This is a genomic window from Methylobacterium sp. E-045 (assembly GCF_022829685.1).
Classification (GTDB): domain Bacteria; phylum Pseudomonadota; class Alphaproteobacteria; order Rhizobiales; family Beijerinckiaceae; genus Methylobacterium.
Map to the genome: position 1 here is coordinate 168299 of NZ_JAKSYE010000125.1, position 112868 is coordinate 281166.

The following is a 112868-nucleotide window of genomic DNA, read 5'->3' on the forward strand; positions in this document are numbered from 1 at the left end:
CGCCAACGAGGTGCTGCGGGAAACGCTGGGACCCCACGGGTTCGAGAGTGCCGATGTCCGCCCGGCGCCCGACTTCGACGGCGAGCCCTCCCTCTACGTGACGGCGCATTTCAGGCCGCAGGCCGGAGTGACCAGCGGAGAAGCCTCCACAAGGGCGCTGTCGGTCCTGCGCAAGCGGCTCCTCGACAGGGGCGAGGAGCGATTTCCGTACATTCGCTACGACTATCCGGATGATGAAGTGCTCGGCGACGATCCATCGGACACGATATCGGACTGGCACTGATGCCGAGGCTCGGCAATCCGCTCGTCTACGATCTGCTCGAAACGTCCCGCGCGCTCGCGGACACGCGCGGCCGGGTGAACCTTCGCAAGGCGGCCATGCGCCGGGCGATCAGCGGGGCCTACTATTCTGTCTTCCACGCCCTCTGCTTCGTCTGCGCGAGCGAGCTGATCGGGTGGGCCCAGGAGAACGACATCGTCGAGCCGGTCTACCGCCTCGTCGATCATGGAACGGCAAAGAAGCGTCTCAACAGCCGGGATGCGACCCTGATCGGACCGACCGTTGCCGATATCGGCAACAACTTTCTGACGTTGCAGGAAGCCCGAAACGCCGCCGACTATTCTCCGCCTACCCTGAAGGTTCGCCATGACGAGACGTTGCGCCATATCGAACTCGCGGAACGGACCGTGACGTTGATCGAATCTCTCACGACGCTCGACCGCAAGAAGCTTGCGGTTCTCCTGATCGCCAGAACCCGGCCCCTCTGAGCCGAAGAGACGAACCCATGAAATTCACCCTCTCCTGGCTCAAGGAACACCTCGAGACCGAGTCGTCCCTGGAGACCATCTCCGACACGCTGACGCGGATCGGCCTCGAAGTCGAAGGCATCGAGGACAAGGCGGCGTCCCTCGCCCCCTATGTCGTCGCCCATGTGCTCACGGCCGAACAGCACCCCAATGCCGACCGCCTGCGCGTCTGCACCGTGGATGCCGGCGACGGGCAGCCCCTGCAGGTCGTCTGCGGCGCGCCGAATGCGCGGGCGGGGATGAAATCGGTCTTCGCGCCGCCGGGCACCTACGTGCCGGGCAAGAACATCACCCTGTCGGTGGGGAGCATCCGCGGGGTCGAGAGCCGGGGCATGCTCTGCTCGGGTGCCGAGCTCGGCCTCGGCGACGATCACGACGGCATCCTGGATCTGCCGGCGGACGCTCCGACGGGCCAGGCCTACGCCCTCTATGCCGGGCTCGACGATCCGGTCATCGAGATCAACCTCACCCCGAACCGCCCGGATTGCACCTCGATCCACGGGATCGCCCGCGACCTGGCGGCCGCCGGGATCGGCGTGTTGAAGCGCGAGCCGATGCCGCCGCTGCGTGGCGAGGGGGAGTGCCCCGTGCCGGTCTCCCTCGATTTCGAGCCCGCGGACAAGGGCTTGTGCCCGTATTTCGCCCTGCGCCTCGTGCGCGGCGTGAAGAACGGTCCCTCCCCCGATTGGATGCAGGCCCGCCTGCGCGCCATCGGCCTGCGCCCGATCAACGCGCTCGTCGACATCACCAACTACCTCACCTTCGATCGCGGCCGCCCGCTCCACGTCTTCGACGCGGCCAAGGTGAAGGGCGCTCTGACGGTCCGTCGCGCCCGCGACGGCGAGAGCCTGAAGGCCCTCGACGGCAAGACCTATGCGCTCGACGACGGCATCGTCGTCATCGCCGACGAGAACGGCCCCGAATCCATCGGCGGCATCATCGGGGGCGAGGCCTCCGGCTGCGACGACGGCACCGTGGACGTGATCATCGAATCCGCCCTCTGGGACTCGGTGAACATCGCCCAGAGCGGACGGCGCCTGGGGATCATCACCGATGCGCGCTACCGCTTCGAGCGTGGCGTCGATCCGGTCTTCGCGCTGCCGGGGCTCGACCTCGCCACCCGCCTCGTGGTCGACCTCTGCGGCGGCACGCCGAGCGAGGCGCTGATCGCCGGCGAGCTGCCCGAGACCGAGCGGGTGATCGACTTCCCCTGGACCGAGACGCGCCGGCTCGCCGGGATCGAACTGTCCCGCGCCGAGATGAAGGTGACGCTGGAGACCCTCGGGTTCCACGTGGCCGGCTCGGGCGACCGGGTGAAGGTCCTCACCCCGTCCTGGCGGCCGGATGTGGAAGGCAAGGCCGATCTCGTGGAGGAGATCATCCGCATCGCCGGCCTCGACCGGATCGAGCCGAAGCCCCTGGCCCGCGGCGATGCCGCCATCGCCAAGGCGACACTGACGCCGCTGCAGAAGCGCACGCGTCTCGCCAAGCGCGCCCTGGCGACGCGCGGCCTCGTGGAGGCGGTGACGTGGTCGTTCATCCCGCATGACGACGCCGTCCTGTTCGGCGGCGGCAAGGCGGATCTGGCCCTGGCCAACCCCATCGCCGCCGACCTCTCCGACATGCGTCCGAGCCTCGTACCGGGGCTGCTCCGCGCGGCCCAGCGCAACGCCGACCGGGGCTACGGCGACGTCGCCCTGTTCGAGGTGGGCCAGTGCTTCGAGACCGACCAGCCGGAGGGCCAGTCGATCCGTGCCACGGCCATCCGGCGGGGCACCGCACGCCACGAGGGCGCCGGCCGCCATTGGGCGGGGTCCGCCGCCACCGTCGATGCGTTCGAGGCCAAGGCCGACGCCCTGGCGCTCCTCGCTGCGCTCGGCGTGCCGACCGGCGGTCTTCAGGTGGTGGCGGGCGGTCCCGGCTGGCTGCATCCCGGACGCTCCGGCACGATGCAGTTCGGGCCGAAGAACCAGATCGGCTATTTCGGCGAGATCCACCCCCGCGTGATGAAGGCCCTGGACCTCAAGGGCACCCTCGTGGCCTTCGAGATCACCCTGGATGCGATCCCCCTGCCGAAATACCGACCCACCAAGGTGAAACCCGCCCTCGCCCTCTCGGATTTCCAGCCGATTTCGCGCGACTTCGCCTTCGTGGTGGGGCGCGACGTGGCGGCGGGCGACGTGGTGAAGGCGGCGCAAGCTGCCGAGCGCAAGCTCATCGCCGGGATCGATGTCTTCGACATCTACGAGGGCACGGGCATTCCGGAGGGCGCGAAATCCGTCGCCATCGCGGTGAGGCTCCAGCCGGTGGAACGCACCCTCACCGATGCCGAGATCGAGGCCGTGACGGCCAAGATCGTCGCCGAAGTGGCCCGCAAGACCGGTGCGACCCTGAGGGGTTGAGACCGGTTCGCACGATCCCAGACAAGGAAGCCGATCACATGGTGGACGAGATGACGAACCAGGACCTGATCGACGTCTTGTCGGCCGCCACGCATCTGCCGAAGGAGGCGATGCTCCGGGCCCTGGCGAACCCCGCCGCCGTCGCCGAGCCCGTCCTCGCCGTCCTCGCCCTGGCGGCGGAGGGCAAGGAGCTCGACGAGGCGCAGGGCAACCTGCTGTTCTGGGGGGTGCACGTCCTCGCGGCGGCCGGCGACACGCGGGCCTTCGCCCCGCTCCTCGGCATCCTGCGGCGCCAGGATGCCGACGGCCTCGACGCGCTCCTCGGTGACGCCCTCACCACCACCATGGCGAAGATGCTCACCAGCCTCTTCGATGGCGACGTCGCGCCGCTGCACGCGCTGCTGCTCGATTCGACGGCGGATGGCTTTGCCCGCAACGAGGTCTTCGCCGCCCTCGCCTATCTCACGCAGACCGGACGCATCGACCGGACCCAGACCCACGACCTCCTCGTCCGCTTCGACGACAAGCGCGCCGCCGTCGAGGGCGATGTCGCCTGGGTCGGCTGGGAGGAGACCATCGCCCTCCTCGGCTTCGCCGACCTCGCCCTGCGCAGCACGGCCGCCCGGGCCGATGGCCGTCTGAGCGACGAGTTCAGCGACGCCGGGTGGTTTCACACCACCCTGCGCCGGGCGACTGCGAAACCGAATGACATGCAGCGCTTCGACGGTCACAGCTACGGCACGTTCGACGATCCCATCGCGGAATTGAGCTGGACGGCGGAGGGGGCGGGCCTTCCGATCCGCAATCCGGTGAAGATCGGCCGCAACGACCCCTGCCCGTGCGGAAGCGGAAAGAAGTACAAGAAGTGCTGCCTCAACGCGGCGTGACGATGCGGGCCGTACGAGCGAAGCTTTGACCGGACCGCCCCCCGCGACAGCATCCGTCTCCGGCGATACGATGAATCGACAGCATTCATCCTTGCCGGAGCAGCGCCATGTCCCTCGTGATCCCCGTCATCCTCGGTTCCGTCCGCAGCGAACGGCAGGGTCTGCGCGGTGCCCGCTTCGTCGTCCGGCGCTTGGAGGAGTGCGGCATCGAGGCGCCGCTGGTGGATCCGGCCGAGTTGAAGCTGCCGCTCCTCGACAGGATGTACAAGGAATACCCCAAGGGCGAGGCGCCCCCCGTGCTGGAAGAGCTCGCCACGCTCTACCGCCGGTCCGACGCTTTCGTGGTGGTGTCGGCCGAGTACAACCATTCGATCCCGCCGGCCCTCTCCAACACCCTCGACCATTTCCTCGAAGAGTATTTCTGGCGGCCCTCGGCCATCGTCTGCTACTCGGCCGGGCAATATGGCGGCGTCCGCGCGGCGATGCAGCTGAGGGCGATGATGGCCGAGCTCGGCGCGCCGAGCATCGCCTCGCTCCTGCCGATTCCGCGCATCGGCAAGGCCCTCGACGCGGAGGGCGTGCCGCAGGAGGAGTGGCTGTCGAAGGTGGCCAAGCGTTTCCTCGACGAGCTCGTCTGGCACGCCGAGGCGCTGAAGGCGCAGCGGGCGAAGGGCACCCCTTATTGAGCGGGAGTGCTCACGGTTGGGAGCCCGCCGATGCGAAGCCCGGCGCGGGTCTTGCGCGTTGAACCCTCCCTGATGCCGGAGGCCGCAGCAAAGATGACGACACTTCAAACGCTTCTCGCCAGCCTCGTGAAGGCGGCCCTGATCTCGGACGATACGGAAAGCCTGCGCTGGCGCGAGGCGGCGCGGCGCGCCCATGCCGCCCTGGTCGCCGACGCCGAGGCGGCGAAATCCCTGAAAATCGACGGGATCTGGACCCTGGCCGTGGGCGAGGCCGAGTCGCCCGAGTTCCAGGCTTCGGAAGGACGGGTGTCGTTCGGCCTGCCGGCCGCCTGCCCTTTGACCCTCGGTGAGCTGATCGATCCCGGATTCGATGTCGATCTCGCCGTGGAGCGGATCGCCGGATCGGCCTCCACCGGTTGATGACACGGGATCGTCCGTCGAATGGCGTTGCCGGGAGGCACGGACGGTCCCATGTTTGCAGGCAATGGAGAGGGCTCCCCCGAGACCTGTCCCATCCCGCGCCGGCCTCGAGGTTTTGGCGCGCCACACGACCCCGAGCCCAGAGACCTTTGGCCAAACGCATCAATCCGAACCCCGGGCAAAGCGCCCTGCCCTCCCGCGAGGAGATCGTCGCCTTCATCGCGCAGGCGACGGAGAAGGTGGGCAAGCGCGAGATCGCGGCGGCCTTCGACATCAAAGGGGCCGACCGCATCGGCTTGAAGCGCATTCTCAAGGAGATCGAGCTGGACGGCGAGATCGAGCGCGGCCGTGGCGGCCTCGCACAGGCCGGCCGGCTCCCGCCGGTGACGCTCGCCGACATCAAGTCGCGGGATCGCGACGGCGACTTCTTCGCCGTTCCCGTGGAATGGGAGCACGCCAAGGGGCCGCCGCCGAAGATCCTGGTCTCCTCGCCGCGCAGCGGCAAGAAGCCGGGCCGTGCCGCGCCCGGCATCGGCGACCGCGCTTTACTGCGGGTCGAACCGATCCCCGGCGAGAGCGGGCGCTATTCCGGCCGGGTCATCAAGGTGATCGGCAAGAACAAGGCGGAGGTGATCGGCGTCTACCGCTCCGGTTCCGATGGCGGACGCATCGTCCCCGTGGAGAAGCGGGCGCAGGGACGCGAGATCGCGATCCCGGCCGGCGAGGAAGGCGAGGCGCGGGACGGCGACCTCGTCAGCGTCAGCCTCGTGAGCGAGAGCCGGTTCGGCTTGCCGCGGGGACGCGTGACCGAGCGGCTGGGGTCGCTGGGGTCCGAGCGCGCCGTCAGCCTCATTGCGCTTCACCTCCACCACATCCCCCATGTCTTCGCCGCCGACACCCTGGCCGAGGCCGACGCCGTGGAGCCGGTGGGGATGAAGGGCCGCGAGGATTGGCGCGCCGAGCCGCTCCTGACCATCGACCCGCCCGACGCCAAGGACCATGACGACGCCGTCATGGCGGTGCCGGACCCGGACGAGGCCAATGCGGGCGGCTTCGTCGTCACCGTCGCCATCGCCGACGTGGCCGCCTATGTCCGTTCCGGCTCGGCCCTCGACCGCGAGGCGCTGTTGCGCGGCAACTCGGTCTACTTCCCCGACCGGGTCGTACCGATGCTGCCGGAGCGCATCTCGAACGATCTCTGCTCCCTGAGGGAGAAAGAGGACCGCCCGGCCATCGCCGTGCGGATGGTGATCGGCGCCGATGGGGTGAAGAAGCGCCACAGCTTTCACCGGGTGATGATGCGCTCGCGGGCCAGGCTGTCCTACGCCCAGGCCCAGGCGGCCATCGACGGATTCGCCGACGAGACCACGGCGCCCCTGCTGGAGCCCGTCCTGCGCCCGCTCTGGGCCGCCTATGCGGCCCTGACGGCGGCACGCGAGGCACGGGGGCCGCTCGCCCTAGACCTGCCCGAGCGGAAGGTTCTGCTGACGCTGGACGGCGCCGTCGACCGGGTGGTGGTGCCCGCCCGCCTCGACGCGCACCGGCTCATCGAGGAGTTCATGATCCAGGCCAACGTGGCCGCCGCCGAGACCCTGGAACAGGGAAAACAGCCCCTGATCTACCGGGTCCACGACGAGCCGGCCCTGGAGAAGATGCGGGCGCTCGGCGAGGTGCTGGCCTCCATCGGCATCAAGATCCCCAAGGAAGGGGCTCTGCGCCCGGCCCTGTTCAACCGCATCCTCGGCTCCGTGGCCGAGACCGAGCACGCCATCTTCATCAACGAGGTCGTGCTGCGCTCGCAGGCACAGGCGGTCTATGCCGCGCAGAATCTCGGGCATTTCGGCCTGAACCTCCGGCGCTACGCCCATTTCACCTCGCCGATCCGTCGCTATGCCGATCTCATCGTCCATCGGGCGCTGATCGCCGCGTGCCGGCTCGGTCCGGACGGCCTGTCCTCCGACGTGACGGTGGGCGCCCTCGACCAGATCGGCGAGCAGATCTCGGCGGCCGAGCGTCGCGCCATGGCGGCCGAGCGCGAGACCATCGACCGCCTCATCGCGCACCACCTCGCCGACAGGGTCGGGGCGACCTTCACCGGCCAGATCTCGGGCGTCACCCGCGCCGGGCTCTTCATCAAGCTCGACGAGACCGGGGCCGACGGCTTCGTGCCGATCTCCACCATCGGCAACGATTTCTACCACCACGACGAGGCGCGCCATGCCCTGGTGGGTTCTCGCAGCGGCGAGACTCATCGCCTGGGCGACCGGGTCGAGGTGAGGCTGGTCGAAGCCGCCGCCGTGGCCGGCGCCCTGCGCTTCGAGCTTCTCTCCGAAGGGCAGACGAGGCCGCAGGCCGGGGGGGCGAGATCCCCGCGCTCTCCGAGCTTCCACAAGGCCGGTCCGCCCGGCCGCCCCGCCGGCATCCGCAACTCCGGGTCGCGTCATCGCGGGTCGCGCCGCTAGGGCGGCTGGTGTAGAGTTACGCTTGGTCGGATCGTTTGCTCCCGACCACCGACCTCATCCCAAGGTGCCGCGCCGGCGGCCTCGAAGGAGGGGTCCAGCCGGCTCAGCCATCGCTGATGGGCTCCTGCGGCGCCCGTTTCGCGGGCGCCTCGGGATGAGGCCGGGGATTCGGAGACTCGCAGTGCAGGATCGTCAGTCCATGACCACGAGCGTCGAGACCTCCGCCGGCGGCCGTGCCGGGCTGCTGAAATCCATGGCTCGCGGTTTCGTGTGCCGCTGCCCGCATTGCGGCGAGGGCAAGCTCTTCGGCAAGTTCCTGAAGGTCCGCCCGGCGTGCGACGCGTGCGGGCTCGAATTCCATCACCACCGGGCCGACGACCTGCCGCCCTACGTGGTGATCTTCATCATCGGCCACATCGTCGGGTATTTCATCCTCGAACTCGAGACGAACTACGACGTGCCGTTGTGGTTTCAGCTCTCGTTCTGGCCGATCGTCACCCTCGGATCGGCCCTCGCCCTGCTCCAGCCGGTGAAGGGCGCGGTGGTCGGATTGCAGTACGCCCTTGGCATGGGGGGCTTTGCCACGCTACCGACGGGCCCAAGCGTGGCAATGGCGCGCTCCGAGGAGGTTCAGCTTGGACCAAGCGACAATCCTACCCCCGGCCTCGGCCGCGCCTGAAACCCCGAAGCGCGCCGCCGCCCTGCGGCCCCGCAACGCGGCGACCCTCATCATCATCGACCGCACGGCGCGGCATCCCAAGTTCCTGATGGGCAAGCGGCACGAGGGCCTCGCCTTCATGCCCGGCAAGTTCGTCTTCCCCGGCGGGCGGATCGAGCCCGGCGACCGGCGCATGAGCGTGGCCGGAGCCCTCTCGTCGCGGGCCGAGGATGCCCTGGCGAAGCGCGTGTCCCGCGCCTCGCATTCCCTCGGGCGGGCGCTTGCCCTCGCGGCGATCCGCGAGACCCATGAGGAGACCGGCCTCTTTCTCGGCACCACCGAATACGGGCCGCCCGAGACCGTGCCGGAGGGAAGCTGGCAGGCGTTCAAGGAGTTCGGCGTGATGCCCGACCTCGAAGCGCTCCACCTCGTGGCGCGGGCGATCACGCCGCCGGGCCGGCCGCGCCGGTTCGACACGCGCTTCTTCACCATCGACCGCAAGGCGGTGGCCGCCGAACAGCCGGGGATCGTCACGCCCACATCCGAACTGGTGGAACTCGCCTGGGTGAGCTTCGCCGAGGCGCGGGAGCTCGACCTGCCGCGAATCACCCGCGTCGTCCTCGACGAACTGGAGCTGCAGATCGCCGGCGGGTTCGCGCCGTATCTGCCGATCCCGTTCTTCTACGAACGCAGCGGCAGGAACGTCCGCGAGGTTCTGTAAACGTCATCAGGAACCGGACCCGCTCACATTCCGTTGAACAAGCGAGGATAGAGTTGGAGTACGATCATGATGAAGGGCGGTTTGCTGTGGTTGATCGGTATCCCATTGCCGATCATTCTGCTGATTTACTTCTTCACGTCCTGGCTGCACTGAGCTGCACTGGACCGGGACCGTCCGCCGGCGCGATGGCGTTGCGGCGGATATGAAACAGCGAAGCCCTCTCTCCCTGGCCGGGAGAGAGGGCTTCTTTCGTATGTCTGCCCCGGTTCGACGTTACTCGGCGGCGTCGAGGCGTGGGCGGACGATCTCGGCGCGCTCACGCTTGACCAGTTCCGCCGTGAGGAACGCCACTTCCAGGGCCTGCTCGGCGTTGAGCCGGGGATCGCAATAGGTGTGGTAGCGGTCCTGCAGGTCGTCGGCCGTCAGCGCGCGGGCGCCGCCGGTGCATTCGGTCACGTTCTTGCCGGTCATCTCGAGGTGAATGCCGCCGGCGATGGTCCCTTCCGCCCGGTGCACGCCGAAGAAACCCTCGATCTCCGTCATCACCCGCTCGAACGGCCGGGTCTTGTAGCGGCCGGCCGCGATGGTGTTGCCGTGCATCGGATCGCAGACCCACACGACCTTGCGACCCTCGCGCTCCACCGTGCGGATCAGCCCGGGCAGATGCTCGCCGACCTTGTCCGCGCCGAAGCGGCAGATCAGGGTCAGCCGGCCCGCCTCGTTCTCCGGGTTGAGCTGGTCGATCAGCGTGATCAGCCCCTCGGAGGTCATCGACGGCCCGCATTTCAGCCCGATCGGGTTCTTGATGCCGCGCGCATACTCGATATGCGCGTGGTCGGCCTGACGGGTGCGGTCACCGACCCAGAGCATGTGGCCGGACGTGGCGTACCAGTCGCCGCTGGTGGAATCGACGCGGGTGAGCGCTTCCTCGTAGCCCAGCAGCAGGGCTTCGTGGCTGGTGAAGAAATCGGTGGTGCGGACTTCTTGGTGCGTCTCCGGATTGATGCCGATGGCGCGCATGAAGTCGAGGGCGTCGCTCATCCTCTCCGCCACGTCCTGGTAGCGCGAGGATTGCGGGCTGTCCTTGACGAAGCCGAGCATCCAGCGATGCGCGTTCTCGAGGTTGGCGTAGCCGCCGGTGGCGAAGGCGCGCAGCAGGTTGAGCGTCGCCGCCGACTGGCGGTACGCCTCCAGCTGTCGGCGCGGATCGGGGATGCGCGCCTCTTCGGAGAAGGTGATGCCGTTGACGATGTCGCCGCGATAACTCGGCAGGCTCACCCCCTCCATCGTCTCGGTGGGCGAGGAGCGGGGCTTGGCGAACTGCCCGGCGATGCGGCCGACCTTCACCACCGGGGACCCGCCCGCGAAGGTGAGCACCAGGGCCATCTGCAGGAAGACGCGGAAGAAGTCGCGGATGTTGTCGGCCGAATGCTCGTCGAAGCTCTCGGCGCAGTCGCCGCCCTGGAGCAGGAAGGCTTCCCCGGTGGAGACGCGGGCGAGCGCGGATTTCAGCTTGCGCGCCTCACCTGCAAAAACCAGGGGCGGAAAGCTCGCGAGCTGGGTCTCGACCGCCTGCAGGGCAGCCGCATCCGGATAGGCCGGCACCTGCTGGATCGGCAGGTTGCGCCACGATTTCGGCGTCCAACCAGTCTTCGGTGTCCAACGCTCGCCCATGATGATCTCCCGTCCACCTCTCGGCCGGCTTCACGAAAGGGGGAATCCCTTGCGAAGAGCGCGGCTTATAGAGCGGTTCTCGAAGAGAAGCGAGGGATACGCGCGGGCTGCGAGGCGGTCCCGCCCGATAAGGCCAAGGTCTGTCACCGAGATGGAGATGGGTGTGCGCCAGCTCAAGGCGTTGCCGGATAGGCGCGCCGCCCGCGATCGGGGACGGGATCCTATTCCCCCTCGCCGTCCTCCACGGCGATGCCATGCTCCGACAGGATCCAGAAGATCGCTTCGAGGTCCTCGGCCGTGACGTCGCGCGGAGGCAGGGCTTCCTCCAGATCCTCGTAGGTCAGACGACGCGCCCGCTGCGACTCGGCCTTGGCGAGGAGGCGATCCACCGTGTCGCGCATGTCCTCCGGCAGGGCGTCGTGGCTCGGCAGACGACGGTCGACCTCCGGGAACAGGGACTGCTCCAGCATTCGGTCGATGATCGCCTGGCGCCGGTCGTGCGCGTCGTCGTTCTTTGCCATACCCATGTTATGGAGCGCGAAAGCCGCCCGAAACAAGGGAGCCCGGCGCACCTCGCCCGTAATACCAGGCGGCACCGTTCCCGGCCGATGGCCGGCACCGTCGCGTTCGGCAGACGCCCACGGTCGCGGTCATACGACGACGAGTCTCCTCGTCGTCGTCTGGTGGAAGTGCCGGGCGCGATGGGCGGTCTCAGCCGTGAAGCGCCGGGGCGGAGCGCGCGATCCGCACCGGGATCGCCTTGGCGGCCGGTGTCTTCGCCTGCTCGTCATGGTGCCAGAGCGGGATCAGCGGATTGAGCTCCGGATAATAGCCCGCGCAGTTGCCCGGCGGAATGTTGTAGGCGACGATGCGGAGCCCCTTCACCGACCGGACCCTGTCTTCCGCCTCCGTCGTCACATCGACGATCTCGGCATCGGCGAAGCCCAGGCGCGCGATGTCGCCGGCATTCATGAACAGGATCGTCCGCGTGCCCTTCACGCCGCGAAAGCGGTCGTCGTAGCCGTAGACCGTGGTGTTGAACTGGTCGTTCGAGCGCAGAGTGATGAGGTCGAGGGCGTCCGCGCTCCGCAGCGGCATGTCGGGATCGGCCTCGATCCCCTCCGGCACGGTGAAATTGGCCCGGCCCGTTTCCGTCTCCCAGCGGCGGTCGCGGGCGGCCAGGGGCTTGTGGATGCCGCCGGGCTCGAACATCCGGCCGTCGAGATTCTGGAACACCGCGGGGTAGGTCGCCTCCATGGCCCCGCGAATCCGAGAATAGTCGCCGACCCACGCGTCCCAGGGCACGTTCGGGTTCGGCGCGACGGTGGCCTTGGCGATTTCCGCCACGATCCAGGGCTCCGAGCGCACCTGATCGCTCACCGGCTTCGTCTTGCCCCACGAACCGTGGAAGCACGAGGTCGAGCTTTCCATGGAGACCGCCTGCGGCCCGCTGGCCTGGGTGTCGATCTCGATCCGGCCGAGGCAGGGCAGGATATAGGCGACCTCGCCGTTGACGAGGTGGGAGCGGTTGAGTTTGGTCGAGATCTGTACGGTCAGGCGTAGGGTCCGCCACGCCTCCTCCATCCGTTCCGTCTCGGGAATCGCGCGGACGAAGTTGCCGCCGAGGCTGACGAAGGCCTTCACCGCGCCGGAGACGATGCCCTCGCACGCCTCCACCGTGTTGAGGCCCTTCTCGCGGGGCGGCTCGAAACCGTACTGCTCCTTCAGGATGTCGAGGGGGGCGAGTTCCGGCTTCTCGGTGATCCCCACCGTGCGCTGGCCCTGGACGTTGGAATGGCCGCGCACCGGACAGGGACCGGCGCCTTTCCGTCCGATATTCCCGCGCAGGAGCAGGAGGTTCACGAGCATCTGCACGGATTCCGTGCCCTTGCGGTGCTGGGTCAACCCCATGCCGTAGACGCCGATGACGGCGCGCGCGCGGGCATAGACGGTGGCCGCCGCCTCGATGGCGGCGCGGGTCAGGCCCGACCGACCTTCGAGGGCCGCCCAATCCTGGCTTTCGCAATAGGCGGCGAAGGCCTCGAACCCGTGAGTGTGTTCGTCGATGAAGCTCCGGTCGAGGATGCCCGGACGCCCGACGCCAAGCGCCTCCCGGTCGGCGGCGATGAGCGCCTTGCACATCCCGGTGATGGCCGCGAGATCGCCGCCCGCCTTCACCTGATGGTACTGGGTCGAGATCTCGGTGGCATGGCGGGTGGCCATCTCCACCACCGACTGCGGGTTGGTGAAGCGTTCGAGCCCGCGCTCGCGCAGGGGGTTGAAGGTGATGATCGGGACCCGGCGTTTGCGCGCCTCCTGCAACTGATGCAGCATACGGGGCGCGTTCGAGCCGACATTCTGGCCGAAGAACAGGATCAGGTCGGTGGTGTCGAAATCCTCCAGCACCACCGTTCCCACGGGGACGCCGATCGACGCCTTGAGGCCGACCGACGTCGGCTCGTGGCACATGTTGGAGGAATCCGGCAGGTTGTTGTGGCCGTACATCCGGGCGAAGAGCCCGTACATGTAGGACGTCTCCAGGGACGCGCGACCCGACGCGTAGAACACCGCCGATTTCGGATCGAGGGCCCGCAATTCCCGGCCGATCGCCGCCGTGGCTTCCTCCCACGAGACCGGCACGTAGTGATCGCTGCCCGCGTCGTAGCGCATGGGGTGCGTGAGCCGGCCCTGCTCCTCCAGGGCGTAGTCCGTCCAGTCGCGGAGTTCCGTCACGGTGTGCCTGGCGAAGAAGTCGGGGCCGCAGCGCTTGGCGGTCTGCTCCCAGGCCGTGGCCTTCGCGCCGTTCTCGCAATATTCGAAGGTGAGCGGCTTGGCGGGCTTGGCCCAGGCGCAGGATACGCACATGAAGCCGTCGGGCTTGTTCTGCTTCATCAGCAGCGCCGCACCGGTCACGGGGATCTCCTCCCGCAGCAGGATCTCGGTGAGGGATTGCGCCGAGCCCCAGCCGCCGGCCGGCCCGTCATAGGCTTCGATCTTGGGCTCCGCCATCTTGTCGGTCATTTACAGGGCCTCTGACGCTCTCTCGGTCGTCAAGCCAACGGCAGCGCCGAGTCCCTGTTCCGGGGTGCGGCTCTAACCCACTCCCTCCGGCCGCTTGGTTACGGCGGGCACCCTCATGGTGACGAGTTCCTCGCCGGCGGTGGGATGCACCGCGATGGTCCGGTCGAAATCGGCCTTCGTCGCGCCCATCGTCACGGCGATGGCCACCGCCTGGATGATCTCGCCGGCATCGTGGCCGACGATGTGGACGCCGAGCACCCTGTCGCTGGCGCCGTCCACGATGATCTTCATCAGGACACGCTCGGCACTGTTGGACAGCGTCGCCTTCATCGAGCGGAAGCTCGACTTGTAGATGTCGATCGCCTCGAACCGCTCGCGCGCCTGATCCTCGGTGAGGCCGACCGTGCCGATCTCGGGCGTCGAGAAGACGGCCGTGGCGATGAGGTCGTGGTTCACCGCCCAGGGTTTGCCGCCGAAGACCGTATCGGCGAAGGCGTGGCCCTCGCGGATCGCGATGGGCGTCAGGGCGGCGCGGTTGGTGACGTCGCCCACCGCGTAGATCGAGGGCACGCCGGTCTGCGAGAAGGCATCCACCGGGATCGCACCGCTCTCGTCGGGCGCAATGCCCACCTTCTCCAGGCCGAGGCCCTCCACCGCCGGCTTGCGCCCCGTGGCGACGAGGACCTGATCGACCTCGACGACGCTGCCGTCGCCCAGGGTCGCGGCGATGCCGCTCTCCCGCCGTTCGAGACGCTCCACCGTCTGGTTGAGCCGGAGATCCAGGCGCTTGTCGAAGGCGACGCCGAGGGCGTCGCGGACCTCGTCGTCGAAGCCGCGCAGCAGGCGGTCGCCCCGGTGCAGCAGGGTGGTGCGCGACCCGAGATGAGCGAAGACGCTGGCGAACTCCACCGCGATGTAGCCGCCCCCGATGACGAGGATGCGCTCGGGCAAGGCCTCCAGCTCGAAGACCTCGTTGGAGGTGATGCCGAGATCGCCGCCGGGAATGACCGGGACCTTCACCGGATGCGCGCCCACCGCCACGAGGATGTACTTTGCCCGCACGCGGCGTCCCGAGCCGGTGAGACGGACCGTATGGGCATCCTCGATGACGGCCCGCTCGGGGATCACGGTGACGCCCGCCCGTTCGAGATTGGTGTCGTAGATCGATTCGAGGCGCGAGACCTCGGCGTCGCGCCGGGCCTTCAGGACGCTCCAATCGAAACGCGGCTCGCCCACCGACCAGCCGAAGCCGGCCGCGTCCTCGAACTCGTCGGCGAAGCGGCCGGCATAGACCATCAGCTTCTTCGGGACGCAGCCGCGGATCACGCAGGTGCCGCCGATCCGGTACTCTTCGGCGAGGCTGACCGTCGCGCCGTAGCCCGCCGCGATGCGGGCCGCGCGTACGCCCCCCGAGCCGCCACCGATGACGAACAGATCGACGTCGAACTCGGCGGTCATGGCGGATTCCTCACAGCGACGGATGCGGGTGCGGCGTTCCCAGCGGAACGCGGCGATGGTTCCGTCCGCTCTATCGCAGGAACACGAGGCCCGTCATCGCCGAATGCCGAGACTCCATCGTCGCAGATGCGTCTGCCGGGCCGGGATGACGGCCCGGCCCCGGCTCGACGTTTAGATCGAAGTGCCGGCTACAGGACGAAGTCGCTGGCGTGCAGGGTATCCACCACGTTCTTGAGGGAGATCTGGAAGTCGGCCTTGCCGTCGCCGTTCACGTCGCCCTCCACGATCGTCGCATGGCCTGAAACGACGGCGTGCAGTTGGCCCGCCTGCTTGCTGAAGGCGGCGTAGCCGATGAAGCTGAAAGGCTGGTCGCCCGTCGCACCCGTCACGGCCTGGATCAGGTGCAGATCGATATGGTCCGCACCGATGGTGAAATCCGAGATCTGGTCCCGGTGCTCGGTGCCCACCGCGCTGTCCTTGATGGACGTGAACTGGAAGGTATCGTCGCCCGCCCCGCCGGCGAGGACGTCACGGCCGCGTCCGCCGATCAGGACATCGTCCCCCGCACCGCCCTTCAACGTGTTTGCGGCGCCATTACCGGTGAGAACGTTGTCCCCGGTGTTGCCGCTGCCGTTGATGGCCGACGTCCCGGTGAGCGTGAGGTTCTCGATGAACTGGCCGCCGATGGAGAAGGACACGGAGGACTTGACGAGGTCGACCCCATTCAGGCTCCGCTCGATGACGCGATCGCCGGAATTGTCGACGATGTAGACGTCGTCACCGTCGCCGCCCTTCATCGTATCGGCGCCGGTATATCCGTTGATGTAGTCGGAATACCGCGATCCGTTGATCGTGTCGTCGCCGGCGAAGATGTCCTTCAGGACGTATTGCGTGTCGTTGTGATCGAAGTATTTCTGCTCGTGGGCGACCGTCACGTCGATGTCGCGCAGTGTGCTGTAGAGGCCGGCGCCGTCGTCGTAATCGAGTGCCGTCGTCGTCCCCGATTTCGGGTCTCCGTTCTTCGCGTAAGTCAGATCGTGGCCTTGGACCTGGATGGCCGTCTTGTCGTTGAAATCGAGTTCGTATCCGTCCGGGTCGAGATCGTAATAGAGTCCGCCCGTCTTATCGAGGTGCCAGATATCCAGCGTTCGAAAATCGACTTTGTCGTAGACGCTATACGTCGCCATCGTTTCCACCCGTGTTCGAGCCGCGATGTCGGGGCCTGACCGTGTCTCTGGTCGGATCATCGCCTGGACGTTCGGTATCTGGCGGCACGATCGTTGTACATTCACACAGCCGTGACGTGCCGAAACGACACGAAGCATCCTTGGCGGGAGCGCTTCCCTCAGATCGCGGGCAGGAACCCGGCGATCTCGACAGGCATCGAGGCCATCGCCCGCAGCCCAAAGCCGGGCCGCAATGGTAAAGCTGAATATTTTTCGAGACGGGAACCAACCGAGCTACGGTCAAGGGCCGAGTGTCGAATAATATCTACGGAACGCTTTGGCTTCCCTCGGAATTGAATGGGTCCGATCGAGGGAGATTATTATGCGATATCAGCTGGCTACACTCGCCTTTGTGGCGATCCTTGGCTCGAGCGCGGCCTACGCGCAGACCACCGTGACCGGCAAGCCCGCCACCGATGCCGAGACGAGCGCCAAGTCCGGCGGTCAGGAATCCGTGACCCGGCCCAACACCGACAAGCCCGACGCGAACCGCCCCGCCACCACACAGGCGACAGCGGCCAACGCCAAGCTGGAGGAAGGCGCCAACAGCTTCACAGAGGGCCAGACCCGGAGCCGCCTGGAGCAGGCAGGCTACAAGGACGTCAAGGAACTCAAGAAGGACGACAAGGGCATCTGGCGCGGCGCGGCGACGCTCAACGGCAAGGCCGTCACGGTCGGCGTCGACTTCAAGGGCAACGTCGCGGCCAACTAGCGTCGCCTCGGACGTCGCCGGCCTGTTGATACAGTGAGAGGAACGACCCCATGGCAAACCAGACCATCACGGCACTCTACGATTCCTACGACGATGCCAGCAAGGCCGTCGCCAAGCTCGAGAACTCGGGCATCAGCCACAGCGACATCAGCATCGTCAGCAGCAACGAGAACGACCGGCATTCCGGGCGCGTGACGACGGGCGATCATACCCGCGCCGACACCGCCGAGACGGCATCGACGGGTGCGGGCACCGGCGCGGGCGTCGGTACGCTGCTCGGCGGCGCGGCCGGCCTCCTGACGGGGCTCGGACTCCTGGCGATCCCGGGCGTCGGCCCCGTCGTCGCCGCCGGCTGGCTCGTGACCACCCTGGCCGGTGCCGGCATCGGTGCCGCGGCCGGTGGCCTCGTCGGCGGCCTCACCGGCGCCGGCTTGAGCGAGGCGGATGCCCACACCTACAGCGAGGGCGTGCGTCGCGGCGGAACGCTGGTGACCGTCAAGACCGACGATCTCCGCGCGTCGCAGGTGATGGACGTACTCGAAGAGCACGGTTCGGTGAACGTCACCGAGCGCGCCGAGGGCTGGAAGGCCGATGGCTGGACCGCGCCGACCACGACGCCGTCCGATGCCACGACGCTTCCCGGTGCCCGTCCCGGCGTGCGCTCCTACCCGACCTCGTCGCTGTAAACCCAGCGCCCTGCATCAACGGAAAAAGCCGCCCCGAAAGGGCGGCTTTTTTTATGCCGTCTCGATGCGGAGACGCCGCTTACTTGATCTTGGTTTCCTTGAAGTCGACATGCTTGCGCACGACGGGGTCGTACTTCTTCATGGACAGCTTCTCGGTCTGCGTCCGGGAGTTCTTCTTCGTGACGTAGAAGTAGCCGGTGTCGGCGGTCGAGATCAGCTTGACTTTAACGGTGACGGCCTTGGCCATGGCGCGGTGCTCCTGAAGATGGCGGCATTCCGCTTGAGCGAAACGCAAAATGGCCGGCACGGACCGGCTGAATTCCGCGCGGTCATTGCCTCATCGGGCTCACTTCGTCAAGGCCGGGGCGGTCGTTCGAAGCCGCCAGAGGACGAGGCCGGCATAGGCGACGAGTATGCCGCACATGGCATGGGCGAAGCCCTGGGGGGGCATCAGGTCCATGCCGCCGCCGATGATCGGAGGCCCGACCATCAGGCCGATATTGTAGAAGATCAGGAAGGCGGCGTTCGCTCCGGCGAGTTCGGCCCCGCGCACGCTGGCTCCGAGATGGGCCAGCCCGACAGTGTACAGCGTGCCGGTCAAGCCGCCCCAGATCAGCAGGAGGACGGCGAGCCATGCCGGGGAGGTCGAGGCCGCCGGGATCAGCGCCGCGCCGATCGCACCGCCGACGGCGGAGGCGAGGAGGAGGTGGCGGCGGTCGAACCGGTCGGCCAAGAGGCCGAACGGGATCTGGAACAGGACGTGTCCGAGGGCGAGCATGCTGACGAGACCGGCGGCACTCTCGGCATCGAGCCCGATCCGGAGGCCGTAGAGCGGCAGGATGGCGAATCCCCCGGTCTCGACGGCGCCGTAGACCAGGGCCGCAAAGATGGCGGCCGGCGCCAACCGGACATAGCCGAGGAAGCCGCGGCTCCCCGTGCCCTCGATCGACGGCGCCAGGCCGCGCGCCAGGGCGATGGGCACGGTGCCGAGCAGGAACAGGGCGGCGCCGGCGCCATACGGCGCATAGCCCTGGGTGCCGATGAGGACGAGGAGGGTCGGTCCCACCGCGAAGCCCAGCGCCAGCACCGTCGCGTAGATGCCCATGACGAGGCCGCGCCGCGCCGGGGGCGCCACCTCGTTGATCCAGAACTCGGACAGCACGAAGAGCACGCCCAGCGTCGCCGAGAAGACGAAGCGGAGGGGGAACCACCAGCGGATGTCGTGGAGCAGCTTGAACCCGACGAGGGAGGCCGCGCCGGTGCAGATCGCCAGGATGAGGAAGCGCACGACGCCGATCCGGGCGGCCAGACGCGGCACGAACGGCACGGTGACGATGCTGGCCAGACCCGCCAGCGCCGTGTTGACGCCGATGACCGTGCTCGACACGCCCATGCGCTCCATCTCGAGGGAGAGGAGCGGGATCGACAGGCTGAGTCCGATGCCGACCACCGCCACGCAGGTGATCGCGGCGGTGATCGCCGCCACCTGGGCGCGATCGAGGGTGTCCGAGGCGGGGCGGTGGAGCATGCGCGGAGACGTTCCGGACGTCGCGCCCAAACTTGCGCGGGAACGGGTGTCTCTACCTCATCCACCCCAGGCGATGGAACCGGCCGAACGGCTTGGCCGGGTTGCCCCCTCTTCCAGGCGGCATCACCGCGCGGCGGATTTCAGCGCCTTGCCGTCCTGCTTCGACGGCTGGCGCTCCATCGTCTGCCCGTCATGCAGGTCCACGGGCGGGCTCAGCACGAGCTGCTCGCCCCCGTCCAGGCCCTGGTCGATCTCGATGGTGGTGCCGAGGTCGCGCTGGATGTGGACGCCGCGCCATTCCACCGTGCCGTCGTCGCGGGAGATGGCGACCTGCGTGCCGTGCTGATTGAAGACCAGGGCCTCGGCCGGGATGACCGTGTTCCGTCCCGTCCGCGGCACCTTGAGCGTCACGTAGACGTAGAGGCCGGGCCGCAGGCTGCCGTCGCGGTTGGGGACGTCCACCTGCGTGGTCAGGGTCCGGGAGGAGGTCAGCAGGGCCACCGAACTGCGCTCGACCTTGCCGGAGAAGGTGCGGTCCGGGATCTGCGGCACCTTGATCGTGGCGGCGACGCCCGGATCTACCCCGACGGCGAGATTCTGGGGCACGTTGACGACCACGCGCAGGAGGTCGTCCCGGTCCATGGACAGCAGGGCGGTGCCGGTGCCGTCGGCCTGGACGAGATCGCCGACATCGACGCTGCGGGCGGTGACGACGCCGTCGAAGGGGGCGATCACGTCCTTGAAGCCGGTCAGCGCCTTCAGGCGGTCCACGGTGGCGCGCTGCGCCTTGATGTTGGCCTCCGCCACCTTCACCCCCGCCTCCGCCGAGGCGAGGCTCGCACCCTGGCTCAGGACGCTCGCCTGGGAATTGTCCGCGTTCTGCTTCGAGGCCCAGCCCTGCACGGCGAGGGTCGAGGTGCGGCTGTTGGTGGCGGTGGCGAGATTCACGTTGGCCTTCGCCTGGTCGACCATGGCCCTGGCCTGGAGGAGCTGGGCTTCAAGCTGGCCCACCTGCGCCTGGGCCTGTGCCAGCTGCTGGTCGAGATCGGGGGCGGCGATGCGGATGAGGATGTCGCCCTGCTTCACCCGCGTGCCGATATCGACCCGGCGCTCGGCGATGTAGCCCGTGGCACGGGCGAACAGGGACGCCCTGGCGAAGGCATCGGTCTGTCCGGGCAGGGTGATGTCGATGGGCTGGTCGGCCCGCTCCACCGCGATGGTCCTGAGCTTCGGCACGAAATCCCGGGCCTTGCGCTGCGTCTCCTCGGCCGCGGCACCCTTCTGCCAATGGCCATAGCCACCCCAGCCGAACAGGCCGACGGCAATCAGCCCGGCGACGAGGAACGGCCCCTTCCCCGGTGGCGGCGGGATCTCCGCCGGGCCCCGTCCGGACCCATGAGCCGAACCATCATGACCCGAACCCTGAGCCGTCACCGTGCCGGTCTTCCCATCGTTCGCGTCACCAGGGCTGTTCCCGCTCATGCGTAATCCTGCAGCGGCTTGACCTCACCCCGCCTGAGGAGGGTGTAGAGGAAGGGCACGAAGAGCAAGGTCGACGGCGTACCGATGGCGATGCCGCCCATCACGGCGCGGGCGAGGGCGGCGTTCTGCTCCCCGCCCTCCCCGGTGCCGAGCGCCATGGGGATCAACCCTAAGAACATCGCGCCCGCCGTCATCAGCACCGGCCGCAGCCGGGTCTCGCCCGCGAGCAGGGCCGCCTCCGCCGCGCTGCAGCCCGTCGCCTCCCGGTGCTCCTTGGCGAAGGTGACGAGGAGGATCGAGTTGGCCGACGCGATGCCCACGGACATGATCGCCCCGAAGAGTGAGGGAATCGAGAAGGTGGTGCCGGTGATGAACAGGCTCGCCACGATCCCGCAGAAGGCGAGCGGGAGCGCCGCCAGCACCACCAGGGGATCGCCCCAGCTCTGGAAGTTCACCGCCATGAGCAGGTAGACCGCCACCAGGGCGATGGAGAGGCCGATTCCCATGCGGAAGAAGGCCGATTGCATGTTCTCGATCTGCCCGCGCACGGTGATCTTGTCCGGCGCCGGAAGGGCCTTCTGTTCCTCCTCGACGATCCGGCGGATGTCTTTCGCCACCGAACCGAGATCGGAATCCTGCACCGCGGCGTAGATGTTGAAGGTCGGCTGCGTGTTGACGTGGTTGATCACCGTCTGCGACCCCTCCCGGCGCATGGTCGAGACGCTGGAGAGCAGCGTCAGCACGCCCGGCGCGTCGGAATTGCCGCTGACGAGGAGCGGCGTGTTCTGGATCGCGGTGAGGCTGTCGTTGCGGTATTCCGGCGTCTGGACCCAGAGCTGGTAGGGAATGCCGGTTTTCGGGTCGGTCCAGAAGTTCGGCGTCACCTGGAAGGAGCCCGACAGGGAGACGTTGAGCCCTTGCGCGATCTGCTGCTCGGTGACGCCGAGCTCCGAGGCGAGGCGCCGGTCCACGTCCACGAAGAATTGCGGCGTGCCGACGATCTGGTGGAGATGCACGTCCACCGCCCCGCGCGTCTCCTTGAGGCGGCGGACGATGTTCTGCGCGGCGGCGAGGTCCTTGGCGGTGTTGCGGCCCGAGACCTGGATGTCGATCTGCGCCAGCGTGCCGAAATTGAGGATCTGCGTGATGATGTCGGACGGCTGAAAATAGACGATCAGGTCGGGAAAGCGCTCGCGCAGCACCTCGCGCAGGCGCTTGGTGTAGCCGGCGACCGAGCCGTGCCCTTCCTTCAGGTTGATGAGCATCTGCCCGTCGTTGTTGGCGACGAACGATCCGTCCGAGAAGGCGAAATTGTAGTTGTTCGCGGGCAGGCCGAGATTGTCGAGAACCTGATCGATCTCCCCCTCGGGGATGACCTCACGGACCACCGATTGGACCTGCGCGAAGGTCTGCAAGGCGGTCTCGATGCGCATGCCCGGCCGGGTGCGCAGGTGCAGCGTCATCTGGCTCGATTCGACCTGCGGGAAATAATCCTGCCCGACGAAGCCGAACAGGCCCGCCGTGCCCGCAAAGATCACCGCGACGGTGGCGAGCGTGACGACCCGGCGGCGCAGGACCACGTGCAGCAGGCCGAGATAGGCGCGATGGAAGCGGGCGAAGCGCGCCTCGAACCCCTGGCGGAATCGGCCGGCGAGGCGGAAGAGCGGCCCGAACAGCCACCCCAGCGCACGGGCGATGCGGCCCCGCCGCGGAGCCTCCCCGCCCTTGCCGTGATGCTCCTCGTATTCCCGCGCGACGAGCACGTCGATCAGCACCGGCACCAGGGTGCGCGACAGGACATAGGAGGTCAGCATCGCGAACACGACCGCCAGGGCCTGCGGGGTGAACAGGTATTTCGGCGTATCCGTCAGCGCGAAGACCGAGACGAAGGCGGCGCAGATCGAGAGGGTCGAGATCAGGGCCGGCTTGGCGATGCCCGCCGCCCCCTCCACCACGGATTTGCGGAACGGCTCGCCCTCCTCGAACAGGCGATAGGTGTTCTCGATCGCCACCGTGGCGTCGTCCACGAGGATGCCCACCGCCAGGGCGAGACCGCCCAGCGTCATGACGTTGATGGTCTCGCCGAGGGCCGTGAGGATCGCGAGCGAGGTCAGGATCGAGAGCGGGATCGAGACGAGCACCACGATGGTGGAGCGCCATGAGCCGAGGAACAGCAGGATCGTTAGGCCGGTGAGCGCGGCGGCGATGACCGCCTCGTGGATCACGCCCTCGATGGCGGCGGAGACGAAGACCGACTGGTCGAACAATTCCCGCAGGGCCATGCCCTCGGGGGCGGCGGCGCGGATGTCCGGCAGGGCCTTCTTTACGTTGTTGACCACGTCGAGGGTCGAGGCGGTGCCGTTCTTGAAGATGCGCATCAGCACCGAGTTCAGGCCGTCGGCCCGCACGATGTTCACCTGCGGCGGGCCGCCGTCGCGGACGTTGGCGACGTCGCGCACCAGAACCGGCTGTCCGCCCACCACCCGGATCGGCACCTGGTTGAGCGCCTCGATGGCGTCCGGCGTGGCGTTGAGCTGGATCGGATATTGCTGCTCGCCGATCTTGGCGAGGCCGGAGGGCACGGTGAGGTTCTGCGCCGTCATGGCGTTGGTGACGTCCAGCGCCGTCAGGCCCAGAGCCCGCAGGGCCTGGAGGTCGAGATCGACCATGATCTGGCGCGGCGTGCCGCCGAAGGGCGAGGGCAGCGTCGAGCCCGGCACCTGGGTCAGGCGCTGGCGGATGCGGTACTGGGCGTAATCGTAGACCTTGGTCAGGCTCTCGCTCGTGGAGGAGAGGGAGAGCTGGATCACCGGGACGGAGGAGGCCGAGAACCGCAGGACGATGGGCGGCTGCACGCCCGGCGGCATGGTCGAGCGGATCGAGTTCATCGCCGAGACGGTCTGGGCGATGGCGAGGTCGATGCTCACCGACTGGTCGAAATACACCTTCTGGATCGCCGTGCCCTGCAGCGTCGTCGATTCCATCCGGGCTATGTTGTTGACGTTGTTGGAGAGCGAGAACTCGGCATAGGTCGTGATGCGCCGCTCCATCTCGGAGGTCGAGAGGCCGGTATACGTCCACACCACCACGACCACCGGGATGTCCACGGTGGGCAGCACGTCCTTGGGCGCCACGATCACCGAGGCCGCGCCGCCGAGCATCATCAGCACGGCCAGCACGTAGATCGTGATGCGAAACTTCAGAGCATACTGGACGAGGCCCATTCGGTATCCGCGCAAACCTGTTCGGGCTGGTGTACCACGTTCGTCGCATGCCACGAGGTGATCTGTAGCCGTGACGCCGCGACGCAAGCGGCGGACCGGGACGGGATATTTGTTTCCGGATGTAACCGGCGCGCGAACACGCCCCGCCCGGGACCGCGCCTATTTCGCGGTTTTGGGCGGGACGTTGCGGCAGATGCCCTTGAGCGTCGCCCATTCCGTCTCGTCGAGGATGCGCCGGCCGACCGTCTCCGTGCCCGCCATCGCGCGGATGCGGGTCGCGCGCTCCGTCGTGAAGGGATGGCTGCGGAGCAGGCTCGCGAACTCGGCCTTGCCGTCGTCCTTGTCCTCGTCCTTGGCGATGCGTTCCAGGATGGTCGCCAGCGCCGTGGCATCCCCGCCCGACCGGCGCATGAACTCCACCGAATAGGAATCCGCCGCGTTTTCGGCCTCTCGGGAATAGCCGGCCGAGATGGCGGCCTGTCCCACCGCGACGATGATCGTGGATCCGGTGAGGTCGCCGAGTACGAGGCTCAGGAGGAACGAGCTTCCGCTCGCCGCCAGCAGCGCGCGCATGGGATCGTGCGCGGCCACATGGCCGAATTCGTGGGCCAGCACACCGGCGAACTCGTCCGGCGTCCGGGACTGGTCGATGAGGTCCGACAGGACGACGACCCGCCCGCCGGGAAGGGTCAGGGCGTTGGCGACGGCGTGCCGGCGCACTGTGATCGCCGGATCCACCGGCAGGCCGGCATCCGCCGTCATCCGCTCGATCAGGCGGTCGAGGACGGCCCGCGCCGGGGCGTCGTCGCAGACCGGCGGGTCGCCCAGGATCTTGCCGATCTGCCCGTCCACCGCCCCGCCGAGCCGCGCCTCGATCGCCGCCGGAACCACCGGCGCCAGTCGGACCGCGATGGCCGGGACACCGTAGATCGCCAGGCCGATCACCGAAATCCCGGCCGCGATCGACCACAGCACGAGGCGCAGGCGACCGCCCGACGCGGAGGGATCGGTCCGGTACAGGTCGGGACAGCGTTCCTCGAGGGCGGCGGCGAGAGCCCCGTCGGTGAACTCGACGCGGGCGCCATGCCCCGCCGGGCCGATCCGCATGAGCGGACGCGCCGTATCGCCGGCCGCGAGGTCGGCGAGGGGCCAGGCGAGGCGCAGGTCGCGCCCGTTGATCTCGAGACTGTCCTCGAGGACGAGGGTGACCGGATGGGCCCTGGCGCTCAACCCGTCGAAATACGTGCCCTGGACGGCGGGGGCTCGCACTAGAACCCGATCTCGAGGGCGCCGCCGACATCCAGCGCGTCGGCGAGACCTTCGTTGAGGCCGCTGTCCACGCGCCGGCTCGACGCGAGCACGGCATCGAGGCCGCCGGCATTCTCGACCACCGTCGTGGTCGCGACCGCCGCCCAGAGGCGCGCCGTGATGACCCGGACATGGAGCACCGCGAAGAACAGCGCACCGCCGAGGTAGCCGAACACCGTGACGAAGACGATCGCCCAGTGGAATCCGCTTTCCATGCCCCGGGCCCGGAGGAGCAGGCCGGCGCCCCCGAGGACGAGGCCGAGGATCAACACGAAGCCGATGACGGAGAGGAGGTAGACGAAATAGGGCCAGTAGAACTGGCGGGCCTTCAGGGTCGAGCGCAGCCGCACGGGGCCGAGGCTGGCCGCATTCATGAAGAGCCGCGTCTCCCGCGCCCGGTAGAACGGGATGAGCAGGAGCCCGAGGGGAATCGTGATGCCCAGCGTGCTGAGGAGGAGCGTCCCGAAGGTGGCGATGGGCGTGCCGTCGTAGTCGCTGTTGAACTCCGTCTCGCCGGGCTTGCCCCCCTCCTTGGGGATGAACAGGTCGTCGGGGATGGTGAAATCGGCGGCCACGAGGAAGGCGATCAGGGCGGCGGCGACGGGCAGGAGAACAACCACGTAGAACGTCAGCCAGGGCAGCAGGAGCGAGCGCCCGCGCGCCGTGGAGTCCATCCGGCTCGACCCGATGAAGGTATGGTTGATCCGGTACCGTTCCAGGCTCGCGCGCATGAAGGGGAAGGCGAGGCCGAGGGTGGCAAGCGTCAGCAGCGACCAGCCGATGGCCATCAGCGCATAGGTGATCGCCGATCCGTCCTGTCCGAGGCGGATGCCGCGCCACAGGGTGCGCGAGGCGCGGTAGCGCCGGCCGCGATAGACCGCGAATTGACCGAGGACGAAGAGGATGAGGAAGGACAGGACGCTGCCGAAGGCCGCGAGCCAGGGCGCGGAGATCGTCGCCACGAAGATCAGAACGTAGACGGGGATCAGGATGGCGATGGCGACGAGGAAGCCGAGGAACAGTTCCTTGCCGGTCCCGGTATATTCGGCCGGGCTGCCGTCGACGATCGTCCGGTTCCAGAAGTAGCGCCGCAGGTCGGTGACGTACCAGAACCGGTAGATGCCGAAGGTGACGAGGGACAGGAGAAAGCCGCGGACGGCGATGCCGGTGAGCCCCTTCAAGGACCTGTCGAAGGTGATCGCGCCGGAGCGGTCCATCCCGGATCGCGTCTCGGTCAGTGGTGGCTGCGACATGACACCTCCTCTCTCGGGAGGCGACATATAAGCCTATCGTCTCAGTCGAAGCCACCCGCCGCTGCAACTTTCGACCGCCCTGCTCTCGCTCGCATCAAGTATGGGGATGCCGGTCTTGCCGAAATGTCCCGCTCCGGTCTTCGAATCTCTATCGAAGTCCCAGTATGCGAAAGGTTTTCGTTGCATGATCGCAGACGAGAGCAAGGTCTATCTTGCCGGCTACCGGGTCATTCAAGGTGACCCGGCGGATCAGCAGCAGCGGAAGCCGTTCCGGTTGCCGACGCCGAATCGGGCATTCTCCCGGTTGCGGTAGAACTCCCGCTCGGTCATCGGCTCCTGGTCGACATGGGTCCGGCGGATATGGGCGGCATAGGCTTCGTAATCGCCCTGCCCCACCATGAGGCGAGCGCCGTCGCAGACGCATTTCGAGAAGGTCTTGAGCCGGTCCCGCAACTCCGTCGACGACAGCGCCATGGTGCTTACTCCGCCGGGACGGGGGACGGGCCGCCGCTTTCGAGGGCCGTCCAGCGGTCGGCCCTGTAGGCCTTCAGGCAGGCCTGGACGCCGAAGACGGCGATGGCCACCACGAGGCCGACGAACATCACCGCGAGCGCCGCGTCGATCCGGTCGTTGAAGACGATCTTGTGCATGTCGGCCATGTTCTTGGCCGGACCCAGCACCTTGCCCTCGGCGATCGCCGCCGAGAACCGGTCGGCATGGGACAGGAAGCCGATCTTGGGATCGGCCGAGAAGATCTTCTGCCAGCCCGCCGTGAGCGTGCAGATCAACAGCCAGACGGTGGGGATGATCGTGACGAAGGCGTAGCGCTCGCGCTTCATCTTGAAGATCACCACGGTGGCCAGCGTCAGCGCCACGGCCGCCAGCATCTGGTTCGAGATGCCGAACAGCGGCCACAGGGTGTAGATGCCGCCGAGCGGGTCAGTGACGCCCTGGTAGAGGAAGTAGCCCCAGGCCGAGACGCAGAGGGCCGTGGCCAGGATGCTGGGCGCCCAGGCCGAGGTGTCCTTGAAGGTCGGCGAGATCAGGCCGAGCAGATCCTGCAGCATGAAGCGTCCCGCCCGCGTGCCGGCATCGACGGCGGTGAGGATGAACAGGGCTTCGAACAGGATCGCGAAGTGGTACCAGAAGGCCATCATCGTCTTGCCGCCGACGGCCGACGAGATGATGTGGGCCATGCCGACGGCGAGGGTCGGGGCGCCGCCGGTGCGCGAGATGATCGAATGCTCGCCGACATCCCTGGCGGTCTGGGTGATCAGATCGGCGGAGATCGGGAAGCCGAGATTGGTCACCGCGGCGGCCGCGCTCTCGGCGGAGGTGCCGAGCAGGGCGCCAGGCGAGTTCATGGTGAAGTAGATGCCCGGATCGATCACGCTGGCGGCGACGAGCGCCATGATCGCGACGAAGCTCTCCATGAGCATGCCGCCGTAGCCGATGAAGCGGGTGTCGGCTTCGTTGTCGATGAGTTTCGGGGTCGTGCCCGACGAGATCAGCGCGTGGAAGCCCGAGACCGCGCCGCAGGCGATGGTGATGAACAGGAACGGGAACAGGGAGCCCGCCCAGACCGGGCCAGTGCCGTCGACGAATTTCGTCATGGCCGGCATCTGCAGATGCGGGGCGACCACGACGATGCCCAGGGCCAGGCCGATGATGGTGCCGATCTTGAGGAAAGTCGAGAGGTAGTCGCGCGGGGCCAGCAGCAGCCAGACCGGCAGGATCGAGGCGACGAAGCCGTAGCCGATCAGCATCCAGGTGAGCTGCGTACCGGTGAAGGTGAAGGCCGGTCCCCAGACCGGGTGCTCGTTGATTTGACCGCCGCCGATGATCGCGGCCATGAGCAGGACGAAGCCGAGGATCGAGACCTCGCCGATCCTGCCCGGCCGGATGAAGCGCGCGTAGAGGCCCATCAGGATCGCGATCGGGATCGTGGCCGCCACCGTGAAGGTGCCCCAGGGGCTTTCGGCCAGTGCCTTGACCACGATCATCGCCAGGACGGCGAGGAGGATCACCATGATCATGAAGGTGCCGAACAGCGCGATGACGCCGGGGATCACGCCGAGCTCCGCCCGGATCAGCTCACCGAGGGAGCGCCCGTCGCGGCGCATGGAGATGAACAGGATCATGAAGTCCTGCACCGCGCCCGCGAGCACGACGCCCGCCAGGATCCAGAGCATGCCGGGCAGGTAGCCCATCTGCGCGGCCAGGACCGGTCCCACGAGGGGACCCGCCCCCGCGATCGCCGCGAAATGGTGACCGAACAGGACGGTCTTGTTGGTGGGGACGTAGTCGAGACCGTCGTTGTGACGGTGGGCCGGGGTCTTGCGGCTCGGATCGAGCTGCATCACCTTGTCGGAGATGTAGAGCGAGTAATAGCGATAGGCGATGAGATAGACGCAGACCGCGGCCACGACGATCCACAGGGCGTTGATCGATTCGCCGCGGCTCGTGGCGACGATCGCCAGGGCCGCCGCGCCCAAAGCACCGACAAGGGCCCAGGGCCCGTGCTTCTGTATAGCACCCATCGACGTCTCGCTCCCGCAACCCGTCCTTGATGGCGGATCGTCACGGTTCTTCTCGCTCAAAAATTCTTTCGGGGCCAGAGTAAAAAATACAATGTCACGGACGCTGTCAGTCCGTGACGATCACCCGGTTCGGCAACTCGTCGATATCCCCCGCCCGGCGCGGCAGGTGCCGCGCAAGGATCGCGCCGATCCCCTCCACGGCCAAGACGAGACCGTCGGCCGCCGCGCCGCGACGCAGGGACGACAGCAGCGTCTCGATGGCCGACGACCACGCCGCCGGCGAAATCCGCGCAGCGATGCCCGAATCGGCGACGATCTCCGCATGGCCTTCGGCGACGGCGAGGTAGATCAGGATGCCGGTGCGCCCGCGTGTCCGCGCCAATCCGCGGGCGGAGAACTCCCGCGATGCCGCCTCGTGCGCCCTCGCCCGGCGGATCGAGCGTGGAACGAGGAGAAGGCGCGCGCGCGGATGGGCGGCGGCGGCGAGGGCCGCCAGGACGATGGCGGCCTGCGCCAGGGCGATCGACGCGGCACTCCACGGGGTGAGCAGGATCAGCGGCCAGGGCGCCGCGAGCCCGAGGGCCAGCGCCGGCACCAGCGCGGCCGACCGGTAGAGGCCGGCGCGGGCGGCCACGAGAACCACGATCTCCGCCGATGTCGCCGATTCCGCCGTGGCGATCGCCTCGGCGATGCGCGTCCTGTCGGTGCTGTTCAGCATCCTACCAATCCCCGGAGGCGCCGCCCCCTCCCGATGAGCCGCCGCCGCCCGAAAATCCGCCGCCATCCCCGAAGCCGCCGGAGACGCCGCCGCTCCATCCCCCGGAGGATGGGCCGGGCAGGATGATGAAGCCGCCGCCGCGGCGGCCACGGTTCATCCGGTGCACGACGAACAGAATCACCAGGAACAGGACGATGAAGCCGACGACGTGGGACGGCGCGGCTTCGTCGCTTCGCACCTTGCCCTGGCCCTTACCTTGGCCCTTGCCCTGGCGCTGCCACTCGTCGGCGTCGCCGCTGAGGATCGACAGCATGGCATCGACGCCGGCCTTGATGCCGCCGCCGTAATCGCCCGCCTTGAAGCGCGGCGTGATGGACGTGGTGATGATGACTTTCGACAGGGCGTCGGTGAGCGCCCCTTCGAGGCCGTAGCCGACCTCGATCCTGACCTTGCGGTCGTTGGGTGCCACGAGGAGGAGCGCGCCGTTGTTGGTCTTGGCCTGGCCGATGGCCCATGCGCGGAACAGCCGGTTGCCGTAATCCTCGATCGTCAGTCCCTGGAGATTCGGCACCGTCGCCACGACGACCTGATCGGAGGTCTTCTCCTCGTAGGCCTTCAGCTGCGCTTCGAGCGCGACTGTCTCGTCCGGCTTGAGGATGCCGGCGGCATCCACGACCCGGCCGCTGAGGGCCGGGAAGGTCGGCTCCGCCGCCAGGGCCTCGCCGCGAGCCAGAAGGGCGAAGGCGGCGAGGAAGACGACGACGAGCGCCGCGAACGGCGCGCCCGCACCCCGTCGAAGAACCGCGACCCTCGTCACGGCCCTAGAACTTCACGGTCGGCGGCTTGTCCGAATTGGGCGTCGCCGCGAACGTCTCCATGGGCTTCGCTTCGGGATAGAACCACGCGGCGATCCAGCGGCCCGGGATGGTGCGGACCTCGGTGTTGTAGGCCTGGACCGCGCCGATATAGTCGCGCCGCGCCACGGCGATCCGGTTCTCGGTGCCCTCCAGCTGGGATTGCAGCGCCAGGAAGTTCTGGTTCGACTTGAGGTCGGGATAACGCTCCACGGTGACGAGGAGACGGCCCAGCGCTCCGGAGAGCTGGTTCTGGGCGTCCTGGAATTCCTTGAACTTCTGGGGATCGGAGACGGTGGAGGCATCGACCTTCACGCTCGACGCCTTGGCACGCGCTTCCGTGACGCCGACGAGGACGTCCTTCTCCTGCTGGGCGTAGCCCTTCACCGTCTCGACGAGGTTCGGGATCAGGTCGGCGCGACGCTGGTACTGGTTCTGAACCTCGCTCCACGAGGATTTCGCGTTCTCTTCCAGCGTCGGCACCCGGTTGATCGCGCCGCATCCCGAAAGCGTCGTGGCCAGGGCGACGGCGACGAGCGCGGACCGCATGCGGCGGAACACCGAGGGGCGGGGCGAAGGCGCAAAGCTCGCGGGGGCATCGGGACGCAGAACTGACAACATCGGGGGCTCCTCGTAGACGGGCGCGGCATGGCGCGTCCACGCCCCTGCCGCCCGGCAACGCTTGAAGAGATAGGGCGTGATGCACCGGGTGAAAGGCCGGGAAGCGATCCGTCTGCGACGAAACTCCGCGCATATCCGACGGTCGAACTCGCGCGGTGGCAGGTTGACAAGGCACCGTGCTTGGGTCGCTGTGCCGGCCATGGATGAAACGCCACCTGCCCCACAGGTCGAGAAACCCAGGGTTTCCATCACCTACTGCACGCAGTGCCAGTGGCTTCTGCGCGCCGGCTGGATGGCGCAGGAGCTCCTCTCCACCTTCCGCGACGAGATCGGCGAGGTCGCCCTGATCCCGGGGCATGGCGGCGTGTTCCTGATCGTCTGCGGATCGGAGACGATCTGGGACCGGACGCGGGACGGGGGATTTCCCGACGTGAAGACCCTGAAGCAGCGTGTCCGCGATCGGCTTGCGCCGTCCCGCGACCTCGGCCACATCGACAGGCCATGACCGCCGGGCCTGAAAACGAGATGGACCCCACGTTCGAGCGGAAGAGGAGCGGTGGGTGGCAGGCCACGGCCCCGGGCCGGCTGTTCGCGCGCATCCGCCAGCGCGGGTTCTCGACCCAGGTCTACCTCGTCGCCCTCGTGGTGGCGCTGATCGGGCCGGGACTGCTGTTCACGGCGATCCTCCTGTTTCGCTATGCCGGGACCGAGCGGGCGCGTTTCGAGCAGGATGCGCGCGAGAACGTCCGCGGCATCGCCCTGTCCATCGACCGTGACACGGCGGGGCTCGTCTCCGTGCTGCAGACCCTGGCGACGTCGCCTCGCCTGAAGGACGCGGAGTTCGAGAATTTCGATGCGCAGGCGCGGCTCGTCCGGGAAACCGTCGGCCTCGACATCCTGCTGCGCCGGCCGGACGGCCAGCAACTGGTGAACACCTCGGTCCCGCGCGGAGCGCCGCTGCCGAAGACCGCCCTCCCCTTCGACCGCGAGATCGCGTCGGGTACGCAGCGGGCGATGATCTCCGGCATCCTGTCGGGCAGCATGCCCGACCGCGCGACCTATGCCATCGCCGTCCCGGTCCAGAACGAGGGCGAGGTCGTCTATCTCCTCAGCTTCCTCGCGCCGGTGAGCCGGCTGCAGGGCATCCTCGGGCGGGAATACGTCCAGGGCTGGACGACGGGCGTGTCGGACCGGGACGGCATCGCCCTCGCCCGGATCCCCGATCCGGCATCGATCGTCGGGCGCCCGCGCCTCGCGACCCTTCGCCAGCGCCAGACCGAGACACCGGGGGTCTGGGAAGGCAAGGACTTCAACATGCGCCCCGTCACCGTCGTCGAGGCGCGCTCGCGCCTCACCGGCTGGACCGTGAGCGCGGTGATCCCGAAGGCCTTGGTGGATGCGCGGCTGCGCGGATGGATCTGGGCCTTCACCGGCTTCGGCTTCCTCGTCTTCGCAACCTCGTCGATCCTCGCCATCAATCTCTGGTCGAAGGTCTCCCAGCCCTTGCGCCGCCTCGTGGCGACGGGTCCGGCCCTGGCGCGGGGCGAGGCGATCCCGCGCATCACCTCGCCGATCCACGAGATCCGCCGTCTCGGCGACGTGCTGGCGGACGCCTCCCTGCGCCTGCGCACCCGGGGCGAGGAGCGCGACTCGGCCCTCGCCGAGACCGAGCGCGGCCTCTCGGCCCTGCGCGAGAGCGAGGCACGGTTCCGGCACATGGCGGATTCCGCGCCCGCCCTCATCTGGATGACGGACGAGGTCGGGGAGATCAGCTTCGCCAACCTGCATTTCGACCATCTGTTCGGCAAGCCGGCCAGCGCCCTCGCCGCCGGCGGGTGGCAGACGATCGTCCATCCGGACGACCTGCCGGCCTTCGCCGCCAAGCTCGCCGACGCCTTCGCCGGCCGCGTTCCCGTGAGGGCGGAGGTCCGGGTCGTGGATCGCGACGGCGTGGTGCGCTGGCTGCGGTGCGAAGGCGTACCGCGCCTCGATGATACCGGGACCTTCCTCGGCTATACCGGCTGCAACGTGGACATCACCGATGCCAAGCGTGCGGAAGAGCATCTGCTCCTGCTCATCCACGAACTCAACCACCGTGTGAAGAACACCCTCGCCACCGTCCAGTCCATCGCCATCCAGTCCCTGCGCGGCCTCGACACGCCGGAGGCGGCCGCCGCCAAGGCCGCGTTCGAAGCGCGGCTCCTGGCGCTCGCCCGCGTTCACGACGTGCTCACCCGCGAAAGCTGGGAGGGGGCGGAACTCGGAAACGTGGTGGCCGACGCCACCGCTCCCCTCGACTCCGCCGAAGCGGGTCGATCCCGCTTCATCGTCTCGGGGCCGCATCTGCGCCTGCCGCCCCGGCTCGCGCTCTCCATCGCCATGGCGCTGCACGAACTCGGCACCAACGCGGTCAAGTACGGCTCGCTCTCGCGGGAGGGCGGCACGGTGACGATCAGCTGGAGCGTGGTGAAGGAGCCGGAAACCCGCCTCCTCCTGCGCTGGAGCGAGAGCGGCGGGCCGCCGGTGACGCAGCCGACACGCACCGGGTTCGGCTCGCGCCTCATCGAGCGCAGCCTCGCCCGCGAGCTCGACGGCGAGGTCCAGCTCCTGTTCGCAGCCAGCGGGGTTGTCTGCTCGATCGAAGCGCCCGTGCCTCCGCCGACCCTGCTCGAGCGCAAGGCGGGCCTCGTCCCCACGCGACCTGCACCGCTTCTGCCCCGTTCGGCCTGATCTCTCCAGCGATCAGGACACCTCACGCTCGCCGGAGCGAAGTCCGGACCTCGAGCTCCGTCGGATTGTGGCGTCCACCTGCGGCACCGTCCCGAAGGGCGTAAACCAGACGACGGCAGAAATTTACTTCACTGCGCGCAGCATCACGCGAAATGGATTTCAAATACAGGGCGTAAGTCTCTTGTCATTGGCGCGAGTTCAATCGCGATCATCCATGATCATGGCGTGGCGTAGCATGTGATGGCATAGAAATTTTTATATGACGTATTGATAATGAAAAAACGGCTTATCCAGCAAATTATCGTAGGCCATTGTGTTGTCGATACTGCCGGAGAAAGAATACTTTCGATTATCGAGCATTCCGACCCTCGTGGAGATTGGCGCGGCCATCCGCGAGATCGACGATGCCCGGGCACCGGAGGGCGCGGAGCGAGGGCCTGCTAAGGCGCCATTAATCAATAGATCCTATGACCTTGTCCGATCGATATCTTAGGGTTGTAGTTTTATGATTGGCTTCTCCCGCAAGCGTCCGGCCTCCGACACGGTTGCGGTGCCCGCCGCGGCTCAGCAGATCGAGGCCGACGACCTTCGTCTCAGCGCGGCGGTGGATGCGTTGATGTCGAGCCAGGGGCTGGCGGCGGTCGACCTGCCGGACGGAAAGCTGAAATCCGCGATCGAGCGTCTTCGCCACCGTGGCGAGGACGACGGCCGGCGCAACCTGTCCTCCATCGCTGCGATGTCGAAGGAAGCGTCCGAGGCGGCCATCAACATCGGCTGGATGACCTACGACGTCGGTGAGGTCGCCCGTGCCACGCAGACGATCGCCGGCGCCACGGAAGAGATGGCCGCGTCCATCGCCGAGGTCTCCCAGACATCCGATACGGTCGTCACCGTCGCTCAGAATGCCCTCACCGCCATGAGCGCCTGCATCGGCGACGGCCGCGAGGCCAAGTCGGCCATGCAGGAGATCGACGTCCGCACGTCGCTCATCTCCGAGCGTGTCGTGGTGCTGGAGCGCGCCATCGCCCAGATCGAGATCATGGCGACCGCCATCGCGTCGATCTCCGCCCAGACCAACCTGCTCGCCCTGAACGCCACCATCGAGGCGGCGCGGGCCGGCGAGGCCGGTCGCGGCTTCTCCGTGGTCGCCGCCGAGGTCAAGTCGCTCTCCGCCCAGACCGCCAAGTCCACGGGGGAGATCCGGGGCCTTCTCAGCACTCTGACGACGGAAATGGCGGCGATTTCCGTCGCCGTCGGCGAGAGCCGGAACGCCGTCACGTCCGGCCGGGCCATCGTCGAACAGCTGGAAACCCGGGTCGAGCAGACCAACGAGCAGATCTCCCAGGCGAGCGACCTGAATCAGGCGATCTCGCAGATGCTCTCCCAGCAGCGTTCGGCCACCGCCGAGATCTCCACCAGCGTCCAGAACATCGCCGGAAAGGCCGCCAAGACCCACGAGGAGATCGACAAGATCACGACGCGCCTCGTGAAGGCCGAGGATTTCGGCCGCACCGCCCTCGCGGCGGAAAGCGGACGCGTCCAGGCCCATGGCCTGGTCTGCCTGCCGGCGGATGTCGGCATGTGGAAGCGCAAGCTTGCCCGCATCCTCGTCGGGCTCGCCCCGGCCGCGTCCTCCGACCCGACGATGCTGGGCATCGCAAACCACAGCGTCTGCACGGAGTTGCAGGACGGCCCGCTGCGCGATCATCCGGCCCTGGCCCGTCTCGCCGGTGCCGAGCGGACCGCGCTCGACGACGCCAAGAAGATGACCGATGCCGTCGCCGCGAACAATTGGGACGTGGGTACGCCGGCCTATCAGGCCGCGTCCGCCGCCATGAAGGCGATGCTCGCCGCGGCCAAGGAGCTCCTCGCCGTCAAGACGGCGTGATCGCCGCCCGTCGCGGACAACGCGCTCTCGAACGTTCCGAAGTCCCGCGGTCGGCTCTTGTTGCCGGCCGCGGGTTTCGGCATGGCTTGAACGCCTTGCCACGTCGAGACTTCGAACCGTTTCCATGATCCGACCGGACGCTCCTCCACCGGCCCGTTTCAATGCCGCCCGTCATTGCCTTGCGGAGAATGCCCGCCTGCGGCCGGACAAGACCGCGCTGATCATGGCGGGCGCGGAGGGTGGGGCGTTTCACCTGACCTTCGCCGAAGCCGACCGCGCCGTGCGCGGCATCGCCGCCGGTCTCCTCTCCCTCGGCCTGCGCCGCGGCGACCGCGTGATGATCCGGATGGGCAACGAGGCGGATTACGTCCTCGTCTATTTCGGGGCGCTCGCCGCCGGCCTCGTGGCCCTGCCGTCCTCGCCCCAGCTGACGCCGGCGGAAGCCGCGTTCCTCATGGAGAATTCCGGCGCCGCCGCCGTGGTCACCGGGGCGGGCCACCGCCTCGATCCGGCCGAGTCCGCAGGTCGGATCGTCCTCGGCCCCTCCGAGATCGCCGCGATGAAGCGGGCCGAGCCGGTCGCGGAGTATGCCGACACCGCGGCGGACGATCCGGCGACCCTGGTCTACACCTCCGGCACCACCAGCCGGCCGAAGGGCGTGCTCCACGCCCATCGGGCGATCTGGGGGCGCCGCCCGATGCATGCGCATTGGCTGGGGCTGACAGAGGCCGACGTCATGCTGCATGCCGGCACCATGAACTGGACCTATACGCTCGGCGTCGGCATCACCGATCCGTGGTCCTGCGGTGCCACGAGCGTCCTCTACGACGGCCCCCGCGATCCTGCCGTCTGGCCCGCCCTCATCGCCCGGCACGGGGCGACGCTGTTTGCCGCGGTGCCGAGCCTCTTCCGCCAGATCCTGAAATACGCCGACCTGTCCGTGCACGACCTGTCCCGCCTGCGCCACGGCTGCACCGCCGGCGAGGCCCTGCCCCCGGAACTGCTGGAGGCCTGGACCGCCGCCACCGGCAAGCCCCTCTACGAGGCGCTCGGCATGAGCGAGATCTCGACCTACGTCTCGAGCGGTCCCACCATCCCGGTGAAGCCCGGCTCGCCCGGCAAGCCCCAGCCCGGGCGCCGCGTGGCGATCCTGCCGGTGGACGGTCCGGACGAGCCCCTGCCGGAGGGTGAGACCGGGCTCCTCGCGATCCACCGCACGGAGCCGGGCCTGATGCTCGGCTACTGGAACCGGCCCGAGGAGGAGGCCGCCGTCCTGCGCGGCGAATGGTTCGCGGGCGGCGATCTCGCGAGCCTCGACGGGGACGGCTACCTCTGGTTCCACGGGCGCAACGACGACCTGATGAACGCCCTCGGCTACCGGGTCTCGCCCAACGAGGTCGAGGGCGTGGTCGGGGGGCATCCCTCCGTCGCCGAAGTCGGCGTCGCCGAGCTCGCCGTCCGGGCCGACCTGAAGGTCATCGCCGCCTTCATCGTCCTGAAGCCGGGTGAAGAGCCCGACCGGGCCTCGATCCTGGCCTGGTGCGGCGAGAGACTGGCCGCCTACAAGTGCCCGCGCGAGGTGCGCTTCCTCGATGCCCTGCCCCGCACCGCCAATGGCAAGGTCCAGCGCAAGCGGCTGGCCGACCAGCCGGTCGTGGCATGAGGTCGAGGCCGCTGCCGTGCCCCTGCCCGAGAAAGGGGTATCGGCCGGCAGGGCCGATATCGTAGAGCCCTGACCATGTCCGCGCCGCCGCTCTCGATCTTCCTCATCGCCTTCAACGAAGCCGACCGGATCGGCGCGACCATCCGCGCGGTCCGCGACCTGACCGACGACCTCGTGGTGGTGGATTCCGGCTCCACCGATGGAACGCAGGCCCTGGCGGCCTCCCTCGGCGCGCGGGTGATCCACAACGACTGGCCCGGCTACGGGCCGCAGAAGCGTTTCGCCGAGGCCGCGTGCCGTCACGACTGGCTACTGAACCTCGATGCGGACGAGGTGGTGCCTCCGGACCTGTCCGACGCCATCCAGGCCCTGTTCGCCGCCGGCGAGCCCGCCCATCCCGCCTACCGCATCGCCATCGCGGAGATCTTCCCCGGCGAGGTCAAACCGCATCCCTGGGCCTATGCCCTTCATCCCGTCCGCCTCTACCGCAAGGACAGGGGCCGCTACTCGCCCTCCCCCGTCCATGACCGGGTGGAGCTCGATCCCGGCGCCAGCGTCGGCCGAGTGACGGGGGTCATCCACCACTTTTCCGTGCGCTCGCTCGGCGACCAGCTCGACAAGCTCAACCGCTATTCCGACCAGCAGGCCCGGGATCTGGAAGCCCGCGGCGTCACGATCCCCACCTGGCGGATCTTCGTCGAACTGCCGCTGAATTTCCTCAAGGCCTATCTCGGCCGGCGCCATTTCGTGCGGGGCGTCTACGGCTTTCTGACCGCCGCGAATTACGCCATCTCCCGCCATCTCAGGGTGGCCAAGCACTACGAACGGCGCAGCGCGCTGATTTCCACCCCATTGCCGCCGATCGACCCCGCGAAGCGGGTTGACCCGTCCGACGCGAAATTCTAGAGCCACCTCTACGGAGACGTGGCCGAGCGGCTGAAGGCACTCGTTTGCTAAATGAGCATACCCCGAAAGGGGTATCGAGGGTTCGAATCCCTCCGTCTCCGCCATTCCCTTTCAGCGAGCAATTTTAAGCACTTAGCCTGGTACCTGCCGGGCATTTCCTGCTTGATCGCGGTCGTGGTTATGGACCGGTGCCGCGTCGGTGACGCCGCTGATATCCGTCCCGCGCCAGTCGGGTTCGCGTTTCCCTCCTCGCTGATGAATCTCAGCTCGTCACCGGGATCGCGGCGACGTTCGGTGGCCCTATCGCAGGCGCCGGTGGCAGGGCCGACGGCGGAGCCCCTCTCCGACGGCGTTCGGCCCCATGGGAACCCGACCCCGAGCCCCGTGCTTGCTCTCACAAGCGGGCCTTCTGCCCGGAGGAGGAGATGTCCATGTCGAGCGACACCGAGAAACATCACGCGCTACTGGCCGCACTGAAAGCCGCTCAGGGCAAGGGCGACGGATCGTTCGAGCAGGCCGTCACGCAAGCCTTCGAGCATGTCTTCGAGCATCTCGAGCGCCTGAACGCCATGAGCGGTCCCGAGGAAGGGCGCGCCCTTCACGCCGGCGAGTCCCCGACCCTGCGGTAGGGCCCAAGCCAACCCGCCGAGGTCGGTTCCATCGTGGGGAGCGGGGCTTCCGGCTTCCGGTCCCCATGACCGCGCGGGCGTCGACCCATCATGTGGGACGAATGCCCGTGGTCCGTGGCAGGAACGTTCGCGCATGGCCACGACGCCGCGCGGGATCACCCTCGCCCGACCGACGATGACCTGCGTCACGGCTGGCGACGACGGGCGCTCCGTCTTCCCGTCGGCCATCACCGCCACGGTGGGGGCCAGAAGCGCCAGCAGTGTCGCCCGCCTGCTCCATCCCGTTCCACCTCGCTGAGGGCGGGGCGCCCGACCCTCATTGGTGAGCCATGGGTCGCCGCCGGGTCTTGCGCCCGTGCTGCGAGACGCCATCTACAGACCATCCACCGGGATGGTATGGGGATGGTTCGATGTCGAATACGGTTCGTGAGCTTCGCCCCAAAACGCCCGACAGCGAGAAGCTGACCCTCAATCTCGGCTTCGTCGACCTCGGCCAGATCGACCTTCTCGTCCGGGACGGATTCTACGCCAACCGTGCCGATTTCATCCGCACGGCGGTGCGCAATCAGCTCGACCGGCAGGGCGACGCGGTGAAGCAGTCGGTCGCCCGCAAGCAGCTCAGCCTGGGTCTGTCCCACTACACCGTCCGCGATCTCGAAGCCGCCAGGGCCGCCGGGACGCCGCTGCATATTCAGGTGCTCGGTCTTGCCAGCATCGCGTTCGACGTGACGCCGGAGCTGGCCCGACAGGCCATCGCCTCGGTGCAGGTCCTCGGGGCGTTCCAGGCCAGTCCCGAGGTCAAGGCGGCTCTGGCCGACCGCATCGCCTGACCGCTCGCCCCGACCCGCCAGGAACGCCGTTCCGGGCCGCCGCCCCCTCCAGGACCATGACCATGACCGCTTTCTCCACCGTCGACATGGGTGAGGTGACCCGTCTCACCCGCGCGGGCCAGCTCAGCGAGGCGATGGCCCTGCTCCAGGGCAAGCCCGCCTCACCCGCAACGGCGCCGGCCGGCAACCAGGGGGCGGCCGAGACCATCGACATGGTGGCGCCCACGATGTCCGGCGGGGCCTGGACCGCGCCCGGCACCGAGCGCGCCGCCGCCGATGGAGCCGCGAACGCGGCGAAAGCCGCCTTCGCCCGGCCGGGCCTCGCGGAGACGGTCCAGACCCTGCGCGCGCGTTTCCCCAAGATGGGCGCGATGCCGGACCTCGGACACGGCATCGGAGCGGCGCGCGGCGTCACCGTCGCCGTGCCGGACGGGGCACGGTTCGAGGAGCGCAGCTTCAGCAACGATGCGGGCAGCCGGGCGTACAAGGTCTATGTCCCGAGCGGCTACCGGGGCCAGGCCCTTCCCGTCGTCGTCATGCTGCATGGCTGCACCCAGAACCCGGACGATTTCGCCGCCGGAACCCGCATGAACGCACTCGCCGAGGCGCAGACGTTCCTCGTGGCCTATCCCGGCCAGCCCCAGTCGGCCAATATGCAGAAGTGCTGGAACTGGTTCAACGCCGCCGACCAGCAGCGGGGCCGCGGCGAACCCTCCCTCATCGCCGGCATCGCACTCGAGGTGGTGAAGGAGTTCTCCGCCGATCCGAGCCGGGTCTATGCGGCGGGCCTGTCGGCCGGCGGGGCGGCGGCGGCGATCATGGCCGCCACCTATCCGGATGTCTTCGCGGCGATCGGCGTCCATTCCGGGCTCCCGTGCGGGGCGGCCAGCGACATGCCCTCCGCCTTTGCGGCCATGAACGGGAGCCGCAGCGTCACCGCCCCGCAGAACGGCCCCGGCGTGCCGACCATCGTCTTCCACGGAGATGCCGACAAGACGGTGAAACCGGTCAACGGCGACCGGGTCATCGCCGTCGCCATGCCGGGCGCTTCGCTCTCGCGCACGGCAACCCGAGGGACGACCGAAGGCGGGATGGCCTTCACCCGGACGGTCCGCACGGATGCGTCCGGGCGCGCCATGCTGGAACATTGGGCGCTCCACGGCGCGGGCCATGCCTGGTCCGGCGGAAGCGGCGACGGAAGCTACACCGATCCGCGCGGCCCCGATGCCAGCCGCGAGATGGTGCGGTTCTTCCTGACGCATGCGAACCGCTCGTCGTGATCGAGGTCGCCGCTTCGCATGTCGCGATGCGCTCGGCCCCTCGGCGCTAACCGGCCTTGAGCCAGGCGCGTAGACCGAAGGAGACGATCCCGAGGGCGACGATGCTCGCCGCCCAGATCGCCACGAACCAGAGGAGACGTCGCCACAACGGAAGTGGGCTTTGGTGCGACGCGGCGGGTTCCATCAATGGTACCCCGCCGCGTCCACCTTTCCGCGAAAGACCCAATACGAGTAGGCGGTATAGGCCAGGATGACGGGGATCAGCACGGACGCGCCGGCCAGGAGGAAGGCCTGGCTCGCATGCGGCGAGGCCGCCTCCCAGATGGTGATGCGGCCGGGCACGATATCCGGGAAGATGCTGATCCCGAGCCCGGCGAAGGACAGCAGGAACAGGCCGAGGGAGAGGAGAAACGGCGCGGTCTCGGCCCCCTTCCTCAAGAGGTGGAAGAACAGGAACGAGGCGACGGCCACCAGGATCGGCACCTGCGCCGTGAGCAGCACGTTGGGCATGGAGAACCAGCGCTCCCAATATTGCCCCTTCAGGAACGGCGTCGCCGCGCTCACCACCGCCACGGCGGCGATCGTCGCCGCGCCGAGCCAGAGGGAGAGGGTGCGGGCGCGTTCCTGCAGCGATCCTTCCGTGCGCATGACGAGCCAGGTCGCCCCCAGGAGCGCGTAGCCGCAGACCAGACCGAGACCGACGACCACGCTGAAGGGAGACAGCCAGTCCCACCAGCCGCCGGCATAGGCGCGGCCCTCGACCTTGATACCCTGCAGCAGGGCGCCGAGGGCGACGCCCTGGGCGAAGGTGGCCACCACCGATCCGCCGGTGAAGGCGACATCCCACAGGGCCCGGTGAGCCGGGTCGCGCCACCGGAACTCGAAGGCGACGCCGCGGAAGATCAGGCCCAGCAGCATGGCGATGATCGGCGCGTAGAGGGCCGGCATGATCACCGCGTAGGCGAGCGGAAAGGCGGCGAACAGCCCTCCCCCGCCGAGGACCAGCCAAGTCTCGTTGCCGTCCCAGACCGGGGCCACGGAGTTCATGGCGGTGTCCCGCTCATGCCCCGGCTGGAAGGCCGGGAACAGGATCCCGAGGCCGAGATCGAACCCGTCCATCACGATATAGGCGAAGACCGCGAAGGCGATGATGAAGGCCCAGACCACGGTCAGGTCGATGCTCGCGAGCATGGTGGCGTCCTCACTCGGCCGGATGGAGGGAGCGGCCGGGATCGACCGAGGAGGCGGGCGTGATGCCCGCGGTACGGATCGGAACGCCGGGCTCGATCCCGTGCTCGCCGAGATGCGGGGATTTCGCCATCAGGCGCAGGATGTAGAGGATCCCCATGCCGAACACCGCAAAGTAGATCAGCACGAAGGCGACGAGGGAGGAGCCCACGGCCGGGGCCGACAGCGGTGACGCCGAGTCCGCCGTGCGCAGCAGGCCGTAGACCGTGAAGGGCTGCCGCCCCACCTCCGTGGTGATCCAGCCCGCCACCACCGCCACGAACCCGGCCGGCCCCATGGCGATGGCGAAGCGATGCAGGAGCGTCCATTCGTAGAGCGCCTTCCTGTACCGCGCATACAGGCTGACGACTCCGAGGAGCAGCATCAGCATTCCGAGGCTGATCATCACCCGGAAGGACCAGAACACCACCGGAACCGGCGGCCAGTTCTTGCGATCCACCGTATCGAGCCCCTTCAGCGGCTCGTTCCAGCCGTGTTTGAGGATCAGCGACGACAGTTTCGGGATAGCGACCTGGTAGTCGACCCGGCCTTCCGCCTGGTTCGGCAGGCCGAACAGGATCAGCGGCGCGCCGTCCGGATGGCTCTCGAAATGCCCCTCCATCGCCATGACCTTGGCGGGCTGGTGCTCGAGGGTGTTCAGCCCGTGGGCATCGCCCGCCAGGATCTGCAGCGGCGCGACGAGGGCGGCCATCCACATGGCCATCGAGAACATCGTCCGGGCCCCGAGATTGTAGCGGTCGCGCAGCAGGTGCCAGGCTCCGACCGCGCCGACCACGAGGGACGTAGTGAGGTAGGCGGCCAGCACCATGTGGACCAGACGATAGGGGAAGGAGGGGTTGAAGACGATCGCCCACCAATCCTCGGGGATGAACTGGCCGGCGGCATTGACCCCGTAGCCCTGCGGCGTCTGCATCCAGGAGTTCACCGACAGGATCCAGAAGGCGGAGAAGAAGGTGCCGACCGCCACCATCAGGGTGGCGAAGAAATGCAGCTTCGGGCCGACCCTGGACATGCCGAACAGCATCACGCCGAGGAAGCCGGCTTCGAGGAAGAAGGCCGAGAGCACCTCGTAGGCCATCAGCGGGCCGAGCACCGGTCCCGTCCTGTCGGAGAAGACCGACCAGTTCGTGCCGAACTGGTAGGACATGACCAGGCCGGACACGACGCCCATGGCGAAGGCGATGGCGAAGATCTTGATCCAGTACTTGAACAGATCGAGGAAGACCTGACGGCCGGTCGCCAGCCAGAGGCCTTCGAGCACGGCGAGAAAGCTGGCGAGCCCGATGGAGAATGCCGGGAACACGATGTGGAAGGCCACCGTGAACCCGAACTGGATTCTGGCGAGCAGGAGAGCGTCAACGTCCGACAGCATGTCGATCAACCTGGATGGTGACGGGGAACGGGCGGTGACGCGACTCGAAAACGGGAGAGGCGGGAGGAACCCTGCCCCATCGTCTCGTCCCGCTCAACGTCCGGTCTCGGGTTCGGGCCTCCGTGAGGACGCAACGGCGAAGCGGCCTTCCTCGGCCTTGTTGATGTACTGGCTCGCGATGAAGAGACCCTTGAGGGGGCGGATGATCGGCACGCAGGCCAGGAGAAGCAGCGGGAGGGTGAGCACCGCATGGGTCCAGAACGGCGGATCGTAGGACAGGTCCAGCCAGATCCCGAAGGCGGTGACGGGAAACGCCATCGACATCATGATGAAGAAGGCGGGGCCGTCCGCCGGATCGGCAAAACCGTAATCGAGACCGCAGGCTTCGCATTGCGGCTTCAAGGTGATGAAGCCGTCGAACAGCCGCCCTTCGCCGCAGCGCGGGCAGCGGCAGCGCAGGCCGACCGACAACAGGGATCGATCCTTGGTTCTGTCCATGGTCGAGGTTCCTCGCTCGTGGCTCACGTCCCGCGGTGGAAAGGCTGCGGCTCAGATTTGCGTGCCCGACATTGTATGGTATCGAAAACCATACAATGCTCTGCGTCTTGAGGCATGGCCAACGGGTCTCTCGAGCGCAATGCATCTCTCGCTGTTCGATGTATGCATACAACTTCGCGTATTGTAGGGTCAATGATGGAATCGTGGAGCCCTACAATTCTGGATGAGCCCGGCCCGAAATATCTGGCCATCGTCCGGGTCCTGGCGGAGGACATTCGCACCGGTCGGCTCGCCCCCGGCATGCGGCTGCCGCCGCAGCGCAGCTTGGCCAGGCATCTCGACGTCGATCTCACCACCGTCACGCGGGCCTTCAACGAAGCCCGGAGGGCCGGGCTGATCGATGCCTCGGCCGGGCGCGGCAGCTTCGTCCGCGCCGCCGCGTCGCCACTCGCGAAAGTCCGGGTGCCGGACCCGTCGGCGAGCGTCGATTTCAGCATGAACATGCCGCCCCAGCCGGCGGAGGCGCGGCTCGCCGAGCGCATGGAGGCGGGATTGGCGCGGGTTTCCGCCTCGCCGGGCTTCCTCGACCGCCTGCAGTATCAGGACAGCGCCGGCAATCTGGCGGATCGCGCGGCTGCGGCGACCTGGCTCGCTCGCCGGCTGGGTCCCGTGTCGGTCCAGCGGGTCATCGTGGCCGCCGGGGCGCAGACCGCCCTCTCGGCCATTCTCGCCGTGCTGCTGAAGCCCGGCGACGCGCTCTGCGTTCCCGCCCTCACTTATCCGGGCCTGCGCATGGCGGCGGAGCGGCGTGGTGCCCGGTTGCTCCCCGTCGCGACCGATCGCGACGGCATCGACCCCGATTCTTTCCTCGATCAGTGCCGGACCGAGAGACCGCGCGCCCTCTACCTGGTGCCGACCCTCGACAACCCGACGACGGCGACGATCCCGCTCGCCCGTCGGGAGCGGATCGCCGAGATCGCCCGGTCCCACGGGGTCGCGATCATCGAGGACGACGCCTACGGCGCCCTGCCGCCCGACGCTCCGCCCCCGTTCGCGGCTCTGGCCGGCGACATCACCTGGCATGTGGCGACCTTGTCGAAATGCGTCACGCCGGGCTTGCGCATCGCCTATGTCGCCGTGCCGGGCACGAACGAAGCGGTCCGCGTCGCGGCCGAACTGCGCGCCATCAGCATGATGGCGTCACCGCTGGCCGCCGCCCTCGCTTCTCATTGGATCACGCATGGCGACCTCGACGCGATCGTCGCGTCCATCCGGCAGGAGAACGGCCGCCGCCAGAGCGTGGCGCGGCAGGCCCTGCAAGGCCTCGATGTCCTGGCTCATCCCTGCGGGCATCACCTCTGGCTCCCCCTGCCGCCGCCCTGGCGCCGCGACGCGTTCGGGGCGCATGCGCGGCAACTCGGATTGTCCGTGATCCAGAGCGACGCCTTCGCCGTCGGCCCGGCCCCCGACGCGATCCGCGTCTCCCTCGGTGCCGCCCCCGACGGCGAGGCCCTGCGCTACGGCCTCGGCCTTCTGGCGACCCTGCTGGCGCATCCGCCCGGTGCCATTTCCACCGTCGTGTGAGGGCAAGGTCGGTGACTCCGGTGCCGGGATCGTAGCTCCGCCCCCCTCTGGAACCCGAATGGAGAACGACCCCATGTCCATACGGACGTCGCCGAGCGAAGGCGTCGATCCAGGTGGCCGCGGTGAGTTCACCTGCGGGATGACCATGTGGCCGGGGGGACAGTCGGCCCTGTCGAGGATCATGATCCGGAAGGCGGGCCCTCGCCCCAGTGAGATCGCGCCACCCGGCGGTATTACCGCGCCGGCATCTGCAGATGTTTGCGAAGATGCGAGCCGAGGTGAGAGACCCGAGATCCCGGTCTCAGAGCCGCAGTCCGACGTGGCGACGAACGCATCGCGCCAACCCGATCAGCGTCGACGCTTGATGGTGTTGGCGCGCCCTGCGGGAATCGAACCCGCCTTTTCAGCGTGAAAGGCTGACGTCCTAACCGATAGACGAAGGGCGCTTGCTCGGGAGCGAGGGTTCTATAGGCGGCTTCCCCCGGCAGGGCAACCGGCGTTTCGCGGTGTTTCGCGCTTGACGAACGGCATGGCGGTCGCTTTGTCGCTGCTCAGCATCGGCGCGGCGTTTCCGTCCTGCCGTCAGACAGTGGATCACACCCTATGAATACGCGACGCGACGGACCGGGCGGGCCCCGCACGAGCCGCCCCGGCGGCCAGCGCGACCGGTTTCGACATGGCCCGCCCTCCTCCGGGCCGCGCGGGGTGAGCGGCGACCATGTCGTGCTCTATGGCTGGCACCCGGTGTCGCAGGCCCTGGCGAACGAGGGACGCGGCCTGCATCGGCTGCTCGCCACCGAGAATGCCCTGGCGCGCCTGACCGAGGAGCTCGGCCCGCTCCGGATCGACGCCGAACTGGTGCGGCCCAACGCCATCAACGCCCTGCTCGGGCCGGATGCCGTGCATCAGGGCCTCTATCTCGAGGCCGATCCCCTCCCCGGCCCGGATCTCGACGACCTGCCGGACGATGCCCTGCTGCTGGCGCTGGACCAGATCACCGATCCGCATAACGTCGGTGCCATCGTCCGCACCGCCGCGGCCTTCGGTGTCGCGGGGATCATCACCACGGCGCGGCATTCGCCCACGGCCACGGGCGTGCTCGCCAAATCCGCATCGGGCGGCCTCGAACACGTGCCCCTGGTGATCGTGCGCAACCTGTCCGATGCGCTGATCGATCTCGGCAAACGCGGCTTCACCCGCATCGGCCTCGATTCCGAGGGCGAGGCCACCCTCGATTCGGTCGGGCCGAAACGTCCGGCGGTCATCGTGCTCGGCGCCGAGGGCAAGGGCCTGCGCCAGCGCACGCGGGACAATTGCGACGTCCTCGCCCGCATTCCCTTCAGCGGCGAGATCCGCAGCATCAACGTATCGAACGCCGCCGCGATCACGCTCTATGCCCTGAGCTCCAAGAAGTAAATTTTAAATATCTTATTTTGCGCTTTATTTTGCAGGGTAATTCTTCATGACACTAATTGCCGGGTTCATTAGGGAGGATGGTTTGTTGCTGCTTGGGGACGCGCTCCTCACATCTGACAATAACGATTTTTTAGACCATCCGCTTCCCACAATGGGTCTTCCTAATGAAAGTAAATCTATTGCAGGCTTAAATTTCTACGTTGCTGGAATGTGTCGAAAGGTCGTGCCGATAACGGACCAGACTTGCATTGTTGTGTCCGGAGATATTCGAGAAATTCAGGAATATCTAAATAGGTTGGTCAACCTTTGTCGCCCTGGGTTTTATTCTGAAGCAGAAATCCTAAGCCTGTGCGAAAAATCAGGTTTAGAAAACGCAAAATTTAGTTTTATGTTTGCATCTTGCGGAGATGGGAGGGTTAATTTTATACATCACAGGATGATCATGCAAGAACAGTCGCCAAATAGAAGGATATTTATTGCGGGGAGTGGGCAGAAATCTTTTAATAAGTATTTTCTTAAACATTTCCGGAGGAAGAGAACGGATGCAGGGGATGCAATTAAAGGCGTAGTCTCTTTATGTTCTAGTCTGATATTTGCACAATATAGGGGAGAATTCGGTATTTCAGAAAGATATGGTGGATTTTTTGAAGCCATATTTAGTGATGAAGGCGGGTTTAAAAACATATCTAACGTATTGTATGTTTACCGCAATTGGTGGTTTTCAGAAAATTCTAGATATGCGAAAATCGCAAAGGAGGTATTCAATACAGACGGAGTAAATCACAATGTAGAGGCAATAATATATATGACGCATGTCGGCGATAATATGTTGGTAGCTCGCTGGCTAAGCGGTGATATTAGATTGTCATTTATTCCTAGTCTTTTGCAGCACAGAGCTACAACATTTCCGTTGAAATTTGATAAAATCGATCTTGTGGTAGAAACCGTTACGCATGGCAGTGGCGCTCCTGCTTTTCAAATGGTCACAAGAGGTACCGAAGTCTTAAAAAAGTATTCTGTAAAAATAGACAAGGCAGGATACAAGGTCGATATTCCAAACGATATCTCAGAAAAAATGGTTACGGAAATAAAAAAATTTACTAATATAGAGCGATAAATTCGATTATTGCCATCGAACACTGTTCTATGGAGATAATCGTAAATTTATCTCCAGAACGGCTTCACGTCGAGAAGGGCCTCGTGCGCCTGCCCCGCCGCCTTGAGCAGGTCGTTGGTGCGGGCTTCGCCGTCGGCGGCGGTGAGGCCGGCGGCGAAGAGCGCCCGTCCGTCGCCCTCGGCGGCCTCGCCCGTCCCGCTGGCGAGGCTCGCGAGGACGGAATGGGCGGTGGCGAGGTCGTTGAGCGCGCCGAGATGGTCCTGCAGGTCGGAGAGGGCCGAGACGAAGGCCTTGTGGCGCTTCTGCGCTTTCTTCTCCCCGTAGAGCGAGGCGAAGAACTCCGCGCCGTAGCGCAGCTTCTTGGCTTCGATGCGGACCTCGTGCCGGGCCTCCGCGTCGAGGCGCTGGAGATGGCGGCCGCGCTTGCGGATGCGCCGGCGGGCCTTGTCGAGCATCGCTTCCGCATGATCGCGGGCGGAGACGCCCTCCCGCTCCGCGTCGCCGCGCCACGGCCCGGTCTCGATCCAGGCGGATACGTCGAGGATCAGGCTGCGCCAGGCTTGCGAGTCCAGGATCGAGAACACGGTCCCGTAGGCGCGGTCCCGCTCCGCTTCGAGGCGGAGTCGCAGGTCGTCGAGCCCCGCCTCGTCGGGTCTCCGCGCCATCTCGTCGGCCAGGGTCTCGCTGAGGAAGACGTCGAGGTTGCGGGCGTGTCCGAACGGCTCGGTGACGCGTTTGATCTCCTGGCGAAGATGCGTGGCGGCGGGATCGGCGGCGAGAATCGGCTTGAACAGGGTGAAAGCCGAGCGCAGCCGCCGCAGGGCGACGCGGATCTGGTGCAGCCCTTCCGGGTCGCGCGTCTTCAGGAAGACATCCTCGTTGAGCCGCAGCTGGGTGAGGCAGGCGACGGCGACGGCGCGGAAGGCCGTGGCCGCCGAGGCGTCGACATCGAGCTTGACCGCTCCGGCCTTGCTCGGCCGCCGCAGGGTGTCGTTGAGGATCCTGAAGCCGCGCTCGCTCTTCGACAGCACGCCGAGACGCAGGGGCACGGTCTCCGCGAGGCTCTGCGCCAGCAGGAACAGGTCCGCCGGATCGCCCTCGACCAGTTCGAGTTCGAGCTCCCAGATCGGCGCGTCGCCGACGGGCGTCTCCACCCGCCCCTGGTCGAGGGTCGCCGAAATGCGGGAGCGTCCATGGCCGACGGCGCGGGTGGTGCGCTCGATGATGGTGGTGACGACGGCGGCGAGGTCGGGCGAGGACGCGCTGCCGAGCACGTCCGGAACCGGCGTGTCCTCGAGGAGCGACAGGTCCGGGGTCGGGCCGTCCACCGCCCATTCCCATTCCGAACGGTCGAACAGGCCGGCCGCCGAGGAGGCGGCCTTCACCGTCTGGACGTGGCGCTCCCCATGCCGGCGAACCCGCAGGGTCATCCCCTTGCGGTGAAGCGCCCGGTCGGCGGTGTCGTAGTAGGTGGCGGACAGGAACTCGGCCTCCGTCGGCTCCTCGACGGCGAGCAGCGGGTGGCGTGCCAGCTCCGCCAGGTCCGCGGCGCCGCAATCCAGCTTCAGCTCGACTTCCCTCGGGGTACCCATCGATCGTCCTGTTCCTTGATCCGGTGTGACGGGCGCCAACGCCCGAGGACCGGGTGTGGATCATCCATGGGCTTTCACGGGCGTGCAAGCACGCCATGTCGTTGCCCGGATGGACAAACCCGAGAATTCCCGTAGCTGGGACGGGATGGCCCGGCCGGTCGGGCCTCGATCCCGCGCACGGGACCATAGGCACGGGATGTTAAGGGTACGATGACGGTGGACCGGGTGAGGGCCGATCGGCTCCTGGTCGAGGGCGGCCATTTCGAAAGCCGGGCGAGGGCCCAGGCGGCGATCGAGGCGGGCCTCGTCACCGCCGACGACCGCCCCGTGACCCGCGCCTCGGACAGGCTCGACCCGAAGGCGCGGATCGTGGCGAGCGCGCCCCATCCCTTCGTCTCGCGCGGCGGGCTGAAGCTGCAGGCCGCGCTGGATGCGTTCGGCTTCGATCCGGCCGGGCTCGTCTGCCTCGATGTCGGCGCGTCCACCGGCGGCTTCACCGACGTCCTGCTGAAAGCCGGTGCCGGGCATGTCTACGCGGTCGATGTCGGCCGCGACCAGCTGCATGCCTCCCTGCGCGGCGATCCCCGCGTGACCAGCCTCGAGGGCCGGGACGTGCGCGGCCTCGACGCGGCGGCGATCCCCCGCCCGCCGTCCCTCGTGGCGATCGACGTCAGCTTCATCGCCCTTCGCCTTGTCCTGCCCGCAATCGTGCCGCTCATGGCCCCCGGTGCGGCCCTGGCGGCACTGATCAAGCCTCAATTCGAGGCGGGGCGCGACCGGGTCGGGCGCGGCGGCATCGTCCGCGACGAGGCCGTCCACCAGGCGGTCTGCGGCGAGGTGACGGGCCTCGTCGCCGATCTCGGCCTGTCGGTCCTCGGCCTCATCCCCTCCCCTGTCGCCGGTGGCGACGGCAATCGCGAGTTCCTCATCGGGGCACGCTCGACGGTGCGCCCATGACGGACACGACCATGACCGACCAATCGACCCCTCGCACCGTCGAGATCGCGCGCCTCGGGCAGCGCGGCGACGGCATGGCGACGGACGGCACCATCGTCCCCTACGCCCTGCCCGGCGAGCGCGTCTCGATCCGCAACGACGGCACGCGGGTCTCCCTCGTCGCGGTGGAGACCCCCTCCCCGGACAGGATCGACCCGTTCTGCGGTTATTTCGGAACCTGCGGCGGCTGCGCGGTCCAGCATCTCGCACCTGAGCCCTACGCCGCCTGGAAGCGGGGCAACCTGGCGCAGGGCCTGGCCCAGGCCGGCATCGACGTGCCGTGCGAGCCCGCCCGCGATGCCCACGGATCGGGCCGCCGCAGGCTGACGCTCCATGTGCGCGAGATCGACGGCAAGGGCGTCGCCGGGTTGATGGAGGCGCGCAGCCACGCCCTCGTGGCCATCGACCATTGCCCGATCACCGTCGAGCCGCTCCACCGGGCACCGGCCGTCGCGCGGGCGCTGAGTGCGCCCCTCGGACATGGCCGAAAGCCCCTCGACGTCGCCTTCACCGCCACCGAAGCCGGTCTCGACGTGGACCTGCGCGGGCACGGCCCGGTGAGCGAGGGCCTGCGCGCCACGCTGGTGCGCCTGGCGGGCGACCTCGACCTCGCGCGCCTGTCCCTGCACGGCGACATCGTGGTGGAGCGCCGCGCGCCCGCGATCACCACCGGCGGGGCCCGCCTCGTGCCGCCGCCGGGGGGCTTCCTGCAGGCGACGGAAGCGGGCGAGGCAATGCTCGCCGAGCTCGTCGTCTCCGCCCTCGACAAGCGCGTGAAGCGTGTCGTCGACTTGTTCTCCGGCGCCGGCCCGTTCACCCTCGCCATGGCCCGCACGCGGGATGTCCATGCGGTGGAGGGCGAGGCGGCGGCGATCGCCAGCCTCGACCGGGCGTTTCGTGCCACGCGCGGCCTGCACCGGATCACGAGCGAGACCCGCGACCTCTTCCGCCGGCCCCTCCTGCCCATCGAACTCGAGACCTTCGACGCCGTGGTGTTCGATCCGCCGCGCGCCGGAGCCCAGGCCCAGGCCAAGCGCATCGCGGAATCGAAAGTGCCCCTGGTCATCGGCGTCGCCTGCGACATCGGCTCGTTCGCCCGCGACGCGGCGACGCTGATCGAGGGCGGCTATCGCCTCGAACGGGTCGTCCCCGTCGACCAGTTCAAATATTCGAGCCATCTCGAAATGGTGGGCGTGTTCCGGAAGGACGTGGCCAAGCGCCGGCCGTCGCTGAGGTAGGGGCCGGCTCCGACGGTCGCGGAGAGCACCTCGTCTCCGGGGCGCAGTGCGCTGCGGCACGCGGCAGGGCTCCGCGAGGTCATGGCAGCCGCGCTCGCCATCCCATGGCCGGCACGGCTCGCCATCGCCATGTTGGGGACAAGCCGAGTCTCTCCCCATTCAGGATCCTTCGTCGTGGACGTCTTCACCGCCAAGCTGCTGGTTTCCGCAGCCATCGTCACGGCCGTCGCCGGGTTCTCCCTGCTGACCGCCGGCTGGGCCCTCCTCGACGTCTACAACGATTTTCGTCGCGGAGCCGACGAGCGCGCCTCCTCCCGACCCCAGAGCTGAGCGCCCACACGCGGCGATCAGAACAGCGTCCCTTGAGCGTCTTCGTCGCTGGATAGGGGTCGCTCCTCCGGCGGAATGTCCGAGACCGTCTCCGGTCTGGCCCGGCCAACCGGGACGGCGAGGTCGGCGCCTTCGTTGCGCGCGTCGTTGACCCGGGCACTGACCACGTCGAGGGTCAGCCACTCGTCGGGGCACGGCCGGCACAGGGCGACCGCATCGCGCGGCTCCGTGCCGAGATGGTCGAGCCAGGGCTCGATGGCCTCCGCGGACAGGATCGCCGGCATTCGGTCGTGGATCGCCGCCATGGTGCCGTTGGCGCCCGTGGTGACGATGGCGGCGGTGTCGATCTCGGACCCGTCGGCCCCGAGCCAGTTCTCCCACACCCCCGCCAGGGCCATGGGCGCGCCGTCCGCCCGGCGGATCAGGTAGGGCGTGCGCGTCATGGCCTTGCCGGTTCCCTCCCGGCGCCATTCGTAGAACCCGTCCGCGAGGAGGACGCAGCGACGGTGGCGGATGGCACCCCTGAACGTCGCCTTCTCCTGCACCGTCTCGACGCGCGCGTTGATGATGAGCGGAAAGCCCTTCGGATCCTTCAGCCAGCCCGGCAGGAAGCCCCAGCGCATGAGCCGGAAGTGGCGCTCCCCGCGCTCCGCCAGCACGATCGGCACCGGCTGCGTCGGCGCCACGTTGTAGCGGGCCGGGAAATTCGGCTGTTCGGGATAGCCGTAGAACGACCGGAAGACGTTCGGATCCTGCCGGATGAGGAAGCGGCCGCACATGGTCCTAGCCTCGCCTGCCGTCGGCGGCGCCGCGATCTGGAGGAACGGTATCGAAGGTCCGGGAGCGCGCGAGACCCATCCTGCCCTACAGCCACTTCTTCCAGCGGAAGAAGACATACGGCAGCACGGCGGCGACGACCATCATCACCACCGCCATGGGATAGCCGAAGGTCCAGTCGAGCTCGGGCATCGCCTTGAAGTTCATGCCGTAGATGGAGGCGATCAGCGTCGGCGGCATGAACACCACCGCCATGACCGAGAACAGCTTGATGATGTTGTTCTGCTCGAGGTTCACGAGGCCCAGCGTCGCGTCAAGGAGGAACTGGATCTTCGACGACAGGAAGGTCGCGTGCTCCTCCAGCGACTGCAGATCGCGCAGGGTCGAGCGCACGTCCTCGCGCAATTCCCGCGGCGCCTTGGTGGTGCGGTAGGTCGCGGACAGGGAGAGCAGGATGCGCTCCATCGAGACGAGGCTCTCGCGCTGTTTCGAGATCAGGTCGCCCAGACGCCCGAGCGCCCGGAGGGTGTCCTGCAGGGCGGTGTTGCGGGCCGACGGGTCCGCCTTCTCCTCGAAGATCTTGCCCGAGAGCCGGTCGATCCGCTCTCCCTGGAGCTGGAGCACGTCCGCCGCCCGGTCGATCACGGTCTCGATCAGCCCGGCCAGGATCGTCTCGCCCGAGGGCGCGGCCGAAGGGCCGTTGCCGGTGGAGCGCCCCGCCCGCTGGGTGTACATGCGGAAGGCCTGTGGCTCCTCGTAGCGCACCGTCACGAGGCGGTTGCCGCGCAGGATGAAGGTGATGCCGGCCAGCCCCGGTTCGTCCGCGTCGCTGACCTTGCTCAGCACCCGGCCGGTCATGTAGCGCGCCCCGTCCTCCACGTAGAGAAGTTCGGAGGGCTCGATGTCCTTCATCTCCTCGCGGGTCGGCACCGAGATGCCCATGAAGGCCTCGACCTTGAGATCCTCCTCCCGCGTCGGGCGGATCATGTCGAGCCAGACGGTCTCGTCGGGAATGGGGTCCTGCAGTTCGAGGGGACGGCGGTCGAGCAGGACGTGCCCGGGGCCGGCGATCGGCTGATGGATGAAGATCACGCTTTACGTCTCAGGCGAGGGCCCCGGAAGGCGGTGTGTTCGCATCCGGCACGAAGAAGTCCGGCGCAAGGGGTATGCCGGGTGTGACGCGGTATTGTGTGAAGTCCGTGACACCTTGCTCGGCGAGGAAGCTGTCGTCGATGAGGAAGCGGCCGGTGATGTCGCGGGACGGTTTCAGGAACAGGGCGTGGGCCGCATCGGCGATGATCTCCGGCGTCCGGCTCGCCTGGATCAGCGCCTCGCCGCCGAGGAGGTTGCGGACGGCCGCCGTGGCGATGGTGGTGCGCGGCCACAGGGCGTTCACCGCGATGCCGTGGCGACGCAGCTCGCCGGCAAGGCCGAGCACGCAGAGGGACATGCCGAATTTGGCCATGGTGTAGGCGAGATGCGGCGCGAACCACTTCTCCGCCATGTCGAGGGGCGGCGACAGCATCAGGATATGCGGGTTCTCCGCCTTCTCCAGATGGGGGATCGCGTATTTCGAGACCATGTAGGTTCCGCGTGTATTGATCTGGTGCATCAGGTCGAAGCGTTTCATCTCCGTCTGCGGCGTACGGGTGAGCGAGATCGCGCTCGCGTTGTTCACCACGATGTCGATGCCGCCGAAGGTCTCCGCCGTCCGCGCGATGGCCGAGGCGACGCTGTCCTCGTCGCGCACGTCCACGAGGAGCGGCAGGGCGCGCCCGCCCGCCGCCTCGATGGCGGCGGCCGCCGTGTGGATCGTGCCGTCGAGCTTGGGATGCGGCGTGTCGGTCTTGGCGGCGATGGCGACGTTGGCTCCGTCGCGGGCGGCGCGCAGGCCGATGGCGAGGCCGATGCCGCGCGAGGCGCCGGTGATGAAGAGGGTCTTCCCCTTCAGGGACGTCGAATCCGTCATGCCCATGTCCTCACGATCCGAGATGAAAACGCGGCGGCGTCGTGCCGTCCGCGTCGGTGAAGCCGTATTCGGCGGCGAGATCGCCCGCGTGCAGGATGCGCCCGGCCCGGGCGGGGACATCGGGGTCGGCGGCGAGCGCCGCCAGCGCCCGTCCCGCATAGAGCGGGCTCTCCGTCGCCCGGTCGGCATGGCCGTTGTCGCGCGCCCGCTCCGTCAGGACGAAACCGGGCGAGAGGCCGAGGGCGGTGACGCCGTGGGGGGCGAGCTCCTGGGCGCAGGCGAAGGCGAGCCGGTTGGTGTTGGCCTTGGCGAGATCGTAGAAGACGTCGCCGAGGTAGCCGGTCTCGGTGTCGAACGAGACGAAGGCGATGAGGCCGCGTTTGGCCGAGACCATCGCCGGCGCGACGGCTCTGGCGAGGAGCAGCGCCGGATAGGGGCCGGTCTCGAAGAACCGCGAGAAGGATTCGGCGGAGCGTCGCCAGAACGGCGTGCCCCATTCGACCCCGTCGCCGTAGCATTCGCCGTCGAACCCTTCGTTGCCGCCCCAGACGCTGGAGACCGCCACGTCGATCCGGCCGAAGCGACGCAGCATCCAGTGAACGAGCCCGTCCACCGCCCGCTCGCTCGTGTGGTCGCAGAGGTAATGATGGCCCTCGCCCCCGGCGGCATCGACCTCGCGGGCGGTGTCCTCGATGGTCTCGGACCTGCCCTCGGTGCGCGGCCCCGTCTCGCTCGACCGGGCGGTGACGACGACGGTGGCTCCGGCCTCCCCCAGCCCACGAGCGATGCCCCGTCCGACCCCGCGCGAGGCGCCGGCGACGAGGCAGATCGTCCCGCTCAGATCCGGAACGGAGGCGCCCCCGCTCATGAGGTCTTGGTCTTGCCGAGAAAGCGCGCGAACGCCTTCTGCGCCTCGGGCGACCGCAACCGCGCCTCGAAGGCCACGGCCTCCGCTTCGAGCGCGGCCTCGACCTCGGCCTGATTCCCGCGGATGAGCCTGCGGGTCGCGGCGACCGCGCCGGGCGGCAGGGCGGCGAGGCGTGCCGCCTGGGCCAAGGCGTGATCGAGCAGGAGGTCGCTCGGCGCGAGGGCGTTGACGAGGCCGAGACGCAGGGCTTCGTCGGCGTCGAACGGCTGCGACAGCAGCAGGAACTCGGTGGCCTTCAGGAGGCCGACGCGGCGCGGCAGCAGGTAGGACGAGGCCGCTTCCGGCACGAGGCCGAGTTCCACGAACGGCATCCGGAACCGCGTGGCCGGGCTTGCATAGACGAGGTCGCAATGCAGGGTCAGCGTCGTGCCGATTCCCACCGCGATCCCATCCACCGCCGCCACCATCGGCGTCGTTGTCCGGGCGAGCTGGCGGATGAAGAGCAGGGCCGGCGCCTCGGTGAAGGGTTTTCGCGCACCGGCGACGAAATCGGCAATGTCGTTGCCGGCACTGAACGCGCCCGCCGCCCCGGCGAAGACGATCGCCCGGATGGCGTCGGAGGCGTCCGCCTGCGCGAGCGCTTCGCGCATGGCATCGTACATGGTGCCGGTGAGCGCGTTCTTCTTCTCCGGCCGGTCGACGCGGATGAGGCGGACACCCTCCGGCGTGTCCTGGATCGCGACGTGTTCGCTCATGTCTGTCCTCGCTTTCCGCGCTGGTTCTCCCGTCCGGCGGCTCGTCCCTCTCCCCCCTGCGGGAGGGGGTGGCCCGCGAAAGCGGGTCGGGAGAGGGGAGCGCGCCGTCCGGAGAGGTCGTCCCCTCTTCCGCCTGCTCCGCAGGCCCCCTCCCACCTCAAGTCGGGCTTGCACGACTTGAGTACTCGAGTGCGGACTCGGGCAGGCCCGAGGTCCGTTGGGGGGAGGGTCTTCCGGTCTCACCCCGCCAAAGCCAGCATACCGTCCTGGGTGAAACCGCCGCCGTCGACGACGCTCTGTTCCAGCCCGCCCGCCGCCGTGAGGAGGTTCTCGGCGAAGAACCGCGCCAGCGCGATGCGGGCGCCGTGGGCGGGATCGGTCTCGCCGGCCCTCAGGGCGGCGTTCGACGCCAGCGCCGCGCGGGCGAGGCAGGCCGCCCCCTGCGCGAGGCCGAACAGGCGAAGATACGGCGTCGCTCCGGCCTGCGCCTCCTCCGGCCGGTTCGAGGCCAGCGCCTTGAGGAGGAAGCTCGTCGCCCGGTCGAGGCTTTCGATCCCGGCACGCAGGCGCGGCCCAAGATGGCCAAAGGCCGGCGTCGCGTCCTTCTGCACGGCCTCCGCGACCCGGCGCATCGCCGCGAGCTGCGCCCGCACCGTCGCCCCGCCGTTCAGGGAGATCTTGCGCGCCACGAGGTCGATGGCCTGGATGCCGTTGGTGCCCTCGTAGATGGCGAGGATGCGCGCGTCGCGCATATGCTGGGCGGCGCCCGTCTCCTCCACGAAGCCCATGCCGCCATGGACCTGGACGCCCAGCGACGTCACCTCGTTGGCGATGTCGGTGGAGAAAGCCTTGGCCACGGGGGTCAGCAGCGACGCCCGGTCGAGCCCGGCCTGGCACTCGGCCCCGCTCGCCGCATCGAGGGCTTCCGCCGTGAGGTAGCAGATGCCGCGCGCCGCCGCCGTATAGGCCTTCATCGTCAGCAGCATGCGCTGCACGTCCGCATGCGCGACGATGGGGCTGACGGGATCCGACGAGCCGGCCGCCTTTCCCTGGCGCCGGTCGTGGGCATAGGCCAGGGCCTGCTGGTAGGAGCGCTCGGCGACGCCGACGCCCTGCAGCCCGACATTGAGCCGGGCGGAGTTCATCATCGTGAACATGCAGGCGAGGCCCCGGTTCTCCTCACCGATGAGCCAGCCCGTGGCGCCGCCCCGGTCGCCGAAGGCCATGGAGCAGGTGGGCGAGCCGTGGATGCCGAGCTTGTGCTCCAGGCCGGAGCAGCGCAGGTCGTTGCGGCTGCCGTCGGGTAGGATCTTGGGCACCAGGAACAGGGAGATGCCCGGCGTGCCGGCCGGCGCATCCTTCAGCCGGGCGAGGACGAGGTGGACGATGTTGTCGGTCAGGTCGTGCTCACCGTAGGTTATGTAGATCTTCGAGCCGACGATCCGGTAGGTCCCGTCGCCCGCGGGCTCCGCCCGGCTGCGCAGCAGCGACAGATCCGAACCCGCCTGCGGCTCGGTGAGGTTCATCGTGGCGGTCCACTCGCCGGAGACGAGTTTTTCGAGGTAGCGCTCCTTGAGATCGTCGGAACCGTGCTTGGCCAGGGCTTCGATCCCGCCGGCGGTGAGGAGCGGGCACAGGGCGAAGCTGATGCTGCCGGCATTCCACATCTCGCTGCAGGCGGCGTTCAGCAGGAGGGGCAGGCCCTGGCCGCCGTGATCGGCCTCGGCGCTGAGACCGTTCCAGCCGCCCTCGATCCAGGTGCGATAGGCCTCGCGCCAGCCCGGCGACGTGGTGACTTCGCCGTCGGCGAGACGGGCGCCCTGGCGGTCCCCCACCGGGTTGAGCGGCGCGATCACCGCATCCGCCACCCGGCCCGCCTCCTGCAGGATCGCGTCGGCATCCTCCATCGTCAGGTCGCCATGGGCTCCCGAGGCGATGGCGGCGTCGAGCCCCGCCACGTGGCGCAAGGCGAAGCTGATGTCGGCAACCGGCGTGCGATAGGTCATGGATGCTCCTCCCGCGTCGTCTCGAGCGACGCTTACCCTGAGTTTGACGCGCGAACCGACCCGGCGATACGGCCTGTCGCGCCATGTGCCCCCAGGCATAGGCAAGACGGGTTCGCGGGGATAGGCAGTCCCCATCGCGGATGCGGCACCGAGCGCGACGCCCCTCAGGCATGGGATAGTTTAGATATGAACGATCTCGGGTCAATCCCCGGCGGGACGCTGAGGCTGGACACGGACGAGGCCGGCATCGAGCGATCCGCGCAAGTCCTGCGGAACGGCGGGCTCGTCGCCTTCCCCACCGAGACGGTCTACGGCCTCGGCGCCGATGCCTCCGACGCGGCCGCCGTCGCGCGGATCTATGCCGCCAAGGAGCGGCCGAGCTTCAACCCGCTGATCGCCCATGTGCCCGGTCTCGACGCTGCCCGTCGCGAAGGCGTGTTCGACGGGATCGCTCTGCGTCTCGCGGAGGCGTTCTGGCCCGGTCCGCTGACGCTCGTCGTCCCGGTGGCATCGGGGGGAACCGTCAGCGACTTGGCGCGCGCCGGTTTGCCCAGCGTGGCCCTGCGCGTCCCGACCCATCCCGTCGCCCTGTCCCTGCTGCGAAAAGTCGGGCGGCCGGTGGCGGCGCCCTCCGCCAATCGTTCGGGCCGTGTGAGTCCGACGCGGGCGGAGCACGTCCTCGCCGATCTCGACGGCCGCATCGCCGCGATCCTCGACGGAGGAAGTACGTCGGTCGGCCTGGAATCGACGGTCATCGCCTGTCTCGACGGTGGCGCGCGCCTGCTGCGTCCCGGCGGCGTGACGCGGGAGGCAGTCGAGGTGGTTCTGGGACTTGCCCTCGACGGCGCTCAGGAGACCGGCGAGACGCCGATCGGTCCCGGCCTCCTCGCCTCCCATTACGCACCGCGGGCCGCCGTGCGCCTCGACGCGTCGCGGGTGGAACCGCACGAAGCGGTTCTCCTCTTCGGCCCCGTGGACCCGCCCGGAACGGAGACGGCGACGGCGCGCCTGAACCTGAGCGCAACCGGCGACCTGCGGGAAGCGGCCGCTGCCCTGTTCTCGGCCCTGCGCCGCCTGGATGAGGCGGGGACCGGCACCATCGCCGTCGCTCCGGTTCCCCAGATCGGGCTCGGCGACGCGATCAACGATCGCCTGCGCCGGGCCGCGGCACCCCGCTAAAATTTTTTTCCGATGTCGCGGAACTCACCCGCCACGAGCACGTTTTTGATTCACGAAGGTCGGTTCAGCCCCCAAATGACCTTCTCCCCTTCAAGGCTCGGATTTCATCCGAGCCTTTTTTCTTGGGCGCAGATCCTTTTTGGGGCGCAGGTCGTCCGCCGGTGACGAGGCTCCGCGTGATGCGTGAGAGCCCCTCCGTCGTGAATCGCGTTCAGCGGACGAGCTTGGCGACGATGCCGGCGACGTGCTTGCCCTGATATCGGGCGCCATCGAGTTCGATGCTGGCCGGCTGGCGGCTTCCGTCGCCATCGGCGATCGTGGACGCGCCATAGGGCGTGCCGCCCTTCACCTGCTCGAGACCGTTCTGCCCGGCGAAGGAGTAGGGCAGACCGACGACGACCATGCCGTGATGGAAGAGCACGGTGTGGAAGCTGGTGAGCGTCGTCTCCTGTCCGCCATGCTGGGAGGCGGTGGAAGTGAAGACCGAACCGACCTTGCCGATCAGCTTGCCCTGGGCCCAGAGACCGCCGGTCTGGTCGATGAACTGCTTCATCTGGGCGGCCATGTTGCCGTAGCGCGTGGGCGTGCCGAAGATGATCGCGTCGTAATCGGCCAGTTCGTCCACGGTGGCGATGGGCGCCGGCTGGTCGAGCTTGTAGTGGAACTGCTTGGCGACATCGTCGGGAACGAGTTCGGGCACGCGCTTCACGCTGACCTCGGCGCCGGCCTCGCGGGCACCTTCCGCGACAGCGTGCGCCATCTGCTCCACATGTCCCCAGGACGAGTAGTAGAGAACCAGAACTTTCGCCATCGTGCTCACTCCATCGACGAGGGGTGCAACGCGGACCCGTGCCGGGCGAAGTATCGGCTTGGCGTAGACCGTGCGAAGGGACTCGCCCCGAGACTGACCTGCGCGCCGATCAGGCGATCGACTCGATCTCCACCTCGTGCCCGTTCACCTCGACGCTGTCGCCGATGCTCTTGCCGGTGAGCGCCTTGGCCATGGGCGACACGTAGGAGATCGATCCCTTCGCCGGATCGGCCTCGTCCTCGCCGACGATGCGGAAGGTCTGCTTGGTGTCGTCCTCTTTGACGATCGAGACGGTGGAGCCGAAATGCACGGTGTCGCCGCTCATGGGCTCCACCAGTTCGGCGGAGCCGAGCCGGGCGGTCCAGTAGGCGAGGTCGCGGGTCACGCGGGCCTCGTCGGCCTTGGCGCCCGGCGTCAGCGCGGAGAACTCCGATTGCAGCCGCGCCACCTCCGCCTCCATCTGGGCCAGGCCCTGGGGGGTGACGAAATTGGGGTGGGGCGAGATTGGACGATCGGGAAGATCCTCGAAGGCTTCGCCGCCCTCACGCTCTTTGACGAATGCACTGCTCATGGAAACGGCAATGCTCCGGGGCCGAAACGGTTCCGCTTGCCCTCAGCCGATGGTGACGACGGTGCGGCCCCGGGTCCGCCCGGCGAGAATGTCTTCGGCGAGCGCCCCGACCTGGGCGAGAGGTACGGTGCTCGTCATTCTGGCGAGGAGGTCACGGTCGAGATCCCTCGCGATCCTCGCCCAGGCGTCTTTGCGTTTGGGCAGGGGCGTGGTGACGCTGTTGATGCCGAACAGGGTGACGCCGCGCAGGATGAAAGGCGCCACCGATGTCGGCAGGTCCATGCCGCCGGCGAGGCCGCAGGCCGCGATGGCCCCGTCGGCCTTGGTGGCGGCCAGGAGATTGGCGAGGGTCGTCGAGCCCACCGCATCGATCCCGGCGGCCCAGCGCTCCTTTGCCAAGGGTTTGCCGGGATTGGCGAGTTCGGCCCGGTCCAGGATCTCGGAGGCGCCGAGGGAAGTGAGGTATTCCGCTTCGCCGGCGCGACCGGTGACGGCGATGACGTGCCAACCGGCCTTTGCCAGAAGCGCCACCGCCACCGACCCGACGCCGCCCGAGGCGCCGGTGACGATGGCGGGTCCATCGGAGGGTGTGAGTCCATGGGCGTCGAGGGCCATGAGACAGAGCATGGCGGTGTAACCGGCGGTGCCGACCGCCATCGCCTCTTCGGGTTTCAGTCCGTCCGGCAGCGGCACGAGCCAATCGCCCTTCACCCGCGCGCGCTCGGCATAGGCGCCGAGATGGCTCTCACCCACGCCCCAGCCCGTGAGCACCACTGCATCGCCGGGCTTGTAGTCCGGATGCTCCGAGCTCTCGACGATGCCGGAGAAATCGATGCCGGGGATCATGGGGAAGCGGCGCACCACGGGCGAGCGACCGGTCATCGCCAGTCCGTCCTTGTAGTTGAGGGTCGAGTGCGTGACCCGGACGGTGACGTCTCCCTCCATCAGGTTCACCTCGTCGAAATCGGTGAAGCGGAGAGTCTGGCCCGCTTCGCCCTTCTCGATCACCCATGCCTTGAAGGTCGCCATGTCCGTCGGTCTCCTCACGCCACGGTGATGACCTGTGGCAGGGCGGGCATGAATCAAGCCGGCCCCGAACGCGGATGCGTCCGGGGCCGGGGAGGCATCGCCCCTCGGTCGATCAATAGCCGTCGTAGATGCTGCCGGTGGAGAAGCCGAGCCCAACTCCGACATCGGCCGAACTGGCGCCGGTGATGCCGAACGCGTCGGGGATCGAGCCGATGAGCGGGGCGCGGGGGGAGATCCCATAACCGGGGCCGCCATAACCGAGCCCGCCATAACCCGGACCGCCATGCGCCGGCACCCAGCCGGACCGGCCGCGCGAGACCAGGACGGAGCGCTGAACGCTGGCGTATTCAGCGGGGATCGTCTCGGGGATGGTCTGGCCGGGCTGGGCCAGGATCCGGCGGTGGCGCACGGCAAAGCGCGGCGGGATCTCGACCCAGCAGCCGATCAGCTCGCCGTAGGCGTCACGCCGGGTCTGCCAGACGCGGCCGCCGGGCGAGACCTGGACCTGTTCGGCGACGGTCTCGTAGACCGCGGGAATCGAGCGGTAGACGGTGCGGGCGGGGCGGACAAGAACGCGCTCGGACACGGTGTCGTAGACGGGAGGGGTCGTGACATGCCGGTAGCATTCGGCTCCCCCGCATCCCCCGGCCTGAGCCGATGGCGCGAACATCGCCGCACCGAGCAGGACGCCGGCAACGGCGAAGGTAGAAAGCGTGAAATGGGCGACCGGCGCGGTCATGCTCGAATCCTCGACACTGAAATGCGATGTGATCGGCGCGCGCCTGACGTCGGCGTGCATCCTTCGACGCATTAGAGGCGGTCAAGTTGCCCTCGGAGCAAGCTCTATCGCAGATCAGGGTAAAATTAACCCTGGCTTAAGACTACGCAATTTTCATTCTGCTTAAGTAAAGCGAGCGATGTCGATTCACGGAGCGTTAAACCGGATTCAGGTCTGGCCGCGCTTCAGCTGGTAGAAGATGTGACGGCCGATCACGTCCATCTTCTTCAAGCGCCTGGACCAGCCCGGCTTCACGTAATCGGCGTGGTAATGCGTGGCGCCGCCGACCTCGCTCAGATAGGTGCGGCCTTCGATCACCGCGCTGGCGATGCGGGTGGCGCTCTGCCAGGAGGGGCCATCGGTGATGCGCAGGGACTTGCCCTCGCAGGCGAAGGAGAACTGGCAGCCCATGTAGCGGTGGCGGTTCTGGTAGACGACGCCGCAGACATTCGACGGGTAGAGGCCGCTCTTCACGCGGTTGAGCACGACCTGGGCGACGGCCGCCTGGCCGTCCTCGGGCTCGCTCCGGGCTTCGAAATACACCGCCTCGGCGAGGCAGCGCTGCTCGCGGTCGAGGGAATCGGGAACGATCAGGTCGGCATAGCGGTGCCGGGCGTCCTCGGGGGCGACCTCGGCGATGCCGGCGCCGAGATCCTTTCGAGGCGAGAATCCGGGAATCATGAGGCTCGCCGCCGCGACCTCGATCGGGGTGGCATCCGCCGGGGCCGGTGTCGTCGACGACAGGGCGATGGCGCGCGGGATGGCCGGTGTGGCGCCGTCCGACGGTTCGTCGGCCTCTTCCTCGCCGGTCATCTCGTGCGGGAGCGTGAAACCCGAAGCCGGTTCGAGGTCGGGCGACCAGACCGCGGAGCCGGGGACCAGAAGGCCGGTCTCGGCGCCTGACAGGCCGACCCTGACGACGGGCACCGTCACGTCCTGGCGGGCACCCGCCTCATGGTTCGGATAGAGCCGCTCCGTCGCCCTGGCGTCGACACGGCGACGGAGTCCCGGCGTATCGTGCGGGAGCCGCAGGGCGATCCTCGCTCCGCCCTGCCCCGTCAGCCCGGCGGCGGAAGGGTCGGTTCCGGCGCTTGCGGTGAAGGAGACGACGAATCCGAGGGCGAGGGTCCACGGCACCATGGAGGCGCGAAACCAGGGCCGTCGGCAGGGGCGGCGAACGCGTTTCGTACTCACGACCAAACAACCCGGTTGGGGACCTAGCCTCGCTGGTCACGCGCAGGAGCGACCAGAAGGTATGTTCCAAACTATCGGGCGTTATGGTTGCGAGTGTCTTAAGACGACGCGCGCGATCGCGTCTCCGGTAGACCTCGATCGGTCACCGCACATCGTCCTGACGTCTTGCCGGGCGATCAGAGGTTTCCGGGTCGACCGTGCGTCACCGCCAGGGCGCCCACGAGAGCATCGATGCTGGAGCCCCCTTTGGCCCCTGCGATGCGATCCGCATCGGCATTGCTCTGCGTCGCGACGGCGAAGACGAGAAGGGCGATGGTCGCAAGACCGCCGAGCGCCGAGACGACCCAGAGATAGGCCTGCTGGACGACCCGAGGGACGGGCACGGCATGCGGGGTTTCGGAGAGAAATACAGGAGGTTGGCTCGAGTCGCTCATGGTCGGCGTTCCCGCGCGTTCAATGCCATCCCACCCAGCCGGGAGCGTCGTCGCGCTTTGGACTGGCACTAGCAGTCAACGTGCCGAAACGACATCGGTTCACCGGGTTTTCAGAGATTTGTTCAACGACATTTTCGACGCGCATCGTGCCGAAGGGTCTGTGGACAATCGCGCCCGGGAACGGGCCAAAGAAAAAGGGCGGCCACCGGCCGCCCTGTCCCGTCTGGCTGTCCGGACGGTGCGGCGCTCAGCCGGGGGTCTTGTCCCGCGTGGCCAGGGCGGCCTGAGCCGCGGCGAGGCGCGCGATCGGCACGCGGTAGGGCGAGCACGACACGTAATCTAGGCCGACCTCCTGGCAGAAATGGATCGAGGCCGGATCGCCGCCATGCTCGCCGCAGATGCCGAGCTTGATGTCGGGGCGGACCGCCCTGCCCCGCTCGACACCGATGCGGACGAGTTCGCCCACGCCTTCCTGGTCGATCGAGATGAACGGATCGGCGGACAGGATGCCCTTCTGGGTATAGGCCCCGAGGAACGTCGCGGCATCGTCGCGGGAGATGCCGAGGGCGGTCTGCGTCAGGTCGTTGGTGCCGAAGGAGAAGAACTCGGCGGTCTTGGCGATGTCACCGGCGCGAAGGGCCGCGCGCGGCAACTCGATCATGGTGCCGACCTGATAGGACAGCGCCGCGCCCGTCTCCTCGGTGACGGCCTTCGCCATGGCGTCGATGCGCGCCTTGACGATGTCGAACTCCATCTGGGTGAAGACGAGCGGAACCATGATCTCGGCGGTGACGGGGGCGTCCGTCTCCTTGGCGGCCTGGACGGCGGCCTCGAAGATGGCGCGGGCCTGCATCTCGGCGATCTCGGGGAAGGCGATGGCAAGGCGGCAGCCGCGGAAGCCGAGCATCGGATTGAACTCGTGCAGCTCGGTCATCCGGCGGCGGAGCTTCTCCTCGGACACGCCGGTGCTCTTGGCGACATCCTGCACCTCCGCATCGGTGTGGGGCAGGAATTCGTGCAGCGGGGGGTCGAGCAGGCGGATCGTCACCGGCAGGCCGGACATGATCGTGAACAGCTCGACGAAGTCCTGGCGCTGATAGGGCAGGATCTTCGCCAGGGCCGAGCGACGGCCCTCGACGTCGTCGGCGAGGATCATCTCGCGAACGGCGACGATCCGGTCCCCTTCGAAGAACATGTGCTCGGTGCGGCACAGGCCGATCCCTTCCGCGCCGAAATTGCGGGCGGCGCGGGCATCGGTGGGCGTGTCCGCATTGGTGCGCACCTTCATGGTGCGGACCTTGTCGGCCCAGCCCATCAGGGTCGCGAATTCACCGGAGAGCGAAGGCTCCAGCATCTTCACTTCGCCGAGGAGCACCTGGCCGGTGGACCCGTCGATGGTGATCTTGTCGCCGGCCTTCAGCACCGTGCCCGCCACCGTGAGGGTGCCGGCCTTGTAGTCGACGCGGATCGTGCCGACGCCCGAGACGCAGGGCTTGCCCATGCCGCGGGCGACCACGGCGGCGTGCGAGGTCATGCCGCCGCGCGTGGTGAGGATGCCCTCGGAGGCGTGCATCCCGTGGATGTCCTCGGGGCTCGTCTCGATCCGCACGAGAATACACTTGCGCTCGGCCTTGCGGGCGGCCTCGGCATCCTCGGAATTGAACACGATCTCGCCCGTGGCGGCCCCCGGCGAAGCCGGCAGTCCGGAGGCGATGATCTTGCGCTCGGCCTTCGGGTCGATGGTGGGGTGGAGCAGCTGGTCGAGGGCCGCGGGCTCGACCCGGCCGATCGCCTCCTCCTCGGTGATCAGGCCTTCGGCGGCGAGATCGACGGCGATGCGCAAGGCCGCCTTGGCGGTGCGCTTGCCGTTGCGGGTCTGGAGCATCCAGAGCTTGCCGCTCTCGATGGTGAACTCCATGTCCTGCATGTCGCGGTAATGGGTCTCGAGGAGCCCGTAGATCCGCACCAGCTCGGCGTAGGATTCGGGCATCGCCCGCTCCATCGACGGCTTGTCGGACTTGGCCTCGATCCGCGCCTTCTCGGTGATGTCCTGCGGCGTGCGGATGCCCGCCACCACGTCTTCGCCCTGGGCGTTGATGAGGAACTCGCCGTAGAGCGCCCGCTCGCCGGTGGAGGGGTTGCGGGTGAAGGCGACGCCGGTGGCCGAGGTGTCGCCCATGTTGCCGAACACCATGGCCTGGACGTTGACCGCCGTGCCCCAGCTCTCGGGGATGTTGTTGAGTTCGCGGTACTTCTTCGCGCGCGGGATCATCCAGGAGCTGAACACCGCGCCGATGGCGCCCCAGAGCTGGTCTTCCGCGTCCTGCGGAAAGTCCGAGCCGTGCTCGTCGCGGACGATCTTCTTGTACAGACCGATCATGTGCTTCCAGTCCTCGGCACCGAGTTCGGTGTCGAGGTTGAAGCCCTTGGTCTCCTTGTAGTGCTCCAGCGCCTCCTCGAAGGCGTGGTGCTCCACGTCGAGGACCACGTTCGAGTACATGGTGATGAAGCGGCGGTAGGAATCGTAGGCGAAGCGCGGATCGCCGGCGCCCTCGGCCAGGGCCTCGACGGTGATGTCGTTGAGACCGAGGTTCAGCACTGTGTCCATCATGCCCGGCATGGAGGCGCGGGCACCGGAGCGGACGGAGACGAGGAGCGGGTTCTTGGGATCGCCGAAGCCGCGCCCGGTGAGGGCGCCGACCGCATCGAGGGCGGCCTGGACCTCGGCCTTCAGCTCGGCCGGGTATTGGCGGCCGTTGTCGTAGTACCAGGTGCAGACTTCGGTGGTGATGGTGAAGCCCGGAGGGACTGGGAGCCCGAGATTGGACATCTCGGCAAGGTTCGCGCCCTTACCTCCGAGGAGGTTGCGCATGGAGGATTGACCCTCCGCCTTGCCGTCGCCGAACGAGTAGACCCACTTCGCCATCGTCATTGATCCGCTTGCAGCACGTCGGGATATCATACCCCTAGATGCCGCGTTGGACCATTGCATGCTGCAACGCAAGATGAACGGCCGTCCCGGGGGCGTTGCATGTAACGGGAGCCCGGGTTTGTCATACCTCGACACGCCCGATACGCGCCGTCCGAAGAACGGGTCCGAGACCGCGAGCCCGGACGGTTCCACCGGAATGCGGGCAAGTCTCGCTCCCGGCGGACCTCGCCCGAGGATCGAGGGGCGTCGGCGCGGCCGTACCCCGCGGTTGCCGCGGCCTCGGCCCCCTGCTCGGACCCGATACTCGCCTCAGACCCGATATTTGCCGTTGCGCCTGACCAGCACCCGCGTGCCGACGGGAACGCGCTCGAACAGGTCGACGATGTCTTCGTTCAGCATGCGGACGCAGCCGGACGACATCTGCTCGCCGATGCTCCACGGCTCGTTGGTGCCGTGGATGCGGAACAGGATGTCCCGGTTGTTCTGGTAGAGGTAGAGCGCGCGGGCCCCGAGCGGGTTGTCGACGCCGCCCTTGCGGGTCCGCGGCAGGTCGGGGTTGAGGGAGACCATCGTGGTGGTGGGGCTCCAGTCCGGCCACACGCCCTTGCGGCCGACCTTGGCCTCGCCTTTCCAGGAAAAGCCGAGCTTGCCGACGCCGATGCCGTACTGACGGGCCGTGCCGTCCTCCTGCACCAGGGCGAGCTGACGGTTGTCGATATCGACGACGATGGTGCCCGGCTTCTCCGCGCCCGTGTAGCGCACGACCTGGCGACGGTACTTCGGGTCGAGCCGCGACGTATCCACCAACGGGACGTCGTAGGGCTTGTCGGGCATCGAACCGGTATACCACGCAGCCTCGTCGTCCTGTGCGACCGTCACGGGGCCACGGGAATTGCACGCGGCCAATGGAGCGATGACGAGCAGGCTGAGAAAGACGCGGCGAAGAGGCATCGAGGGCTCCACGAGAGTGGTCGTCGGGCGGATCATTGCCCTCATGACTACCGTCCGGTGGCCTCTGATGTTGTGTCTTTCACGTCTCAGCTGGAGGGAACATGGCCATCCTGCCGGATTTACGAGAGGTCGTGCTCGCGGAACCCGCCCGTCTGGCTCGGCTGACCTTGCGCATTCAGCACGCCCACCCCGAGCCATCTGCCATCGCGCGCGATCGGCTCCACCCGCATCCCGGCGGGAGGCCGCCTGGCCACGGGAAACGCCGTTCCGGGACCCGTTCTCAGGTCGAGGTCAACGATGATGTCGGCGAGACCGTCCCAACGGTAACCTGCGATGACATAGAACACTTCAGGTGAGCCTTTCGCTGAGGATCTCTCGAAGTCGCGTTGCTCCCTCCGGCGGCAGGAGGCATGGTGGCGGGCACGCGGCCAAGCCGCCGGAAACCGAGGCGCAGGGGCGATGGCCGATACTCAGACGCTCACCGTTCCGGAGATCGAGGAACCCCTCGCCGACGTCGGGCCGGCGATTCATCTCGACCATTGCGTGATCCATGTCTCGGATTGGGAGCGGTCCACCGCGTTCTATCGCGATGTGCTCGGGGCCGAGGTGATCCCCCGTGGGAAAGGGGTCGCCTACCGGTTCGGCGGCGTTCAGCTGAACGTCCACGGTCCGGGCCTGTCGCCGACGCCCCTGGCCGAACGGCCGGTGATGCCCGGCGGCAGCGATCTGTGCTTTCGCTGGTCGGGGTCCATCGACGACGCGATGGCGCATCTCGCAGCGCGGGGCGTTCCGATCGAACTCGGCCCCGTGGAACGCAACGGGGCGGCCGGCACGGGAATCAGCGTCTATTTTCGCGATCCGGACGGGTCGTTGATGGAGTTCATCACCTACCCGACGGAATGACGGTCCCGATTCAGGCGCGGCGTTCCGCCAGTTGCTGGTTCGTATGTTCGAGCCGTAGCGCGAGTTCTCGCATCACGGCGATGCTGATCTGCGGGAACTGAGCCAGGAGTTCGAGGAAGACGGTCCGATCGATCCGCAGGGCCGTCACGGGAGTGTCCGCCTGGACGGTGGCCGAGCGCGGCTGATCGGCCAGGATGCCCATCTCGCCCACGAGGGCATTCGGCCCGAGGAGGGCCAGACGGAACGGGCCGAGCGATCCTTCGATGGTGACGGCCGCCGAGCCTTCCAGAAGAAGGTAGGCGGCATCCGCCACGTCGCCTCGGGCGAAGAGCTGCTGGCCGGCCTCGAAATGAACCCGCTCACTGGTGAAGGCGAGGAGCTTCAGGCGCGACGGCTCGACACCGCGAAACAACGGTACCTGTCGAAGGGAAGAGACCTCCGTGTCGAGGGTCATGATGCATGGACCATTCTGAGCGTTGCGCTGACCGGCGCCGCCCTCCGGGCGCCTTTACGTCCCGCGCATCCATGCGGTTTGCTCACGCATTGTCCAGCCCTGCCCCATCCTGGCGCATGCCTTCGCGTCACCAGGCTGGCCGAGGCGGTGCGGTGGCGCCACGCCACGGCAGTGCCCGACCGCAGGGCGGAGCTGATTTCTCCCTGCGCCGAGGCAGGTGACGACAGTGATGGTCCGTGCCCTGCCAGATGGAGGCGGCCATTTGTCTTCGGCAACGTGGGCCGAGGAACCATCGATATTGGCGAAGGTTGTTCTGTTCGAGAACCACATGCTGAGGAGGCGCTGATGGCATCAGGAAATTCTACCTCGAAGCGAGGTTTTGCATCGATGGATCTGGAGCGGCAACGCGAGATCGCGAGCAAGGGTGGACGAAGCGTCCCGGCGGAGAAGCGTTCCTTCTCCCAGGATCGAGAACTCGCTTCCTCGGCGGGGCGCAAAGGCGGCCAGTCGACGACCCCCGGACGCCACGGCGAAGACTAAGGTCCGGATCGAGAGCGAAACGAGGCGCGCATCGGTTTTTCCGGTGTGCGCCTTTTTTATTTCGGGCACGCTTCGGCAAACGACGCCGTTTCTCAAGGATCGCTATCGACACGAAAAAACCCTTCGCTTGTTCGCGAAGGGTTTTTCGTGTCGCTCGGGGTGGAGCGAGAGGCGGTCAGGCGATGCAGCGTCCCGGAATCATGCGACGGGCCTCGGGGCCAGCCAACGAACTGATCGCTCCTTCGCAGCCATCCCGCATCGTCCGGCGCGGCTTGAGCACCGGCTTCTCCGTCTGCGCGGAATCCTGGTCGGACGACATTGCAGGAGTCCGGCGCTCTTCGGTGTGTGCCGTCGAGATCCGGATCGCCGCACCCTTGACCGTGGTCGGTCCGGATGGGGCAACGATGACGGCGGGGCTGACGGCCGCGGGCGCCTGCCGTGTGACGGCACCGGGGGGCGAACGAAGGTCCGCCTCGCGCTGCAGGATGGGATGTACGAGCATCGTCAGGAGCAGCGCAGGGCCACCGACACTCAGGACCAGACCCGACCGAAGCATTGCCGTAATCTCCAAACGGAGCTTGACAGGATGCTGGACAACGGAAAGAGCCGGTCACCGGTTCCTTGACTGGTCTAAAAACTTTACGGCCAGTAAACAAGATCGTGTTTGCTGCATAAACTTTTCGATGAATGGCGGCTCTCTCGCCCGGGACCGTGGCATAAAAATCACGGCAATCCGTAAAATGACGGACGGCGCATTTCTTGGAACCGTGTTGCATCCGGCTCGTTGTCAGGTCACCCGGCCGCCTGGTCCTCCCCCGCATTCCCTTGTGCATTGGCCGGAAACTTTTTACGGGCCGGACCCTGTCCGGCCCGTTTTTTCATGCCCCGACGAGCCACCTGCCAACAGAAAAGCCCCGGTCGCTGACCGGGGCTTTCTTCGTTTCGCTCAAGACCTGCTGCGGAATGTGGCGCCGTGCGTCAGGCCGTCTTCTCGCGCCGCCGGGCGCTCTGTTGAAAGAACAGCGCTTGGCTGATCACGGCCGACACGTTGGCGGGCTGGAACGGCTTGGCGATGAGGAAGGCGGGTTCCGGACGCTCTCCGGTAAGGAACCGCTCGGGATAGGCGGTGATGAAGATCACCGGAACCTCGAAGGTCTTCAGGAGGTCGTTGACGGCGTCGAGGCCTGAAGAGCCGTCGGCGAGCTGGATGTCCGCCAGGATCAGGCCGGGACGCGATCCCTCCGACGCGATCTTGATCGCCTCGGTCCGCGTGCGCGCGACGCCGATCACGTTATGACCGAGGCCTTCCACGAGGGCTTCGAGGTCCATGGCGATCAGCGGCTCGTCCTCGATGATGAGGATCTCCGTCGCCATGTCCGCCGCCAGTTCCCGACCCGCTTCGTCGACGAGGTCGCGCACTTGGCTGACGTCGACCTCGAGGATCACGGCGGCATCCTCCTCGGAGAAGCCCTCGAGGCAGGACAGGAGGAAGGCCTGACGCGGCAGCGGCGTGATCTGGCCGAGGCGCACCTCGGCGGGCAGATCATGCTGAACGTGATCACTCTGTCCGTTGACCGAGAGGGAATTCCAGATTCGCGTGTAGACGCGGAACAGGTCGGCCTTGACGTTGGTGCTGCGTCCCAACGTGTCCGGCTCGTTCACAAGCGTTTCCAGGGTGGCGGCCACATAGGCATCGCCGGCGACCTGGCTGCCGGTCAGCGCCCGCGCGTAGCGGCGCAGGTACGGCAGATGTTGCACGACGAGTTGAGCTGTCGACATTAGATCCCCTTGGCTCTGCCGTTCTTTATGGTCGCCACCGCCACAACGCGGATCGATGGGCTGTGTTCCGCTAAGCCCGGAACCGATTGTATGGCGCTGCGTTGCAGGTGCAGCCATGACTTATGTCAAGCCGCAAAACAATCGCGGCGATGCCACCACGTGGCATCAAGGGGATAACCGAATGGACGATGACGAGACGGGCCGCATCTCCCACGAGGAGAGGCGATCGGAGCCGAAACGTGAGCCGAAGCCGGAAGGTCCCGAATCCCACCGCCTGAGTGACCTGACTCAGAGACGGATCGGAATGCACCTGCGGGCCATGTACGACACCATCGTTCAGCAGCCGGTTCCGGACCGCTTCCGCGACCTCATCGCCCGGATGGACGAATCCGCCGGACAATCCCTTGACGAAGCCTGAACTACACCAGGTATCCCGCGCCGGACGTGTGCATCGGCACGATGGGTGCCGTTTCGATCATGCCGATTGAAGAAAAGCCGCCGGGCTATCCGGCGGCTTTCTCCGTCTTTATCCATAATGGCGCGACTGCGCCGGCATGGTTGCCCGTTAGAGCGTCGGCGAGCGACCGCGCATCAGGCCGATGACGGCCGAGATGGCGAACAGAACGATCGCGACGAAGAAGACGAGCTTTGCGGCTTCCATGGCCGTGCCGGCAATACCACCAAAGCCAAGCAGAGCGGCGACGAGAGCGACGACGAGGAATGTTACAGCCCAACCAAGCATGGTCCGGATCCTTTTGAAGCTGGCGCGACCTGTGCCGCGACCTCATGACATCAATAACGCCAAGTTGTCCGGCCGGTTCCTGACTTCGACACAAAGCGGACACGATTGACGTTCGGCAGCTGCCCGCCGGGACCGGATCGATCCAAACACTCGTTTTCCACAGACGCTCTCACCCGCCGTTCCGCGGGCTCGGGCCGTTCGAGAGTGTCCATAGCGGGGCACGCATCACGGACATGCGTCATATCGACGGGTCTCTTGCCGGTGTCCGGAGGAGAGCCCCACATATCGGTTGACCTTGAGGTGGAACCCGGTGTCCCATGTGGCGTTCGTCACCTGTTCCCGAGCACGGATACATTCTGATGAGAGAGTCGCTGGCCGCATCCCTCGCACGACGCTTCCTCGATGCGGTCGCTGCTGCCGCTCGCGGATTCGTACAGGCTGTCGAGGGCGCTTCGCCTGCTCCTCAGCCGATACCGGTGCGCGTCCGTGATGTGCGTCGGCGCTGATCGCGGCGTCAGTAGGTGAGCGTCGAGCGGAGGCCGAACACGGCGCCGCCGTTGATGCGCTGGCCAGGGCGAAGCGGGTCGCTCGTACCGCCGCCAGGATTGAAGATGTATTGGATGTCCGGCTGGATCGTCCAACCGGGAGCGACCGCGAACAGGTACGTCGCCTCGATCGTGGCCTCGTAGCTGCGCGGGACGTGGAATTCCGTGCTGAATGAGATCCGGCCCAGGTCGAAGCGCCGGGCGTTCGCGCCGATCCGCGCGTAGATGAAACTCAGGCCGAACGCGTCTCTCGGCCGGCCGGGCACCATGCCCGTGACGACGATCCCCCCATCCGCCCAGAGATCGATGAGGTTTCGGTCCGAAGGGCTCGTGGAGAGACGGGCGTAGGCGGAGATCCCATCGACCTCGTCGCCGCCTGCCGGCCGATACAGGTGGGCGTCCATGACGGCATACGCGCCGCTCGTGCCGGCATGACGGTGTGCCACGCCGCTGCTGCGGGGGTTTGCCAGGGGAAGGCCCGTCCGGTCGTAGCGGACATCCTCGAAGCGTCCGAAATGCCGGTACCCGCCGAGCTTCAGAGTCCGGCCGAGCCCGTCGGAACCGGGCGTCGCGCGAAACTGGATTTCCCCCATCAGCAGCGGCGCATCGTTCAGGCGAAAATTCAGTCCGGTCCGGTTGACGCTCGCCTGATCGCCGGGATCACCGTTAAAGATCGCCAGCAGCCCGCACACGGACGCGTCGGGCGTCCAGCGCAGCCTCATGCCGGGGGTCGAAATCGGGTAGGCGGGGCCGCCGCTCGGAAGGTTCGCCCCCGTGATCGTCGGCCAGTCGTTGCTCAGGAAGATCTTGCCCGTCTCCGACGCGAAGAACTCGCCGTCCGCCACGAGCTGCCCGATGCGCAGGCTGACGTGCCGGTCCTCCGAGGTCCGCTCCAACCAGAGTTCCGAGAGGCGCGTCGAGGGATAGGCTTCGATGTTGCTGACCGTGATGAGCCGCTGGAAGCTTCGGTCGCGCAAGCCGCCGGTGTCGTGAATCTGGAAGACGTTGGCGAAACCGCTCCAGCCGGTCCACCCGGCGAGACGGTCGAAATCGACGGTGACGGCGGTCTCGAACTTGCCGGCATGGATCGCGCCGCGCCTCACCCCGCCGGACACGTTGCCGAGAACCTCGTTCGTGTAGAGCAGGTTGTAGTCGATGCCCCGCGCCGCCAGCAGGCTCCGAAGGCCGCCCGGATCCCCGAATGCGCCGAGCGACGTCTGGATCGACGGGGGACGATCGGGCTCGAGGGGAGCCGACTGCGCCGGACGATCGTCCACGGCCCCCGTCTCGACGGGGTCCGCGCGTGCGGGATCGGCCGACAGGAGAGCGCAAACGGCGGCGACGATCCGTGACGGCGCCGTGGGCCGCCGTGCGATCCTCCTCATGCTGATCATCGACGCCTCATCTCGATAGTATAGCCAGTGCTATATAGCCGGGCAAAGCTTTGCCGTCCGACGCCGCGGGGGCGGCCCGGTGGGGGGTGTTCCGTGCGGTGTCCGCCCGCTGCCCGTCAGGGGCGCGGGCGTCGGACCCTGTGCGTCAGGCGCCCGTGACGGTGTCCACGAGGAGCTTGACGTTGAGGACGACGATGATCGCGGCGATCACCCAGGCGAGGACCTTCAGCCAGGGGGGAATGACGAGGGCTCCCATCTTCTGCTTGTCCGACACGAAGCGAACGAGGGGGATCACCGCGAAGGGCAATTGCATGGACAGGACGACCTGACTGAGCACCAGGAGGCGCGCGGTGCCATCCTCGCCGTAGAGCCCCGTCACGACGACGACGGGGACGATGGCGATGCCGCGCGTGATCAGGCGGCGCGCCCAGTCGGGAATGCGCAGGCGCAGGAAGCCTTCCATGATGATCTGGCCGGCCAGCGTCGCGGTGACGGTGGAATTGAGCCCCGAGGCGAGCAGGGCCACGGCGAACAGGGTGGAGGCGATCCCGGCTCCCAGCAGCGGCGAGAGCAACTCGTAGGCCTGCTCGATCTCCTGAACGTCGGTGCGCCCGGTGGAATGGAACACCGAGGCCGCCATGATGAGGATCGCGGCATTGACGAAGAGCGCCAGCATCAGGGCGATGGTGGAATCCGTCACCGCGAAGCGCAGGGCGCTCCGGCGCCCGTCCTCGGTGCGGGGATAGGCCCGCGTCTGCACGATGGAGGAATGCAGGTAGAGGTTATGCGGCATGACGGTGGCGCCGATGATGCCGATGGCGATGTACAGGGCGGCCGGGTTGGTGACGATCTGCGACGAGGGGATGAAGCCGGCGAGCACCGCCTGGATCGGAGGCGCGGCCAGCACGATCTGGATGCCGAAGCACACGAAGATCACCAGCAGCAGCGCGATGACGAAGGCTTCGAGCGCCCGGAAGCCGCGCCGCATCAGCAGCAGTATCAGGAACACGTCGAGGGCCGTGATGATCGCCCCGAGGACGAGGGGGATGCCGAAGAGCAGCTTGAGGGCGATGGCGGTGCCGATGACCTCGGCGAGGTCGCAGGCGATGATCGCCGCCTCGCAGGCGACCCACAGGACGAGGCTGACCGGCCGGGGATAATGATCGCGGCAGGCTTGGGCGAGGTCGCGGCCGGTGGCGATGCCGAGCCGGGCCGAGAGGGCCTGCAGCACGATCGCCATGAGGTTCGACAGCAGGATGACGGCCAGCAGCGTGTAGCCGAATTGCGAACCGCCCGCGATGTCGGTGGCCCAGTTGCCCGGGTCCATGTAGCCGACGGAGATCATGTAGCCCGGCCCGATGAAAGCCAGCAGCCGCCGCAGCCAGGTTCCCTGCGACAGCACGGGAATGCTGGCATTCATGCGCCCGAGGCTCGGCTGTTCGTTCGTCTCGCGGCTGAAACGCCACCCCCGGTCTTCGTCGAGCCTGTCCATGCCGCGTCTTTCGCCGAGCTGAGTCACGGGTATCGCACTGCACCCAGAACGGCATATAGCATCGGCTATAATGAAAAACAAAGGCTAAGATTGGGGCTGGCGCCGAGTTCGATCCGGTCGCGCCGGTCTCGTGTCGAGGGCTCGAAAAAGCGCGTGGCCGTAAGGGGATCGGGTCCGCCCTCTCATCCCGGATCCGGCCACCGGTCGGGTGCGCTGACCGGGACGGCGCGGGATCGGTCGTTTGCCGATCGGCAAAACTCGGTGGTCTACCCCCGTTGCGAAGGCGCTCGCGTCGGCCTTAGGCAGGAGGGGCGTCCTGGCGGATGGTTGCCAAAGGGTTAAGAGAACGATGCGGTCCACGAACCCCGGCAGGAAGCGGACGAGTTTCGCGACGCAGACGCGCTTTGTCGCCCCGGTCCTGGCCGGACTGGTCCTCGGCCTCGGCGGTGTCGTTGCCGGATCGGGCCTGGTACAGGCCTCCGAGCAGGGAGGCATCTTCAACTTTTTCGAACAGATCTTTCGCGGGCCGGCGGTCCAACCCCAGCCCGCGCCCGTTTCGATGCCGCGCCCCGCCCGGCCCCGCTACGCCTCCCTTCCCACTCCGAGCCGCATCACGGCGGTCCAGGCGCCGCGCCAGACGCCCCGCCTCGCTCGGATCACGCGACCCGTCCCCGCCCGTGCGAGCCATGCCGCATCCGCTGCGCTGACCGCCTCGGCGCTGGGAGCCCGCACGGTCTGCGTCCGGGCCTGCGACGGCTACCTGTTCCCCCTCGGGCGCCTGGCGTCCCGCTCCGATATTCCCCTGCACGAGGCGGCCTGTGCCGCGGCTTGCCCCAACGCCGCCACCAGCCTCTACACGCTGGGTGCGAGGCAGAACGATCTCGACCGGGCCGTCGGTCTCGACGGGCGCCCCTACCGAGCCCTCGCGGTCGCCAACCTGTACCGCACGAAGCGCATCGAGCAGTGCTCCTGCCAGCCCGAAGGCGTGGCGGCGGCGCCTCTGCCGATCGAGCGCGACCAGACCGCGCGGGTGGGCGACGTGGTCGCCACGCCGTCGAGCGCCCGCGTGGTGGTCTCCACCCGGCCCGGCGGCTTCACCGTGGTGGATTTTCGCGAGGCCGGTATCCTCTCCCGCCGCGAGCGCCGCAGCATCGACCGCAAGATCGACGTCGTCCGGCGCGAAGCCGACGCCCGCGCCGCGGAGCAGGATGTCCGTCAGGCCGTCCGAGCGGTCGACCGCGCTCCGCGTATCCGGGTCGCCCAGATGGGCGCCAGTGACGGGACCGGAGGCTTCGGCAGCGTCCAGCGCCGGCAGGACGGCGATGCGGGTTTTGCCGTCGTCCGCGTCGTGGTGTCCTCGCCCTTCACCCGCTGACGTCACCTGTTGATCGGGGCGTCCGTTGTGGCTTGCCCCGCGATGGATTAGGGGCGGACGCGAGTGTGATCGTTCCCAGGTGCCGCATGACCAAGACCAGCGACGACGGCGACACCGCGGCGGATCCGAATTTCGACGGTGCGGCGCCGGCGAACGGCGAGACGGTGAGCCTGTCGCCGCTGGTGCGCCGGCGGATCTGTCCCAACGCCAGTCCGTTCACGTCGAGCGGCACCTGCAGCTACATCGTCGGACGGGGCGAGGTGGCGATCATCGATCCCGGCCCGGCCGATGCCGGTCACGTGGCGGCGCTCATCGCCGCCATCGCCGGGGAGCGGCTCAGCGCCATCGTCGTCACCCATACCCATCGCGACCACTCGCCGGGCGCCCGCCTGCTGCAGGCGGAGACGGGCGCGCCCATCGTCGGCTGCGGCCAGCATCGCGCCGCCAGGCTCCTCGCCGAGGGCGAGTTCCCGCATCTCGACGCCAGCGCCGACCGGGACCACCGGCCCGACCGGGAGATGGCGGAGGGCGACACGGTGGACGGGCCGGGCTGGAGCCTGCGGGCGGTGGCAACGCCGGGCCACACCATGAATCACCTCGCCTTCGCCCTGCCGGAGGAATCGGCCCTGTTCTCGGGCGATCACGTGATGGCGTGGTCCACCACCATCGTGGCGCCCCCCGACGGCTCCATGCGCGCCTACATGGCGTCGCTCGAGGCGTTGCGCGGGCGCGACGAGACGATCTACTGGCCGGGCCATGGCGGTCCGGTGCGCGATCCGCGCCGCTTCGTCCGCGGCCTCCTCGCCCACCGGCGCCAGCGCGAGAGCGCGATCCGGGCACGGATCGAGGCCGGGGACCGCGACATCCGCTCCATCGTCGGCGTGATCTACCAGGGCCTGAGCGCGCCCCTCCAGGGTGCGGCGGCGCTCTCGGTCTTCGCCCATCTGGAGGATCTGGTGGAGCGCGGGATCGTCGTCACCGACGGCCCGCCGCGCCTCGACAGCACCTACCGACCGGCCTGAAACCGGCCTCGCGGGAAAGCGCCGGATCGCGCGGTCGCTTACTTGACCGCGATGGCGAGGTTGGCGACCTCGTCGAGATAGGCCCGGATGCTGTCGGCATTGGCGCCGAAATCGCGGTCGCCGATGCGGGATGCCGATCGCACGTCGATCCGGGCGCCGTCCGCCCTCGGCCGGACCCGGACGGTCACGTCGCTGGCGAGGTTCAGGATGAGCCCGCGCGTCACCGCCTCGATCCGGCCGTTGCCGATGCGGCCTCCGGGGCGGATCGCTTCCACGATCTGCCATTTGCGGTTCACCGCGGCCTTGCGGGCGAGTTCGAACGCGGCGTTGGCGTCGAGGTCCAGGGTGAGCGGGGCGACCTGCAGGTAGGTGGCGCGCTGCGCGGTTCGCGCCTGCGGCCCCGGATCGGGGGGATAATGTCCTTCGCGCGCCGCGAAGGCGGCATGGGAGCGCGAGAAGGCGGGCGGGTTATCGGTATCGGTGGTCACGTCGACGATGGCGGGGAGCCGCAGGCCGCGCAGCCCGACGAAGACCGGATAGCCGAGGGTGATCGCGGCGAGGAACAGGCCGGCGAGCGCGCTTCCCACGCCGCGCGCTCCCTCGCGCCAGACCCGGACGAAGGCGAAGACGGCAAAGGCGATGGCGACGACCGCCAGGGCGAGGCCGGACGCCAGCGTCACCAGGGCGGGGCCCTCCTCCGCCCTCGGATCGCGCACCAGAACGAGGGCGAACAGGGTGACGAGGACCGACAGGATCGCGGTCCCGCGCGAGAGCGGACCGGCGCGGGTGATGGGCTCCTCGATAAGCGAACGACGCATGATACGGGTGAAATCGCTGTCCGGGAGATCGCCGCGCCATCGGGAGGTCGTGCCCGCGCGCCTGAGCCCAAAGCTTTACCGGGCCTCGCATTCCGACGCCACCCGCGAGTTTTGCCGCACTTTCGATGCCGCCCGCTTCTGCTATAGCGGCAGACACATGAGCCTCACCACAGCGCCCCGCCCCGCCGTGCCCGACGGAGCATCGGACGACCCGCTGAGGGTCTGGTTCCGCTTCATCCGCCTCAACCGGAGGGTGACCGCCGCGATGACGGCCGAGCTGCGAGGCCTCGGGTTGTCCATCCCGCAATTCGACGTGCTCTCGACGCTTACCGAACGCGAGGGGCTGACGCAGCAGGACCTCGCCGCGCGCCTCTACGTCACCAAGGGCAATGTCTCGGGATTGATCGACCGGCTCGTCCAGGCCGGTTTCGTCGAGCGCCATGCCATCCCCGGCGACCGGCGCTCCCACGCCCTCCGCCTCACTCCGGCCGGGACCGAGATCGCGGCGCGTGGCATCGCCGCGCAGAAGGCGTATGTGGCGCGCACCCTCGGGACCCTGCCGGCGCACGACATCGCGGCCTTCGAGCATCTCGTTCTGAAGTGGCGCGACGTGGCCCGCGCCGATTCGGAGACCTGAAGCCGGACGACGATGCGGACACCCCTTCGCCGTCTCCCCGCGCCGCGGCGGACGTCCGCAGCACGGGCCAGATCCCCGCGCGGTCAGAGCGACTGACGGATAACCGGTCGGCCCTCGGCCTCGACCAGCGGGTCGATCTGGCGGGCCGCCCGCAGGCCCGCCTCGATCGCGCCCTCGACCCAACCGGTCTTCAGGCTGGTGAAGTCGCCGGCGAAATGGATGCGGTCCTCGGGCATGGTCCATTCCCGAATCATCCAGCCGCCGCCCAGCGGAGGCGAGCCGAACGAGCCCTTGATCCAGGGCTGCTCGGTCCAGGCGAAATCCTTCACCGTGATCACCTCGTCGAACAGGTCGGGCATGTCGGCCCGGAACTGATCGACGGTCACCTGGGCGCGCGTCTCACGGGGGCGGGCCAGGATCGCCTCCGCATTCGCGCCGTTGAGGTAGAAGAAGACGTTGCCATGCGACCCGGTCTCGTTGCCGGTGATGTCGATGACCCGCTCCCAGGGCCGGTCGCCGCCGGCCATGGGCCAGCCGTGGACGTTCTTGGACAGCCAGGAGGGCGTCCTGGTCTGGACGATGACCTTCACGGTCTTGTCCCATTCCATTTCGGCGAACATGCGCCGCTTGCCCTCCGACCAGCCGGGTTTCACGTCGATCCCGCCGAGGACGCTGAAGGGGATCGTGGACACGATGGCGTCGCCGGAGAAGGCGCGGCCGTCCCGGGTGCCGACGCGGACGCCGCCGTCGGTCTGCTCGATGCTGACCACCTCGGCCTTGAGGACGATGTTGGCCGGGCCGATCGCCCCGGCGAGGGCCATGGGCAGGCGGTTGTTGCCACCTTCGATGCGGAACACGTTCTGGTCGCCGAAATGATAGGCGAGGTCGGGAATGGCACCCAGGGCCTGCGAGCGGCTGGTGAAGGTGCCGCCATGGGCGTCGAGGAGCTGGCAGAAGGCCTCCGATGCGCCGACGCCCTTCACGAGGTCGCCCACCGTCACGTTGTCGTAGCGGGCGAGCGAATCCGGGTCGGGCCAGCGGGAATCGAGCACCGAATCGGTGTCGAGCCCGGCCCGGTAGAGATAGCGGTTGAGGCTCGTCGCGACGCTGACGTTGCGCTCCTCCCGCGAGACGGGCCAGGGCCAGTTCGCGAGGTCGGCCCCCGTCCCGGTCCGTCCGCCGACCATGTAGCGCGGAAGACCGTCGTTGAGGCTGAGGAGCGGCAGGTTGAAGCGCCGGACATAGCTCAGCACATAGGGCATGTTCGACCGGAAATGGCCGCCGCCGGCCTCCGTGAACTGTCCGTTCTTCAGCGGAAGCGAGTAGAGGCGACCGCCGATACGGTCCTGGTACTCGATCACCGTGACGCGGTGGCCACGCCGTAGGAGTGCCAGCGCCGCCGTCAGGCCCGACATGCCCGCGCCGAGGACGAGCACATGCTTTGGTGCCTTCCCCGTCTGCGCGAGGGCGGGCGAGGCGATGAAGGGCAGCGCCGCCGTGAAGGCCGTGCCGGCGACGCCCCTGAGAATGTCGCGCTTCGTCGGAGACGCGGGGCTGCCGCCCTCGAAGCCGGTGCGGTCGTCACGGAACATCGTCGGATACTCACCGGAAAAGCAGGGAGGCTGGCGCACCGGCGAGGCCTCCGTGGTGCGCCATCCCCTCATCGTCGAAGCGCCATCGCGCGGCCTCACGGGATGGCGCGTAGCGCATCCAAGGGCCTCTCGATGGCGGTCGGAAATGTGGTCGCGTACCGGTAAAAATTCCCCTTCCATCCGCTCCGGGACGGCCACCGATGGCGCCTGCTAATCGGCGATCCGGTCGAGCAGAGCGGCAAGATCCTTGATCGAGCCGATCACGTGGTCGGCGAGCGGCGCCATGACCTCGCGGGCGGCCTCCCCCAGGGGACCGCTCAAGACCGCGATGGTGACGGCCCCGGCGGAGCGGCCGGCAACGAGGTCGTAGGGCGAATCGCCGACCATGGCGATCCGCCCCGGCGCGACGCCGAGATGCGCGGCGAAGGCGCCGACCATGCCCGGCTCCGGCTTCGCCCCATGCCCGGAATCGTAGCCCGCGACGTAAGTCAGATGCGGTGTCAGGCCCAGGGCATCGGCCTGCGCCCGCGCCGAGGCCTCGGCGTCGTTGGTGGCGATGCCGAGGGCGTATCCCGCTTCGACGAGGTCGCGTGCCATTCCGGCCGGGTCGCCGATCGGGCACAGATGCGCCAGCCCCTCGCGTCGGAACAGCCGGTCCATCTCCCCGTAGAGATCCGGCCCCGCCGGCCGGCCGAGGACCGCCGCCCAGAGCGGGCCGTACGCGGCCGAGGAACCGGCGATGAGAGGCGAGGTCGGCAGGAAGCGGCGCTCCTCCTCGACGTAGTGACTCACCTGCATCAGCGATTTCAGCTGCGCGCGATCGCCCCCGGCCAGATCATCCATGACCGCATGTGCCGCCGGCCCCCAGGTCCGGTCGAAATCGATGAGGGTGCCATCCTTGTCGAACAGGATGCCGGCGAGACGTCGTGGCCTCAGCCCGGTCAAGCGCCGGCCCTCACCTTCTCGACGTCGAAGGCGCCGGCGCGATCTCGCCGCACGATCCTGTCGCCGGGTTCGAAGACACCCAAGGCCACGTCACGGTCGGGCAGGATCACGGTGGTGGATGTGTTGAGATGGACGAGGACGAGGCGGTCCTGAGCCAGGGAGGCGGCGGCCCAGCGCCGCAGCTGGGCGTAATACGGCTCGCGCCGCCATGCATTCGGTTGGCCGGGATCGACCTGGACATTCATGTTCTTCGTCACCGGATCGAGGGCGAGCACCATCTTGGCCCGCTCCGGCTTCCACTCGGCGCCGAGCCAGGCTTCCGTCATCCAGAGACAGTGGAAGGCGCGGCAATGGTCCGGCCGAGTCGGATGGATGGCGCAGCCCCGGCCCTGCTTGGTGTGCCGGCACCACTGGCCGGCGACGCTCTCCACCGCGGGCACGTCATAGACCTTGCAGCACAGGGTGCAGGTTCCGCAGGAGCGGCCGGGCGCTGGATGGGCCACGAAGGTTGCGGGGTCGAGCATGGTCCTGACGTTCCGTGCGGGGCGCTGCGGTGACGGGATGGGTTTGTGAAGGCGCGCCGGGTCGCTAGTATGGCATTGCATGAACACGGGGCCGAACCGGCCCGCTTCCACAGGTAACGGCAGGCCCATGCTCTCGAACCTCGCGACCCGCGACGTCGAAACGCTGATCCATCCCTACACCAACCTCTCCACCTTCCGCGAGACCGGCCCCCTGGTACTGGAGCGCGGCCATGGGGTCTGGGTCTATGACAGCGACGGACGGCCCTATCTCGAAGGCATGGCCGGCCTGTGGTGCACGGCGCTCGGCTACTCGAACGAGGAACTGGTGGAGGCGGCGAGCGAGCAGATGTCGCGCCTGCCCTTCACCCACCTGTTCTCCGGCCGCAGCCACGATCCGGCCATCGAGCTCGCCGAGACCCTGAAGGAGCTGATGCCGATCCCGACTTCGAAGATCTTCTTCACGTCGTCCGGGTCCGAGGCCAACGACACCCAGGTGAAGCTGACCTGGTATCTCAACAACGCGCTCGGCCGGCCCGCCAAGAAGAAGATCATCTCGCGGATCAAGGGCTATCACGGCGTCACCGTCGCCACGGCCTCGATGACCGGCCTCACCGCCAACCATGCCGATTGGGATCTGCCGCTGCCCGGCTTCCTGCATGTGGGCTGCCCGCATCATTACCGCTTCGCCGAGGCCGGCGAGACCGAGGAGGCGTTCTCGCAGCGCCTCGCCGATGAACTCGAAGCGCTGATCCTCCGCGAGGGGCCGGAGACCGTCGCCGCCTTCGTGGCGGAGCCGGTGATGGGAGCGGGCGGCGCCATCGCCCCGCCCGCCGGCTATTTCGCCAGGATCCAGGCCGTGCTCGACCGCTACGACGTGCGCTTCATCGCCGACGAGGTGATCTGCGGCTTCGGCCGCCTCGGCACCTGGTTCGGCTCCGAAGCCCTGGGAATGCGGCCCGACAGCCTGTCCTTCGCCAAGGCGGTGACCTCGGGCTACATGCCGCTGGGCGGCATCAGCATCGATGAGCCGCTGTACAAGGCGCTGGTGACGCAGAGCGCCAAGCTCGGCACGTTCGGCCACGGCACCACCTATTCCGGTCACCCCGTCGCCTGTGCCGTGGCGCTGAAGACCATCGAGATCTACAAGCGCGACCGCATCATTGAAGGCGTCGCCGAGAAGGCGCCCCATTTCCAGGCCCGGCTCTCGGCTCTCGCCGACCATCCCATCGTCGGCGAGGCGCGCGGCATCGGTCTCATCGGTGGCCTGGAGATCGTCGCCGACAAGCGATCCAAGCGCCAGTACGAGCCGAAGGCCGGCGTGTCGGCCCGCTGCGTCGCCTTCGCGCAGGCCGAGGGCCTGATCGTCCGATTCCTCGCCGGCGACCGGGTTGCGGTGTGCCCTCCTCTGGTCATCTCGCACGAGGAGATCGACACGCTGTTCGACCGCCTCACCCGTGCCCTCGACCGGACCGAGGCATGGATCGCGTCCGAAGGTCTGGAGGCAGCGCTTTAGGGCGGCGTTGCCTCAGAAAAGTCCAGATCTTCCGCGTCGCAATGAAGATCAGATTGCGCTGCGGAATTGTATTTTTTATTCTTCCAATATTGCTTGCGTGTGTCGCAAGACACGCAGTGCGGCGAGCTGGAACTCTACCCTGCTCAACTCTCGCCTATCCTTAAGCTCCCGTTCATGATCCTTCGCCGCATATGGATCTTGCGCCGCACAGCGTCGGTCCGGGTCGAACCTCTGAAGGGTGCCCGAGAGACCGGCGTGATCGCCTATCAGACAAACGAGGATCTGGTGGCGTTCCGACACCGTGAAACAGGACCCGTTCCCATGTCCCGCCCCGAACTGAACCAGCGCGCAGCCATTTCGTCGACGCCTCGTGCGTCCGGACTGGTAACCGATCGCGAAGGTTTCCGCCCCGTGGCACTGCCCGCCCTCGCCGCAGCGGTTCACGTCTCGGTCTCCGCCGCCAAGGAAGCGGCCCGGAAGATCGCCGCCCGCCGGCAGGCCACCCACTTCCAGCATGAGGACGCGCCCCTCGTCTGAGGTCGTTCCGCCCCCGAACGAACGCGTTTTGGCCAAACATTGCGACCAAGCCTCCACGGGCTTGGTCACCGACGCTCAGCCCTCCGAAGTGGGCTGCGCCGTGTTTGGAACCGCCGCAAGGCGATGACTCCGTATCGACCCTGCGGTCGAGGACGCTGATATGTTGATTCTGCCGACGAGACGGCAGTTCCTCACCGGACTCGGGGCGAGTTCCGCCTTCGTGACCGCCACCGGCGCTTATGGCTTCGTGATCGAGCCACGCCATCGGCTGGTGGTGACGCGCTACGCCCCCTCCCTCCCCGGCTGGACCGAGGGGCTGACGCTGCGGGTCGCGGTCCTCGCCGATTTCCACGTGGGCGAGCCGACCATGCCGCTGGACCGGATCGCCGAGATCGTCGATGCGACGAACCGGCTCGGTCCGGACCTCATCCTGCTTCTCGGCGACTATCCGTCCGGCCCCAGCGTCACCACGCGCAAGGTGCCCCTCGTCGATTTCGCCCGGGTGATCGAGGGACTGCGAGCGCCGCTCGGTGTCCATGCCGTCCTGGGCAATCACGATTGGTGGGACGACAAGGTCGCGCAGGCGTCGCGGCGCGGGCCGGTCGAATCGCAGCGTGTGCTGGAGGCGCGCGGCATTCCGGTGATGGAGAACACGGTTCTCCGGCTGGTGAAGGACGGTCGCCCGTTCTGGATCGCCGGGCTCGGAGATCAGGAACCGTTCCTGCCGCGGGGCGATCGGCGGGGCCGCGATGACCTGTCCGGCACCCTGGCGCAGGTGAACGACGGGGCTCCGATCCTCCTCATGGCGCACGAGCCCTACATTTTTCCCGCCGTGCCGAAGCGCGTCGCCCTGACCCTGTCCGGGCATACGCATGGCGGCCAGGTCCGGCTCTTCGGCATGTCGCCGCTGAGCCCGTTCGCGCGCGGCAAGGATCTAACCTATGGGCATGTGGTCCTCGGCGGACGGCACATGATCGTCTCCGGCGGCTTCGGCGTCAGCCGTATCCCGATCCGTATCGGGGTGCCGCCGGAGATCGTCCTTCTCGAACTCGGGGGCGTGGCGCCGCCGGCATCGGTCGGGGCAGCGCCGCCCGCCTGACGTGGCGCTACTTCTTGGCGCCGATGCTCACGGTGCCCTTGGTCGAGGGGGCTGCGGCGATCGTCTTGACGACCGGCTTCTTCGGCTTCTTCGCTTCGCGGCCACCGCGTGGTTTCTCAGTCGCCATGATCGTCTCCTTGGATCGTCGGGACACGAGCATGCCACGGATTCGGCCGCAGGCGCCATGAAATCGCGCGTCGGCGTCGATGGCGGTTCACGGACCCGTGCGACTGGGTGGCACGACCGGGATCGCGTCGGCGATGGTGATCCCGGTCGGATCGATGCGGCAGCGATGGGCATGGATCTCGACCCCGCCCGCCGCCGCCCTGGCGAAGGCCCGGTCGAAGGCCGGGTCGAGGTCCCGCGCCACGTCGAACCGCTCCGCCTGCATCTGCACCACGATGATCAGCATCGCCCGGCCGCCCTGGGCGACGACCTCCGTCAGGTCGTCCATGTGCCGCGCGCTGCGGGCGGCGACACAATCGGGAAACTCGGCGAGGCCCGGCTGGCGCAGGAGGTGGCAGTTCTTCACCTCCACGTGGCAGGGCGGGATGCCGTCGCCCGTGGCCAGGAAGTCGACACGGCTGGCTCGGCCGTAGCGGACCTCGGGCCGCAGCGAAGCGTATCCTGCCAGCGGCGCGAGACGCCCGTCGGCGAAGGCCTCGGCAACGAGGGCGTTGGGCCGCATGGTGTTGATGCCGACCCATTGCAGACCGCCGGGAAGGTCCGCCTCAACCAGTTCCCACGAGAAGCCGAGCTTGCGCGCGGGGTTGGTGGAGACCGACAGCAGGACGCGCGATCCGGGCACGACAAGGCCGAGCATCGCGCCCGGATTGGCGCAATGCGCGGTGACGAGACCGCCATCCGCCAACTCGATATCGGCGAGGAACCGCTTGTAACGCCGGACGAGCCGGCCCTCGATCAGCGGCGCCGCGAACTTCATTTGGTGCAACTCCACATCCGAGGGGGTGCGCCGCACCTATCAGCAGCCCGCAGAGCGGACCAGCGAGCCGCCATGGTCAGGTGGGCATCGTCGCGCTACGTCGTCGTCGAACACCTCGCGACCGCCACGGATTCCGATGACCGACCCCGCTCCCTCCCCCATCACCGCCGCGATCCTCGTCATCGGCGACGAGATCCTGTCCGGACGAACCAAGGACAAGAATATCGGCACCATCGCCGATTACTGCACGGCCGTCGGCATCGACCTGCGGCAGGTCCGCATCGTCCCCGACGAGGCCTCGGAAATCGTCGAGGCGGTGAACGCATTGCGGAGCCGCTACACCTACCTCTTCACCACCGGGGGGATCGGGCCGACGCACGACGACATCACCGCCGATTGCGTGGCGGCCGCCTTCGGCGTGACCATCGACGTCGATCCGCGAGCCCGGGCCATGCTGCTCGAGCGGCACAAGCCCGAAGACCTCAACGAGGCGCGGCTGCGCATGGCGCGTATTCCGGAGGGGGCCGACCTCATCGCCAACCCGATTTCCAAGGCCCCCGGTTTTCACATCGGCAACGTCTTCGTCATGGCCGGGGTGCCGGCGATCATGCAGGCCATGCTCGATGAGATCGGCCCGACTCTCGCGACGGGCGCGCGCGTCCTGTCGGAGACGATCGAGGCCGGCAACCTGCCCGAAGGCAACTACGCCTCGGGCCTGGGCGAAATCGCGAAGGCTCACCCGGGCGTCTCCATCGGCTCCTATCCGTCGATGACGCAGCAGGGGTTCGCCAACCGGATCGTTGTGCGTGGCAAGGAGGTCGATGCGGTGGCGAGGGCCCGGGCCGAGATCGCCGACCTCGTGGCGCGACTGAAGGCCGCCGGCAGCAGGGCATGACGGTATCGAGTTGGGGATCACCGGCAGCGGGGTTGCTCGCCCCGAGATGAACACCGCCCGAGCGCTCGCGTGCGCTCCGGTTCAGCGGCTCGATGGCAGGTTGGCATCGTGCCGCAACCCCATGGCGGGGGCGGTCCACTCTCCGGAGCGTTCCGTGCTCGAAAACCCGTTCTCGTCCGTCGCCAAGCTCCGCATGCTGCCAATCCTGTCGGGATTCGTGGTCCTCGGACTGTGCGGTGTACCCGTTCTCGCCGCCGATTTCCCCGATCCCTATGGACCGCCGCGCGACTTCCCCGTCGAGCGACGGCCCCCGCCCCCGGTGGAGGAGTTCGGGCCGGAGCGCGGGGGTGCGCGACTCATCGCGCCGTGCCGGGTCGTGGTCCGACGCCGGATCACGCCCGATGGAGAGGAGATCGTGAAGCGGGTGACGATCTGCGAGGAGCGTTCGGACCGCTTCCAGATGGAGCGGGAACCGACTGGCGGATACGGCGAGGCGAGACCCCTGCGGCGCCCTCCGCTGCCTCCCCGCGACATTCCCTTCGCGGACGAAACACGCTCCGGACGAGGCGTCGATCACCTGGACGAGCGCCCGGCGGAGGAACTCGGCGGCGACGAGCGCCTGTCCGAAGAGCCGCCGCTGGAGGGGCGCGGACGCGATCCGCGCTACTGAGGCGGTCGCGTCGGGCGCGGAGGTCTCAGGCCCGTACGACGGGCCGGGCTTTCACGGCTGCGGCCAGCGCCTTCAACTGGCGGTTCAGATCCGCCAGTTCGTTGAGGGCGATGGTCCGGTGGCCGTCCTTGACCGCACGCTCGATGTCGGCGACCTGCGCTGTGGCCATGCGCTTCAGTTCGGCGGCGAGTTGGTCCCGGGTCATCGGCGCTCCTGTCACGGCTCGGGGTGGTGGGACCGTGATAGGCCCGCATGCTTAACCGACGGTGTTCACCGGGTGCGACGCACCCGATGAACCCTGTCCGGCGTGCGGTGTCATGTCCGCCAGGGATGGGCGGGCAGTTCGGTGGCGCCGACCGTGCTGGCACCGGCGAGAGCCACGGCGTGGTCGTTCTCCACGCTGGAGCCGCTGACGCCGATGGCGCCGGACATCTCGCCGTCCTTGTCGACGATGGGGATGCCACCGGGGAAGGTGATCAGGCCCTCGTTGGAATGCTCGATGCCGAAGAGCGGGCCGCCCGGCTGCGACAGCTGGCCGATCTGCCCCGTCATCATGCCGAAGAACACGGACGTCTTGGCCTTCTTCTGGGCGATGTCGATGGAACCAACCCAGGCCCCGTCCATGCGGTAGAACGCCTTGAGGTTACCGCCGGAATCGACGACGGCGATACACATCTGGGTGTCGAGCTCCACCGCCTTGGCGCGGGCGGCCTCGATGGCCTTGTGGGCGTCTTCGATGGTCACGTGCATGATGGTCTCTCCGTTGTTGTTCGCGATCTCGACCGCGAGGCGCGAAATCTCGTCGAAGGTTGCCTTCGGGACGTATGCGTCGGCCCCCTCCGCCGAAAGGAGAAAGAGCCGGTCGCGTCCGTCATCGTCCACGAACTCCTGACCGACGTCGCGGGGGCGCTGAGGAGACGACGTTTCCGGTCGGACACGAGAATGGCCGCCCCTTCCGGGAGCGGCCATCCTGTCCGTCAGGTTCGGCGAACCGACAACCTTACTTCGCGGTCATCGCGTTGGCCTTCTCGATCAGCGCCTCGGCCATGCGGATCGAGGCGATGTCGATGAGGCGACCGTCCAGCGAGACGGCACCCTTGCCGGCCTTGGCGGCCTCTTCCATGGCCTCGAGGATACGGCGAGCCTTGGTGACCTCGGCCTCGGACGGGGTGAACACGTCGTTGGCGAGATCGATCTGCGAGGGGTGGATCGCCCACTTGCCCTCGTAGCCGAGCGCAGCGCAGCGGCGGGCGGCGGAGGTGTAGCCGTCCGGATCGGAGAAGTCGCCGAACGGACCGTCGATCGGGCGCAGGCCGTAGGCGCGGCAGGCCACGAGCATGCGGTTCTGGGCGAACAGCCACGGATCCTGCCAATGGGTCTCGCGCTTGCCGGACTCGTCCTTGTCGGTGAGAACGCTGTAATCGGGGTTGACGCCGCCGATCACCTGGGCGCGGGCGCGGCACGAGGCGGCGTAGTCGGCCACGCCGAAGGACATGGCTTCAAGACGCTTCGAGGAGGTCGCGATGGCCTCGACATTGGCCATGCCGAGCGCGGTCTCGATCAGCACTTCGAAGCCGATCTTCTTCTCGCGCTTGAGGGACTGCTCGATCTGCGTGACCAGCACGTCGATGGCGTAGACGTCGGCGGGGACGCCGACCTTGGGGATCAGGATCATGTCGAGGCGCGGACAGGCTTCGACGATGTCGACGACATCGCGGTACATGTAGTGGGTGTCGAGACCGTTGATGCGGATCATCATGGTCTTGTTGCCCCAGTCGATCTCGTTGAGCGCCTGGACGATGTTCTTGCGGGCCTGCTCCTTGTCATCGGGAGCGACCGCATCTTCGAGGTCGAGGAAGATCACGTCGGCATTCGAGGACGCGGACTTCTCCATGAAGGTCGGGTTGGAGCCGGGAACGGCGAGTTCCGAGCGGTGAAGGCGCGGGGTGGCCTGCTGGATCAGGGTAAAGCTCATAGGGGCATCCTTCCTTTGGGTTCGTTTTCTGGTGGGAGGCGAAGCCGAAAAACACGGTCCACCATACCGGTCGATGGGCGCCTGCGCGCCAGTCCCAGGGCCGTGGCCGACCCTGGGTGTCCTTGCACAACTCTCAGCCCGTCGCGCCGAAGCCGACGGCGATGCAGTTGATCGACAGCAGCAACGCGGATTTCACCGCCTCGCGCTGGTCCTCATCCTCCTCGCCCCGGAAGCGGCGGAGCAATTCCACCTGTTCGCGGCTGACCTGGTTGATCGTCGGCAGCCGGCCGTTGAGGCGGTCCCGGAACTGCGGGTAGCGCTCGGCCAGTTCGCGGTCGCCGCTGACCCGCAGGGCCATCTCGCGGGTGAGCTCGTACTCGGCCTCGATCAGCGGGAAGATGCTGTTGCGGGCGGCCTCGTCGGGCACGAGACCGGCATAGTCCTTCGCGATGGCGAGATCGACCATCAGCAGCGTCTTCTCGACCTCGTCGAGGATGAGGCGGAACGGCTTCGATTCGGCAAACAGCCGCTTCAGCTGTGCTTCCCCCTGCGCCCCGCGCACGTCGAGGAAACTCTTCAGGCCGGATCCGACGCCGTACCAGCCGGTGATGACGTGGCGGTTCTGCGACCAGGCGAAGACCCAGGGGATCGCGCGCAAATCGGCCAGCGAGCGGGCGCCGAAGCGCCGCGCCGGACGCGAGCCGATGTTGAGGAGCGCGATCTCGTCGAGGGGGCTCGCGGCCTGGAAATAGGTCACGAGATCGGGATGCTGGATCAGGTTGACGTAGGCGGCGCGGGAGGCACCCGACAGCGCTTCCATCGTGTCGTCGAACTCGTTGCGCGGGACGTTGGCCGCCTCCCGCTCCGATTTCAGCGCGTGGTCGAACACCGATGAGGCCAGGAGCTCCATCTGATAGGCGGCGGTCCCGCGGTTGGCGTATTTGAAGGAGACGACCTCTCCCTGTTCGGTCGTACGGAATCGGCCGTTGATCGAACCCGGCGGCTGGGCGGCGATGGCCCGGGCTGTGGGCGCGCCGCCACGGCTCACCGAGCCGCCACGACCGTGGAAGAACGCAATCGGCACGCCCGACGACTTGCCGAGCTGGGTCAGCTTGTCCTGCGCCTTGTACAATTCCCAATTCGAGGCGACGAAGCCGCCATCCTTGTTCGAATCCGAGTAGCCGATCATCACTTCCTGCATCCCGCCCTGCCACCGGGTGGAGCGGCGCACGACGGGAATGGAGAACAGCTCCTTCATGATGGCGGGCGCAGCGCGCAGGTCGTCGATGGTCTCGAACAGGGGCACGATCGGCAGGCAGCAGATCTCGGTGCCGGTGGCGTCGAGGAAGTTGCCGGCTTCCTTGGCGAGGAGATAGGCACCGAGGATGTCGGGGACCGAGCGGGTCATCGACAGAATGAACGAGCCGAAGGCCTCGCGGTCGAGCTGCTCGCGCATCTCGCCGACGAGGGCGAAGGTTTCGAGGGTCTCGCGGGCATCGTCGGGCAGGCCCTCGAACGAACGCTCGCCGTGCATCGGCTTGGCCAGTTCGGAGAGCAGCCAGTTCTTCCACTCGGGGGATTCGAGGGCGGGCGGCGTCTTGTTCTGGCCGTGGCTCTGCTGCCAAAGGGCGTGGAGGGTCTTCGTGGTGCGCGTGGTGTTCTCGCGCAGGTCGAGGCGCACGGTGGAGAAACGGAAGATCTCGACCATGCGGCGGACGGGTCGGACGAGGTCGATGGCCAGGGACGGACAGTTCGCGTCGGTGAGGCCGGCCTCCAAGTGGCGCAGGTCGTTGATGAGGCCGTCGGCGCTCGGATAGTCGGGGCCGCTCGTGCGCTGCCCCTTGTTGCGCGCGATGGTCGCCTCGATCTTCCGCAGGATGCAGGTGAGGAACTGGCGATAGGCCTCGCCCGGATTGCGGCTCGCGATGGCGCGCCCGTCGCCGCTCTCCGCGAGAAGCTGCGCGAGCTCGGACTTGAACGTCGCCGGCACCGGCAGCGAGCGCTCTGTCAGGGACAAGGTTCGGCCGAGCGCCGTCACGCCGTCGCGGTAGCGCCTCAGGGAGGCCAGTGCGTTGCGCTGGAGCGTGGCACGGGTCACCGACGAGGTGACGTAGGGATTGCCGTCGCGGTCACCGCCGATCCACGAGCCGAACTGGAAGAAGGCCGGCACCTCGAACTTCTCGTCCGGGTAGTATTCGGCGAGCGATTCCTCCAACGAGTAGAGCACCTCGGGGAGCATCTCGAACAGGGTTTCGTCGAAGAAGTGCAGCCCCCAGGCCACCTCGCGCTCCACGGTGGCCTTTTCCAGATGGAGTTCGCCGGTCATCCAGACGAGCTCGATCTGGTCGCGCAGCTCGTTCATCAGTCCGTTGCGCTCGCGCTCGGTCCAGCGCGGCAGTTCGAGCTCGCGCAGGACAAGGTAGATGCGGCGGAATTTCTCCAGCACCGTCACGCGCTTGCCCTCGGTGGGGTGCGCCGTGATCGTCGGGCGGATGCGCAGATCCTTCAGCAGCGCGTGAATCTCGGGCGCCTTGATGCCGTTCTTCACCGCTTCGGCCAGGACGGCGCTGAAGCTGCCGCCGAGATCGGCCCGTCCCTTCGTGCGCTCCAGGTGCCGGCGCCGGCGCATGGCGGCGTTCTGCTCGGCGATGGAGAGCAGCTGGAACCAGATTCCCTGCACCTGGAGGGCGCGGGCGAGAAGCTCGGGCGAGAATTCCGAAATGTTGGCCGTGCCCAGAAGCACGGCCTCCAACTCCGGCTCGTGCCGGCGGGCCACTTCGAGAAGGGCGTGGAACAGGATGTCGAGCGCCTCCTTCGACGAGGTGCCGGTGATGACCGGCGGCGCGAAGGGATGGTCGAGGGTCCCGACCGGGGCGTGGAGGGTATCGGTCATCGGATGGCCACCTCGAACAGAGTTGAGCCGATGGCCGCCGGGCACGCGCGGGCAACGGTAATGAAGCGGCCGCCCCGGCAGCATGGAACGCAGCGTCGGGGCGATCAAGGGGTGGTTTCTGCGGTTGGGGCCGTCTGCGACCGGGCGGCGCCGCCTCTATCCCGGTCGCTCCGCGACCACCCTCCCCCGCAGAGGGGGAGGGATTCCGCGTTCAAGCGGCGAGCTTGCGCATGACCTGCTCGACGGTCGAGCCGAAATCGCCGGGGCTCGGGGCCACGGTGAGGCCGTAGGAGCGCATGATCTCGGCCTTCTCGGCGGCACTGTCGCCGGTGGCGGAGATGATGGCGCCGGCGTGACCCATGCGACGGCCCTTCGGCGCGGTGAGACCGGCGACGAAGCCGATGACGGGCTTCGACATGTTCTCCTTGATCCAGGCCGAGGCTTCGGCCTCCTGCGGACCGCCGATCTCGCCGATCATCAGAACGGCCTTCGTCTCCGGGTCCTGCTCGAACAGGGCGAGGTGATCAAGGAAGGACGAGCCGTTGATCGGGTCGCCGCCGATGCCCACGGAGGTGGTGATGCCGATGCCCTTCTCCTTCATCTGCGCGGCCGCCTCGTAGCCGAGGGTGCCCGAGCGCGAGATCACGCCGACATTGCCCTTGAGGTAGATATGTCCGGGCATGATGCCGAGCATCGACTTGCCGGGCGAGATGATGCCGGCGCAGTTCGGGCCCACCACCATCGTGCGCTTGTCCTTGGGGTAGCGGCGCAGATACCGCTTCACCCGCATCATGTCCTGGGCCGGGATGCCATCGGTGATCGAGCAGATCAGCGCGAGGCCGGCATCGGCGCCTTCCATGATGGCGTCGGCCGCGAAGGGCGGAGCGACGAAGGTGATCGAGGTGGTGGCGCCGGTGGCCTCCACGGCTTCCTTGACGGTGTTGAACACCGGCACGCCGAGATGGGTCTTGCCGCCCTTGCCCGGGGTGACGCCGCCGACGACGTTCGAGCCGTACTCGATCATCTCCTTGGCGTGGAACGTACCCTTATCGCCGGTGATGCCCTGGACGATGATCGGGGTCTTCTCGTCGATCAGAATGCTCATGACGTATCCTCCCCTCGTCTCAGTGGTTGCGCTTGGCGGCGTCGCAGGCGGCGACGGCCTTCGTGGCGGCATCCGACAGGCTGTCGGCGGTGATGAGGTCGAGGCCGCTCTCGGCCAGGATCTTCTTGCCCGCCTCGACATTCGTTCCGGCGAGCCGGACGATGAGCGGCACGTCGATCTTCACTTCCTTGGCCGCCTGGATCACGCCCTGGGCGACCCAGTCGCAGCGGTTGATGCCGGCGAAGATGTTGACCAGGATCGCCTTCACGTTGCGGTCCGAGAGCACGAGGCGGAACGCGGTGGCCACACGGTCGGGCGAGGCGCCGCCGCCGACATCCAAAAAGTTCGCCGGCTCGCCGCCCGCGTGCTTGATCATGTCCATGGTGGCCATGGCCAAGCCTGCGCCGTTGACGATGCAGCCGATCTCGCCGTCGAGGCCGATATAGCTGAGATTGTGCTCCGCGGCCTGGGCCTCGCGCGGATCGCCCTGCGAGGGATCGTGCATGTCGGCGATGTTGCGCCGGCGGAACATGGCGTTGTCGTCGAAGGACATCTTGGCATCGAGCGCCAGGACGCGATCGTCCTTGGTGACGACGAGCGGATTGATCTCCAGCATGGTGCCGTCGCAATCGCGGAACGCCCGGTAGGCATTCATGATCGTCTTCACGGCGGCGGAGACCTGCTTGATGTTCAGGCCGAGCTGGAACGCGATCTCGCGGGCCTGGAACTGCTGCAAGCCAACGGCCGGCTCGACCACGACCTGGATCAGGGCCTCGGGCTCGTTGGCGGCGATCTCTTCGATATCCATGCCGCCGCGCTGCGAGGCGATGACGCGCACGCGCTCGGCCTTACGGTCGAGGACGTAGCCGAGATAGAGCTCGCGCTCGAACGGGTCGGCGGTCTCGATATAGACGCGCTGAACGGGCTTGCCCTCCGGGCCGGTCTGCAGCGTGACGAGACGCTTGCCGAGGAGGTCCTTGGCGGCATCGCGGACCTCGTTGTAGGTCCGGCACAGCTTGATCCCGCCGGCCTTGCCGCGCGCACCGGCATGGATCTGGGCCTTCACCGCCCAGAACGAGCCACCGAGCTCGGTGGCGGCATAGACCGCTTGGTCGGGGCTGAAGGCCACTGCGCCCTTGGGAACCGCAACGCCGAATCCGGCGAGCAGCTCCTTGGCTTGATACTCATGCACGTCCATGTGCGTTCTCCTCGGCGTTTTCCCTGGGACAGACACTCTCGTAAATTTCACTTCACGGAAAGAGCTTCTGTTGTAATATTTTTTTACATTCTCTTTCACTCCGCCTTTAACGGCGGCCGGAATGTATTTTTTAGACGAAAAGGCCGGCTGAGTTTGTTCTCGCCGGCCTGTCGTTGGTCTTAGTTCACCTTGGCCTTCACGACCTCGTAGATCTTTTCGTTCAATGGCCCCGCCGGCCCGAGCAATTCTTCAAGTTGCTTCAGGCGCTCCTCGGCGAATGCACGATCGTCCAGGCCCTTGGCGTTGACATAGACGTTGAGCGCGGCACTGCGCAGGCCGGCATGAGCCGACAGGACCGCCACTCCGGCATCGGAGATGACGTTGAGGTTGCCCTTGTCGGCCACGGCTTCGGCGAGGTCGATGACCTCGCGGCAGGCGCGGCAGCAGGCGAGCGGCACGTCGGTGGCGACCTTGAGGGCCTCCTGGATGCGGGCGGCGCGAGCCGCCTTCTCCTCGTCGGTGCCTTTCGGCAGGCCGTAGGCGCCCATGACCGCGTCGAACGCCTCGACATCGTCGGCGATCATGCCGGTCAGCTCGGCGCGGAGCGCCTCGGACTTGCCGAGGATTTCCTTCAGCTCACCTTCGACCTCGACGTACTTCTTCTTCCCGATGGTGAGGTTGCACACCATGCTGAGGAGCGCGGCGCCCATGGCACCGGAGATGGCGGCGGCTCCGCCGCCTCCGGGAGTCGGGGCCGAGCTCGCGAGCCCGTCGAGGAAGCCCTGGATGGTTTCGTTGGCAGGCGACGTCTTCTCGGTCATGGGTCAGGCCATCGTCTTGGCGAGGGCGTAGATCTCCTCGGCGTCGAACACCTTTTCGGCGCTGTCGAAGAGCTGGCCGACACAGGCGCGGTGCAGCTTCAGCTTCAGGCCGCCGATGCCCAGCGCCCCGAACACGGTCTTGCCATGGCGCTCCTTGCCCTTGTCCATGGCGTCGATGCCGCCGAAGCCGAGGGGCGGCTGGGCGTTGTAATCGGCGATGAACTCGATGCTGGCCTCGTCCTTCCAGTCGGCTTCGGCCAGAAGCTCGAGGCCGATGGCGCCGGCCGAGAAGACCAGGTTCTGGCCCTTGACGATGGCGGCGCGGGAGGCGGCGTCCGGAGTCGCCGCGGCGCTGATCTCGACCTTGAAGCGCTTGTTGATGGAATCGGCGGCGGCCTGAGCCTTGTCCAGCGAGCGGCCGCAGAGGACGACGGTGGCGCCCTCCTGCGCGAGGAGCGCTGCCGAGCGCATGCCCACCGGACCGGTGCCGGCCAGCACCACGGCCTTCTTGCCCTGGAGCGAGCCGGCGGCCTTCTGCACCAGCGCGACGCCAGCGGCGGCGGTGGTGTTGGAGCCGTTGGAATCGAGCATGATCGAGACGCGGAACGGTCCGAAGAAGCGCTTCTTCACGGCCTCGAACACAGCCTCGCCGGCCGCCATGCTGCCGCCACCGACGAAGATCGCCGTGGACTTCTTCTCGGAGCCGCCGCGGGTGTAGATCGTGCCGTCCACCAGGGCGCCCACAGTGTCGGGCGTCACGTTGCCGTAACCGGTGATGTGATCGGCCCCGCCATCGTAGCCGACGACCACATCGAACACGCTCGGAACGGTATCGGTGTCGAATTGGAACAGCAGCTTCTTCGTCATGTCGTTTCCTCTGTCCGCGTCGCTGCGCGGTTGTCATATGATTGGCGCGTCTTCAAAGAGCCGCGCGAGGGTGTTTCCGTCATGCCGGGGTGCCGCTGGCGAGCCCGTCATCCAGGCACTCGGTCGGCACAGAGACGATCAGCGCCCGCGGTCCCGGTATCCGGTTTCTGATCGGCGGTACCGGACGGACATCGGCTTTCGCCAGTCAGGCCTTCCGGTACGAAGCCCGAGCCTCACACCACGTTCTGCGGCTTGCCCGCAACATAGGCCTCGACGTTGTCCACGAGCTGGTCGGCCAGGATCTGCATCGCTTCCTTGCTCGCCCAGGCCACGTGCGGCGTGACGATGAGGTTCGGAAGGTCGAGCTCGCACAGGATGTTGCCGTTCTTGGGCGGTTCGGTGACCACGACGTCGAATCCGGCGCCGCCGATCGTGCCGGCCTTGAGGGCCTCGGCGAGAGCCTCCTCGTCCACGAGCCCACCACGCGCCGTGTTGATCAGGATCGCGTGCTTCTTCATCTTCGCCAGCTGCTCGGCGCCGATCATGTTCCGGGTCTCCGGCGTCAGCGGCGCATGCAGGGTGATGACGTCGGATTCCGTCAGGATCGTCTCGAAATCCACGAGGCCCTCCTGCGGGAACACGTCGTAGGCGATGACCTTCATGCCGAGTGCTTCCGCCCGCTTGGCGATGGATTTGCCCAGCGCCCCGTAGCCGACGATGCCCAGCGTCGAGCCGGCGATGTCGTGGATCGGGTAGTCGAAATAGCAGAACTGGGTGGACTTCGCCCAATCGCCCCGGCGCACGGAATTGGCGTAGGGCACGATGGCGCGCCGAAGGGCGAACATCAGCCCGATCACGTGCTCGGGCACGGTGTTGAAGGCGTAGTTGCGGATGTTGACGACAGTGATGCCGAGGTCCTTGGCGGCGGCCTTGTCGACGACATCGGTGCCGGTGGCGGCCACGGCGATGAGCTTGAGGTCGGGGAGTTGCTTCAACGTCTCGGCGCGCATGGGCACCTTGTTGATCAGCGCGATCTCGGCGCCCTTCAGGCGCTCGACGATCTCCTCCGGTGTCCAGGTGGATTCGTACTCGGTATATTCGTGCGGGAAGCTGAACTCACGCACCTTGGCGTCGAGGGATTCACGGTCGAGGAAGACGATTTTGTGCGCCATTGGACCCCTCAAGCGACGTTCCGCGCCGAGCGCGACGTTACGCAATACACGCTTCTATGGACGAGGCCCCGGGGCCGGCGCGATGCCGGTCCCGGGAAACAGGTTCGATCAGGACTTCGCGAGGGGGTTTTCGCGCAGGTAGCTGGAGGCGGCGGCGACGCCGGAGCCCGGCTGAACCTTCACGCCGTTGTCGAGCATGGCCATTTCCGCGCCGGCGATGGCGCCGAGCAGCGACAGCTCGTTCAGGTCACCGACGTGGCCGATGCGGAACACCTTGCCGGCCACCTGGCTCAGACCCGCGCCGAGGGCGAGGTTGTAGCGCACGAAGGCATGCTTGATGATCGCGGCGGCGTCGACACCCTCGGGGACGAGGATGGCGGTCACCGTGTCCGAGTTCCACTTGGCTTCCTTGGCGCAGGTCTTGAGACCCCAGGCGGCCACGGCCTGGCGGGTCGCCTCGGCGAGCACCTTGTGCCGGTTGTAGACGTTCTCGAGACCTTCCTCGCGCAGGCAGGCGAGCGCCTCGCGCAGACCGTAGAGAAGCGGCAGAGCGGGGGTGTAGGGGAAGTAGCCGGCGCCGTTCTGCTTCTGGTGGTCGGCCCAGTCGAAGTAGACATGCGCGAGACGGTCGTTCTGACCCGACGACGACTCGGCGGCTTTCAGAGCCTTCTGGCTGACGCAGATCACGCCGAGACCGGCGGGGAGCATCAGGCCCTTCTGCGAACCGGCGATGGCACAATCGACCTTCCACTCGTCAGCGTAGAACGGCAGCGAGCCGATCGAGGACACGCCGTCCACGAACAGCAGGGCCGGGTGGCCGGCGGCGTCGATCGCCTTGCGCACGGCGCCGATGTCGCTGGTGACGCCGGTGGCGGTCTCGTTATGGACCGTCATGACGGCCTTGATCTCGTGGTTCGTGTCGGCGCGCAGCGCCTCCTCGATCCGCTGCGGGTTCGCACCCGTGCCCCACTCCTCTTCCTGAACGATCACGTTCAGGCCGAGGCGCTGGGCCATGTCGATCCAGAGGTGGCTGAACTGGCCGAAGCGCGAGGTCAGCACCGTGTCGCCGCGATGCAGCGTGTTGGTCAGCGCCGCTTCCCAGATGCCGGTGCCCGAGGCCGGGAACAGGAAGATCGTGCCCTCGGTCGAGCCGAACACGGCCTTGGTCTCTTCGAACAGGGGCTTGGTCAGCGCCGGGAAGTCCACCGAACGGTGATCTTCGGAGGGAACGATCATCGCCCGCTGGACGCGGTCGGGGATGTTCGTCGGGCCCGGAACGAACAAGTGATTCCGACCCGGCCGTCTCGTTGCCGCCATGTTGTGTCTCCGGTTCTTCTTCGGTTCGCGCGCACGCATCGTGCGACGCTGGGATCGAATACGGTGGTCCGAGGTCGCGATCCGGCCTGATGGGCTGCCGGGACGGTTCCTAAGCTTTGGGGAAGAAACGGCGGCGCTGCCGGGAGGCCCGGCTGCCGCGCGTCCGCCTGGAGGAGAAGGCATGGCCCGCAATCGCCGGTGGAAGGCGCGAGACCCGCCTCGCGCCATCACCGATGACCACGAGTTTCAGGACGCTCGACGCGACTGCCTTCGACTGGATCAAGCCTCTCTCCGTTGGCCGGGGCGCGCGAATTCCGCACACTCCCAGGGCCCTGGGCGTCGTTTCTCACCTCGTCGGTAACCTTGATTCCGCCTCGCATGGGCTCCGGACACGCGCCTTCCAGCGCGATCCGGTGGGTCACCTTGATCGGGACTATGCCGGGGTTCGCCCCCGAAGGAAAACGCAAAAAACTTCCTGGCCACTCAAAAAATTTGTCGCGCAGTGCAGCATCCAGACGATGCGTTTGAAGTCGTCGCGCCACGAAGCGGACCGGGCGCACGTCATCAAACTGATACGGGAATCCGGTTTGGCTCGATGCACCGAAGCCATTCGGAGTGGGTCGTGGGCGAAGATACAGAGAAGACGATCCGCGTGAGGACGCTCTTCCTGTCCGATATGCATCTGGGCACGAAGGGCTGTCAGGCAGGGTTGCTGCTGGAATTCCTGCGGGATTACGACGCCGACGAGATCTACCTCGTCGGCGACATCGTGGACGGGTGGCAGCTCAAATCGGGCTGGTTCTGGCCGCAGAGCCACAACGACGTGGTTCAGAAGCTGCTGCGCAAGGTGCGCAAGGGCTCGACGCTGATCTACATCCCCGGCAATCACGACGAGTTCCTGCGCGATTATCTCGGCATGACCTTCGGCGGGATCGAGGTGGTGGACGACCGGATCCACGTCGCCGCGGACGGCAAGCGCTACCTCGTCATCCATGGCGACCAATTCGACATGGTCGTCCGGCACGCCAAATGGATCGCCTTCCTCGGCGACGGCGCCTACACCTTCGCGCTCTTCGTCAACACCCACCTGAACACCCTCCGGCGGCGCCTCGGTCTCGCCTATTGGTCGCTCTCGGCTTGGGCGAAGCTGAAGGTGAAGAACGCCGTCAACTTCATCGGAAAGTTCGAGGAACTGCTCAGCGCGGAGGCGAAGCGCGTGGGCGCCGACGGCGTCATCTGCGGCCACATCCATCACGCCGCCCACCGCCAGATCGCCGGACTGACCTACCTCAACACCGGGGATTGGGTGGAATCCTGCACCGCCATCGTCGAGCATTATGACGGCACCATGGAGGTGCTGCATTACCCGAGCGTGTTGCGGGCGCGCGCCGCCGCGGAAGACGCGGCGCGCAGCGCGGTGGCGGCCGGTCCGGCGCGGGCAGTCGCGTGAGACTGCTGATCGCCACCGATGCGTGGCACCCACAGGTCAACGGGGTCGTCCGTTCCCTCGAAAACATGGCGTCGGCCGGCCGGGACCTCGGCTTCGAGACGGTGTTCCTGACCCATCAGGATTTCGCCTCGGTGCCGCTGCCCGGATACCCCGAGATTCGTCTGTCCTACGCCACCAAGGGCAAGGTCGCCCGACTGTGGGCCGATCTCGCCCCGACCCATGTCCATGTGGCGACGGAGGGGACCGTCGGCTACGCGACCCGGCGCTATTGCCTCGCCCATGGCCGCCCGTTCACCACGAGCTATCACACGCGCTTTCCGGAGTACCTCGCCGCCCGTGCGCCGGTTCCCGAAAGCTGGAGCTACGCTTGGCTGCGGCGCTTCCATGGCGCCGCGAGCGGGACGATGGTCTCGACCCCGTCCCTGGAGCGCGACCTCGCTTCCCGCGGCTTCGGCAATCTGATGCGGTGGACGCGGGGGGTCGACACCGATCTCTTCCGCCCGGCGGCCCCGGATGCCGCCGTGCCCGAGGCGCTGGCGGGTCTGCCCGGACCGTACTTTCTCTTCGTCGGGCGGCTCGCGGTGGAGAAGAACGTCTCGGCTTTCCTCGATCTCGACCTTCCGGGCACCAAGGTCGTGGTGGGAGACGGCCCGGACCGGGCGCGCCTCGCCGGACTCCATCCTGAGGCATGTTTCCTCGGCACCCTGACCGGTGCGGCGCTCGCCCGCATCTATGCGGCGGCGGACGTCTTCGTATTCCCCAGCCTCACCGACACGTTCGGCATCGTCCTGCTGGAAGCCCTCGCTTGCGGCGTTCCCGTGGCGGCCTATCCCGTGACCGGCCCCCTCGACGTCGTCGGCGGGACCGGCGCCGGAGTTCTCGGACCCGACCTCCGCGCGGCGGCACTCGCCGCCCTGTCGATCCCCCGCGAGCGCTGCCGCGCGGAGGCCCTGCGCTACACCTGGGGGGAGAGCGCGCGCCAGTTCTTCACCAACATTTCGCTCGCTCACGGCACCGGCCTTCCCACGCCGAAGCGCCGTCCGTTCCGGGCGGCACCGGCGGTGTAGCTTGGGGGGATGACCGTCCTGCCGCCCCACCTGGATGGTTGGACGAGGCGCCCACACGTTTCTCACGCCCAGCCCGGTGACCGGCTTTTGGCCGAAGTGTAATCCAACGGGCCGATGACCAGACCGTTCGCCGACCCCGTTGCCAGCACCCTCCCCGCTCTCATCGGCTGTGACGAAGTCGGGCGCGGTGCCCTGTGCGGCCCCGTGATCGTGGCGGCGGTCTGGTTCGATCCGGCCGCATTCCCGTCCTCGGTGCTGGCCTGCCTCGACGACAGCAAGAAGCTCGACCGGGCCACGCGCGAGCGTCTCACGCCTTTGATTCGCGACCATGCCGAGGTGGCGGTGGCAGCCGGGTCACGGCAGCTCGTGGACCGGATCAACGTCCGGGCGGCAACCCTCGACGCCATGCGGCGAGCGGTGCAGAAGCTCGGCCTCGTAGCGCCCGTGGCCGTGGACGGCCGCGACGGCATTCCCGGCCTGTCCCTGCCGTGCCGGGCGGTGATCGGCGGCGACCGGCTCGTGCCCCAGATCGCGGCGGCCTCCATCGTCGCCAAGACCCTGCGGGACGATCTCATGCGGGTGCTGGCCGGCCGTCATCCGGCCTATGGCTGGGAACGCAATGTCGGCTACGGCACCGCGGCCCATCTCGCCGGCCTGGCGAGCCTCGGCCGCTCGGCGCATCACCGGGTGAGCTTCACGAGGCGATTCGCATCAAAACCCTCGACCATCACAACAGGCTGAGCTGCGCCCCGGACGCCGCGGTGTGATCGAAGAGATCCGTGCGCAGTGTCAGGCGCGCATCGGCATAGCCGAGGCGTTGCTTTGCCAGCCGCATGCGCTGGGCGATGAGATCGGCATAAGCGCCGCTGCCGGTCATCCGCCGGCCGAACGTCGCATCGTAGGCCTTGCCGCCACGGGCTTCCCGGACGAGGGACATCACGTGGCGGCGGCGACCCGGATAATGCTCGGCGAACCAGTCGTTCACGAGGTCGTCGAGTTCGAGCGGCAGTCGTAGGAGGACATGGCGCGCCTCGACGGCACCGCATTCCCGCGCCCGCTCCAGCACCGCCTCGATTTCGTGATCGTTCAGGGACGGAATCACCGGGGCCATCATCACCATCACCGGGATGCCTGCGTGGCTGAGCTGGCGAATCGCCTCGAGGCGACGGTCCGGATGGGGAGCGCGCGGCTCCATGCGTCTGGCCAGGACGGGATCGAGGGTCGTCACCGACATCGCCACCTTGACGAGGCCGAGTTCCGCCATCGGCGCCAGGAGATCGATGTCGCGGGTGACGAGGTTCGATTTCGTGACGATCCCGACGGGATGGCGGAAGCGCGCCAACACGCCGAGCACCGCGCGGGTGATTCCATGGTCGCGTTCGATCGGCTGGTACGGGTCCGTGGCGGTCCCAAGGGCGATCGTCTGCGGCACGTAGCCCTTCGCCGAGAGTTCGCGCTCGAGCAACTCGGCCGCGTTGGCCTTGTGAAACAGCTTCGTCTCGAAATCGAGGCCGGGGGACAAGCCGACATAGGCGTGGTTGGGCCGGGCGAAGCAGTAGACGCATCCGTGCTCGCAGCCGCGATAGGGATTAATCGAGCGATCGAACGGCAGGTCCGGCGAGGTATTCCGCGTCAGGATCGTGCGTGCGAGTTCGGGCCGGTCTTCGGTACGCAGGCGCTGGGTGACATCCTCGGAAGCCCAGCCGTCGTCGAAGGCCTCGCGCCGTGCCGGTTCGTAGCGGCCACTGGGATTGGCTGTGGCCCCCCGCCCCTTTCTCGCATCCGCCGACAGGGTACTTCCCCCGAGCCGCCGGTCGCGCGCGCCGAACGCTCCGTCAGCCCCGGCATCGGCGGCTGTCATCGATCGGACCCTGCCGCCGGTCCCGTTCCTGCCGGATCCTCGACATGAAAGCGGCGGCCGCCGGGAAAGGCGGAGATCGGCTCCACGATCGTGGCTCCTGCCGCATCGATCCGCGCCGGCATCGCTTCGGGATCATGCGCGTGGAGCACGGGCACCGGCATCGCTCCGCGAGCGTTCTCCGCCGAAGCGGATGCCGCTTCGGCCAAGCTCCAGCCGAAGGCGGTCCCGCAGACGGCTTTCACGCCGGTGACGTCGCCAACCGGCCATGCGAGGTCATCGATCTTGCCATCCCGCCGCATGCCTTGCTCCCCATCGGGTTCGACCACGTGACGTCGGAACGTCCGCTGCGCCGGGCGCGATGCCTCATCGTTCGGAGCGAGAACATATCAGGAACACAATGGGTATTCCTGCTCTTTTTTGAAGCAAGCGACGGGATATGCCGGTTGCACGCGGGTTCTCGGCGTGCTTTCGGCGCCGTTCGGCTTTCTCCGGGCCGAAAATACGGTATGCGCGCGCATGATTTCGGCTCTGATCCATGTGGCTATGCCGGTCGGCCCCGATGCGGTCGACCAGCTCGCCGATACTCTGGGGGCTCTCGTCGAGGGCGTCGCGGCCGGGCTCGTGGGTGACGCGGTCATCATCGCCCCCGCCCATGATCCGTCGATCGACGCCGTCGCCGAGGCCACCGGCGCGACTTTCGTCGTCCGTTCGGGCGGTACGCCACCCTGGTCGGATGGTGCCAAGGCCGCGCGGCGGGAATGGGTCCTGTGTCTCGAGGCCGGCGACGTGCCGGCCGAGGGCTGGATCCGCACCATCGATCGATTCATCGGCACGGCGCGGCCTGAGTTGGTCCTCGGGCGCTTGCGACGGCCCCATGCCGGGTTGCCGTCGCGTCTTGCGGCGCAGGGCGAGTCCGTCATCGGCGTGCGCGCCCCACGCGCCGGCGACCTCGTGCGCCGTGACCGCCTCGTCGCGAGCGCCGTCTTCACGACCCGCCTGCATCCCCGGCGGGTGAACGTACGGCTCAACCGAGGGTGATCAGACGGACAGCGAGGCGCCGCGCCGAAGGTGTTCGTCCAGGCGCGGCATGATCTCGACGAAGTTGCAGGGCCGGTGCCGGTAATCGAGCTGCGCCGCGAGGATGCCGTCCCAGGCGTCGCGGCAGGCGCCGGGCGAACCCGGCAGGACGAAGACGAAGGTCGCGTTGGCGAGCCCTGCCGTGGCCCGTGACTGGAGGGTGGACGTCCCGATCTTGTCGTAGGAGATGCGGTGGAACACCGCCGAAAACCCGTCCATCCGCTTCTCGAACAGCGGTTCGATGGCCTCAGGGGTCACATCGCGTCCGGTGAAGCCGGTGCCGCCCGTGGTAATCACCACGTCGACCGCCGGATCCCGCGTCCAGGATTCCACCTGGCCCCGGATGGCGGCGACCTCGTCGGGGACGATGGCACGACCGGCCAGGCTGTGGCCTGCCGCGACGAGCCGTTCGCACAACGTGTCGCCGGAACGGTCGTCCTCGGCGACGCGGGTGTCGGAGACGGTCAGCACCGCGATGGAAAGCGGGATGAAGCTACGGGTCTTGTCTGCGGCGACCATGGCTGGCAGCTCCAGGCTCTACGATGCCCTCCGGTTCTAGCCGCGAAGGAGGGGGCAGGTCGATCCCTGCTCGATGGGACATGTCCGCCCGGCCCCTCGTCACCGCCACGGCATCGCCCAGACCCTAGCCCCGTGCGGCGGTTCCGCGAGGCCGGGGACGCTTGCCCGTTCAGTTCCGCGCGGCCCGGAACGTATCGCAGGATTTGGTCTGGCCGCTTTTGTAGCCGGTCATGAACCACCGCATCCGCTGCTCCGACGACCCGTGCGTGAAGGAATCCGGCACGGCGTAGCCTTGAGACTGCTTCTGGAGCTTGTCGTCGCCGATGGCGCTGGCGGCCTGCATGGCTTCTTCGATGTCCCCGGGCTCCAGGGAATTGTACTTGTCGTTCGAGTTCTTGGCCCAAACACCGGCGAGGCAATCGGCCATCAACTCGACGCGCACCGACAGCTGGTTCGACTCGACCTTGCTGGATGCCGCCTGCTGACGACCCTGGACCTTGCCCAGGATGCCGAGTTCGTCCTGGACGTGGTGGCCGACCTCGTGGGCGATGACGTAGGCGTAGGCGAAATCACCCTTCACCCCGAACTTCTGTTCCATCTCCTTGAAGAACGACGTGTCGAGATAGACCTTCTTGTCGAGCGGACAATAGAACGGTCCCATCGCCGCCTGGGCCGACCCACAGCCGCTGCGCGTGCCGCCGGTGTACAGCACCATGCCGGTGGGGTGGTATTGCTTGCCGGTCTGGTTGGGCAGGATCTCCTTCCAGACATCCTCGGTATTGCCGAGGATCGCGGCAGCGAAGCGCCCGCTCTCGTCCGTCGGCTTAGTCTTGCGTTGGGCCTGCGTCTGCGGGTCGACCCGCTCCTGGCGCGGCTGTCCGCCGCCGCTCATCTGCTCGGCGCCGCCGATCAGGATGGCAGGGTTGATGCCGGTGACCCAGCCGATGATGCAGAGGATGACGATGGTGCCGATGCCGAGCCCGCCGGCGCCGCCGCCGGGAAAGCCGCCACCGCCTCCGCCGCCCTCGCCACGACGGTCCTCGACATTGTCAGAAGAGCGGAAATCTTCCCACCGCATGATCTCGTCACCCTTCGTAGCGTGGACTCCGCCGGAACCCGGCCGCCACCCGTGTCACTGTCTCGAGGCCCGTGTGCCCGAACTAATCCCGCGGTGAAAGATACGGTTCCGCTTGGACCACGCCTTTCGCCCTACGCCTTGCCGTCCAGGGTCGCCTTCAACAGCCGGAAATCCCGCCAGGCGAGGCGCTTCTGCAGGGGCTGACGCAGGAGATAGGCCGGGTGCAGGGTGGCCAGCGCCTTCACCTCCCGGTCGCCCACGCGATAGGGATAGAACCGTCCGCGCGCCTTCAGGATGCCGTCCTTCGTACCGGTGATCGCCTGCGTCGCCGGGCTGCCGAGGCAGACGATCACGTCCGGGTCGGCGAGCTCGATCTGCCGTTCGATGAAGGGTTTGCAGATCGACACCTCCTGCGGCGTCGGGTTGCGGTTTCCCGGCGGCCGCCACGGCACGATGTTGGTGACGTAGGCCTTCGTCCGGTCGAGGCCGATCGCCGCCATCATCCGATCGAGGAGCTGACCGGAGCGGCCCATGAACGGCTTGCCGACGCGATCCTCGTCGGCTCCCGGCGCCTCGCCGATGAACATCAGTTTCGACGCCGGGTTGCCATCGGCGAAGACGAGGTTCTTGGCCGTGAATTTCAGCGGGCAGCCATCGAAAGCGGCGAGCAGCGCTTCCAGCTCCTCGAGGGAGGCGACGTCGCGTGCCCGCGCCCGCGCGTCCCCCGCCGCCTCGCCGGGTTTGGCTGACGCGGATTGTCCATAGGTCCGGGCCGGAGGGGGCACCGGCGCCTGCCCCCGGGGTGGCAACTCGCGACGGGGAAGCACCGGATCGACCTGCGGCCCATCACTCGGTGGCTCGACCCGGAGCGACGAGTCGGACGATGGCGATCCGCGCCGTGCCGGCGTCGGACGCCAGGGTGACGCCTCCTCGATTTCGGAGAAGCGGTCGTGCGGCCGTTCGTCGAGGCAGAGATCGACGCCGGCTTCCACGTGGAAGTCCAGTTCGGCGATCACGTCGCGCGGATGGTCGGGGCCTTGGCTCATGGTTCTCGATGTGGCCCCTGACGAGCCTGTGGACAACACTTCGTCGGGCACGTTACGCGGCCATTGGGCGGGCGGCGAGACGGCTCTAACCATGCTGAGACCATCCGCAGGCTTGCGTTCCCAGCTTGGAATCGGTTGAGAGTGTTCGCAATCATAACATCGCGCATCCGATGGCCGGCCTCGATCGGTCGCGGCTGGCGCGGCAGGAGGAGTTTATAGGATGGCGTTGCCCGAGCGCGAGGGTATGGATTTCGACGTGGTGATCGTGGGTGCGGGGCCCGCCGGCCTCGCCGCCGCGATCCGCCTCAAGCAGATCGCCGCCGATCTTGCCGTCGTGGTGGTCGAGAAGGGGTCCGAAGTCGGTGCGCACATCCTTTCCGGCGCGGTGATCGATCCGCTCGGGCTTGATCGTCTGCTTCCCGAGTGGCGCCAGGACGAGACCCGGCCGCTCAAGACCGAGGTTGAGCGCGACGAGTTCCTGTTCCTCACCAAGAACAGCGGCGTCTCGCTGCCGAACTTCGCCTTCCCGAAATTCATGTCGAACCATGGCAATTTCGTCGGTTCGCTCTCGAACGTGACGAAGTATCTCGGCCAGAAGGCCGAAGAGCTCGGCGTCGAGATCTATCCCGGATTCCCGGCCTCGGAGGTGCTCTACGACGATGCCGGCACGGTCATCGGCGTGGCCACCGGCGATCTCGGCATCGGTCGCTCCGGCGAACCGCGTGACGATTACACCCGCGGCATGGAGCTACGCGGCAAGTACACGATCTTCGGCGAGGGCGCGCGCGGCTCGCTCACCAAGACCCTGATCGACCGCTTCCGGCTCAACCGGGATAGCGACCACCAGAAGTACGGTCTCGGCGTCAAGGAACTCTGGCAGCTCAAGCCCGACACGTTCGAGCCGGGCCTCGTGCGGCACACCATGGGCTGGCCGCTCTCCAACAAGACCGGCGGCGGCTCCTGGCTCTACCATTTCGACGATCACCTGCTCTCCGTCGGCTTCGTCACGCATCTGAACTACGAGAACCCGACCCTGTCGCCGTTCGAGGAGTTCCAGCGCTTCAAGACCCACCCGATGATCCGCGACGTGTTCGAGGGCGCGAAGCGCATCGGTTACGGCGCCCGCGCGATCATGGAGGGCGGCTGGCAATCGGTTCCGAAGCTCGTCTTCCCCGGCGGCTGTCTCGTCGGCTGCTCGGCCGGCTTCGTCAACGTTCCGCGCATCAAGGGTTCGCATAACGCCGTGCTCTCCGGCATGCAGGCGGCCGAGGCCATCGCGGCGGCCCTCACCGCCGGCCGGCAGGGCGACGAACTCACCGATTACGAGGCGGGCTGGCGCGACAGCGACATCGGCCGCGACCTCAAGCGCGTCCGCAACGTCAAGCCGCTCTGGTCGAAATACGGTACGCTGGTCGGCGTGGGCCTCGGCGGGCTCGACATGTGGTCGCAGACGATCCTCGACGCCTCGCCGTTCGGAACGCTGAAACACGGCAAGCCGGATCACGCCGCCACGAAGCCGCTCTCCGAGGTCACGCCGATCGTCTACCCGAAGCCCGACGGCAAGCTGACCTTCGACCGCCTCTCCTCGGTCTACCTCTCGAACACCAACCACGAGGAGGACCAGCCGCCGCATCTCAACGTCAAGGATGCGGCGCTCCAGAAGTCTTCTGAGCACGACGTCTACGGCGGCCCCTCGGCGCGGTATTGCCCGGCCGGCGTCTACGAATGGGTGCAGGAGGGCAGCGGCGTCCGCTACCAGATCAACGCGCAGAACTGCGTCCACTGCAAGACCTGCGATATCAAGGACCCCAACCAGAACATCAATTGGGTGACGCCGGAGGGGCCGGGCGGGCCGAACTATCCCAACATGTGAGGGCGCACCGGAGCCCGAGTGCCCGCCATCCTTTCGCCTTGCGAGGATGGCGGGAAGAGTTCAGTGTCCCCGCCCGATCGGCATCGGTCCCTCACGGACGATGCGCTACAAACGCGACTGGTGCCCATGAACGGAAACGCCGCGACCCGCCGGACCCTCTCGGCTCTCGCCCTGTGCCTCGCCGCCTCCGTGGCGACGTCGGTCACGGCCCTGGCTGCCCAGCCTCGGGAATCGGCCCCGGTGACGGAGTACGAGCCGGCCGAGTCGCTGGAGGGCAACTTCCTGTCCGCCTATATCGCCGGGGCGTCGAAGGACACCACCGCCGCGGCGAGCTTCTACCGCGAGGCGGTCAAGGCCGATCCGCGCAACGCCGAACTGCTGGAGCGCGCCTTCGTGTCGCTGCTCGCCGACGGTGCCCTGCCCGACGCTTTCCGTGCGGCCGAGCGCCTCACCGCCCGCGACGGATCGAACGGCCTCGCCCAGCTCAGCCTCGGCGTGCGCCAGATCAAGGCCGGCCAGTTCGCGCAGGCCCGCCAGAACTTCTCCCGCAGCGGACGGGGTGCCGCGGCCGACCTGACCAGTACCCTCCTGACCGCCTGGGCCTATGCCGGTGCCAATGACGGCAAGCGCGCCCTCGAAGTGGTGAACAAGCTGAAGGGCGAGCGCTCCTACAACACCTTCCGCGACTTCCATGCCGGCCTGATCGCCAACCTCGTCGGCGACCAGGCGGAGGCGGAGCGCCGGCTCAAGGCCGCCTACGACGCGGACCAGAACACACTGCGCATCGTCGATGCCTATGCCCGCTTCGAGGCGCAGGCCGGACGCACCGACCTCGCGATCCAGGCCTACACCGCCTTCGATCAGCTGCTGCCGCGCCACCCCATCGTGCGCGACGCCCTCGACAAGCTGAAGGCCGGCAAGCCCCTGACCCGCCTCGTCAACACCGCTCAGGAGGGCGCCGGCGAGGTACTCTACGGGCTCGGCTCGGCCGGATCGACCCAGGGCGACGAGTTGCCCGCCGTGGTCTACCTGCGCCTCGCCCTCTATCTCGCCCCCGAGCACGCCCTCGCCCGCCTCACCCTCGCCGATACGCTCGACCGGATGAAGCAGACCGAGCGCGCCAACGACGCCTATGCGCAGATGCCGGCATCCTCGCCACTGAAGCTCAATGCCGACATCCAGATCGGGCTCAATCTCGAGCAGCTCGGCAAGGGCGAAGAGGCGATCCAGCTCCTCGACGCTGCCATGAAGGAGCATCCCGACAGCATCGACGTCGTGACCGCCCTCGGCAACGTGCAGCGCTCGCGCAAGAAGTACGAGGAGGCGGCGGCCACCTACAGCCGCGCCATCGAACTCATCGGCAAGCAGCCGGCCTCGAATTACTGGACGACGTTCTACTTCCGCGGCACCGCCTACGAGCGGGCCAAGCAGTGGCCCAAGGCCGAGGCCGACCTCAAGAAGGCACTGGAGCTGGTCCCGCCGACACAGCCGGCGGCCCGGGCTCAGGTGCTCAACTACCTCGCCTATTCCTGGGTCGACCAGAACATGAATATCGACGAGGCCTTCACCATGCTGAAACAGGCCGTCGATGCGAGCCCGCGCGACGGCATGATCATCGACAGCCTCGGATGGGCCTATTTCCGCCTCGGCCGCTACGACGATGCCGTGCGCGAGCTGGAGAAGGCCATCGAGCTCAAGCCCGGCGACCCGACCATCAACGACCATCTCGGCGATGCCTACTGGCGTTCGGGACGGCGTCTCGAAGGCAAGTTCCAGTGGCAGCACGCCAAGGACCTGAACCCGGAGCCGGACGATCTCGTCAAGATCAACGCCAAGCTGAAGGACGGCCTGCCGGAACTCGAGAAGCCCGCCGCCACGGCAGAGAACCCTCCCGAACCCGCGAAGGTGAATCCGGAACTGCCCAAGGGCGCGCCGGCACCGAGCGAGCCGCCGGGTGCGGCCGACAAGAAGACCGGCGGCTGAGACCGGCTTGACGGGCGGGGGATCGCGGGGCGAGACCGGCCGCGCGTTCCCGCGGTCGACAGACCCGCCCCTCTCCGACAGAGCAAGCCGTGCCCATCCTCGTCACCCGCGCTCCGGCGAAGATCAACCTCACCCTTCACGTCCTCGGCCGTCGTGAGGCGGACGGCTACCACGAGCTCGAGAGCCTCGTGGCCTTCACCGGATCGGGGGATACCCTGAGCCTGGCGC

107 protein-coding genes and 2 tRNA genes (2 of these 109 running past the window's edge) are annotated in these 112868 nt (G+C 67.6%); 46 read left to right on the top strand and 63 right to left on the bottom strand.

Annotation, left to right across the window (positions count from 1 at the left end):
- The 9 genes from MKK51_RS24095 to MKK51_RS24135 all read left to right on the top strand — a co-directional run.
- Positions 1–283 carry the 3' portion of a hypothetical protein gene (locus MKK51_RS24095; protein ID WP_243981740.1) on the top strand. 26 nt of this gene lie to the left of the window's left edge, so only the last 283 of its 309 coding nucleotides appear in the window; its start codon lies off the left edge, out of view; it ends in the stop codon at positions 281–283.
- On the top strand, positions 283–768 hold the full coding sequence (locus MKK51_RS24100) for a hypothetical protein (protein WP_243981743.1): 486 nt from the start codon (positions 283–285) through the stop codon (positions 766–768). The genes MKK51_RS24095 and MKK51_RS24100 overlap by 1 nt, the downstream gene beginning before the upstream one ends.
- Positions 769–785: 17 nt before the next feature.
- Positions 786–3209 (top strand): phenylalanine--tRNA ligase subunit beta, encoded by a 2424-nt coding sequence (pheT, locus tag MKK51_RS24105; RefSeq protein WP_243981745.1) that lies wholly within the window; start codon positions 786–788, stop codon positions 3207–3209.
- Positions 3210–3259: 50 nt separating this feature from the next.
- Positions 3260–4096 (top strand): DUF1186 domain-containing protein, encoded by an 837-nt coding sequence (locus tag MKK51_RS24110; protein WP_243982265.1) that lies wholly within the window; start codon positions 3260–3262, stop codon positions 4094–4096.
- Positions 4097–4203: 107 nt separating this feature from the next.
- A complete protein-coding gene (locus MKK51_RS24115; RefSeq protein WP_243981755.1) occupies positions 4204–4782 on the top strand; it encodes an NADPH-dependent FMN reductase in 579 nt (192 codons plus the stop codon).
- 93 nt (positions 4783–4875) lie between these two features.
- Complete coding sequence (locus MKK51_RS24120) at positions 4876–5202, top strand: hypothetical protein (RefSeq protein ID WP_243981756.1); 327 nt, start codon at positions 4876–4878, stop codon at positions 5200–5202.
- Positions 5203–5351: 149 nt separating this feature from the next.
- Complete coding sequence (rnr, locus tag MKK51_RS24125; protein WP_243981757.1) at positions 5352–7664, top strand: ribonuclease R; 2313 nt, start codon at positions 5352–5354, stop codon at positions 7662–7664.
- A gap of 199 nt (positions 7665–7863) precedes the next feature.
- The gene (locus MKK51_RS24130) at positions 7864–8343 is read left to right on the top strand and encodes a DUF983 domain-containing protein (RefSeq protein ID WP_243981758.1); all 480 of its coding nucleotides are present in this window, start codon (positions 7864–7866) and stop codon (positions 8341–8343) included.
- Complete coding sequence (locus tag MKK51_RS24135) at positions 8300–9043, top strand: NUDIX hydrolase (RefSeq protein ID WP_243981760.1); 744 nt, start codon at positions 8300–8302, stop codon at positions 9041–9043. Before MKK51_RS24130 ends, MKK51_RS24135 begins: the two co-directional genes overlap by 44 nt.
- A 273-nt stretch (positions 9044–9316) precedes the next feature.
- Here the strand turns inward: MKK51_RS24135 and MKK51_RS24140 are convergent, their stop codons facing one another.
- The 5 genes from MKK51_RS24140 to MKK51_RS24160 form a co-directional block, all read right to left on the bottom strand.
- Positions 9317–10717, bottom strand: coding sequence for a class II 3-deoxy-7-phosphoheptulonate synthase (locus MKK51_RS24140; protein ID WP_243981762.1), 1401 nt, complete (start codon positions 10715–10717; stop codon positions 9317–9319).
- Positions 10718–10938: 221 nt separating this feature from the next.
- The gene (locus tag MKK51_RS24145) at positions 10939–11238 is read right to left on the bottom strand and encodes an RNA polymerase sigma factor region1.1 domain-containing protein (RefSeq protein ID WP_243981764.1); all 300 of its coding nucleotides are present in this window, start codon (positions 11236–11238) and stop codon (positions 10939–10941) included.
- Positions 11239–11428: 190 nt separating this feature from the next.
- The gene (locus MKK51_RS24150) at positions 11429–13726 is read right to left on the bottom strand and encodes an FdhF/YdeP family oxidoreductase (RefSeq protein WP_243982267.1); all 2298 of its coding nucleotides are present in this window, start codon (positions 13724–13726) and stop codon (positions 11429–11431) included.
- Between the two features lie 84 nt (positions 13727–13810).
- The gene (gene gor, locus MKK51_RS24155) at positions 13811–15196 is read right to left on the bottom strand and encodes a glutathione-disulfide reductase (protein ID WP_243981771.1); all 1386 of its coding nucleotides are present in this window, start codon (positions 15194–15196) and stop codon (positions 13811–13813) included.
- A gap of 188 nt (positions 15197–15384) precedes the next feature.
- The gene (locus MKK51_RS24160; protein WP_243981773.1) at positions 15385–16383 is read right to left on the bottom strand and encodes a calcium-binding protein; all 999 of its coding nucleotides are present in this window, start codon (positions 16381–16383) and stop codon (positions 15385–15387) included.
- A gap of 361 nt (positions 16384–16744) precedes the next feature.
- Here MKK51_RS24160 and MKK51_RS24165 point away from each other — a divergent pair, with 361 nt between their 5' ends.
- Together MKK51_RS24165 and MKK51_RS24170 are read left to right on the top strand one after the other, a co-directional pair.
- The gene (locus tag MKK51_RS24165; RefSeq protein ID WP_243981775.1) at positions 16745–17134 is read left to right on the top strand and encodes a hypothetical protein; all 390 of its coding nucleotides are present in this window, start codon (positions 16745–16747) and stop codon (positions 17132–17134) included.
- Between the two features lie 50 nt (positions 17135–17184).
- Positions 17185–17820, top strand: coding sequence for a general stress protein (locus tag MKK51_RS24170; RefSeq protein ID WP_243981776.1), 636 nt, complete (start codon positions 17185–17187; stop codon positions 17818–17820).
- Positions 17821–17899: 79 nt separating this feature from the next.
- On the opposite strand, the gene rpmG is transcribed toward MKK51_RS24170, so the two are convergent.
- The 11 genes from rpmG to MKK51_RS24225 form a co-directional block, all read right to left on the bottom strand.
- Complete coding sequence (gene rpmG, locus MKK51_RS24175; RefSeq protein WP_018044575.1) at positions 17900–18067, bottom strand: 50S ribosomal protein L33; 168 nt, start codon at positions 18065–18067, stop codon at positions 17900–17902.
- A 99-nt stretch (positions 18068–18166) separates the two neighbouring features.
- Complete coding sequence (locus MKK51_RS24180; RefSeq protein WP_243981778.1) at positions 18167–19348, bottom strand: MFS transporter; 1182 nt, start codon at positions 19346–19348, stop codon at positions 18167–18169.
- A 123-nt stretch (positions 19349–19471) separates the two neighbouring features.
- The gene (locus tag MKK51_RS24185; protein ID WP_243981780.1) at positions 19472–20830 is read right to left on the bottom strand and encodes an efflux RND transporter periplasmic adaptor subunit; all 1359 of its coding nucleotides are present in this window, start codon (positions 20828–20830) and stop codon (positions 19472–19474) included.
- A complete protein-coding gene (locus tag MKK51_RS24190; RefSeq protein WP_243981781.1) occupies positions 20827–24054 on the bottom strand; it encodes an efflux RND transporter permease subunit in 3228 nt (1075 codons plus the stop codon). The genes MKK51_RS24185 and MKK51_RS24190 overlap by 4 nt, the downstream gene beginning before the upstream one ends.
- A gap of 159 nt (positions 24055–24213) precedes the next feature.
- Positions 24214–25323 carry a M48 family metallopeptidase gene (locus MKK51_RS24195; RefSeq protein ID WP_243981783.1) on the bottom strand — a complete coding sequence of 370 codons (1110 nt, stop codon included), beginning with the start codon at positions 25321–25323 and terminating at the stop codon, positions 24214–24216.
- Positions 25323–26615, bottom strand: coding sequence for a YjgN family protein (locus MKK51_RS24200; protein ID WP_243981785.1), 1293 nt, complete (start codon positions 26613–26615; stop codon positions 25323–25325). The genes MKK51_RS24195 and MKK51_RS24200 overlap by 1 nt, the downstream gene beginning before the upstream one ends.
- 249 nt (positions 26616–26864) lie before the next feature.
- Positions 26865–27089 (bottom strand): YbdD/YjiX family protein, encoded by a 225-nt coding sequence (locus tag MKK51_RS24205; protein WP_227437273.1) that lies wholly within the window; start codon positions 27087–27089, stop codon positions 26865–26867.
- Between the two features lie 5 nt (positions 27090–27094).
- Positions 27095–29155 (bottom strand): carbon starvation CstA family protein, encoded by a 2061-nt coding sequence (locus MKK51_RS24210; RefSeq protein ID WP_243981786.1) that lies wholly within the window; start codon positions 29153–29155, stop codon positions 27095–27097.
- Positions 29156–29261: 106 nt separating this feature from the next.
- Positions 29262–29873, bottom strand: coding sequence for a TPM domain-containing protein (locus tag MKK51_RS24215; protein WP_243981788.1), 612 nt, complete (start codon positions 29871–29873; stop codon positions 29262–29264).
- A 1-nt stretch (position 29874) separates the two neighbouring features.
- Positions 29875–30690, bottom strand: a complete 816-nt coding sequence (locus tag MKK51_RS24220) for a TPM domain-containing protein (protein WP_409565758.1) — start codon at positions 30688–30690, stop codon at positions 29875–29877.
- A 4-nt stretch (positions 30691–30694) separates the two neighbouring features.
- On the bottom strand, positions 30695–31348 hold the full coding sequence (locus tag MKK51_RS24225; protein WP_409565759.1) for a LemA family protein: 654 nt from the start codon (positions 31346–31348) through the stop codon (positions 30695–30697).
- A gap of 199 nt (positions 31349–31547) precedes the next feature.
- Here MKK51_RS24225 and MKK51_RS24230 point away from each other — a divergent pair, with 199 nt between their 5' ends.
- From MKK51_RS24230 to MKK51_RS24275, 10 genes are all read left to right on the top strand, one after another.
- On the top strand, positions 31548–31853 hold the full coding sequence (locus tag MKK51_RS24230) for a SelT/SelW/SelH family protein (protein WP_243981790.1): 306 nt from the start codon (positions 31548–31550) through the stop codon (positions 31851–31853).
- 20 nt (positions 31854–31873) lie between these two features.
- Entirely contained in the window at positions 31874–34078 is a 2205-nt protein-coding gene (locus tag MKK51_RS24235) for a sensor histidine kinase (RefSeq protein WP_409565760.1), read from the top strand.
- Between the two features lie 505 nt (positions 34079–34583).
- The gene (locus MKK51_RS24240) at positions 34584–35966 is read left to right on the top strand and encodes a methyl-accepting chemotaxis protein (RefSeq protein WP_243981800.1); all 1383 of its coding nucleotides are present in this window, start codon (positions 34584–34586) and stop codon (positions 35964–35966) included.
- A gap of 124 nt (positions 35967–36090) precedes the next feature.
- Complete coding sequence (locus MKK51_RS24245) at positions 36091–37629, top strand: acyl-CoA synthetase (protein WP_243981802.1); 1539 nt, start codon at positions 36091–36093, stop codon at positions 37627–37629.
- A 75-nt stretch (positions 37630–37704) separates the two neighbouring features.
- On the top strand, positions 37705–38535 hold the full coding sequence (locus MKK51_RS24250; protein WP_243981804.1) for a glycosyltransferase family 2 protein: 831 nt from the start codon (positions 37705–37707) through the stop codon (positions 38533–38535).
- 12 nt (positions 38536–38547) lie between these two features.
- Positions 38548–38639, top strand: a tRNA-Ser gene (locus MKK51_RS24255).
- Positions 38640–38966: 327 nt separating this feature from the next.
- Positions 38967–39164, top strand: a complete 198-nt coding sequence (locus tag MKK51_RS24260; protein ID WP_243981812.1) for a hypothetical protein — start codon at positions 38967–38969, stop codon at positions 39162–39164.
- Between the two features lie 133 nt (positions 39165–39297).
- Positions 39298–39462: a hypothetical protein gene (locus MKK51_RS24265; RefSeq protein WP_243981814.1), complete on the top strand. Its 165-nt coding sequence runs from the start codon at positions 39298–39300 to the stop codon at positions 39460–39462.
- Between the two features lie 112 nt (positions 39463–39574).
- Positions 39575–39994 (top strand): CopG family transcriptional regulator, encoded by a 420-nt coding sequence (locus MKK51_RS24270; RefSeq protein WP_243981815.1) that lies wholly within the window; start codon positions 39575–39577, stop codon positions 39992–39994.
- Positions 39995–40056: 62 nt separating this feature from the next.
- Positions 40057–41274: an alpha/beta hydrolase family esterase gene (locus MKK51_RS24275; RefSeq protein ID WP_243981816.1), complete on the top strand. Its 1218-nt coding sequence runs from the start codon at positions 40057–40059 to the stop codon at positions 41272–41274.
- Between the two features lie 46 nt (positions 41275–41320).
- Here MKK51_RS24275 and MKK51_RS24280 read toward each other — a convergent pair whose 3' ends face one another.
- The 4 genes from MKK51_RS24280 to MKK51_RS24295 all read right to left on the bottom strand — a co-directional run bounded on the left by MKK51_RS24280 (position 41321) and on the right by MKK51_RS24295 (position 44392).
- Positions 41321–41422 (bottom strand): DUF2474 family protein, encoded by a 102-nt coding sequence (locus MKK51_RS24280; RefSeq protein ID WP_313898837.1) that lies wholly within the window; start codon positions 41420–41422, stop codon positions 41321–41323.
- A 35-nt stretch (positions 41423–41457) separates the two neighbouring features.
- On the bottom strand, positions 41458–42465 hold the full coding sequence (gene cydB / locus MKK51_RS24285; RefSeq protein WP_243981818.1) for a cytochrome d ubiquinol oxidase subunit II: 1008 nt from the start codon (positions 42463–42465) through the stop codon (positions 41458–41460).
- Positions 42466–42475: 10 nt separating this feature from the next.
- Positions 42476–43894: a cytochrome ubiquinol oxidase subunit I gene (locus MKK51_RS24290; protein ID WP_243981820.1), complete on the bottom strand. Its 1419-nt coding sequence runs from the start codon at positions 43892–43894 to the stop codon at positions 42476–42478.
- A 93-nt stretch (positions 43895–43987) separates the two neighbouring features.
- Positions 43988–44392 carry a DUF983 domain-containing protein gene (locus tag MKK51_RS24295; RefSeq protein WP_243981821.1) on the bottom strand — a complete coding sequence of 135 codons (405 nt, stop codon included), beginning with the start codon at positions 44390–44392 and terminating at the stop codon, positions 43988–43990.
- A gap of 192 nt (positions 44393–44584) precedes the next feature.
- Between MKK51_RS24295 and MKK51_RS24300 the strand changes: the two genes are divergently transcribed.
- Positions 44585–45976, top strand: a complete 1392-nt coding sequence (locus MKK51_RS24300; protein ID WP_243981829.1) for a PLP-dependent aminotransferase family protein — start codon at positions 44585–44587, stop codon at positions 45974–45976.
- Positions 45977–46347: 371 nt separating this feature from the next.
- On the opposite strand, the gene MKK51_RS24305 is transcribed toward MKK51_RS24300, so the two are convergent.
- Positions 46348–46422 (bottom strand) — tRNA-Glu (locus MKK51_RS24305).
- 157 nt (positions 46423–46579) lie between these two features.
- Between MKK51_RS24305 and rlmB the strand changes: the two genes are divergently transcribed.
- Together rlmB and MKK51_RS24315 are read left to right on the top strand one after the other, a co-directional pair.
- Positions 46580–47392, top strand: a complete 813-nt coding sequence (gene rlmB / locus MKK51_RS24310) for a 23S rRNA (guanosine(2251)-2'-O)-methyltransferase RlmB (protein ID WP_243981831.1) — start codon at positions 46580–46582, stop codon at positions 47390–47392.
- Between the two features lie 46 nt (positions 47393–47438).
- Positions 47439–48509: a hypothetical protein gene (locus MKK51_RS24315; RefSeq protein ID WP_243981833.1), complete on the top strand. Its 1071-nt coding sequence runs from the start codon at positions 47439–47441 to the stop codon at positions 48507–48509.
- A gap of 47 nt (positions 48510–48556) precedes the next feature.
- Here the strand turns inward: MKK51_RS24315 and MKK51_RS24320 are convergent, their stop codons facing one another.
- Positions 48557–50101, bottom strand: a complete 1545-nt coding sequence (locus MKK51_RS24320; protein ID WP_243981834.1) for a CYTH and CHAD domain-containing protein — start codon at positions 50099–50101, stop codon at positions 48557–48559.
- Between the two features lie 210 nt (positions 50102–50311).
- Between MKK51_RS24320 and MKK51_RS24325 the strand changes: the two genes are divergently transcribed.
- The 3 genes from MKK51_RS24325 to MKK51_RS24335 all read left to right on the top strand — a co-directional run bounded on the left by MKK51_RS24325 (position 50312) and on the right by MKK51_RS24335 (position 52665).
- Positions 50312–51058: a TlyA family RNA methyltransferase gene (locus tag MKK51_RS24325; RefSeq protein WP_243981836.1), complete on the top strand. Its 747-nt coding sequence runs from the start codon at positions 50312–50314 to the stop codon at positions 51056–51058.
- 11 nt (positions 51059–51069) lie between these two features.
- Positions 51070–52335 carry a class I SAM-dependent RNA methyltransferase gene (locus MKK51_RS24330; RefSeq protein ID WP_243981838.1) on the top strand — a complete coding sequence of 422 codons (1266 nt, stop codon included), beginning with the start codon at positions 51070–51072 and terminating at the stop codon, positions 52333–52335.
- Between the two features lie 174 nt (positions 52336–52509).
- On the top strand, positions 52510–52665 hold the full coding sequence (locus MKK51_RS24335) for a hypothetical protein (RefSeq protein WP_243981840.1): 156 nt from the start codon (positions 52510–52512) through the stop codon (positions 52663–52665).
- A 17-nt stretch (positions 52666–52682) separates the two neighbouring features.
- Here MKK51_RS24335 and MKK51_RS24340 read toward each other — a convergent pair whose 3' ends face one another.
- From MKK51_RS24340 to MKK51_RS24365, 6 genes are all read right to left on the bottom strand, one after another.
- A complete protein-coding gene (locus tag MKK51_RS24340) occupies positions 52683–53444 on the bottom strand; it encodes an SOS response-associated peptidase (RefSeq protein ID WP_243981841.1) in 762 nt (253 codons plus the stop codon).
- Positions 53445–53529: 85 nt separating this feature from the next.
- Positions 53530–54534, bottom strand: a complete 1005-nt coding sequence (locus MKK51_RS24345; protein WP_243981851.1) for a magnesium transporter CorA family protein — start codon at positions 54532–54534, stop codon at positions 53530–53532.
- A 10-nt stretch (positions 54535–54544) separates the two neighbouring features.
- Entirely contained in the window at positions 54545–55411 is an 867-nt protein-coding gene (locus tag MKK51_RS24350) for an SDR family oxidoreductase (protein WP_243981853.1), read from the bottom strand.
- A gap of 10 nt (positions 55412–55421) precedes the next feature.
- Positions 55422–56279 (bottom strand): SDR family NAD(P)-dependent oxidoreductase, encoded by an 858-nt coding sequence (locus tag MKK51_RS24355; protein ID WP_243981855.1) that lies wholly within the window; start codon positions 56277–56279, stop codon positions 55422–55424.
- Positions 56276–57034 (bottom strand): enoyl-CoA hydratase-related protein, encoded by a 759-nt coding sequence (locus MKK51_RS24360; RefSeq protein WP_243981858.1) that lies wholly within the window; start codon positions 57032–57034, stop codon positions 56276–56278. The genes MKK51_RS24355 and MKK51_RS24360 overlap by 4 nt, the downstream gene beginning before the upstream one ends.
- A gap of 239 nt (positions 57035–57273) precedes the next feature.
- A complete protein-coding gene (locus MKK51_RS24365; protein ID WP_243981866.1) occupies positions 57274–59040 on the bottom strand; it encodes an acyl-CoA dehydrogenase in 1767 nt (588 codons plus the stop codon).
- Positions 59041–59226: 186 nt separating this feature from the next.
- Here MKK51_RS24365 and MKK51_RS24370 point away from each other — a divergent pair, with 186 nt between their 5' ends.
- Complete coding sequence (locus MKK51_RS24370; RefSeq protein WP_243981868.1) at positions 59227–60219, top strand: L-threonylcarbamoyladenylate synthase; 993 nt, start codon at positions 59227–59229, stop codon at positions 60217–60219.
- A gap of 211 nt (positions 60220–60430) precedes the next feature.
- On the opposite strand, the gene wrbA is transcribed toward MKK51_RS24370, so the two are convergent.
- From wrbA to MKK51_RS24415, 9 genes are all read right to left on the bottom strand, one after another.
- Positions 60431–61030, bottom strand: a complete 600-nt coding sequence (wrbA, locus tag MKK51_RS24375) for an NAD(P)H:quinone oxidoreductase (protein ID WP_243981869.1) — start codon at positions 61028–61030, stop codon at positions 60431–60433.
- A 109-nt stretch (positions 61031–61139) separates the two neighbouring features.
- A complete protein-coding gene (gene greA / locus MKK51_RS24380; RefSeq protein ID WP_243981872.1) occupies positions 61140–61601 on the bottom strand; it encodes a transcription elongation factor GreA in 462 nt (153 codons plus the stop codon).
- Positions 61602–61643: 42 nt separating this feature from the next.
- Positions 61644–62630 (bottom strand): MDR family oxidoreductase, encoded by a 987-nt coding sequence (locus MKK51_RS24385; RefSeq protein ID WP_243981874.1) that lies wholly within the window; start codon positions 62628–62630, stop codon positions 61644–61646.
- 112 nt (positions 62631–62742) lie between these two features.
- Complete coding sequence (locus MKK51_RS24390; protein ID WP_243981875.1) at positions 62743–63369, bottom strand: hypothetical protein; 627 nt, start codon at positions 63367–63369, stop codon at positions 62743–62745.
- Between the two features lie 207 nt (positions 63370–63576).
- The gene (locus MKK51_RS24395) at positions 63577–64602 is read right to left on the bottom strand and encodes a cell wall hydrolase (RefSeq protein WP_409565762.1); all 1026 of its coding nucleotides are present in this window, start codon (positions 64600–64602) and stop codon (positions 63577–63579) included.
- A 176-nt stretch (positions 64603–64778) separates the two neighbouring features.
- The gene (locus MKK51_RS24400; protein WP_243981876.1) at positions 64779–65036 is read right to left on the bottom strand and encodes a hypothetical protein; all 258 of its coding nucleotides are present in this window, start codon (positions 65034–65036) and stop codon (positions 64779–64781) included.
- Positions 65037–65283: 247 nt separating this feature from the next.
- Positions 65284–67962: a pyruvate, phosphate dikinase gene (gene ppdK, locus MKK51_RS24405; RefSeq protein WP_243981877.1), complete on the bottom strand. Its 2679-nt coding sequence runs from the start codon at positions 67960–67962 to the stop codon at positions 65284–65286.
- A gap of 315 nt (positions 67963–68277) precedes the next feature.
- On the bottom strand, positions 68278–68919 hold the full coding sequence (locus tag MKK51_RS24410; protein WP_409565763.1) for a L,D-transpeptidase: 642 nt from the start codon (positions 68917–68919) through the stop codon (positions 68278–68280).
- Between the two features lie 119 nt (positions 68920–69038).
- Positions 69039–69266 (bottom strand): hypothetical protein, encoded by a 228-nt coding sequence (locus tag MKK51_RS24415; RefSeq protein WP_243981881.1) that lies wholly within the window; start codon positions 69264–69266, stop codon positions 69039–69041.
- A gap of 112 nt (positions 69267–69378) precedes the next feature.
- On the opposite strand from MKK51_RS24415, the gene MKK51_RS24420 reads away from it, so the two are divergent.
- On the top strand, positions 69379–69822 hold the full coding sequence (locus MKK51_RS24420) for a VOC family protein (RefSeq protein ID WP_243981883.1): 444 nt from the start codon (positions 69379–69381) through the stop codon (positions 69820–69822).
- A 10-nt stretch (positions 69823–69832) separates the two neighbouring features.
- Here the strand turns inward: MKK51_RS24420 and MKK51_RS24425 are convergent, their stop codons facing one another.
- Entirely contained in the window at positions 69833–70276 is a 444-nt protein-coding gene (locus MKK51_RS24425; protein WP_243981884.1) for a cyclic nucleotide-binding domain-containing protein, read from the bottom strand.
- Between the two features lie 345 nt (positions 70277–70621).
- On the opposite strand from MKK51_RS24425, the gene MKK51_RS24430 reads away from it, so the two are divergent.
- Positions 70622–70816 carry a general stress protein gene (locus MKK51_RS24430; protein WP_027172650.1) on the top strand — a complete coding sequence of 65 codons (195 nt, stop codon included), beginning with the start codon at positions 70622–70624 and terminating at the stop codon, positions 70814–70816.
- Between the two features lie 175 nt (positions 70817–70991).
- Here the strand turns inward: MKK51_RS24430 and MKK51_RS24435 are convergent, their stop codons facing one another.
- Entirely contained in the window at positions 70992–71372 is a 381-nt protein-coding gene (locus tag MKK51_RS24435) for a hypothetical protein (RefSeq protein WP_243981892.1), read from the bottom strand.
- Positions 71373–71794: 422 nt separating this feature from the next.
- Entirely contained in the window at positions 71795–72595 is an 801-nt protein-coding gene (locus tag MKK51_RS24440; protein WP_227436173.1) for a response regulator, read from the bottom strand.
- 181 nt (positions 72596–72776) lie between these two features.
- Here MKK51_RS24440 and MKK51_RS24445 point away from each other — a divergent pair, with 181 nt between their 5' ends.
- Complete coding sequence (locus MKK51_RS24445) at positions 72777–73013, top strand: NepR family anti-sigma factor (protein ID WP_243981894.1); 237 nt, start codon at positions 72777–72779, stop codon at positions 73011–73013.
- Between the two features lie 147 nt (positions 73014–73160).
- Here the strand turns inward: MKK51_RS24445 and MKK51_RS24450 are convergent, their stop codons facing one another.
- The 3 genes from MKK51_RS24450 to MKK51_RS24460 all read right to left on the bottom strand — a co-directional run bounded on the left by MKK51_RS24450 (position 73161) and on the right by MKK51_RS24460 (position 76768).
- On the bottom strand, positions 73161–73337 hold the full coding sequence (locus MKK51_RS24450) for a DUF1328 domain-containing protein (RefSeq protein ID WP_003599466.1): 177 nt from the start codon (positions 73335–73337) through the stop codon (positions 73161–73163).
- Between the two features lie 514 nt (positions 73338–73851).
- Positions 73852–75267, bottom strand: coding sequence for a carbohydrate porin (locus MKK51_RS24455; protein ID WP_243981896.1), 1416 nt, complete (start codon positions 75265–75267; stop codon positions 73852–73854).
- Positions 75268–75421: 154 nt separating this feature from the next.
- Positions 75422–76768: an Nramp family divalent metal transporter gene (locus tag MKK51_RS24460; RefSeq protein ID WP_279601298.1), complete on the bottom strand. Its 1347-nt coding sequence runs from the start codon at positions 76766–76768 to the stop codon at positions 75422–75424.
- 349 nt (positions 76769–77117) lie between these two features.
- On the opposite strand from MKK51_RS24460, the gene MKK51_RS24465 reads away from it, so the two are divergent.
- Both MKK51_RS24465 and MKK51_RS24470 read left to right on the top strand, forming a co-directional pair.
- On the top strand, positions 77118–78143 hold the full coding sequence (locus tag MKK51_RS24465; protein WP_243981898.1) for a DUF2865 domain-containing protein: 1026 nt from the start codon (positions 77118–77120) through the stop codon (positions 78141–78143).
- 86 nt (positions 78144–78229) lie between these two features.
- Positions 78230–79165, top strand: a complete 936-nt coding sequence (locus MKK51_RS24470; RefSeq protein WP_243981900.1) for an MBL fold metallo-hydrolase — start codon at positions 78230–78232, stop codon at positions 79163–79165.
- A gap of 38 nt (positions 79166–79203) precedes the next feature.
- Here the strand turns inward: MKK51_RS24470 and MKK51_RS24475 are convergent, their stop codons facing one another.
- Positions 79204–79983, bottom strand: a complete 780-nt coding sequence (locus MKK51_RS24475) for a DUF1499 domain-containing protein (RefSeq protein ID WP_243981902.1) — start codon at positions 79981–79983, stop codon at positions 79204–79206.
- 157 nt (positions 79984–80140) lie between these two features.
- Between MKK51_RS24475 and MKK51_RS24480 the strand changes: the two genes are divergently transcribed.
- Positions 80141–80620 carry a MarR family winged helix-turn-helix transcriptional regulator gene (locus MKK51_RS24480; protein WP_243981904.1) on the top strand — a complete coding sequence of 160 codons (480 nt, stop codon included), beginning with the start codon at positions 80141–80143 and terminating at the stop codon, positions 80618–80620.
- A gap of 83 nt (positions 80621–80703) precedes the next feature.
- Here MKK51_RS24480 and MKK51_RS24485 read toward each other — a convergent pair whose 3' ends face one another.
- The 3 genes from MKK51_RS24485 to MKK51_RS24495 all read right to left on the bottom strand — a co-directional run bounded on the left by MKK51_RS24485 (position 80704) and on the right by MKK51_RS24495 (position 83681).
- On the bottom strand, positions 80704–82212 hold the full coding sequence (locus MKK51_RS24485) for a flavin monoamine oxidase family protein (RefSeq protein ID WP_243981906.1): 1509 nt from the start codon (positions 82210–82212) through the stop codon (positions 80704–80706).
- 210 nt (positions 82213–82422) lie between these two features.
- The gene (locus MKK51_RS24490; RefSeq protein ID WP_243981908.1) at positions 82423–83157 is read right to left on the bottom strand and encodes an HAD family hydrolase; all 735 of its coding nucleotides are present in this window, start codon (positions 83155–83157) and stop codon (positions 82423–82425) included.
- A complete protein-coding gene (locus MKK51_RS24495; protein WP_243981910.1) occupies positions 83154–83681 on the bottom strand; it encodes a hypothetical protein in 528 nt (175 codons plus the stop codon). The genes MKK51_RS24490 and MKK51_RS24495 overlap by 4 nt, the downstream gene beginning before the upstream one ends.
- Positions 83682–83808: 127 nt before the next feature.
- Between MKK51_RS24495 and MKK51_RS24500 the strand changes: the two genes are divergently transcribed.
- The 3 genes from MKK51_RS24500 (at position 83809) to MKK51_RS24510 (ending at position 86830) form a co-directional block, all read left to right on the top strand.
- Entirely contained in the window at positions 83809–85194 is a 1386-nt protein-coding gene (locus MKK51_RS24500) for an aminotransferase (protein ID WP_243981911.1), read from the top strand.
- A gap of 321 nt (positions 85195–85515) precedes the next feature.
- On the top strand, positions 85516–85731 hold the full coding sequence (locus MKK51_RS24505) for a hypothetical protein (protein WP_243981913.1): 216 nt from the start codon (positions 85516–85518) through the stop codon (positions 85729–85731).
- 160 nt (positions 85732–85891) lie between these two features.
- Positions 85892–86830 (top strand): metallophosphoesterase, encoded by a 939-nt coding sequence (locus tag MKK51_RS24510; RefSeq protein ID WP_243981915.1) that lies wholly within the window; start codon positions 85892–85894, stop codon positions 86828–86830.
- Positions 86831–87044: 214 nt separating this feature from the next.
- On the opposite strand, the gene sfsA is transcribed toward MKK51_RS24510, so the two are convergent.
- Positions 87045–87773: a DNA/RNA nuclease SfsA gene (sfsA, locus tag MKK51_RS24515; RefSeq protein WP_243981924.1), complete on the bottom strand. Its 729-nt coding sequence runs from the start codon at positions 87771–87773 to the stop codon at positions 87045–87047.
- 136 nt (positions 87774–87909) lie between these two features.
- On the opposite strand from sfsA, the gene MKK51_RS24520 reads away from it, so the two are divergent.
- Positions 87910–88668: a competence/damage-inducible protein A gene (locus MKK51_RS24520; protein ID WP_243981926.1), complete on the top strand. Its 759-nt coding sequence runs from the start codon at positions 87910–87912 to the stop codon at positions 88666–88668.
- A 154-nt stretch (positions 88669–88822) separates the two neighbouring features.
- Positions 88823–89338 (top strand): hypothetical protein, encoded by a 516-nt coding sequence (locus MKK51_RS24525; RefSeq protein WP_243981928.1) that lies wholly within the window; start codon positions 88823–88825, stop codon positions 89336–89338.
- A 25-nt stretch (positions 89339–89363) separates the two neighbouring features.
- Here MKK51_RS24525 and MKK51_RS24530 read toward each other — a convergent pair whose 3' ends face one another.
- The 10 genes from MKK51_RS24530 to MKK51_RS24575 all read right to left on the bottom strand — a co-directional run bounded on the left by MKK51_RS24530 (position 89364) and on the right by MKK51_RS24575 (position 100686).
- Positions 89364–89543: a hypothetical protein gene (locus MKK51_RS24530; protein WP_018042405.1), complete on the bottom strand. Its 180-nt coding sequence runs from the start codon at positions 89541–89543 to the stop codon at positions 89364–89366.
- A 110-nt stretch (positions 89544–89653) separates the two neighbouring features.
- Entirely contained in the window at positions 89654–90088 is a 435-nt protein-coding gene (locus MKK51_RS24535; protein WP_056158633.1) for a GlcG/HbpS family heme-binding protein, read from the bottom strand.
- A 250-nt stretch (positions 90089–90338) separates the two neighbouring features.
- Positions 90339–91313 carry an HpcH/HpaI aldolase/citrate lyase family protein gene (locus MKK51_RS24540; RefSeq protein ID WP_243981930.1) on the bottom strand — a complete coding sequence of 325 codons (975 nt, stop codon included), beginning with the start codon at positions 91311–91313 and terminating at the stop codon, positions 90339–90341.
- Positions 91314–91446: 133 nt separating this feature from the next.
- Positions 91447–94206 carry a phosphoenolpyruvate carboxylase gene (locus MKK51_RS24545; RefSeq protein WP_243981931.1) on the bottom strand — a complete coding sequence of 920 codons (2760 nt, stop codon included), beginning with the start codon at positions 94204–94206 and terminating at the stop codon, positions 91447–91449.
- Positions 94207–94417: 211 nt separating this feature from the next.
- The gene (gene sucD / locus MKK51_RS24550) at positions 94418–95311 is read right to left on the bottom strand and encodes a succinate--CoA ligase subunit alpha (protein WP_243981933.1); all 894 of its coding nucleotides are present in this window, start codon (positions 95309–95311) and stop codon (positions 94418–94420) included.
- 19 nt (positions 95312–95330) lie between these two features.
- Positions 95331–96509 (bottom strand): malate--CoA ligase subunit beta, encoded by a 1179-nt coding sequence (locus MKK51_RS24555; RefSeq protein WP_018042399.1) that lies wholly within the window; start codon positions 96507–96509, stop codon positions 95331–95333.
- Positions 96510–96688: 179 nt separating this feature from the next.
- On the bottom strand, positions 96689–97330 hold the full coding sequence (fchA, locus tag MKK51_RS24560) for a methenyltetrahydrofolate cyclohydrolase (RefSeq protein WP_243981935.1): 642 nt from the start codon (positions 97328–97330) through the stop codon (positions 96689–96691).
- A 3-nt stretch (positions 97331–97333) separates the two neighbouring features.
- Entirely contained in the window at positions 97334–98197 is an 864-nt protein-coding gene (locus MKK51_RS24565) for an NADP-dependent methylenetetrahydromethanopterin/methylenetetrahydrofolate dehydrogenase (RefSeq protein WP_243981937.1), read from the bottom strand.
- A gap of 233 nt (positions 98198–98430) precedes the next feature.
- Positions 98431–99369 carry a D-2-hydroxyacid dehydrogenase gene (locus tag MKK51_RS24570; protein WP_243981939.1) on the bottom strand — a complete coding sequence of 313 codons (939 nt, stop codon included), beginning with the start codon at positions 99367–99369 and terminating at the stop codon, positions 98431–98433.
- Between the two features lie 108 nt (positions 99370–99477).
- The gene (locus MKK51_RS24575; RefSeq protein WP_243981940.1) at positions 99478–100686 is read right to left on the bottom strand and encodes an aminotransferase class V-fold PLP-dependent enzyme; all 1209 of its coding nucleotides are present in this window, start codon (positions 100684–100686) and stop codon (positions 99478–99480) included.
- A gap of 622 nt (positions 100687–101308) precedes the next feature.
- On the opposite strand from MKK51_RS24575, the gene MKK51_RS24580 reads away from it, so the two are divergent.
- The 3 genes from MKK51_RS24580 to MKK51_RS24590 all read left to right on the top strand — a co-directional run bounded on the left by MKK51_RS24580 (position 101309) and on the right by MKK51_RS24590 (position 103944).
- Positions 101309–102136, top strand: a complete 828-nt coding sequence (locus MKK51_RS24580; protein ID WP_243981941.1) for a UDP-2,3-diacylglucosamine diphosphatase — start codon at positions 101309–101311, stop codon at positions 102134–102136.
- Complete coding sequence (locus tag MKK51_RS24585; protein ID WP_243981942.1) at positions 102133–103203, top strand: glycosyltransferase family 4 protein; 1071 nt, start codon at positions 102133–102135, stop codon at positions 103201–103203. Before MKK51_RS24580 ends, MKK51_RS24585 begins: the two co-directional genes overlap by 4 nt.
- Before the next feature lie 114 nt (positions 103204–103317).
- A complete protein-coding gene (locus tag MKK51_RS24590; protein WP_243981944.1) occupies positions 103318–103944 on the top strand; it encodes a ribonuclease HII in 627 nt (208 codons plus the stop codon).
- Here the strand turns inward: MKK51_RS24590 and MKK51_RS24595 are convergent.
- Together MKK51_RS24595 and MKK51_RS24600 are read right to left on the bottom strand one after the other, a co-directional pair.
- Positions 103931–105064 (bottom strand): PA0069 family radical SAM protein, encoded by a 1134-nt coding sequence (locus MKK51_RS24595; protein ID WP_243981946.1) that lies wholly within the window; start codon positions 105062–105064, stop codon positions 103931–103933. The two genes, MKK51_RS24590 and MKK51_RS24595, sit on opposite strands and share 14 nt — an antisense overlap.
- On the bottom strand, positions 105061–105363 hold the full coding sequence (locus MKK51_RS24600; protein WP_243981948.1) for a VOC family protein: 303 nt from the start codon (positions 105361–105363) through the stop codon (positions 105061–105063). The genes MKK51_RS24595 and MKK51_RS24600 overlap by 4 nt, the downstream gene beginning before the upstream one ends.
- Before the next feature lie 217 nt (positions 105364–105580).
- Here MKK51_RS24600 and MKK51_RS24605 point away from each other — a divergent pair, with 217 nt between their 5' ends.
- Positions 105581–106102, top strand: a complete 522-nt coding sequence (locus MKK51_RS24605) for a hypothetical protein (RefSeq protein WP_243981949.1) — start codon at positions 105581–105583, stop codon at positions 106100–106102.
- On the opposite strand, the gene moaB is transcribed toward MKK51_RS24605, so the two are convergent.
- The 3 genes from moaB to MKK51_RS24620 all read right to left on the bottom strand — a co-directional run bounded on the left by moaB (position 106103) and on the right by MKK51_RS24620 (position 108784).
- On the bottom strand, positions 106103–106660 hold the full coding sequence (gene moaB, locus MKK51_RS24610; protein WP_243981951.1) for a molybdenum cofactor biosynthesis protein B: 558 nt from the start codon (positions 106658–106660) through the stop codon (positions 106103–106105).
- A gap of 169 nt (positions 106661–106829) precedes the next feature.
- Positions 106830–107738: a neutral zinc metallopeptidase gene (locus MKK51_RS24615; protein ID WP_243981953.1), complete on the bottom strand. Its 909-nt coding sequence runs from the start codon at positions 107736–107738 to the stop codon at positions 106830–106832.
- 131 nt (positions 107739–107869) lie between these two features.
- A complete protein-coding gene (locus tag MKK51_RS24620; RefSeq protein ID WP_243981955.1) occupies positions 107870–108784 on the bottom strand; it encodes a uracil-DNA glycosylase in 915 nt (304 codons plus the stop codon).
- A gap of 220 nt (positions 108785–109004) precedes the next feature.
- Between MKK51_RS24620 and MKK51_RS24625 the strand changes: the two genes are divergently transcribed.
- From MKK51_RS24625 to MKK51_RS24635, 3 genes are all read left to right on the top strand, one after another.
- Positions 109005–110657, top strand: a complete 1653-nt coding sequence (locus tag MKK51_RS24625) for an electron transfer flavoprotein-ubiquinone oxidoreductase (RefSeq protein ID WP_243981956.1) — start codon at positions 109005–109007, stop codon at positions 110655–110657.
- A 126-nt stretch (positions 110658–110783) separates the two neighbouring features.
- Positions 110784–112640 carry a tetratricopeptide repeat protein gene (locus tag MKK51_RS24630; RefSeq protein ID WP_243981958.1) on the top strand — a complete coding sequence of 619 codons (1857 nt, stop codon included), beginning with the start codon at positions 110784–110786 and terminating at the stop codon, positions 112638–112640.
- Between the two features lie 89 nt (positions 112641–112729).
- Positions 112730–112868: the start of a 4-(cytidine 5'-diphospho)-2-C-methyl-D-erythritol kinase gene (locus tag MKK51_RS24635; RefSeq protein WP_243981960.1), read on the top strand. The gene runs 737 nt beyond the window's last position; the window shows 139 of its 876 coding nt (coding positions 1–139); it begins with the start codon at positions 112730–112732; the stop codon falls past the right edge of the window.

Bases quoted from the DNA above. Each gene is read 5' to 3' on its own strand.
- MKK51_RS24100 (WP_243981743.1), top strand. From the start codon at position 283: ATGCCGAGGCTCGGCAATCCGCTCGTCTACGATCTGCTCGAAACGTCC.
- pheT (WP_243981745.1), top strand. From the start codon at position 786: ATGAAATTCACCCTCTCCTGGCTCAAGGAACACCTCGAGACCGAGTCG.
- MKK51_RS24110 (WP_243982265.1), top strand. From the start codon at position 3,260: ATGACGAACCAGGACCTGATCGACGTCTTGTCGGCCGCCACGCATCTG.
- MKK51_RS24115 (WP_243981755.1), top strand. From the start codon at position 4,204: ATGTCCCTCGTGATCCCCGTCATCCTCGGTTCCGTCCGCAGCGAACGG.
- MKK51_RS24120 (WP_243981756.1), top strand. From the start codon at position 4,876: ATGACGACACTTCAAACGCTTCTCGCCAGCCTCGTGAAGGCGGCCCTG.
- MKK51_RS24130 (WP_243981758.1), top strand. From the start codon at position 7,864: ATGACCACGAGCGTCGAGACCTCCGCCGGCGGCCGTGCCGGGCTGCTG.
- MKK51_RS24140 (WP_243981762.1), bottom strand. From the start codon at position 10,717: ATGGGCGAGCGTTGGACACCGAAGACTGGTTGGACGCCGAAATCGTGG.
- MKK51_RS24145 (WP_243981764.1), bottom strand. From the start codon at position 11,238: ATGGCAAAGAACGACGACGCGCACGACCGGCGCCAGGCGATCATCGAC.
- MKK51_RS24150 (WP_243982267.1), bottom strand. From the start codon at position 13,726: ATGGCGGAGCCCAAGATCGAAGCCTATGACGGGCCGGCCGGCGGCTGG.
- gor (WP_243981771.1), bottom strand. From the start codon at position 15,196: ATGACCGCCGAGTTCGACGTCGATCTGTTCGTCATCGGTGGCGGCTCG.
- MKK51_RS24160 (WP_243981773.1), bottom strand. From the start codon at position 16,383: ATGGCGACGTATAGCGTCTACGACAAAGTCGATTTTCGAACGCTGGAT.
- MKK51_RS24165 (WP_243981775.1), top strand. From the start codon at position 16,745: ATGCGATATCAGCTGGCTACACTCGCCTTTGTGGCGATCCTTGGCTCG.
- MKK51_RS24170 (WP_243981776.1), top strand. From the start codon at position 17,185: ATGGCAAACCAGACCATCACGGCACTCTACGATTCCTACGACGATGCC.
- rpmG (WP_018044575.1), bottom strand. From the start codon at position 18,067: ATGGCCAAGGCCGTCACCGTTAAAGTCAAGCTGATCTCGACCGCCGAC.
- MKK51_RS24180 (WP_243981778.1), bottom strand. From the start codon at position 19,348: ATGCTCCACCGCCCCGCCTCGGACACCCTCGATCGCGCCCAGGTGGCG.
- MKK51_RS24185 (WP_243981780.1), bottom strand. From the start codon at position 20,830: ATGAGCGGGAACAGCCCTGGTGACGCGAACGATGGGAAGACCGGCACG.
- MKK51_RS24190 (WP_243981781.1), bottom strand. From the start codon at position 24,054: ATGGGCCTCGTCCAGTATGCTCTGAAGTTTCGCATCACGATCTACGTG.
- MKK51_RS24200 (WP_243981785.1), bottom strand. From the start codon at position 26,615: ATGTCGCAGCCACCACTGACCGAGACGCGATCCGGGATGGACCGCTCC.
- MKK51_RS24205 (WP_227437273.1), bottom strand. From the start codon at position 27,089: ATGGCGCTGTCGTCGACGGAGTTGCGGGACCGGCTCAAGACCTTCTCG.
- MKK51_RS24210 (WP_243981786.1), bottom strand. From the start codon at position 29,155: ATGGGTGCTATACAGAAGCACGGGCCCTGGGCCCTTGTCGGTGCTTTG.
- MKK51_RS24215 (WP_243981788.1), bottom strand. From the start codon at position 29,873: ATGCTGAACAGCACCGACAGGACGCGCATCGCCGAGGCGATCGCCACG.
- MKK51_RS24225 (WP_409565759.1), bottom strand. From the start codon at position 31,348: ATGTTGTCAGTTCTGCGTCCCGATGCCCCCGCGAGCTTTGCGCCTTCG.
- MKK51_RS24230 (WP_243981790.1), top strand. From the start codon at position 31,548: ATGGATGAAACGCCACCTGCCCCACAGGTCGAGAAACCCAGGGTTTCC.
- MKK51_RS24235 (WP_409565760.1), top strand. From the start codon at position 31,874: ATGGACCCCACGTTCGAGCGGAAGAGGAGCGGTGGGTGGCAGGCCACG.
- MKK51_RS24240 (WP_243981800.1), top strand. From the start codon at position 34,584: ATGATTGGCTTCTCCCGCAAGCGTCCGGCCTCCGACACGGTTGCGGTG.
- MKK51_RS24245 (WP_243981802.1), top strand. From the start codon at position 36,091: ATGATCCGACCGGACGCTCCTCCACCGGCCCGTTTCAATGCCGCCCGT.
- MKK51_RS24250 (WP_243981804.1), top strand. From the start codon at position 37,705: ATGTCCGCGCCGCCGCTCTCGATCTTCCTCATCGCCTTCAACGAAGCC.
- MKK51_RS24260 (WP_243981812.1), top strand. From the start codon at position 38,967: ATGTCGAGCGACACCGAGAAACATCACGCGCTACTGGCCGCACTGAAA.
- MKK51_RS24265 (WP_243981814.1), top strand. From the start codon at position 39,298: ATGGCCACGACGCCGCGCGGGATCACCCTCGCCCGACCGACGATGACC.
- MKK51_RS24270 (WP_243981815.1), top strand. From the start codon at position 39,575: ATGTCGAATACGGTTCGTGAGCTTCGCCCCAAAACGCCCGACAGCGAG.
- MKK51_RS24275 (WP_243981816.1), top strand. From the start codon at position 40,057: ATGACCGCTTTCTCCACCGTCGACATGGGTGAGGTGACCCGTCTCACC.
- cydB (WP_243981818.1), bottom strand. From the start codon at position 42,465: ATGCTCGCGAGCATCGACCTGACCGTGGTCTGGGCCTTCATCATCGCC.
- MKK51_RS24290 (WP_243981820.1), bottom strand. From the start codon at position 43,894: ATGCTGTCGGACGTTGACGCTCTCCTGCTCGCCAGAATCCAGTTCGGG.
- MKK51_RS24295 (WP_243981821.1), bottom strand. From the start codon at position 44,392: ATGGACAGAACCAAGGATCGATCCCTGTTGTCGGTCGGCCTGCGCTGC.
- MKK51_RS24300 (WP_243981829.1), top strand. From the start codon at position 44,585: ATGATGGAATCGTGGAGCCCTACAATTCTGGATGAGCCCGGCCCGAAA.
- rlmB (WP_243981831.1), top strand. From the start codon at position 46,580: ATGAATACGCGACGCGACGGACCGGGCGGGCCCCGCACGAGCCGCCCC.
- MKK51_RS24315 (WP_243981833.1), top strand. From the start codon at position 47,439: ATGACACTAATTGCCGGGTTCATTAGGGAGGATGGTTTGTTGCTGCTT.
- MKK51_RS24320 (WP_243981834.1), bottom strand. From the start codon at position 50,101: ATGGGTACCCCGAGGGAAGTCGAGCTGAAGCTGGATTGCGGCGCCGCG.
- MKK51_RS24325 (WP_243981836.1), top strand. From the start codon at position 50,312: ATGACGGTGGACCGGGTGAGGGCCGATCGGCTCCTGGTCGAGGGCGGC.
- MKK51_RS24330 (WP_243981838.1), top strand. From the start codon at position 51,070: ATGACCGACCAATCGACCCCTCGCACCGTCGAGATCGCGCGCCTCGGG.
- MKK51_RS24340 (WP_243981841.1), bottom strand. From the start codon at position 53,444: ATGTGCGGCCGCTTCCTCATCCGGCAGGATCCGAACGTCTTCCGGTCG.
- MKK51_RS24350 (WP_243981853.1), bottom strand. From the start codon at position 55,411: ATGACGGATTCGACGTCCCTGAAGGGGAAGACCCTCTTCATCACCGGC.
- MKK51_RS24355 (WP_243981855.1), bottom strand. From the start codon at position 56,279: ATGAGCGGGGGCGCCTCCGTTCCGGATCTGAGCGGGACGATCTGCCTC.
- MKK51_RS24360 (WP_243981858.1), bottom strand. From the start codon at position 57,034: ATGAGCGAACACGTCGCGATCCAGGACACGCCGGAGGGTGTCCGCCTC.
- MKK51_RS24365 (WP_243981866.1), bottom strand. From the start codon at position 59,040: ATGACCTATCGCACGCCGGTTGCCGACATCAGCTTCGCCTTGCGCCAC.
- MKK51_RS24370 (WP_243981868.1), top strand. From the start codon at position 59,227: ATGAACGATCTCGGGTCAATCCCCGGCGGGACGCTGAGGCTGGACACG.
- wrbA (WP_243981869.1), bottom strand. From the start codon at position 61,030: ATGGCGAAAGTTCTGGTTCTCTACTACTCGTCCTGGGGACATGTGGAG.
- greA (WP_243981872.1), bottom strand. From the start codon at position 61,601: ATGAGCAGTGCATTCGTCAAAGAGCGTGAGGGCGGCGAAGCCTTCGAG.
- MKK51_RS24385 (WP_243981874.1), bottom strand. From the start codon at position 62,630: ATGGCGACCTTCAAGGCATGGGTGATCGAGAAGGGCGAAGCGGGCCAG.
- MKK51_RS24390 (WP_243981875.1), bottom strand. From the start codon at position 63,369: ATGACCGCGCCGGTCGCCCATTTCACGCTTTCTACCTTCGCCGTTGCC.
- MKK51_RS24400 (WP_243981876.1), bottom strand. From the start codon at position 65,036: ATGAGCGACTCGAGCCAACCTCCTGTATTTCTCTCCGAAACCCCGCAT.
- ppdK (WP_243981877.1), bottom strand. From the start codon at position 67,962: ATGGCGAAGTGGGTCTACTCGTTCGGCGACGGCAAGGCGGAGGGTCAA.
- MKK51_RS24410 (WP_409565763.1), bottom strand. From the start codon at position 68,919: ATGCCTCTTCGCCGCGTCTTTCTCAGCCTGCTCGTCATCGCTCCATTG.
- MKK51_RS24420 (WP_243981883.1), top strand. From the start codon at position 69,379: ATGGCCGATACTCAGACGCTCACCGTTCCGGAGATCGAGGAACCCCTC.
- MKK51_RS24425 (WP_243981884.1), bottom strand. From the start codon at position 70,276: ATGACCCTCGACACGGAGGTCTCTTCCCTTCGACAGGTACCGTTGTTT.
- MKK51_RS24430 (WP_027172650.1), top strand. From the start codon at position 70,622: ATGGCATCAGGAAATTCTACCTCGAAGCGAGGTTTTGCATCGATGGAT.
- MKK51_RS24435 (WP_243981892.1), bottom strand. From the start codon at position 71,372: ATGCTTCGGTCGGGTCTGGTCCTGAGTGTCGGTGGCCCTGCGCTGCTC.
- MKK51_RS24440 (WP_227436173.1), bottom strand. From the start codon at position 72,595: ATGTCGACAGCTCAACTCGTCGTGCAACATCTGCCGTACCTGCGCCGC.
- MKK51_RS24445 (WP_243981894.1), top strand. From the start codon at position 72,777: ATGGACGATGACGAGACGGGCCGCATCTCCCACGAGGAGAGGCGATCG.
- MKK51_RS24450 (WP_003599466.1), bottom strand. From the start codon at position 73,337: ATGCTTGGTTGGGCTGTAACATTCCTCGTCGTCGCTCTCGTCGCCGCT.
- MKK51_RS24455 (WP_243981896.1), bottom strand. From the start codon at position 75,267: ATGAGGAGGATCGCACGGCGGCCCACGGCGCCGTCACGGATCGTCGCC.
- MKK51_RS24460 (WP_279601298.1), bottom strand. From the start codon at position 76,768: ATGGACAGGCTCGACGAAGACCGGGGGTGGCGTTTCAGCCGCGAGACG.
- MKK51_RS24465 (WP_243981898.1), top strand. From the start codon at position 77,118: ATGCGGTCCACGAACCCCGGCAGGAAGCGGACGAGTTTCGCGACGCAG.
- MKK51_RS24470 (WP_243981900.1), top strand. From the start codon at position 78,230: ATGACCAAGACCAGCGACGACGGCGACACCGCGGCGGATCCGAATTTC.
- MKK51_RS24475 (WP_243981902.1), bottom strand. From the start codon at position 79,983: ATGCGTCGTTCGCTTATCGAGGAGCCCATCACCCGCGCCGGTCCGCTC.
- MKK51_RS24480 (WP_243981904.1), top strand. From the start codon at position 80,141: ATGAGCCTCACCACAGCGCCCCGCCCCGCCGTGCCCGACGGAGCATCG.
- MKK51_RS24485 (WP_243981906.1), bottom strand. From the start codon at position 82,212: ATGTTCCGTGACGACCGCACCGGCTTCGAGGGCGGCAGCCCCGCGTCT.
- MKK51_RS24495 (WP_243981910.1), bottom strand. From the start codon at position 83,681: ATGCTCGACCCCGCAACCTTCGTGGCCCATCCAGCGCCCGGCCGCTCC.
- MKK51_RS24500 (WP_243981911.1), top strand. From the start codon at position 83,809: ATGCTCTCGAACCTCGCGACCCGCGACGTCGAAACGCTGATCCATCCC.
- MKK51_RS24505 (WP_243981913.1), top strand. From the start codon at position 85,516: ATGTCCCGCCCCGAACTGAACCAGCGCGCAGCCATTTCGTCGACGCCT.
- MKK51_RS24510 (WP_243981915.1), top strand. From the start codon at position 85,892: ATGTTGATTCTGCCGACGAGACGGCAGTTCCTCACCGGACTCGGGGCG.
- sfsA (WP_243981924.1), bottom strand. From the start codon at position 87,773: ATGAAGTTCGCGGCGCCGCTGATCGAGGGCCGGCTCGTCCGGCGTTAC.
- MKK51_RS24520 (WP_243981926.1), top strand. From the start codon at position 87,910: ATGACCGACCCCGCTCCCTCCCCCATCACCGCCGCGATCCTCGTCATC.
- MKK51_RS24530 (WP_018042405.1), bottom strand. From the start codon at position 89,543: ATGACCCGGGACCAACTCGCCGCCGAACTGAAGCGCATGGCCACAGCG.
- MKK51_RS24535 (WP_056158633.1), bottom strand. From the start codon at position 90,088: ATGCACGTGACCATCGAAGACGCCCACAAGGCCATCGAGGCCGCCCGC.
- MKK51_RS24540 (WP_243981930.1), bottom strand. From the start codon at position 91,313: ATGAGCTTTACCCTGATCCAGCAGGCCACCCCGCGCCTTCACCGCTCG.
- MKK51_RS24545 (WP_243981931.1), bottom strand. From the start codon at position 94,206: ATGACCGATACCCTCCACGCCCCGGTCGGGACCCTCGACCATCCCTTC.
- sucD (WP_243981933.1), bottom strand. From the start codon at position 95,311: ATGAGCATTCTGATCGACGAGAAGACCCCGATCATCGTCCAGGGCATC.
- MKK51_RS24555 (WP_018042399.1), bottom strand. From the start codon at position 96,509: ATGGACGTGCATGAGTATCAAGCCAAGGAGCTGCTCGCCGGATTCGGC.
- fchA (WP_243981935.1), bottom strand. From the start codon at position 97,330: ATGACCGAGAAGACGTCGCCTGCCAACGAAACCATCCAGGGCTTCCTC.
- MKK51_RS24565 (WP_243981937.1), bottom strand. From the start codon at position 98,197: ATGACGAAGAAGCTGCTGTTCCAATTCGACACCGATACCGTTCCGAGC.
- MKK51_RS24570 (WP_243981939.1), bottom strand. From the start codon at position 99,369: ATGGCGCACAAAATCGTCTTCCTCGACCGTGAATCCCTCGACGCCAAG.
- MKK51_RS24575 (WP_243981940.1), bottom strand. From the start codon at position 100,686: ATGGCGGCAACGAGACGGCCGGGTCGGAATCACTTGTTCGTTCCGGGC.
- MKK51_RS24590 (WP_243981944.1), top strand. From the start codon at position 103,318: ATGACCAGACCGTTCGCCGACCCCGTTGCCAGCACCCTCCCCGCTCTC.
- MKK51_RS24595 (WP_243981946.1), bottom strand. From the start codon at position 105,064: ATGACAGCCGCCGATGCCGGGGCTGACGGAGCGTTCGGCGCGCGCGAC.
- MKK51_RS24600 (WP_243981948.1), bottom strand. From the start codon at position 105,363: ATGCGGCGGGATGGCAAGATCGATGACCTCGCATGGCCGGTTGGCGAC.
- MKK51_RS24605 (WP_243981949.1), top strand. From the start codon at position 105,581: ATGATTTCGGCTCTGATCCATGTGGCTATGCCGGTCGGCCCCGATGCG.
- moaB (WP_243981951.1), bottom strand. From the start codon at position 106,660: ATGGTCGCCGCAGACAAGACCCGTAGCTTCATCCCGCTTTCCATCGCG.
- MKK51_RS24615 (WP_243981953.1), bottom strand. From the start codon at position 107,738: ATGCGGTGGGAAGATTTCCGCTCTTCTGACAATGTCGAGGACCGTCGT.
- MKK51_RS24620 (WP_243981955.1), bottom strand. From the start codon at position 108,784: ATGAGCCAAGGCCCCGACCATCCGCGCGACGTGATCGCCGAACTGGAC.
- MKK51_RS24625 (WP_243981956.1), top strand. From the start codon at position 109,005: ATGGCGTTGCCCGAGCGCGAGGGTATGGATTTCGACGTGGTGATCGTG.
- MKK51_RS24630 (WP_243981958.1), top strand. From the start codon at position 110,784: ATGAACGGAAACGCCGCGACCCGCCGGACCCTCTCGGCTCTCGCCCTG.